At 72.3% G+C, this 115343-nt stretch carries 92 protein-coding genes (2 of these 92 only partly in view); 47 read left to right on the top strand and 45 right to left on the bottom strand.

What is annotated here, in order from left to right; all coding sequences use genetic code 11:
* Positions 1 to 394, top strand: partial view of a polysaccharide deacetylase family protein gene (locus tag IEY91_RS07990; RefSeq protein WP_373287903.1) — the end only. It extends 410 nt beyond the left edge of the window; 394 of the gene's 804 nt are visible here — the last part of the coding sequence; its start codon lies beyond the left edge, outside the window; its stop codon occupies positions 392 to 394.
* Positions 395 to 481: 87 nt separating this feature from the next.
* Here IEY91_RS07990 and IEY91_RS07985 read toward each other — a convergent pair whose 3' ends face one another.
* Both IEY91_RS07985 and IEY91_RS07980 read right to left on the bottom strand, forming a co-directional pair.
* On the bottom strand, positions 482 to 1735 hold the full coding sequence (locus tag IEY91_RS07985) for a cytochrome P450 (RefSeq protein WP_189173377.1): 1254 nt from the start codon (positions 1733 to 1735) through the stop codon (positions 482 to 484).
* A 71-nt stretch (positions 1736 to 1806) separates the two neighbouring features.
* The gene (locus IEY91_RS07980; RefSeq protein ID WP_189173489.1) at positions 1807 to 2406 is read right to left on the bottom strand and encodes a TetR family transcriptional regulator; all 600 of its coding nucleotides are present in this window, start codon (positions 2404 to 2406) and stop codon (positions 1807 to 1809) included.
* 99 nt (positions 2407 to 2505) lie between these two features.
* Between IEY91_RS07980 and IEY91_RS07975 the strand changes: the two genes are divergently transcribed.
* A complete protein-coding gene (locus IEY91_RS07975; protein ID WP_189173376.1) occupies positions 2506 to 3483 on the top strand; it encodes an oxidoreductase in 978 nt (325 codons plus the stop codon).
* A gap of 31 nt (positions 3484 to 3514) precedes the next feature.
* On the opposite strand, the gene IEY91_RS07970 is transcribed toward IEY91_RS07975, so the two are convergent.
* The 5 genes from IEY91_RS07970 to IEY91_RS07950 all read right to left on the bottom strand — a co-directional run bounded on the left by IEY91_RS07970 (position 3515) and on the right by IEY91_RS07950 (position 10372).
* A complete protein-coding gene (locus IEY91_RS07970; protein WP_189173375.1) occupies positions 3515 to 4738 on the bottom strand; it encodes an XdhC family protein in 1224 nt (407 codons plus the stop codon).
* A 70-nt stretch (positions 4739 to 4808) separates the two neighbouring features.
* Positions 4809 to 6266 (bottom strand): NCS2 family permease, encoded by a 1458-nt coding sequence (locus tag IEY91_RS07965; RefSeq protein ID WP_164319164.1) that lies wholly within the window; start codon positions 6264 to 6266, stop codon positions 4809 to 4811.
* Between the two features lie 187 nt (positions 6267 to 6453).
* Positions 6454 to 8844, bottom strand: coding sequence for a xanthine dehydrogenase family protein molybdopterin-binding subunit (locus tag IEY91_RS07960; RefSeq protein ID WP_189173374.1), 2391 nt, complete (start codon positions 8842 to 8844; stop codon positions 6454 to 6456).
* Between the two features lie 2 nt (positions 8845 to 8846).
* Positions 8847 to 9482: a (2Fe-2S)-binding protein gene (locus IEY91_RS07955; protein ID WP_164319168.1), complete on the bottom strand. Its 636-nt coding sequence runs from the start codon at positions 9480 to 9482 to the stop codon at positions 8847 to 8849.
* Entirely contained in the window at positions 9482 to 10372 is an 891-nt protein-coding gene (locus IEY91_RS07950; RefSeq protein WP_164319170.1) for an FAD binding domain-containing protein, read from the bottom strand. Before IEY91_RS07950 ends, IEY91_RS07955 begins: the two co-directional genes overlap by 1 nt.
* A 372-nt stretch (positions 10373 to 10744) precedes the next feature.
* Here IEY91_RS07950 and IEY91_RS07945 point away from each other — a divergent pair, with 372 nt between their 5' ends.
* Positions 10745 to 12430, top strand: a complete 1686-nt coding sequence (locus IEY91_RS07945; RefSeq protein ID WP_189173488.1) for a PucR family transcriptional regulator — start codon at positions 10745 to 10747, stop codon at positions 12428 to 12430.
* Positions 12431 to 12604: 174 nt separating this feature from the next.
* Positions 12605 to 13381: a hypothetical protein gene (locus IEY91_RS07940; protein WP_164319172.1), complete on the top strand. Its 777-nt coding sequence runs from the start codon at positions 12605 to 12607 to the stop codon at positions 13379 to 13381.
* A gap of 67 nt (positions 13382 to 13448) precedes the next feature.
* Here the strand turns inward: IEY91_RS07940 and IEY91_RS07935 are convergent, their stop codons facing one another.
* Entirely contained in the window at positions 13449 to 14336 is an 888-nt protein-coding gene (locus IEY91_RS07935) for a GntR family transcriptional regulator (RefSeq protein WP_229696781.1), read from the bottom strand.
* A gap of 145 nt (positions 14337 to 14481) precedes the next feature.
* Here IEY91_RS07935 and IEY91_RS07930 point away from each other — a divergent pair, with 145 nt between their 5' ends.
* Positions 14482 to 15375, top strand: coding sequence for a (2Fe-2S)-binding protein (locus IEY91_RS07930; protein WP_164319174.1), 894 nt, complete (start codon positions 14482 to 14484; stop codon positions 15373 to 15375).
* Positions 15376 to 15556: 181 nt separating this feature from the next.
* Positions 15557 to 16639: a DUF2637 domain-containing protein gene (locus tag IEY91_RS07925; RefSeq protein WP_164319176.1), complete on the top strand. Its 1083-nt coding sequence runs from the start codon at positions 15557 to 15559 to the stop codon at positions 16637 to 16639.
* Positions 16640 to 16882: 243 nt separating this feature from the next.
* On the opposite strand, the gene IEY91_RS07920 is transcribed toward IEY91_RS07925, so the two are convergent.
* Complete coding sequence (locus tag IEY91_RS07920) at positions 16883 to 17365, bottom strand: ATP-binding protein (protein WP_229696780.1); 483 nt, start codon at positions 17363 to 17365, stop codon at positions 16883 to 16885.
* 246 nt (positions 17366 to 17611) lie between these two features.
* Between IEY91_RS07920 and IEY91_RS07915 the strand changes: the two genes are divergently transcribed.
* Positions 17612 to 20674 carry an alpha-mannosidase gene (locus IEY91_RS07915; protein WP_189173373.1) on the top strand — a complete coding sequence of 1021 codons (3063 nt, stop codon included), beginning with the start codon at positions 17612 to 17614 and terminating at the stop codon, positions 20672 to 20674.
* A gap of 18 nt (positions 20675 to 20692) precedes the next feature.
* Here IEY91_RS07915 and IEY91_RS07910 read toward each other — a convergent pair whose 3' ends face one another.
* The 3 genes from IEY91_RS07910 to IEY91_RS41650 form a co-directional block, all read right to left on the bottom strand.
* Positions 20693 to 21523, bottom strand: coding sequence for an isocitrate lyase/PEP mutase family protein (locus IEY91_RS07910; RefSeq protein WP_189173372.1), 831 nt, complete (start codon positions 21521 to 21523; stop codon positions 20693 to 20695).
* Between the two features lie 98 nt (positions 21524 to 21621).
* Positions 21622 to 23364, bottom strand: a complete 1743-nt coding sequence (locus tag IEY91_RS07905) for a pyruvate dehydrogenase (protein ID WP_189173371.1) — start codon at positions 23362 to 23364, stop codon at positions 21622 to 21624.
* A gap of 54 nt (positions 23365 to 23418) precedes the next feature.
* Complete coding sequence (locus tag IEY91_RS41650) at positions 23419 to 24933, bottom strand: protein phosphatase 2C domain-containing protein (protein ID WP_229696779.1); 1515 nt, start codon at positions 24931 to 24933, stop codon at positions 23419 to 23421.
* A 1093-nt stretch (positions 24934 to 26026) separates the two neighbouring features.
* On the opposite strand from IEY91_RS41650, the gene IEY91_RS07895 reads away from it, so the two are divergent.
* The 6 genes from IEY91_RS07895 (at position 26027) to IEY91_RS07875 (ending at position 32837) form a co-directional block, all read left to right on the top strand.
* Positions 26027 to 27058 (top strand): helix-turn-helix transcriptional regulator, encoded by a 1032-nt coding sequence (locus IEY91_RS07895; protein ID WP_189173370.1) that lies wholly within the window; start codon positions 26027 to 26029, stop codon positions 27056 to 27058.
* A 42-nt stretch (positions 27059 to 27100) separates the two neighbouring features.
* The gene (locus IEY91_RS07890; protein WP_189173369.1) at positions 27101 to 27586 is read left to right on the top strand and encodes a DUF456 domain-containing protein; all 486 of its coding nucleotides are present in this window, start codon (positions 27101 to 27103) and stop codon (positions 27584 to 27586) included.
* Positions 27587 to 27713: 127 nt separating this feature from the next.
* Positions 27714 to 30038, top strand: coding sequence for a glycosyl hydrolase family 95 catalytic domain-containing protein (locus tag IEY91_RS07885; RefSeq protein ID WP_189173368.1), 2325 nt, complete (start codon positions 27714 to 27716; stop codon positions 30036 to 30038).
* A gap of 38 nt (positions 30039 to 30076) precedes the next feature.
* Entirely contained in the window at positions 30077 to 30463 is a 387-nt protein-coding gene (locus IEY91_RS07880; RefSeq protein ID WP_189173367.1) for a PPOX class F420-dependent oxidoreductase, read from the top strand.
* A 93-nt stretch (positions 30464 to 30556) separates the two neighbouring features.
* Entirely contained in the window at positions 30557 to 31096 is a 540-nt protein-coding gene (locus IEY91_RS41645) for a hypothetical protein (protein WP_229696778.1), read from the top strand.
* Positions 31097 to 31121: 25 nt separating this feature from the next.
* Positions 31122 to 32837 carry a DUF8696 domain-containing protein gene (locus tag IEY91_RS07875; RefSeq protein ID WP_229696777.1) on the top strand — a complete coding sequence of 572 codons (1716 nt, stop codon included), beginning with the start codon at positions 31122 to 31124 and terminating at the stop codon, positions 32835 to 32837.
* Between the two features lie 35 nt (positions 32838 to 32872).
* Here IEY91_RS07875 and IEY91_RS07870 read toward each other — a convergent pair whose 3' ends face one another.
* Together IEY91_RS07870 and rsgA are read right to left on the bottom strand one after the other, a co-directional pair.
* The gene (locus tag IEY91_RS07870) at positions 32873 to 34276 is read right to left on the bottom strand and encodes a DNA-3-methyladenine glycosylase 2 family protein (protein WP_189173366.1); all 1404 of its coding nucleotides are present in this window, start codon (positions 34274 to 34276) and stop codon (positions 32873 to 32875) included.
* A gap of 151 nt (positions 34277 to 34427) precedes the next feature.
* A complete protein-coding gene (gene rsgA, locus IEY91_RS07865) occupies positions 34428 to 35576 on the bottom strand; it encodes a ribosome small subunit-dependent GTPase A (RefSeq protein ID WP_189173365.1) in 1149 nt (382 codons plus the stop codon).
* Positions 35577 to 35945: 369 nt separating this feature from the next.
* On the opposite strand from rsgA, the gene IEY91_RS07860 reads away from it, so the two are divergent.
* From IEY91_RS07860 to IEY91_RS07850, 3 genes are all read left to right on the top strand, one after another.
* Complete coding sequence (locus IEY91_RS07860) at positions 35946 to 38837, top strand: glycoside hydrolase family 2 TIM barrel-domain containing protein (RefSeq protein ID WP_189173364.1); 2892 nt, start codon at positions 35946 to 35948, stop codon at positions 38835 to 38837.
* A 135-nt stretch (positions 38838 to 38972) separates the two neighbouring features.
* Positions 38973 to 40373, top strand: coding sequence for a prenyltransferase/squalene oxidase repeat-containing protein (locus IEY91_RS07855; RefSeq protein ID WP_189173363.1), 1401 nt, complete (start codon positions 38973 to 38975; stop codon positions 40371 to 40373).
* A gap of 180 nt (positions 40374 to 40553) precedes the next feature.
* Positions 40554 to 41312: a hypothetical protein gene (locus IEY91_RS07850; protein ID WP_189173362.1), complete on the top strand. Its 759-nt coding sequence runs from the start codon at positions 40554 to 40556 to the stop codon at positions 41310 to 41312.
* Positions 41313 to 41353: 41 nt separating this feature from the next.
* On the opposite strand, the gene IEY91_RS07845 is transcribed toward IEY91_RS07850, so the two are convergent.
* A complete protein-coding gene (locus IEY91_RS07845) occupies positions 41354 to 41779 on the bottom strand; it encodes an NUDIX hydrolase (RefSeq protein ID WP_164319202.1) in 426 nt (141 codons plus the stop codon).
* A 137-nt stretch (positions 41780 to 41916) separates the two neighbouring features.
* Between IEY91_RS07845 and IEY91_RS07840 the strand changes: the two genes are divergently transcribed.
* Positions 41917 to 42375: a VOC family protein gene (locus IEY91_RS07840; protein WP_229696776.1), complete on the top strand. Its 459-nt coding sequence runs from the start codon at positions 41917 to 41919 to the stop codon at positions 42373 to 42375.
* Positions 42376 to 42389: 14 nt separating this feature from the next.
* Here IEY91_RS07840 and IEY91_RS07835 read toward each other — a convergent pair whose 3' ends face one another.
* Positions 42390 to 43166, bottom strand: coding sequence for a DUF6597 domain-containing transcriptional factor (locus IEY91_RS07835; protein WP_189173361.1), 777 nt, complete (start codon positions 43164 to 43166; stop codon positions 42390 to 42392).
* Between the two features lie 9 nt (positions 43167 to 43175).
* On the bottom strand, positions 43176 to 44132 hold the full coding sequence (locus IEY91_RS07830; RefSeq protein WP_189173360.1) for an AraC family transcriptional regulator: 957 nt from the start codon (positions 44130 to 44132) through the stop codon (positions 43176 to 43178).
* Between the two features lie 80 nt (positions 44133 to 44212).
* Here IEY91_RS07830 and IEY91_RS07825 point away from each other — a divergent pair, with 80 nt between their 5' ends.
* Positions 44213 to 45112, top strand: coding sequence for an NmrA family NAD(P)-binding protein (locus IEY91_RS07825; protein ID WP_189173359.1), 900 nt, complete (start codon positions 44213 to 44215; stop codon positions 45110 to 45112).
* Between the two features lie 248 nt (positions 45113 to 45360).
* Here IEY91_RS07825 and IEY91_RS07820 read toward each other — a convergent pair whose 3' ends face one another.
* Positions 45361 to 46491 carry a YihY/virulence factor BrkB family protein gene (locus IEY91_RS07820; RefSeq protein WP_189173358.1) on the bottom strand — a complete coding sequence of 377 codons (1131 nt, stop codon included), beginning with the start codon at positions 46489 to 46491 and terminating at the stop codon, positions 45361 to 45363.
* 17 nt (positions 46492 to 46508) lie between these two features.
* Here IEY91_RS07820 and IEY91_RS07815 point away from each other — a divergent pair, with 17 nt between their 5' ends.
* From IEY91_RS07815 to IEY91_RS07750, 14 genes are all read left to right on the top strand, one after another.
* Positions 46509 to 48143 carry an acyl-CoA dehydrogenase family protein gene (locus IEY91_RS07815; RefSeq protein WP_164319212.1) on the top strand — a complete coding sequence of 545 codons (1635 nt, stop codon included), beginning with the start codon at positions 46509 to 46511 and terminating at the stop codon, positions 48141 to 48143.
* 347 nt (positions 48144 to 48490) lie between these two features.
* Positions 48491 to 49807, top strand: coding sequence for a GAF domain-containing protein (locus tag IEY91_RS07810; protein ID WP_164319214.1), 1317 nt, complete (start codon positions 48491 to 48493; stop codon positions 49805 to 49807).
* 84 nt (positions 49808 to 49891) lie between these two features.
* Complete coding sequence (locus tag IEY91_RS07805; protein ID WP_189173357.1) at positions 49892 to 50470, top strand: GNAT family N-acetyltransferase; 579 nt, start codon at positions 49892 to 49894, stop codon at positions 50468 to 50470.
* 389 nt (positions 50471 to 50859) lie between these two features.
* Positions 50860 to 52566 carry a nitrite/sulfite reductase gene (locus IEY91_RS07800; protein ID WP_189173356.1) on the top strand — a complete coding sequence of 569 codons (1707 nt, stop codon included), beginning with the start codon at positions 50860 to 50862 and terminating at the stop codon, positions 52564 to 52566.
* Positions 52563 to 52742: a hypothetical protein gene (locus tag IEY91_RS07795; protein ID WP_164319220.1), complete on the top strand. Its 180-nt coding sequence runs from the start codon at positions 52563 to 52565 to the stop codon at positions 52740 to 52742. Before IEY91_RS07800 ends, IEY91_RS07795 begins: the two co-directional genes overlap by 4 nt.
* Positions 52739 to 53452, top strand: a complete 714-nt coding sequence (locus IEY91_RS07790) for a phosphoadenylyl-sulfate reductase (protein ID WP_189173355.1) — start codon at positions 52739 to 52741, stop codon at positions 53450 to 53452. The genes IEY91_RS07795 and IEY91_RS07790 overlap by 4 nt, the downstream gene beginning before the upstream one ends.
* Positions 53452 to 54066, top strand: a complete 615-nt coding sequence (gene cysC, locus IEY91_RS07785; protein WP_229696775.1) for an adenylyl-sulfate kinase — start codon at positions 53452 to 53454, stop codon at positions 54064 to 54066. The genes IEY91_RS07790 and cysC overlap by 1 nt, the downstream gene beginning before the upstream one ends.
* Entirely contained in the window at positions 54063 to 55034 is a 972-nt protein-coding gene (cysD, locus tag IEY91_RS07780; RefSeq protein ID WP_164319226.1) for a sulfate adenylyltransferase subunit CysD, read from the top strand. The genes cysC and cysD overlap by 4 nt, the downstream gene beginning before the upstream one ends.
* Before the next feature lie 2 nt (positions 55035 to 55036).
* On the top strand, positions 55037 to 56395 hold the full coding sequence (locus IEY91_RS07775; RefSeq protein ID WP_164319228.1) for a sulfate adenylyltransferase subunit 1: 1359 nt from the start codon (positions 55037 to 55039) through the stop codon (positions 56393 to 56395).
* A 232-nt stretch (positions 56396 to 56627) separates the two neighbouring features.
* Entirely contained in the window at positions 56628 to 57773 is a 1146-nt protein-coding gene (locus tag IEY91_RS07770; protein WP_189173353.1) for an ABC transporter substrate-binding protein, read from the top strand.
* Between the two features lie 43 nt (positions 57774 to 57816).
* Positions 57817 to 58659: an ABC transporter ATP-binding protein gene (locus tag IEY91_RS07765; protein ID WP_189173352.1), complete on the top strand. Its 843-nt coding sequence runs from the start codon at positions 57817 to 57819 to the stop codon at positions 58657 to 58659.
* Positions 58646 to 59554 carry an ABC transporter permease gene (locus IEY91_RS07760; RefSeq protein WP_164319232.1) on the top strand — a complete coding sequence of 303 codons (909 nt, stop codon included), beginning with the start codon at positions 58646 to 58648 and terminating at the stop codon, positions 59552 to 59554. Before IEY91_RS07765 ends, IEY91_RS07760 begins: the two co-directional genes overlap by 14 nt.
* A 5-nt stretch (positions 59555 to 59559) precedes the next feature.
* Positions 59560 to 60333, top strand: coding sequence for a sirohydrochlorin chelatase (locus tag IEY91_RS07755; RefSeq protein WP_189173351.1), 774 nt, complete (start codon positions 59560 to 59562; stop codon positions 60331 to 60333).
* Between the two features lie 202 nt (positions 60334 to 60535).
* Entirely contained in the window at positions 60536 to 61069 is a 534-nt protein-coding gene (locus IEY91_RS07750; RefSeq protein ID WP_164319236.1) for a GNAT family N-acetyltransferase, read from the top strand.
* A 12-nt stretch (positions 61070 to 61081) separates the two neighbouring features.
* Here the strand turns inward: IEY91_RS07750 and IEY91_RS07745 are convergent, their stop codons facing one another.
* Positions 61082 to 62086 (bottom strand): ketopantoate reductase family protein, encoded by a 1005-nt coding sequence (locus IEY91_RS07745; RefSeq protein WP_189173350.1) that lies wholly within the window; start codon positions 62084 to 62086, stop codon positions 61082 to 61084.
* 121 nt (positions 62087 to 62207) lie between these two features.
* Here IEY91_RS07745 and IEY91_RS07740 point away from each other — a divergent pair, with 121 nt between their 5' ends.
* On the top strand, positions 62208 to 63119 hold the full coding sequence (locus IEY91_RS07740) for a transglutaminase-like domain-containing protein (RefSeq protein ID WP_189173349.1): 912 nt from the start codon (positions 62208 to 62210) through the stop codon (positions 63117 to 63119).
* Here IEY91_RS07740 and IEY91_RS07735 read toward each other — a convergent pair.
* The 3 genes from IEY91_RS07735 to IEY91_RS07725 all read right to left on the bottom strand — a co-directional run bounded on the left by IEY91_RS07735 (position 63091) and on the right by IEY91_RS07725 (position 65332).
* Positions 63091 to 63483 carry a nuclear transport factor 2 family protein gene (locus IEY91_RS07735; protein ID WP_164319241.1) on the bottom strand — a complete coding sequence of 131 codons (393 nt, stop codon included), beginning with the start codon at positions 63481 to 63483 and terminating at the stop codon, positions 63091 to 63093. The genes IEY91_RS07740 and IEY91_RS07735 overlap by 29 nt on opposite strands.
* A complete protein-coding gene (locus IEY91_RS07730) occupies positions 63476 to 64027 on the bottom strand; it encodes a DUF1697 domain-containing protein (RefSeq protein WP_189173348.1) in 552 nt (183 codons plus the stop codon). Before IEY91_RS07730 ends, IEY91_RS07735 begins: the two co-directional genes overlap by 8 nt.
* A 96-nt stretch (positions 64028 to 64123) precedes the next feature.
* Entirely contained in the window at positions 64124 to 65332 is a 1209-nt protein-coding gene (locus IEY91_RS07725; protein ID WP_189173347.1) for a S8 family peptidase, read from the bottom strand.
* 453 nt (positions 65333 to 65785) lie between these two features.
* Between IEY91_RS07725 and IEY91_RS07720 the strand changes: the two genes are divergently transcribed.
* A complete protein-coding gene (locus tag IEY91_RS07720; protein ID WP_189173346.1) occupies positions 65786 to 68074 on the top strand; it encodes an MMPL family transporter in 2289 nt (762 codons plus the stop codon).
* Here the strand turns inward: IEY91_RS07720 and yczE are convergent.
* Positions 67974 to 68687, bottom strand: coding sequence for a membrane protein YczE (gene yczE / locus IEY91_RS07715; RefSeq protein ID WP_229696774.1), 714 nt, complete (start codon positions 68685 to 68687; stop codon positions 67974 to 67976). The genes IEY91_RS07720 and yczE overlap by 101 nt on opposite strands.
* Before the next feature lie 144 nt (positions 68688 to 68831).
* Between yczE and yczR the strand changes: the two genes are divergently transcribed.
* A complete protein-coding gene (gene yczR, locus IEY91_RS07710) occupies positions 68832 to 70301 on the top strand; it encodes a MocR-like transcription factor YczR (RefSeq protein WP_189173345.1) in 1470 nt (489 codons plus the stop codon).
* A gap of 55 nt (positions 70302 to 70356) precedes the next feature.
* Here yczR and IEY91_RS07705 read toward each other — a convergent pair whose 3' ends face one another.
* From IEY91_RS07705 to IEY91_RS07685, 5 genes are all read right to left on the bottom strand, one after another.
* Positions 70357 to 71397: a CDP-alcohol phosphatidyltransferase family protein gene (locus tag IEY91_RS07705; protein ID WP_189173344.1), complete on the bottom strand. Its 1041-nt coding sequence runs from the start codon at positions 71395 to 71397 to the stop codon at positions 70357 to 70359.
* A 277-nt stretch (positions 71398 to 71674) separates the two neighbouring features.
* Complete coding sequence (gene mgt, locus IEY91_RS07700) at positions 71675 to 72916, bottom strand: macrolide-inactivating glycosyltransferase (protein WP_189173343.1); 1242 nt, start codon at positions 72914 to 72916, stop codon at positions 71675 to 71677.
* Positions 72917 to 73027: 111 nt separating this feature from the next.
* Positions 73028 to 74323: an ABC transporter substrate-binding protein gene (locus IEY91_RS07695; protein ID WP_189173342.1), complete on the bottom strand. Its 1296-nt coding sequence runs from the start codon at positions 74321 to 74323 to the stop codon at positions 73028 to 73030.
* Complete coding sequence (locus IEY91_RS07690; RefSeq protein WP_189173341.1) at positions 74323 to 75162, bottom strand: carbohydrate ABC transporter permease; 840 nt, start codon at positions 75160 to 75162, stop codon at positions 74323 to 74325. Before IEY91_RS07690 ends, IEY91_RS07695 begins: the two co-directional genes overlap by 1 nt.
* Positions 75159 to 76094, bottom strand: coding sequence for a carbohydrate ABC transporter permease (locus IEY91_RS07685; protein ID WP_164319258.1), 936 nt, complete (start codon positions 76092 to 76094; stop codon positions 75159 to 75161). The genes IEY91_RS07690 and IEY91_RS07685 overlap by 4 nt, the downstream gene beginning before the upstream one ends.
* A gap of 192 nt (positions 76095 to 76286) precedes the next feature.
* On the opposite strand from IEY91_RS07685, the gene IEY91_RS07680 reads away from it, so the two are divergent.
* Positions 76287 to 77285 (top strand): phosphotransferase, encoded by a 999-nt coding sequence (locus IEY91_RS07680; protein ID WP_189173340.1) that lies wholly within the window; start codon positions 76287 to 76289, stop codon positions 77283 to 77285.
* Positions 77286 to 77525: 240 nt separating this feature from the next.
* Here the strand turns inward: IEY91_RS07680 and IEY91_RS07675 are convergent, their stop codons facing one another.
* The 4 genes from IEY91_RS07675 to IEY91_RS07660 all read right to left on the bottom strand — a co-directional run bounded on the left by IEY91_RS07675 (position 77526) and on the right by IEY91_RS07660 (position 81885).
* Positions 77526 to 78245, bottom strand: coding sequence for a 3'-5' exonuclease (locus tag IEY91_RS07675; RefSeq protein WP_189173339.1), 720 nt, complete (start codon positions 78243 to 78245; stop codon positions 77526 to 77528).
* Between the two features lie 112 nt (positions 78246 to 78357).
* Positions 78358 to 79599 (bottom strand): DUF5919 domain-containing protein, encoded by a 1242-nt coding sequence (locus IEY91_RS07670; protein WP_164319264.1) that lies wholly within the window; start codon positions 79597 to 79599, stop codon positions 78358 to 78360.
* A 103-nt stretch (positions 79600 to 79702) separates the two neighbouring features.
* Positions 79703 to 81034, bottom strand: coding sequence for a copper amine oxidase (locus IEY91_RS07665; protein WP_164319266.1), 1332 nt, complete (start codon positions 81032 to 81034; stop codon positions 79703 to 79705).
* Positions 81035 to 81087: 53 nt separating this feature from the next.
* Positions 81088 to 81885, bottom strand: a complete 798-nt coding sequence (locus IEY91_RS07660) for a Tat pathway signal sequence domain protein (protein ID WP_229696773.1) — start codon at positions 81883 to 81885, stop codon at positions 81088 to 81090.
* A gap of 161 nt (positions 81886 to 82046) precedes the next feature.
* Between IEY91_RS07660 and glgX (IEY91_RS07655) the strand changes: the two genes are divergently transcribed.
* Entirely contained in the window at positions 82047 to 84155 is a 2109-nt protein-coding gene (gene glgX / locus IEY91_RS07655) for a glycogen debranching protein GlgX (RefSeq protein ID WP_189173338.1), read from the top strand.
* Here glgX (IEY91_RS07655) and IEY91_RS07650 read toward each other — a convergent pair.
* Positions 84109 to 85734: an MFS transporter gene (locus IEY91_RS07650; RefSeq protein WP_189173337.1), complete on the bottom strand. Its 1626-nt coding sequence runs from the start codon at positions 85732 to 85734 to the stop codon at positions 84109 to 84111. The genes glgX (IEY91_RS07655) and IEY91_RS07650 overlap by 47 nt on opposite strands.
* 82 nt (positions 85735 to 85816) lie before the next feature.
* Here IEY91_RS07650 and treY point away from each other — a divergent pair, with 82 nt between their 5' ends.
* Together treY and IEY91_RS07640 are read left to right on the top strand one after the other, a co-directional pair.
* Positions 85817 to 88315: a malto-oligosyltrehalose synthase gene (gene treY / locus IEY91_RS07645; protein ID WP_189173336.1), complete on the top strand. Its 2499-nt coding sequence runs from the start codon at positions 85817 to 85819 to the stop codon at positions 88313 to 88315.
* A gap of 140 nt (positions 88316 to 88455) precedes the next feature.
* The gene (locus IEY91_RS07640) at positions 88456 to 89706 is read left to right on the top strand and encodes a M14 family zinc carboxypeptidase (RefSeq protein WP_189173335.1); all 1251 of its coding nucleotides are present in this window, start codon (positions 88456 to 88458) and stop codon (positions 89704 to 89706) included.
* A gap of 30 nt (positions 89707 to 89736) precedes the next feature.
* On the opposite strand, the gene IEY91_RS07635 is transcribed toward IEY91_RS07640, so the two are convergent.
* From IEY91_RS07635 to IEY91_RS07615, 6 genes are all read right to left on the bottom strand, one after another.
* Positions 89737 to 90303 carry an FHA domain-containing protein gene (locus tag IEY91_RS07635; protein ID WP_189173334.1) on the bottom strand — a complete coding sequence of 189 codons (567 nt, stop codon included), beginning with the start codon at positions 90301 to 90303 and terminating at the stop codon, positions 89737 to 89739.
* Between the two features lie 76 nt (positions 90304 to 90379).
* Entirely contained in the window at positions 90380 to 92638 is a 2259-nt protein-coding gene (gene glgB, locus IEY91_RS07630) for a 1,4-alpha-glucan branching enzyme (RefSeq protein WP_306309867.1), read from the bottom strand.
* Positions 92639 to 92699: 61 nt separating this feature from the next.
* Positions 92700 to 93989 carry a maltokinase N-terminal cap-like domain-containing protein gene (locus IEY91_RS41640; protein ID WP_229696772.1) on the bottom strand — a complete coding sequence of 430 codons (1290 nt, stop codon included), beginning with the start codon at positions 93987 to 93989 and terminating at the stop codon, positions 92700 to 92702.
* A gap of 104 nt (positions 93990 to 94093) precedes the next feature.
* Positions 94094 to 95806, bottom strand: coding sequence for a maltose alpha-D-glucosyltransferase (treS, locus tag IEY91_RS07625; RefSeq protein WP_189173332.1), 1713 nt, complete (start codon positions 95804 to 95806; stop codon positions 94094 to 94096).
* A complete protein-coding gene (locus tag IEY91_RS07620; protein ID WP_189173331.1) occupies positions 95803 to 97806 on the bottom strand; it encodes an alpha-1,4-glucan--maltose-1-phosphate maltosyltransferase in 2004 nt (667 codons plus the stop codon). The genes treS and IEY91_RS07620 overlap by 4 nt, the downstream gene beginning before the upstream one ends.
* A complete protein-coding gene (locus IEY91_RS07615) occupies positions 97799 to 98089 on the bottom strand; it encodes a DUF5133 domain-containing protein (protein WP_189173483.1) in 291 nt (96 codons plus the stop codon). The genes IEY91_RS07620 and IEY91_RS07615 overlap by 8 nt, the downstream gene beginning before the upstream one ends.
* Before the next feature lie 328 nt (positions 98090 to 98417).
* On the opposite strand from IEY91_RS07615, the gene IEY91_RS07610 reads away from it, so the two are divergent.
* Positions 98418 to 98909, top strand: a complete 492-nt coding sequence (locus IEY91_RS07610) for a pep a2 (RefSeq protein ID WP_189173330.1) — start codon at positions 98418 to 98420, stop codon at positions 98907 to 98909.
* Positions 98910 to 98978: 69 nt separating this feature from the next.
* Positions 98979 to 101168, top strand: coding sequence for a glycogen debranching protein GlgX (gene glgX, locus IEY91_RS07605; RefSeq protein ID WP_189173329.1), 2190 nt, complete (start codon positions 98979 to 98981; stop codon positions 101166 to 101168).
* Here the strand turns inward: glgX (IEY91_RS07605) and IEY91_RS07600 are convergent.
* Positions 101165 to 101965 carry a VOC family protein gene (locus tag IEY91_RS07600; RefSeq protein WP_189173328.1) on the bottom strand — a complete coding sequence of 267 codons (801 nt, stop codon included), beginning with the start codon at positions 101963 to 101965 and terminating at the stop codon, positions 101165 to 101167. The genes glgX (IEY91_RS07605) and IEY91_RS07600 overlap by 4 nt on opposite strands.
* Before the next feature lie 223 nt (positions 101966 to 102188).
* Between IEY91_RS07600 and treZ the strand changes: the two genes are divergently transcribed.
* Together treZ and IEY91_RS07590 are read left to right on the top strand one after the other, a co-directional pair.
* The gene (gene treZ, locus IEY91_RS07595) at positions 102189 to 103979 is read left to right on the top strand and encodes a malto-oligosyltrehalose trehalohydrolase (protein WP_189173482.1); all 1791 of its coding nucleotides are present in this window, start codon (positions 102189 to 102191) and stop codon (positions 103977 to 103979) included.
* Between the two features lie 81 nt (positions 103980 to 104060).
* Positions 104061 to 105062, top strand: coding sequence for an aldo/keto reductase (locus IEY91_RS07590; RefSeq protein ID WP_189173327.1), 1002 nt, complete (start codon positions 104061 to 104063; stop codon positions 105060 to 105062).
* 39 nt (positions 105063 to 105101) lie between these two features.
* Here the strand turns inward: IEY91_RS07590 and IEY91_RS07585 are convergent, their stop codons facing one another.
* Positions 105102 to 106226, bottom strand: coding sequence for an aminopeptidase P family protein (locus tag IEY91_RS07585; protein ID WP_189173326.1), 1125 nt, complete (start codon positions 106224 to 106226; stop codon positions 105102 to 105104).
* Positions 106227 to 106386: 160 nt separating this feature from the next.
* Positions 106387 to 107010, bottom strand: coding sequence for a LysE family translocator (locus tag IEY91_RS07580; protein ID WP_164328101.1), 624 nt, complete (start codon positions 107008 to 107010; stop codon positions 106387 to 106389).
* A 130-nt stretch (positions 107011 to 107140) separates the two neighbouring features.
* On the opposite strand from IEY91_RS07580, the gene IEY91_RS07575 reads away from it, so the two are divergent.
* The gene (locus tag IEY91_RS07575) at positions 107141 to 107887 is read left to right on the top strand and encodes a metallophosphoesterase (protein ID WP_189173325.1); all 747 of its coding nucleotides are present in this window, start codon (positions 107141 to 107143) and stop codon (positions 107885 to 107887) included.
* Positions 107888 to 107983: 96 nt separating this feature from the next.
* On the opposite strand, the gene IEY91_RS07570 is transcribed toward IEY91_RS07575, so the two are convergent.
* Together IEY91_RS07570 and IEY91_RS07565 are read right to left on the bottom strand one after the other, a co-directional pair.
* On the bottom strand, positions 107984 to 108694 hold the full coding sequence (locus tag IEY91_RS07570; protein WP_189173324.1) for a PDZ domain-containing protein: 711 nt from the start codon (positions 108692 to 108694) through the stop codon (positions 107984 to 107986).
* 48 nt (positions 108695 to 108742) lie between these two features.
* Positions 108743 to 109615 carry a LysR family transcriptional regulator gene (locus IEY91_RS07565; RefSeq protein ID WP_189173323.1) on the bottom strand — a complete coding sequence of 291 codons (873 nt, stop codon included), beginning with the start codon at positions 109613 to 109615 and terminating at the stop codon, positions 108743 to 108745.
* A gap of 96 nt (positions 109616 to 109711) precedes the next feature.
* Here IEY91_RS07565 and IEY91_RS07560 point away from each other — a divergent pair, with 96 nt between their 5' ends.
* A complete protein-coding gene (locus IEY91_RS07560; RefSeq protein WP_229696771.1) occupies positions 109712 to 110479 on the top strand; it encodes a CTP synthase C-terminal region-related (seleno)protein in 768 nt (255 codons plus the stop codon).
* A gap of 42 nt (positions 110480 to 110521) precedes the next feature.
* Here the strand turns inward: IEY91_RS07560 and phsA are convergent, their stop codons facing one another.
* Entirely contained in the window at positions 110522 to 112387 is a 1866-nt protein-coding gene (gene phsA / locus IEY91_RS07555) for an O-aminophenol oxidase PhsA (RefSeq protein WP_189173481.1), read from the bottom strand.
* A gap of 404 nt (positions 112388 to 112791) precedes the next feature.
* Here phsA and IEY91_RS07550 point away from each other — a divergent pair, with 404 nt between their 5' ends.
* Together IEY91_RS07550 and IEY91_RS07545 are read left to right on the top strand one after the other, a co-directional pair.
* A complete protein-coding gene (locus tag IEY91_RS07550) occupies positions 112792 to 113283 on the top strand; it encodes a hypothetical protein (RefSeq protein ID WP_189173321.1) in 492 nt (163 codons plus the stop codon).
* A 41-nt stretch (positions 113284 to 113324) separates the two neighbouring features.
* Positions 113325 to 115343, top strand: partial view of a tetratricopeptide repeat protein gene (locus IEY91_RS07545; RefSeq protein WP_189173320.1) — the 5' portion only. 234 nt of this gene lie beyond the right edge of the window; only the first 2019 of its 2253 coding nucleotides appear in the window; its start codon is at positions 113325 to 113327; the stop codon falls past the right edge of the window.

Genomic DNA, 115343 nt, shown 5'->3' with positions numbered 1-115343 from the left:
GACCAAGATCGACCCGAAGGAGGCGCGCGCCGAGCTGGAGCGCCCCAACAAGGCGATCGAGAAGCTCATAGGCAAGAAGCCGACGCTGATGCGCCCGCCGCAGGGCCGCACCAATGCCACCGTGAACAAGATCTCCCGCGACCTCGGGCTCGCCGAGATCCTGTGGACGGTGACGGCCAAGGACTACACGACGAACGACTCGGCGCTCATAGAGAAGCGCGTCCTGGAGCAGTCGAGCCGGGACGGCATCATCCTGCTGCACGACATCTACAAGGGCACGGTCCCCGCGGTCCCCGGCATCATCGACGAGCTCAAGAAGCGCGGGTACGTCTTCGTGACGGTGCCGCAGCTCCTCGCGCCGGGCAAGGCGGAGGCGGGCAAGGTCTACCGATAGAGGCGCGCAAGGGCCACCGGTACACGCGGGCAAGGTCTAGCGGCAAGCAACGACAGGCCAGGCCCTCCGCCGGACGCCCAGGCCGCCTCACCACTCCACGTACAACGCCTCCGGCGCCCGATGGATCAGCGTCGGCCGCATCCGCACCGGCGGCCCGTCCCCCGCGAGCCGCAGCCCGGGGAAGCGGCGCGTGAACAGCTCCAGGGTGATCCGGAGCTGTTCGCGGGCGAGCTGCGCGCCGGGGCAGCCGTGCGCGCCGAGGCCGAACGCGACGTGCCGGGCGACCGGCGTACGCAGGATGTCGAAGACGTCCGGCCGCTCGTACCGCCCCTCGTCCCGCCCCGCCGCGCCGAAGCCGACGAGGACCTCGGCGCCCGCGGGCAGTTCGGTGCCCGCGAGCGTGACGGCGCGGGTGGTGACCCGGCGGAAGCCCTGGAGCGCGGTGTCGTAGCGCGCCGCCTCCTCGATGGCGGCCGGGATCCGCTCCGGCTCCTCGCACACCAGCTTCCACTGCGCGGGATGGCGCAGCAGGTGCAGCAGGGTGGTGCCGATCAGGGCGGTCGTGGTCAGGTGGCCGGCGAGCAGGAAGTTCTGCAGGTGGGCGATGAGTTCGCCGCGCTGGCCGAGGGTGAGTTCGGGCCCGGCGTCCTCGCCGCCGTCGTCCGGGGCGAGCGAGGTGACGATCTCGCTGCACAGGTCGTCGCGCGGGGTGGCGTACCGGTCGCGTACATAGCCGTCGAGGAGCCGCTGCAGCGCGATCATGTCGCGGGCCGCCTCGATCTGCTCCGCCTCCGGGAGCGGCCGGAACATCAGCCGCTCGTTGCTGTGGCCGCAGCGCACCACCAGCGGCACGTCCGCCGGTTCGAAGCCGAGTACGTGCCCGATCACCTCGCCCGGCAGGCGCAGCGCGTACGCCTCCATCACGTCCGCGCGCCGGCCGTTCCCCGGCGCGGCGAGGGCGTCGACCAGCGCCGTCGCCCGCTCCGCCACGTACGGCAGCACGGCGCTCACGCGTGCCGGGGTGAGGCCGCGGACGATCGGCGCGCGCATGCGCTGGTGCGCCGGGCCGTCCGCGGTGATGACGACGGACCGGCGGACGGCGATGCCCTCGCCCAGGACGGCGAGGGCGGCGGGCGACGGGACGACGTCCGGCCGTACCGCGTTGGCCGACGAGAACACGTCCGGGCGGCGCAGCACCTCACGGACGTCGGCGTCCCGGGCGACCAGCCAGGCACTCATCTCGGGCACATAGGTGAGCCCTTCGGCTCGTCGGGCGCGGGCGTACAGCGGGTACGGGTCGCGCGTCAACTCGTCGAGCCTGGCGTGCTGTTGCCGGTCCACCCTCCTCATGGTGCCCGAGCCGCGCGTCCGGGCGGAAGGGCGCGGGCGGGCGCTCGCGGGGCTTCAGGACGTCAGCCGCGCCCCACGACCGCGTCGAGGGCCGGGGCGATCACGGCGAAGGCGCGGTCTGTCAGCGCGGCCGGGTCCTCGGCGCCGTCGCTGCCGCTCCACAGGTGCAGCACCGCGTCGAACGCGTTCAGCGCCATCCCGGCGGCGAGCCGCGGATACAGCTCGGCCCCGGCGTCGAGCCCGAGGCGGCCGACCAGCTCCGCCGCCAGGTCGTCGCGCCACCGCGCCTGCCGCTCCAGGAAGCGGGCGTTCAGCGCGGGGGTGCGCAGGATGAGCTGGACGACGCGCAGCGCCCGGTCGGAGTGCTCGGCGCACTCGCCGAGCGGCACCCAGACGGTGTGCCGCAGCGCCTCCGAGGGCAGTTCCCCGGCGGGCCGGGCCGCCAGTTCCGCGCACATTCCGGTGCCCATGTCGGCCAGGAACTGGACGACGACGTCCTCCTTGGACGCGAAGTACCGGAAGAACGTCCGCTTGGACACGCCCGCCGACGTCACGATCTCGTCGACGGTGACGCCGTCGAACCCCTTCAGGGCGAGCAACTGCAGCGCCGCCTCGGTCAATTCGTCCGCGACGAGCTGACGCTTGCGCTCGGCCAGGCTGATTTCACGGCGAGAACTCACCTCATCATGCTACATGCGATGCCTCGCGTGGCACTTGGTAGCGCATTGACACTCGGTGTCACGAGGGGCAGCATGTGCCGCATGACGCAGCAGCAGAGCCAGGAGCACGGGCAGCACGGGCAGCAGCAGACGCGGAAAGGCGGCTGGGACGCCGCCTCCATACCGGATCTGACCGGCCGGGTGTACGTCGTCACCGGGGCCAACAGCGGCCTCGGCCTGGCGACCACCCACGCCCTCGCCCGCCGGGGCGCGCACGTGATCCTCGCGGTGCGGGACGAGGAGAAGGGCCACCGCGCCGCCGCCGAGATCACCGCCGGCCAGCCGGATGCCCGCCTGGAGGTACGCCACCTCGACCTGGCCGACCTCGACTCGGTCCGCGCTTTCGCCGCCGCCCTGCACCCCGACCGCGCCGGCCTGGACGGCCTCATCAACAACGCGGGCGTGATGGCCCCGCCAAGGACGCTCAGCGCCCAGGGCCATGAGCTGCAGTTCGCCGCCAACCACCTGGGCCACTTCGCCCTCACCGGGCTGCTGCTCGACCTGCTCTCAGCGGGCGACAACTCCCGTGTGGTCAACGTGACTTCGACGAACCACCGGCAGGGCAGCCTCTTCTTCGACGACCTCTCCGGCGAGCGCGCGTACGCCCCCATGGCGTACTACAACCAGTCGAAGCTCGCGGGCGCCGTCTTCGGCCACGAGCTCCACCGCCGCCTCGCCGAGTCGGGCAGCCCTGTCCGCAGCGTCCTCGCCCACCCCGGCTACACGGCCACCAACCTCCAGACGGCCGCCCCGACCGGCTTGGTCAAGTTCCTCTTCGGCCGCCTCCTCAAGCCCCTGGCCCAGTCCCCCGACCGGGGCGCACTCCCCCAGCTCTACGCGGCGACGGCCCCGGAGGCGAAGAGCGGCGACTTCATCGGCCCCGACGGCATGGCGGAACTACGCGGCGCCCCGAAGCCGGTGCGACTCTCGCCCAAGGCCACGCACCGGGAGACGGCCCACCGTCTGTGGGACATCTCGGAGCAACTGACCGACGTTCACTTCAAGTTCCGGGACATCTGAGCCCGTCCGGGGGCAACCGCCGGGGACCGCCTCAAGCAACCGACCCGATCCGCCCACCGAACTTCCGCGCCCCCTCATGGTGGATGGGCGTGTGCGCCCCAGTGAGCGAAACCCCACTCCCACCCCGCCGTGAGGCGACAATCTCCGCGGCGATCGACAGCGCCGTCTCCTCCGGCGTACGCGCCCCGAGGTCGAGCCCGATGGGCGACCGCAGACGGGCCAACTCCAGCTCCGTGACGCCGACTTCACGCAGTCGGCGATTGCGGTCCTGGTGGGTGCGCCGCGACCCCATCGCACCCACATAGGCCACCGGAAGCCGCAGCGCGCACCGCAGCAGCGGCACATCGAACTTGGCGTCGTGGGTGAGTACGCACAGCACGGTGCGGCCGTCGACCGCGGTGCGCTCCAGGTATTCGTGCGGCCACTCCACGACGATCTCGTCGGCGTCCGGGAAGCGGACGGGCGTGGCGAAGACGGGCCGGGCGTCGCACACGGTCACGTGGTAGCCGAGGAACTTGCCGACGCGTACGAGTGCGGAGGCGAAGTCGATGGCCCCGAAGACGATCATCCGGGGCGGCGGCACGGAGGACTCGACGAGGACGGTGAGCGGCTGCCCGCAGCGGGAGCCGTCGGTGCCGATCTCGACGGTGCCGGTGCGCCCCGCGTCCAGCATGGCGCGGGCCTCGCCCGCCACGGTCCGGTCCAGCTCGGGGTGTCCGCCGAGCCCGCCTTCGTAGGCGGCGGCGACACCCTGCGCGGCCTCGTCCGGGGGCCCGTCCCCGTGCGCGACCCCCGCAAGCCCGGCCCCGCCGCCGTCCGCACGGACGAGCAGCACCCGCCCCATCAGCTCGGCGGGCCCCTCCGTGATGCGGGCGACCGCCGCCGCCTCCCCACGGGCGGCCGCGGCGAGGGCGGCGGCGAACACCGGCCGCGCGGGCGAGTCCGCGCGGACCGGTGTGACCAGGATGTCGATGACGCCGCCGCAGGTCAGGCCCACGGCGAAGGCGTCGTCGTCGCTGTAGCCGAAGCGTTCGACGACGGTGTCGCCGTCGTCGAGCGCCTGCCGGCACAGCTCGTACACCGCGCCCTCCACACAGCCCCCGGAGACCGACCCGATCGCCGTGCCGTCACTGTCGACGGCGAGGGCGGCTCCGGGCTGCCGGGGCGCGCTGCCGCCGACCGCCACCACGGTGGCGACGGCGAAGTCGCGTCCCTGCCCGACCCACCGGTTCAGCTCTTCGGCGATGTCCAGCATGTCGGTCTCCTCAAGGGCTCTGCGGAGCCTCCCCGAGAGGCTCCCCATGGGCGTGTGCGGGGCGGGCGCCTCAGTGGACGCCCATCCAGCTTTCGATGGGGCTGAGGGCGAAGTACACGATGAAGATCAAGGTCAGGCCCCACATGAAGGCCCCGATCTCCCGTGCCTTGCCCTGAGCGATCTTGATGGCGACCCAGGAGATGACACCCGCCGCGACACCGGTGGTGATGGTGTACGTGAAGGGCATCAGGACCACGGTCAGGAACACCGGGACCGCGGTGGCGCGGTCGGCCCAGTCGACGTGCCGTGCGTTCATCATCATCATCGCTCCGATGACGACGAGCGCGGCGGACGCGACCTCCTGCGGGACGATCGCGGTGACGGGCGTGAAGAACAGACAGGCCGCGAAGAACAGGCCGGTCACGACGGAGGCGAGGCCCGTACGGGCGCCCTCTCCGACGCCGGTCGCGGACTCGACGAAGACGGTCTGGCCAGAGCCGCCCGCCACGCCGCCGATGGCGCCGCCGGCGCCGTCGATGAACAGCGCCTTGGACAGGCCGGGCATGCGGCCCTTGTCGTCGGCCAGATTGGCCTCCGTACCGACGCCGATGATCGTCGCCATCGCGTCGAAGAAGCCCGCGAGCACCAGGGTGAAGACGATCATGCCGACCGTCATCGCCCCGACCTCGCCCCAGCCGCCGAACTCGACGTCTCCGAAGAGCGAGAAGTCGGGATTGGAGACCGCGCTGCCGTGCAGCTCGGGGGCGCCGTTGGCCCACTGCTTGGGGTTGATGACGTCCATCGCGTTCAGGGCGACGGCGACGACGGTGCCGGTGACGATGCCGATCAGGATGGCGCCGGGGGTGTTGCGCGCCTGGAGCATGAAGATCAGGAGCAGCGTTCCGGCGAAGAGCAGGACGGGCCAGCCCTGGAGCTCGCCGCCCGGGCCGAGGGTCAGCGCGGTGGCCTTGCCCTGGTGGACGAAGCCGCCCTTGACCAGGCCGATGAGGGCGATGAACAGGCCGATGCCCATGGTGATGCCGTGCTTGAGCGCGAGCGGGATCGCGTTCATGATCATCTCGCGTAGCCCGGTGACGACCAGGAGCATGATCACCACGCCGTACATCACACACATGCCCATGGCCTGCGGCCAGGTCATCTCGGGTGCGACCTGCGAGGCGATGACACCGGACACGGAGAGTCCGGCGGCCAGGGCCAGCGGCACCTTGCCGACGAAGCCCATGAGCAGGGTGGTGACGGCCGCGGCGAAGGCCGTCGCGGTGATGAGCGCCTTCTGCCCCATCGTGTCGCCCGCCGCGTCCTTGCCGGACAGGATCAGCGGGTTGAGCAGGACGATGTACGCCATCGCCATGAAGGTGGTGATGCCGCCGCGCACCTCACGCGCGACCGTCGATCCTCTGAGGGATATGTGAAAGTACCGGTCGAGCCAAGACCGTCCGGCCGGGACGCGTGAGCCGGAGCCCGCGTCCTCAGCGGTGGTCTTCGGCTCCAGTGACTGCTGGGTCATGGTGCCTACTCCCAAGGTTCACAGGGGCACCCGCGGAGCTGCGGGATTTGGGATGGTGCGTTGGCGCACGACCCGGGGGACGGCCCGAGACGAACTTGAGGAGAGGGGGGCCGGGGGACGAGAGTCCCCCGGTTCCCTTTTTCTGCTGACCCCGGAGGGCTTGCTTCTTCTGCTGACCCCGGAGGGCTTACGTGCCGGTGAGGTGTTCGGGACGTACCGGCGTCCGGTTCAGCTCCAGACCCGTCGCGTTCCGGATCGCCGCGAGGACGGCCGGGGTGGACGACAGGGTCGGGGCCTCGCCGATGCCACGCAGCCCGTACGGCGCGTGCTCGTCGGCGAGTTCGAGCACGTCGACGGGGATGGTCGGCGTGTCGAGGATGGTGGGGATCAGATAGTCCGTGAAGGAGGGGTTCTTCACCTTCGCGGTCTTCGGGTCGACGATGATCTCCTCCATGACCGCGACGCCCAGGCCCTGGGTGGTGCCACCCTGGATCTGGCCGAGCACGGACAGCGGGTTGAGCGCCTTGCCGACGTCCTGGGCGACGGCGAGCTCGATGACCTTGACCAGGCCCAGCTCGGTGTCGACCTCGACGACGGCGCGGTGCGCGGCGAAGGAGTACTGGACGTGGCCGTTGCCCTGTCCGGTGACCAGGTCGAAGGGCTCGGTGGGGCGGTGCCGCCACTCGGCCTCGACCTCGACGCTCTCGCCCTCCAGGACGTCCACCAGATCGCCGAGGACCTCGCCGCCGTCGGTGACGACCTTGCCGCCCTCCAGGAGGAGTTCGGCGGTGGCCCAGGCGGGGTGGTACGTGCCGAACTTGCGGCGGCCGATCTCCAGGACCTTCTCGCGCACCAGCTCGCAGGAGTTCTTGACGGCGCCGCCGGTGACGTACGTCTGACGCGACGCGGACGACGAACCGGCGCTGCCCACCTGGGTGTCGGCGGGGTGGATGGTCACCTGCGTGACGCCCAGCTCGGTGCGGGCGATCTGCGCGTGGACGGTGACGCCGCCCTGGCCGACCTCGGCCATCGCGGTGTGCACGGTCGCCACGGGCTGGCCGCCCACGACCTCCATGCGCACCTTGGCGGTGGAGTAGTCGTCGAAGCCCTCGGAGAAGCCGACGTTCTTGATGCCGACCGCGTAGCCCACACCGCGTACGACGCCCTCGCCGTGCGTGGTGTTGGACAGGCCGCCGGGAAGCTGGCGGACGTCCGCGCCCTCCGAGCTCTCCCACTGGCGCTCGGGCGGCAGCGGGCGGGCCTTGACGCGGCGCAGGATCTCGGCGACGGGCGCCGGGGAGTCCACGACCTGACCGGTCGGCAGCAGCGTGCCCTGCTCCATGGCGTTGAGCTGGCGCAGCTCGACCGGGTCCATGCCCAACTTCGCGGCCAGCTTGTCCATTTGGGCCTCGTACGCGAAGCACGCCTGGACCGCGCCGAAGCCGCGCATGGCGCCGCAGGGCGGGTTGTTGGTGTAGAGCGCGATCGCCTCGATGTCGACGTCCTCGATCACGTACGGACCGACGCTCAGCGAGGAGGCGTTGCCGACGACCGCCGGGGAGGCCGACGCGTAGGCGCCGCCGTCCAGGACGATCTTGCACTTCATGTGCGTGAGCTTGCCGTCCTTGGTGGCGCCGTGCTCGTAGTAGAGCTTCGCCGGGTGGCGGTGCACATGGCCGAAGAAGGACTCGAACCGGTTGTAGACGATCTTGACCGGCTTGCCGGTGCGCAGCGCCAGGAGGCAGGCGTGGATCTGCATCGAGATGTCCTCGCGGCCGCCGAAGGCACCGCCGACGCCGGAGAGCGTCATGCGGACCTTCTCCTCGGGCAGGCCGAGGACGGGGGCGATCTGCTCGAGGTCGGAGTGCAGCCACTGGGTGGCGACGTACAGCTCCACGCCGCCGTCCTCGGACGGCACCGCGAGGCCGGACTCCGGGCCGAGGAAGGCCTGGTCCTGCATGCCGAAGGTGTACTCGCCCTTGACGATCACGTCGGCCTTCTTGGCGGCCTCGGCGGCGTTGCCGCGGACGATCGGCTGGCGGTGCACGATGTTGGGGTGCGAGACGTGCCGCGAGTGGCTGTCGGTGCGGCCCTCGTGGACGAGTACGGCGTCGGGAGCGGTCGCCGAGGCCTCGTCGGTGATGAGGGGCAGCTCCTTGTACTCGATCACGATCTTCGCGGCGGCGCGGCGGGCGGTCTCCGGGTGGTCGGCGGCCACGAGGGCGACCGGCTCACCGTGGTGACGGACCTTGCCGTGGGCGAGGACCGGGGTGTCCTGGATCTCCAGGCCGTAGTTCTTCATCTCGGCCGGCAGATCGTCGTACGTCATGACGGCGTAGACGCCGTCCATCGCGAGGGCCTCGGCGATGTCGATCGACACGATCTCGGCGTGCGCCACGGTGCTGCGCAGCGTCTGGCCCCAGAGCATGTCCTCGTGCCACATGTCCGAGGAGTACGCGAACTCGCCGGTGACCTTCAGGGTGCCGTCGGGGCGCAGCGTCGACTCGCCGATGCCGCCCTTGGTCTGCGAACCCTGGGTGATCTTGGTGGGTGCGCCGGTCGTACGTGTGGAGCCCATGGTCAGACCGCCCCTTCCTGGAGTCCCTGACGGTCCTGGCGGGCGGCCGCGAGGCGGACCGCGTCCAGGATCTTCTCGTAGCCGGTGCAGCGGCAGAGGTTGCCGGAGAGCGCCTCGCGGATGTCGGCGTCGGTCGGCTGCGGATTGTGCTCCAGCATCTCGTCGGCCGCGATGAGCAGGCCGGGGGTGCAGAAGCCGCACTGGACCGCGCCGGCGTCGATGAACGCCTGCTGGATCGGCGAGAGCGTCGCGTCCGGGTTGGTGGCGCCCTCGCCGGTCTGCGAGTCGGTCGCCTTCTTAGGGTTCGCCTTCCACTGCTGGGCGTCCTGGAGCGAGGTGCCGCACGCGCCGGTGGCGCAGCCGCCGCCCGGGTGGGCGTCCTCCCTGTGCTTGGCGTAGTCGGCGAGGCCCTCGACGGTGGTGACCTCGCGGCCCTCCACCTGACCCGCCGCGACCAGGCACGAACACACCGGCACGCCGTCGAGGCGGACCGTGCAGGACCCGCACTCGCCCTGCTCGCAGGCGTTCTTGGAGCCGGGCAGGCCCATGCGCTCACGCAGGACGTAAAGGAGGGACTCGCCCTCCCACACGTCGTCGGCTTCCTGCGGACGGCCGTTGACCGTGAAATTGACACGCATTACGCGACTCCCTCCGTGCTGCGGCCCGTGCCGCGGTACGACTCCCAGGTCCAGCCGAGCGTGCGGCGGGCCATGATCCCGACGGCGTGACGGCGGTAGCTCGCCGTGCCGCGCACGTCGTCGATCGGGTTGGCGGCACCGGAGGCGAGCTCCGCGAACTGCTTGGCGACCGAGGGCGTGATGATCTTCTTGCTGTCCCAGAAGCCGCCCTCTTCGAGCGCCGCGTTCAGGAATTCCTCCGCTGCCTTGGCGCGGATCGGCGTGGGGGCGGCCGATCCGATGCCGGTGCGCACCGTGCGGGTCTCGGGGTGCAGCGCGATGCCGAAGGCGCACACCGCGATGACCATGGCGTTGCGGGTGCCCACCTTGGAGTACTGCTGCGGGCCGTCGGCCTTCTTGATGTGGACGGCCCTGATCAGCTCGTCGGGCGCGAGCGCGTTGCGCTTCACGCCGGTGTAGAACTCGTCGATCGGGATGAGCCGGGTTCCGCGTACGGACTCCGCCTCGACCTCGCAGTCGGCGGCGAGCAGCGCCGGGTGGGCGTCACCGGCCGGGGACGCCGTGCCGAGGTTGCCGCCGACGCCGCCGCGGTTGCGGATCTGCGGCGAGGCGACCGTGTGCGAGGCGAGCGCGAGGCCGGGCAGCTCCGCGCGCAGGTTCTCCATGATGTCCGTGTACGGGACCGAAGCGCCGAGCCGGACGGCGTCCGCACCGACCTCCCACTCCCGCAGCTCACCGATGCGGTTGAGGTCCAGCAGGTACTCCGGACGACGGTGGTCGAAGTTGATCTCGACCATGACATCGGTGCCACCCGCAATCGGCACAGCGGTGGGGTGCTCGGCCTTCGCGGCGAGCGCCTCCTCCCAGCTGGCGGGGCGAAGGAAGTCCATGAGTGGCTCTCTCTTCGAATCGTGCCTGGCGGCCGGGCTCCCGCGGGGAGACCGGCCGGGGCTTACTAGGCTGACGAGCCGGGGCGAACGTTCCGGCCAAGGTGGCCCTTCGCCTCTCGACTACTCGTTCATGTGCTGTTAACGCGGAGTGGGGCAAGTACACCGCCCGGTCGTCCGATGGGGTCAGTCACCGAAACCATGAAGGAGTTGGCTGGCCAAGGTGCGAGTCTTGTAGATTCGTATGAAGAACGGGCCTCAGTAACCTCGCGGATTCCCCCTGGAAACCGTGGCGCCTTTGAGTCCCCGCGGCCCCCGGATCGCCGGGTGGCCCTGCCACACGTGAAATCGAGACAGATCGGCGGCGACGACACCATGCGGCTGCGCGCACTCCTTGACACCGACGCGCTGGGCCTCAGGCTGCTCGGCGGCGAGGACGAGCTCGATCGCACCGTCCGTGGCGTGATGACCACGGATCTGCGTGACCCCAGCCGCTATCTCGCGGGCGGGGAACTGGTGCTCACCGGTCTCGCCTGGCGCAGGGACGCCTCGGACAGCGAGCCTTTTGTACGTATTCTCGCAGCCGCCGGGGTCGCGGCGCTGGCCGCCGGCGAGGCGGAACTGGGCGCCATCCCCGCCGACCTGGTGGAATCCTGCGCCCGGCACCGGCTGCCGCTGTTCGCGGTCAACGAGTCGGTGGCGTTCGCGACGATCACCGAGCACGTGGTGCGCCAGGTGTCCGGCGAGCGGGCCGGGGACCTCGCGGCCGTGGTCGACCGACACCGGCGCCTGATGACGTCGGGCCCGGCGGGCGGCGGCCCCGACGTGGTCCTCGACCTGCTCGGCACGGACCTGGACCTGCGGGCGTGGGTGCTGTCCCCCGCGGGCCGCCCGGTCGCCGGGGCCGGTGCGGCCGGGCCCGCCCTGCCCGCCGCCGTCTGCGCGCGGCTCGCCGGGGAGCACCTGGCGGCCGTCCGCACGGGCCGCCGCGGCCCGCACCGGGTGAGCGTGGACGGCGTGACGTACTCGCTGTTCCCCATTCGGTCCAGCGGCCGGGGAGCGGTGAACGCCTCCCGCGACGTACGCGAGACGGTCCTTTCCGACTGGCTGCTCGCCGTCGAGGCGGACGCGGGCGACTGGCCCGAGGAGCGGCTCGACCTGCTCCAGGGCGTCACCCAGCTGATCGCGGTGGAGCGGGACCGCAGGGACGCGGCGCGCACGGTGCGCCGGCGGCTGGCGCAGGAGGTCCTGGAGCTGGTCCAGACGGGGGCGGCGCCCGCCGAGATCGCGGCGCGGCTGCGGGTGGCGGCGCCGGTGCTGCTTCCCGGGCTCGGTGCCGCGCCGCACTGGCAGGTCGTGGTGGCGCGGGTCGAGTGGGACGGCGGGAGCGCCGGGGAGATCGAGGGCGGTCCCGTGGCCCAGGCCCTCCTGGAGGAGATCCTGGTCGACCCGGCGGCGTCCGGGCCCGACCCGTCCGACCGCATCGCGGTGGCCCACACCAGCGAGGAGGCCATCGCGCTCGTACCGCTGCCCGCGCTGCCCGCCGAGGCCGAGGGCGCCGAGCCGGGGCTCCTTGCCGACTCGCTGCTCGCGGCCGTGCGCAATCCGCTGTCGGCGGGGCTCGCGGACGACGGGCGGCTCACGCTCGGCGTCAGCGCGTCCGTGCACTCGGCGGAGGGGCTGCGGGGCGCCCTGGAGGAGGCGCGGCACGCCCGCAGGGTCGCGGCGGCGCGGCCGGGGCGGGTGTGCGCGGCCGGCCACCAGGAGCTGGCCTCGCACGTCTTGCTGCTGCCGTTCGTGCCCGACGACGTGCGCCGCGCCTTCACCGCGCGGCTCCTGGACCCGCTGCGCGAGTACGACCGCAGGCACCGCGCGGAGCTCATCCCCACCCTGGAGGCGTTCCTCGACTGCGACGGCTCCTGGACGCGCTGCGCGACCCGCCTCCACCTGCACGTCAACACACTGCGCTACCGGGTCGGGCGTATCGAGCAATTGACGGGCCGTGACCTTTCCCGACTTGAGGACAAGCTGGACTTCTTCCTGGCCCTGCGCATGAGTTGAGCCCTGCGGGCGGGTCCACGGGGGCCCCGCCCGCCTCCCGCGCCCCGCGATCTCCGCACGCCCCTTCCCCCTCCTTTGTGAAATCTTTCACCCATCCCCTTGGCCGGGCGCTCCGATCCGTGCTGAGATGCGCCCACGACTCAACAGCTCAATGGCGCGCTAGGGGAGGGCAACGTGGCGCATACCGCCATGTCTGGTACCGGAACGAACGCAGGGCACGATCCACTCCAGACCGCGGTATGGCGGCTGCGCTCGCGCGGCTGCTGGACCGACGCGGCGGCACTGCTCGCCACCCGAGAGGGCGCGGACGTCGCCGTCCAGAGAACATCGCTCCTGGTCGAACGGTGCCTGTTCACCGGGGACGGCTGGGACGAGGCGGAGGACAGCCTGCGCACGGCCGAGGCGGTGGCCGACGACGACGAGGCCCGCGGCGCCGCGGCGTGCGAACGCGGCCAACTCGCATACGCCGCAACCGTGTTGAGCGTACGAGACCGGGCGGACGAAGCCCGCACAGCGCTGGGCCGGGCCGCCGCGCTCCTCGCCCCCGGCTCCGCCGGACGCCCCCTCCTGGACTTCCGCCGCGGCCTGATCGCCGAGCACATCGCCGACTCTCCCCAGGCCGCCCGCGCCGCCTACCGCCGCGCCCACGCCGGCGCGACCGCCCACGACGACCCCCTCCTGCTCTCCTTCACCTGGCGTCACCTCGCCGGACTCGCCCTGCGCGAGGGCGAGTTGGCCGACGCCCGCCACGGCTTCACCGAGTCCCTCCGCCTCCGCGAGGAACTAGGCTTCCTGGTCGGCACGGCCCCCGCCCTCGCAGCCCTCGCCGACGCCGAACCCGAACCGGAAGCCACCCGCCTCCGCGCCGAGGCCACCCGCCTGTTCCGCCTCCTGGGCGGGGTGCCGTCGTGGCTGGCCCACCAACTGACACCGCCCGCGCCGGCGGCGTGAGGGCCGTACCGGGGCGGTAGCACCACGGCGGGTCGCCGCGCCGAAAGGGCTGTCGTGCCCTGGGAGTTCAGGCGTCCCCGCCCGCGAAGTGTTCGCGCACCAGGGACTGGACCACCGGCAGGTCGCGGGCGATCAGGGCCTCCAGGAGGGCCGTGTGTTCGGCGGCGTCGGCCACCAGGTCGGCGCGGCGGCCGGTGACGGGGCCGGTTTCCAGGGGCCACTGGGAGCGGCGGTGGAGGTCGTCGGCGATCTGGACCAGTTGCCGGTTGTCGGAGAGGGCGAGCAGGGCGCCGTGGAAGGCGCGGTCCGCCTCGGCGTAGCGGGCGAGGTCGGCGCGGGCCGCGGCGGTCACCGTCGCCTCGGCCAGGGGGCGCAGTCGGGCCCATCGCTCGGCGGGGACGGTGCGGGCGAGGCGCAGCATCACGGGGACCTCTATGAGGGCGCGTACCTCCGCCAGCTCGCCGAGTTCGCGCGCGCTGCGCCGGGTGACGCGGAAGCCGCGGTTCGGGACGACCTCCACCGCGCCCTCGAGGGCGAGTTGCTGCATCGCCTCGCGCACCGGGGTCGCGGAGACGCCGAAGCGGTCGCCCAGGGCGGGGGCGGAGTAGACCTCGCCCGGGGTGAGTTCGCCGCCGACCAGGGCCGCGCGCAGGGCGTCGAGTATCTGGCCGCGTACGGAGGTGCGTTGGACGGTTCTGCGGGGGGCGGGGATGCCTTGTTCGGCGGGGGCCGGAGCGGCTCCCTCGACCGGGGCCGGAACGGCCCGCTCGGGTGCGAGCAGGGTCGACTCCCCCAGTGTCAGCTCGTCCGGCGCGGGGCAGGTGTCGTCGGGCTCGGCGTGCGTGTGCTCGCCCCGGGCCGGCCGGTCCGCGTGCCGCGCCCCCGGCTGCTCCGGCACGCGCGCGGCGGCGCACTGGGCGGGGACGTCCGCCGCTCGTGCTCTCGCCCGCTCCACCCGTGCCTCCCGCGATCCCGTGTCCCGCCAGTCCGAAACGTACGAGAAGCACCATAGGCGGACAGGACCGCAGTTGAAACCTCGATCATGTTGGGTAAGGTTAGGCTTACCTGCAATCGATCGATTGATTCGGTGGTCCCCGCGCATGTCCGTTCCCACCCTGGAAAGCGGCGCCCGACGTACGGAGCGCGCTCAGAGCCCCGTCAGCGCCGCCTACGCCCGCCTCACCGAGGTGTTCCCCGGGCTGCGCGTCCAGGAGCTGGCCGAGGACGAACAGGCACCGCGGGGCGGCGGCTGGGTGAGCGCGGCGCGGCTCGCGGAGGGCGGCGCCGACTTCGAGGAGTTCCTCGCCTGGGACGACGCACAGGTCCTGAAGGACTACGGACAGCAGGCCCGCCCCGACGTCGTCGCCAGCTTCGCCCTGCACCGCTACGCCTGGCCCGTCACGCTGCTTTTCACCGTGCCGTGGTTCCTCCAGCGCCGCGTCCCGCGCTACCCCGTCGGCCAGGTCGGCTTCCACCGCGCGCTCGGCAGGATCGCCGTACGCACCGACTCCTTCGCCTGCCTGCCGGACGACCCGGCGGCCGCGCTGCCCGGCGCCCACGTCGTGCCGGACGAGGAGGCGCTGCGCGCCGAGGTGCGGGCCGCCGTCGCGGAGCACATGAGCCCGCTGCTCGACGGCTTCGGGCCGCGCATGCGACGCCGCGGCCGGGCCCTGTGGGCCGTCGCCACGGACGAGATCGTCGAGGGCCTCTGGTACGTCGCCCATCTGCTCGGCGAGGAGCAGCGCGCGACCGTCGAGCTGGAGCAGCTGCTACCGGGCGCCACGAAGCCGTACGTCGGCACGGCCGCCTTCCGCGAGCTCACCGGGCCCGGCGGCGAGAAGCTGCCGACCCGTGACCGCGCGAGCTGCTGCATGTTCTACACGCTGCGGCCCGCCGACACCTGCGTCACGTGTCCGCGCATGTGCGACGCGGACCGGGTCGCGCGGCTCACCGCCGAGGCCGCGGTCGCGGTCGCGGAGGACGCGGTCGCCTGAGCCGTACGGCGTTAATCGAACTCAACTCCAGTCCCTCTCGCATGAGTTCGACGTATTCGGCGCTCGGTACGGCATTCACCACCCCCTTGGCGTCCTCTTGCCGGAAAACCGCCTTGGGCGCCGTGCGGCGTGGGCCACTATGGCGCCCGAAAACGCCCTACCGCGACGCAAGGGACGCCAGATGAAACTGACCGACATATCGCTGGACTGGCTGCTGCCCGGCAGCATCCTGCTCCTGGGCATGGCAGTGGCGGTGGCGGTGCTCGCGCGGGGCAAGAAAGCCCAGGCGAAGGCGGCCACCGGCAGCGGCGAGGACTCGTGGGAGCGCAACGAGGAGCGGCGCCGCCGCAAGGAAGCCGTCTACGGCACCGCCTCGTACGTCCTGCTCTTCTGCTGCGCGGCCGTCGCCGCCGCCCTCTCCTTCCACGGCCTGGTCGGCTTCGGCCGGCAGAACCTGAACCTCTCCGGCGGCTGGGAGTACCTGGTCCCCTTCGGCCTCGACGGCGCCGCCATGTTCTGCTCCGTCCTCGCGGTGCGCGAGGCCAGCCACGGTGACGCGGCGCTCGGCTCGCGCCTGCTGGTGTGGCTGTTCGCCGGAGCCGCCGCCTGGTTCAACTGGGTGCACGCGCCCCGCGGGATCGGCCACGACGGCGCCCCGCAGTTCTTCGCCGGAATGTCGCTGTCCGCCGCGGTCCTCTTCGACCGCGCGCTGAAGCAGACCCGCCGCGCCGCCCTGCGCGAGCAGGGACTCGTACCGCGGCCGCTGCCGCAGATCCGCATCGTCCGCTGGCTGCGGGCGCCCCGTGAGACCTTCGGCGCGTGGTCGCTGATGCTGCTCGAAGGCGTACGCACCCTCGACGAGGCCGTCGAGGAGGTCCGCGAGGACCGGCGCGAGAAGGAGCAGGCGCGGACGCGGCGGCGGGACCAGGAGAAGCTGGAGCGGGCACAGCTCAAGGCCATCAGCCGGGGTCACGGGCACCGTGGGTACCACGGGCGTGGCGGGCGGCAGGTCGACGTCCAGGTCGGCTCATCGGGCGGTTCCGCGCAAGTCGGCGCGGAGCCTGCCATAGCGGCGCCGCAGCCCTCCCCGCCACCTCAGGAAGAACTTCCCGTACGGTCCCGGCCCTCCCTGCAGGCCGTTCCGAGTGAACCCGCCGCCGGGACGGTGACCGTCGACCTCACGGCCGAGGACGACACCCAGACGTTGCCTCGGCTCGATTCCCTCGAGCAGAAACTGAAGGATCTCGAGCAGCAGTTCGGGTGACTGCCGGCGCGGCCGACGCCACGGGGCTCCGCTCCCCGTCTGGGGCTTCGCCCCTCTCCCCCTGTCGGCGCTCCGCGCCTCGTCCTCAAACGCCGGACGGGCTAGACCTTGCCGGTGCGGCCAGGTTGTTCGTTTCAGCCCGTCCGGCGTTTGAGGACGAGGCCGTTCAGGCCGATCGGGGGTCCAGGGGGCGGAGCCCCCTGGTTACGGGAAGGGGCGGGGCTGGGGCGCACCCGCGAGGGCTCACCCCCCGTCCAGCTCGAACCAGACCACCTTCCCCACCCCCTGCGCCCGCACCCCCCACGCGTCCGCGAGGGACTGGACGAGGAGGAGCCCACGCCCGTGGGTGTCCTCCCCGTCCCCGGGGGCACGGGGCCGGGGCCGGCGCCCCACGAAGTCCCTGACCTCGACCCGCAGCCGCCGCGGCCCCACCGTGGCGGTCAGAATCGCGTCCCGGTCGGTGTGCACCAACGCGTTGGTGACCAGCTCACTGGCGAGCAGCTCCGCGGTCTCGGCCCGCCCGGGCCGCCCCCAGTGCCGCAACAACTCCCTCAGCTCCCCCCGGGCCTCGGACACGGCCCGCAGATCGGCGCGCCCCAGCCTGCGCCGCAACTGGACGCTGCCGTCGCCGGAGGCACCTCCGGCCGGCTCGTCCCCTCGTTTCGGAACGGTCGCCTCCACGCCGATGGATCTGCTGGAGGCGACTCCCCTTAGGTGTCTCGTCATGAACCCCGCCCACCCGATGGCCAAGCCCCCCGACCGGCCTCTTGACGTAACTCGAACACGCTCACGGAATGCATGCCCGCCCCTCCAGACGGCACGCATGTCCATCCGTCAACCAAAGATGCGGATGCGCCGATGGTTTGAGGGGAAGTGAAGCCGAGTACTCCGCGATCGACCCGCCGTTCGCCTCCGAGGGGCCCTCGGCGGGCCCCGATCGACCCACGTGAGCGACCACGCGAAGGAGCCGCCGTGCACGACGACCGACAGCTGGTGGAGGAGCGCCTGGACCGCGCGCTGCGGCAGTTCATCCGGCCCGCCCAGTACGCGGCGCGGACGCCGCTCGCCCTGTCCGTGTGGCACGCGCCCGGCGAACCGGTGCCCGTGGGCGAGGCCCTCGCGGCGGCGTACGAACCCTTCGAGACCGGGAGCGACTGGGGAAAACCCTGGTCCACGAGCTGGTTCCGGCTCGAGGGTGAGGTACCGAACGACTGGGAGGGGCGGCACGTGGAGGCGGTGATCGACCCCGGGTTCACCGGCGATGGACCCGGCTTCCAGGCCGAGGGGCTTGTGTACGACGCCTCGGGCGTGCCGTTGAAGGGCATTCACCCGCGCAACCGTCATGTGCCGGTGGCCACCCGCGCGCGGGGCGGCGAACCGGTGCGGCTGCTGCTCGAAGCGGCGGCCAACCCGGCCGTCCTTCACGACTTCGTACCGACGCCGCTCGGAGACGTCCTGACGGCAGGCGATCGGCCCATCTACCGATTCGCGGCTGCCGACCTCGCCGTACTGGACGAGGACGTCTGGCAGCTCGTCCTGGACATCGAGGTCCTGTCGGAGCTCATGCGGGAGTTGGATGCGGGACAGCCGCGACGGCACGAGGTCCTACGTGCCCTTGAGGACATGCTCGACGCGCTCGATCTGCACGACGTCTCCGGCACCGCCGCCGCGGCCCGCGCCGAGCTCGCCGAGGTGCTCGCGCGGCCCGCGCACGCCAGCGCCCACCGCGTATCGGCAGCCGGGCACGCGCATATCGACTCGGCGTGGCTGTGGCCGCTGCGCGAGACGGTACGCAAGGCGTCCCGGACGTTCGCCAATGTGACGGCGCTGGCACGTGATTATCCGGAGCTGGTGTTCGCGTGCTCGCAGGCGCAGCAGTACGCGTGGGTCAAGGAAAACCAGCCGCACATCTGGGAGCGCATCAAGAAGGCGGTGGCGGACGGCAATTGGGCGCCGGTGGGCTCCATGTGGGTGGAGTCGGACGCCAACATGCCCGGCGGTGAGGCGCTGGCCCGGCAGATCGTGCACGGGAAGCGGTTCTTCCAGGAGGAGTTCGGGGTCGAGACGGAGGAGATCTGGCTGCCGGACTCCTTCGGATACACCGCCGCTTTCCCGCAGTTGGCGAAGCTCGCGGGCGTACGGTGGTTCCTCACCCAGAAGCTGAGCTGGAACCAGTCCAACAAGATGCCGCACCACACCTTCTGGTGGGAGGGCATCGACGGGACGCGGGTCTTCACGCACTTCCCGCCCGTGGACACGTACAACTCGCAGCTCCACGCCGCCGAACTCGCCTACGCGGAGCGGAACTTCGCCGACAAGGGCCGTGCCACGCGCTCCCTGGTGCCGTTCGGCTGGGGCGACGGCGGTGGCGGTCCGACCCGCGAGATGATGGAGCGGGCGCGCCGTCTGCGCTCCCTGGAGGGCTCGCCGCGCGTCGAGGTCGAGAAGCCGTCGGCGTTCTTCTCGGCGGCCGAGGAGGAGTACGGCGAGCGGGCGCCGGTGTGGTCCGGCGAGCTGTATCTGGAGCTGCACCGGGGGACGTACACGTCGCAGGCCGCCACCAAGCGCGGCAACCGGCGCGGCGAACACGCCCTGCGGGAGGCCGAGTTGTGGTGCGCAGCGGCCGCCGTGAAGGACCCCGCGTACGCCTATCCGTACGACGATCTCGACCGGCTGTGGAAGACGGTCCTGCTGCACCAGTTCCACGACATCCTGCCGGGCTCGTCCATCGCCTGGGTGCACCGTGAGGCCCGCGACACCTACGCGCGGGTGCTCGCCGAGCTGGACTCGCTCACCGCGGAGGCGGTGCGGCACCTCGGCGGCGGCGAGGCCTCGGTGCTGAACGCGTCGCCGTACGAGCGCAGCGAGGTCGTCGAGCACGAGGGGCGGCTCGTGCATGTGAACGTCGGCGGGTTCGGCGCCCAGGATCTCGCGCGGGCCGCCGGGCACGAGCGGGACGCGGGCGCGGTGACGTCCGCGACCCGGACCGGGCAGGAGATCGTGCTCTCCAACGAGCATCTGCGGGTGACCGTCGACTCCGACGGGCTCCTCGCCTCCGTCCTCGACCGGGCCGCCGACCGCGAGGTCCTCGCGCCCGGCAGCCGCGGCAACCTCCTCCAGCTCCACCCCGACCACCCCACCCACTACGACGCCTGGGACCTCGACAAGCACTACCGCCACCGGCACACCGACCTCACCGCCGCCGAGTCGGTGGAACTCGTCGAGGACGGGCCGCTGCGCGCGTCCGTACGGATCGTCCGCTCCTTCGGAGCCGGGTCGCGGATCACGCAGGAGCTGCGGCTCGCCGCGGGCAGCCGGCGGCTCGACGTGGTCACGGAGGTGGAGTGGCGCGAGTCGGAGAAGGTCCTGAAGGCCGCCTTCCCGCTGGACGTGCAGGCCGAACGGTCCGCCGCGGAGATCCAGTTCGGGCATGTGCACCGGCCCACGCACGCCAACACGTCCTGGGACGCAGCTCGTTACGAGATCTGTGCGCATCGGTGGCTGCGGGTTGCCGAGGACGGGTACGGGGTCGCGGTGCTCAACGATTCGACGTACGGGCATGACGTGACCCGTACCCCTCATCCCGAGGGGCTCGGGACGACCGTCCGCCTCACCCTCCTGCGGGCGCCGCACAGTCCTGACCCCGAGACGGATCTCGGGACGCATCACTTCACGTACGCGCTGCTGCCCGGGGGCGGGACTGCGGACGCGGTCGCGGAGGGACTCGCCCTGAACCTCCCCCTGCGGGTCGCGTCGGCCCCCGCGGTGGCCCCCCTAGTCCGGGTCGACCACGCCGGGGTGACCGTGGAATCGGTCAAGCTCGCGGAAGACCGCAGTGGCGATGTGGTGGTCCGCCTGTACGAGTCCCTGGGCGGCCGGGCCCGCGCCACCCTCACAACCTCGTTCCCCGTCACCCAGGTGGACATCACGGACCTCCTGGAACGCCCCCTGCACCCCGCCGTCACGTCCGGCGCGGGGCTCGCCCTGTCCCTGCGCCCGTTCCAGATCCTGACGCTGCGGCTGCGTCCGGCGTAGGCCTCGCGGTGTTGTCCCTCAGTGGCTGAACAGGCCGTCCGGGTTGAAGCCGTGTGAGCTGTCCAGCGTGGTGTACGTGCCTGTGCTCAGCACTTCGAGGGCGGCCTGGCGGGCTGCGGCGTAGGCGGCCTGGGCCACACCCGTGCCCAGGCTGATCCTGCGGACCCCGGCCTCCGTCAGCTGGGCCACGCTCGGCCCGCCCGGCCCCGCCAGTGCGTTCACCGGCAGCGAGGTGCTCTCGGCGAGCCGGTGCAGCGCCGCCAGGTCGAGCAGTTTGGGGACGAAGATGCCGTCCGCGCCGGCCTCGGCGTAGGCCGCTGTGCGGGTGAGCACCTCGTCGAGGCGCGTCTCGGGTTCGCCGATCTGGAAGATGAAGACGTCGGTACGGGCGTTGATGAGCAGCTCCGGCAGCCCGGCCTCGGTCGCCGCGTGGCGGGCGGCGCGGATCCGCGCGGCCTGCTCCTGCACGGTGAAGAGCGGGCCGCCGGCCGCGGTGGAGTCCTCCAGGTTGATGCCCACGGCACCGGCCTCGATCACGGCATGGACGGTGGCCGCGACGTCTTGAGGGGTGGGGCCGTAGCCGGCCTCCACATCGACGGTGACCGGCACATCGACCGCGGCCGTGACCCGGCGGGCCGCCTCGGCCATCTCCGCACGGCTGAGGCGGCCGTTGGCCAGGCCCAGTGCCCAGGAGACCCCGGCGCTGGTCGTGGCGATCGCGCGGGCACCTGCTGCGGCGATGACCGCCGCGCTGCCCGCGTCCCAGGCATTGGGCAGCACCAGGACGGACTCGTCGAGCAGGGCACGCAGCCGCAGCGCCTTGTCCTGGGTACGGGCGTCGACAGACATAGGGGTTCCTCGGGTATTTCAGTGATGGCGGACACCGGCACCGGCCAGCCTAATTCCCACAACCACTCCGTCTTTCCGGACGTGCTGCCCGTCGGAGGTCACGGCCTCGGGACGTTGCGCAAGTTGGAGCGGGCCAGTTGGAGCATTCGGCCCACCCCGCCGTCCAGGACGATCTTGCTGGCGGAGAGGGCGAAGCCGGTGACCATTTCGGAGCTGATCTTCGGGGGGATGGACAGCGCGTTGGGGTCGGTGACGATGTCGACCAGGGCGGGGCCCTTGTGGGTGAAGGCGTCCTTCAGGGCGCCGGCGAGTTGTTTGGGCTTCTCTACGCGGACGCCGTAGGCACCCGCGGCTCGGGCCACGGCGGCGAAGTCGGGGTTGTGGTTGGTGGTGCCGTAGGAGGGCAGCCCGGCGACGAGCATTTCGAGTTCCACCATGCCCAGCGAGGAGTTGTTGAAGAGGACCACCTTCACCGGCAGGTCGTACTGGACGAGGGTCAGGAAGTCGCCCATCAGCATGGAGAAGCCGCCGTCGCCCGACATCGAGATCACCTGCCGCCTGCGGTCGGTGAACTGGGCGCCGATCGCCTGCGGCAGCGCGTTCGCCATGGAGCCGTGGCTGAAGGAGCCGATGATGCGCCGCTTGCCGTTGGGCGAGATGTAGCGCGCGGCCCAGACGTTGCACATGCCGGTGTCGACGGTGAAGACGGCGTCGTCGGCGGCGAGGTCGTCCAGGACGGAGGCGACGTACTCGGGATGGATCGGGACATGCTTCTCGACCTTGCGGGTGTACGCCTTCACCACGCCTTCGAGCGCGTCCGCGTGCTTCTTCAGCATCTTGTCGAGGAACCGGCGGTTCGACTTGGGCGAGACGCGCGGGGTGAGGCAGCGCAGCGTCTCGCGTACGTCGCCCCAGACGGCGAGGTCGAGCTTCGAGCGCCGGCCGAGCCGTTCGGGGCGCACGTCGACCTGGGCGATCTTGACGTCGTCGGGCAGGAAGGCGTTGTACGGGAAGTCCGTGCCGAGGAGGATCAGGAGGTCGCACTCGTGGGTGGCCTCGTACGCGGCGCCGTAGCCGAGCAGTCCGCTCATGCCCACGTCGTACGGGTTGTCGTACTGAATCCACTCCTTGCCGCGCAGCGCGTGCCCCACGGGTGACTTGATCTTCTCGGCGAAGGCCATCACCTCGGCGTGGGCGCCCGCCGTGCCGCTGCCGCAGAAGAGGGTGACCTTGTCCGCCTCGTCGATCATCGCGGCGAGCTTGTCGATCTCGGTGTCGCCGGGACGTACGGACGGGCGGGACGTGACGAGGGCGGTCTCGACGGCCTTCTCCGGGGCGGCCTCGGAGGCGACGTCGCCGGGCAGCGACACCACGCTGACGCCCGACTGGCCGACGGCGTGCTGGATGGCGGTCTGGAGCAGGCGCGGCATCTGCTTGGGGCTGGAGATCAGTTCGCTGTAGTGGCTGCACTCGCGGAACAGCTGGTCCGGGTGGGTCTCCTGGAAGTAGCCGAGTCCGATCTCGCTGGAGGGGATCTGGGAGGCGAGGGCGAGGACGGGCGCCATGGAGCGGTGGGCGTCGTACAGGCCGTTGATGAGGTGCAGGTTGCCGGGGCCGCAGGAGCCCGCGCAGGCGGCGAGGGAGCCGGTGATCTGGGCCTCCGCGCCGGCCGCGAACGCCGCGGTCTCCTCGTGCCTGACCTGGATCCAGTCGATCGCCTTGGTGCGGCGGATCGCGTCGACGACGGGGTTCAGGCTGTCCCCGACGACTCCGTAGAGGCGTTTGACTCCGGCGCGTACGAGGATGTCGACGAACTGCTCGGCGACGTTCTGCTTGGCCATCTCTTCATGCACCCCTTCGCTCTCTTTGGGTCCATGAATTCACAGCGAGGGCGCTCACGCCTCCCAAACGGCGGCAGCGGTGCGGTCGTCCGCGTACCCCTTCACCCTGACCTGCGTGTCGGCGAGGAACGCGGCGAGGCCGGGCGGGCCGCCCCCGGCCCACCTGCGGGTGAGGTGGCGGGCCAGCTCCGGCTCGCCGCGCAGGGGCTCGGCGAGGCCGCCGCTGCACAGCAGGAGGGTGTCGCCCGGGCGGGCGACGGAGGCCCGGAACCGGAACGGGTCGCGCGGCGGGGTCGGCGCGGGCTCGTACGGGCTCGGGGGCGTCGTGATGCCCAGGTCCATGGTGAGGCGGTCGCCGTCGGGGGACTCGGCGGGCGGCGAGCCGAAGCCGACGACCGGCTCTCCGGCCAGGTCGGCGACGCGGGGCTCTATGTCCTGCCAGTCGCCGCCGCGCAGCCGGAACAGGCCGCCGGCGCCGACGCCGAAGAACACGCGGGTGCGGCACTCCGGGTCGGCGGGGAGCAGGAGGCAGCGCAGCGATGCCGTGTACTCGTCCGGTTCCAGGCCGAGTTCGGCGGCGCGGGCGCGGAGTTTGCCCAGGCTGCGGTCGGTGAGGCGGTGCAGGCCCGACTTCAGGTCGCCGCGCCTCGCGGCGCGGATGTCCTGCGCCAGGCGCGCGTGGCTGCGGCCCACGGCCCGGCCGATCCACGCGCAGGCGTCGGCCGCCGCCTGGTGCGCGCCCGGCGTGGCGCGGGCGCCCGTCGCCATGGCGACCAGGACGAGGGTGTCGTCGCCGGTGCCGAAGCGGGCGGTGAGCAGGGCGTCGCGGCGGGGTTCGCCGCGGAATCTGGCCGAGTCGCCGCGTACGGACGCCGCGCGCAGCGTGGACGTCCCGTAGCGGGCGCCGTCCAGGACGGTGTCCGCGACGAGTTCCCCGAGCGCGTCCGGGTCCGCCACGGGCAGCCCTGTCGGCTCGGCTTCGTACGTAGGCGGCCCGTCCCCCACGTACGCGGGCACGCGGCCCGGAATCCCGCCCGCGTCCGGCGTCTCCTCGGCCGCGCCCACGGCCCCTGAACTCCCCTCACTGGACGGCGTCCCGCCCGCCGTGGAGGCCCCGGAAGGCCCGCCTTCGGCCTCCGGTTCGGGCTCGGGCTCCGGCTTCCGCGCAGGGGGAAACGTCACGGGCCCGGCGGCTCCGGCGGAGGGCACCCAGGGGGCGGGGGCCCGGTAGGCGGGAGGGTCGTGGGGCGGCGGGGCAACGGGGCGGTGGGGTGGCGCGGCGGTCGGTTGGCGGGGCGGCTCGGGCGCGGGCCGACGGGGTGGCGCGGGTGCCGGAGAGGCTGAGGGGTGCGGTGGCTCGGGGGCCGGTTGCCGCTCGGGGGGCACGGGGCGCGGTGGCTCGGGGGGCGCGGGCTGGGGTGGTGCCGAGGCCGGACGCAGGGGCGACTCGGACGTCGGAGGCTGAGGTGATTGCGGCGGCTCCGGGGCGGAGCGGCGAGGTGGCTCGGGCATCGGCGGCCGAGGTGGCTGCGGCGACTCCGGGGCCGGGCGGCGAGGTGGCTCGGGCATCGGCGGCCGAGGTGATTGCGGCGGCTCCGGGGCTGGGCCGCGAGGCGGTTCGGGCATCGGCGGCCGAGGGGGCTGCGGCGGCTCCGGGGCCGGGCGGCGAGGTGGCTCGGGCGTCGGAGGCTGAGCACGCTGCGACGGTTCCGGGGTGGGCCGCTGGGGCGGCCGGGGCGCGGAGGACGTCAACCAGTCCGGGAGGGGGCCCCGTTGAGGGGCAGGGGTGGCCCGCGGGGCCGGGTCGACTTCACTGCGACTCGAGTCGGCTTCGGCTCGGGCCGCCTCGGCCTCACCACGGGCCAGGTCCGCTTCACGTCGAACCGGGGCATCCCCGCTACGGGCGGAGTCGGCCTCACGGCGAACGGGACCGGCCTCACCACGCACACTGTCGGCCTCACCACGGGCCAGGTCCGCTTCGCGGCGATCCGGGGCGTCCCCACTGCGCGCGGACTCGGCCTCACGGCGGACCGGACCGGCCTCACCATCCTCCCGGTGAGCCGAGCTCACATCCCCCGCCGCCGCACCCCGTTGGCCGGGGACACCCTTCCGCCCGCCAGGACCCCCGGCAGCGTACGCAGTACTCCCCTCCTCGGCGGAGCCGGACGCGGACCCGGAGTCGGCCGCCGACTCCCCCTCGTCCAAGGCGCCCTCGCCAGACAAAGCGTCCCCGCCAGACACAGTCACAGCCGCCGAAGCAAACCGGTCGTCCAGAGAATCAGCCGCGGCCGCAGGCCCCGCGTCGTCCTTCGACTCGTCGTACAGCTGCCCCCACCAGTCGTCCTCCTGGCCGGAACTGGCCCCGCGACCGGTGTGCCTCTCCCCCTGCTGGCTCATGACCCTATTGTCCACCGCACAGGGCGTACGAAAACGGTGCATCCGGAAATTTCAGCGAGCGGCGGGCCGGGCGCCGGGCGGCCCCACCCCCCACGGGAGGACCGCCCGGCGCGGGGGCCCACCTTGGCAGACCGGCGGGTACTGCGGGGATGATGTTCGCGGCGGGTTTACGCCGTGGCCGCTTTCCGCCACGGCGGGGTGGAACGCGCCAGCACGATCGGGGGGCCTGGCCTGCCCGGAGAGCCATCGGGAGGGGCGTCGCCGCATGCTGGCAGCGATAGGTCTGGACGACACGCACGAGGCGGCGTACCGGGCGCTGGTGTCGGTGGGCGCCGCCGACGTGCCCGATCTGGCGCGCCGCCTCACGCTCGGCGAGCCGGAGACCGAGCGCGCGCTGCGCCGCCTGGAACGGCACGGCCTGGCCGCGCAGGCGTCGGGCCGGGCGGGCCGCTGGGTGGCGGCGCCGCCCGGCGTGGCCCTGGGCGCGCTGCTGACCCAGCACCGGCACGAGCTGGAGAAGGCGGAGCTGGCGGCGACCCTGCTCGCCGAGGAGTACCGGGCGCAGGCCGCGGAGCCCACCGTGCACGACCTGGTCGAGGTGGTGACCGGCGCGGCCGCCGTCTCGCAGCGCTTCCTGCAGCTCCAGCTCGGCGCGAGCCACGAGGTGTGCGCGCTGGTCACGGGCAGGCCGGTCGCGGTGACGGGCGTGGAGAACGACGCGGAGGAGCAGGCCGCCAACCGGGGCGTGCGCTACCGCGTGGTCATCGAGCGGGAGGTGCTCGCCGCGCCCACCGGCCTCCTGGAGGTGTCCGCGGCGATGCGGCGCGAGGAGCGGGTGCGGGTCGCCGACCGCGTACCGACGAAGCTGGTGGTCGTGGACGGCTCCCTGGCGATGGTGCCGCTGACGTCCCGCACGGCGGAACCCGCGGCGCTCGTGGTGCACGCCAGCGGCCTCCTGGAGTCCCTGACGGGCCTCTTCGAGGCGGTGTGGCGCACGGCGCTGCCGCTGCGCCTCGGCGAGGACGGCGCGGTGCGCGAGGCGGACACCGAGGGGCCGGACGGCACGGACCTGGAGGTCCTGTCGCTGCTGCTCGCCGGGATGACCGACGCGAGCGTCGCCAAACAGCTCGACCTGGGGCTGCGCACCGTACAGCGCCGGGTGAAGCGGCTGATGGAGCTGACCGGCGTGACGACGCGGCTGCAGCTGGGCTGGCACGCGTACGAACGGGGCTGGGTGGCCCGCGAGGCGGCCGCCGGGCCCTTCGGGACCGCCCCCCACGCGGGGCCCCAGGACTGACCCCGACCTGCGGTTTCGTACCCGCTCCTGCACCCTGGGCAGATGGGAGCGTGGGAACTCCTGCTGGTCGGCGTGGTGATGCTGCTCGGCCTGTGCGGAGTGCTGGTGCCCGGGGTGCCGGGGTCCTGGCTGGTGTGGGCCGGGACCGCGTGGTGGGCGCTCCAGGACCCGCGGGGGCTCGCCTGGGGGGTTCTGGTCGGCGCGACCGTGGTGCTCCTGCTGTCCCAGGCCGTGCGCTGGCAGCTGCCGCCCCGGCGGCTGCGGGAGTCGGGGGCGACCCGGCGGATGGCGGTGTTCGCGGGCGGCGGCGCGCTGCTCGGGTTCTGCGTGGTGCCGGTGCTCGGCGCGCTGCCGGGGTTCGTCGGCGGTCTGTACGTGGCCGAGCGCGTGCGGCTCGGCGGGCACGGTGAGGCGGTGACGGCGGTGCGGACGGCGCTGCGGGCCGGGGGGTGGAGCGTGTTCGTGGAGCTGTTCGCGTGTCTGCTGATCGTGGGGGCGTGGGTGGGGGCGGAGATCTGGGGCGGCTGACGGTCTGCCTCACCGCGCTTTGTACATCCGATCTCTCCCTACTCATTGACGTACCCGTACGTCATCTCTAGCTTTCAGCGGCAGATACCTCCGATGACTCAGCGACGCGAAGCGGCCAGGAGGCCTGATGCCCAGACCGACCAGAAGAGCCGTGCTCGCCACCGGACCCGCGCTCGGCGGGGCGGTGCTGGTCGGCGGCCTCCCCGCGCAGGCCGCGCACGCCGCCCCCGGCCGCGACCACGGACACGACCACGCCCCCGACCCCTGGCGCACCGTCCTCGACGACGCGGACATGGTCTGGCGGCGGATGCCGAGGACCTGGTACGAGGGCCCGTTCCTGGGCAACGGCTTCCTCGGCTCGGGGATCTACGCGGAGCCGGGCCGCGAGACGAAGGCGGTCCGCTTCAACGTCCAGCACTCCGAAGTGCAGGACCACAGACCGCAGTTCGGCTCCCTCTTCGGTCTCGCCCGGCTTCCGATCGGCCACCTCACGCTGGAGCCCGTCGGTACGATCACCGGCCTCGACTGGCGCCTTCGGCTGCGCGACGCCGAGCTGACGGGGACGCTCACCACGGACCGCGGCACGCTCCGCCTCCGCGCGCATGTGCACAGCTCGCGCGCCGTCCTCGCGGTGGAGGTGACCGCGAGCGCGGGCGAGCGCGGCTTCCGCTGGGTGTTCCATCCGGCGGAGGCGATCAGCCCGCGGGCCGCGTTCAAGCCGGTGCCGACGGGGTACGAGGGCAACCCGCCCGCACGCGTCGAGCAGCACGACGGCGTGTCGGCGGCCGTGCAGCCGCTGCTCGCGGGCGGACAGCACGTCACCGCCTGGCGGGAGCAACAGCGGGGCGGGGCACGGACGTTGTACGTCCACGTGGCGCACTCGCACCCGAAGTCCACGGCCCGCGACCGGGCGGTGCGCGCGGTGCGGTCCGCCGCCCGGCTCCCGTACGACGCCTTCGCGGCGCCGCACCGCGCATGGTGGGACGCGTACTACCGAAAGAGCTTCCTGTCCCTGCCCGACGCGCGCATGCAGCGCTTCTACTGGATCCAGCTCTACAAGACGGCGGCCGCGGCCCGCCGCGACGCCCCGGTGATGGCAACCTGCGGCCCCTGGCTGGAGCCGACGCCGTGGCCGAACACCTGGTGGAACCTGAACGTGCAGTTGGAGTACTGGCTGATCCACGGCTCCAACCACCTCGAACTCGACGCAGTGACACGGGCGTTGAGTGAGTTCCGGGACAACCTCGCCAAGGAGGTCGCCGCGCCGTACCGCGCGGACTCCCTCGGCGTGCCCCGCACCACCGACACCCGCCTGGTCAACGGCGCCTCCGTCACCAACGGCGGGTACGGCGTGGGCATCCCGGGCCAGGACCCGCCGACTCCCGAGGTCGGCAACCTCACTTGGGCACTCCACAACGTCTGGCTGAGCTACCGCCACACCATGGACACCGCGCTCCTGCGCGACGTCCTCTTCCCTCTCCTGCGCGGCGCCGTCAACTACTACCTGCACTTCCTCCAGCCCGGCCCCGACGGCAAGCTGCACCTGCCGGCGACCTTCTCCCCCGAGTACGGCGGCAACAGCCGCGACTGCAACTACGACCTGATGCTCCTCACCTGGGGCTGCCGCACCCTCCTGGACTCCGCCGAACTCCTCGGCGTCGACGACGAGTTGGCCCCGCGCTGGCGCGAGGTCCTGGCCAGGCTCGTCACGTACCCCACCGACGGACACGGCTACATGATCGGCGCGGACATCCCCTTCGCGAAGTCGCACCGCCACTACTCCCATCTGCTCGCGGTCTATCCGCTGTACGAGGTCACGGGCCGCACCCCGGCCGAGAAGGCGCTGATCGAGAAGTCCCTGGCGCACTGGGTCGGCTTCGAAGGCGCCCTGCAGGGCTATACGTTCACCGGCGCGGCGTCGGTCTCCGCGCTGCTCGGCAAGGGCGAGGACGCCCTGAAATACCTCGGCGAGCTGATGAGCCGCTTCATCCAGGCCAACACCATGTACAAGGAGTCGGGCCCGGTCATCGAGACGCCGCTGTCGGCCGCGCAGTCGCTGCACGACATGGTGTGCCAGTCGTGGGGCGACGTCATCCGCGTGTTCCCCGCGCTGCCCGCCGCGTGGGCGGACCTCGCCGTGCACGACTTCCGTACGCAGGGGGCGTTCCTGCTCAGCGCGGTGCGGGAGAAGGGGGCGACGCGGTGGGTGCGCCTGGTGAGCGAGGCGGGCGCGCCGTGTGTCGTGCGGCACGGGATCGCCGGGCCGATCGAGGTGCGGGACGGGCGGGGGCGGCCCCTGCGGTACGAGGACGCGGGTGGCGGCGCGATCCATGTCGCGCTCGGCAGGGGCGGCTCGGCGCTGATCACGGCGCGCGGTGACCGGCCGGACCTGCGGGTGAGGCCGGTCGAGCCGAACGCGGACGCGCCTCGGTGGGGGTTGCCCTCGGCGTGAGCAGTGCGCGAACCCGATCCTCGTGCCAGCCTCGCCCCATGACCGAATTCAGCGCGGCCGAGCGCGCGTACCTGAAGTCCCAGCGCCTGGGCAGGCTCGCCACCGTCGACCCGCAGGGGCAGCCGCAGGCCAACCCCGTCGGGTTCTTCCCGCAGGACGACGGCACGATCCTGATCGGCGGCCAGTCGATGGGCACCACGAAGAAGTGGCGCAATCTGCGGGCCAATCCGAGAGTCGCGCTCGTCGTCGACGACATCGTGAGCGAACGGCCGTGGCGGGTGCGGGGCGTGGACATTCGCGGTGAGGCCGAACTGCTCACCGGTCCGCACGCGTTGGGCCCGCACTTCAGCGAGGAGCTGATCCGCATTCATCCCAAGCGCATTCACAGCTGGGGGCTGGACGGAGAGGCATCAGGGAGGCGTTGACAGGGACCGCCAGAGCGACTTAGGTATGCCTTACCTAAGTGGAGGCTCGCTCTGGCGCGTCTCCTCCCCGACACCCGAGAGGTGCCGTCAACCATGCCCACCCGCACCCGCGTTCGCACCCGCGCCTGCGTCACCGCCCTCGCCGCCGCCGCGCTCACGGCCGCCTTCGCCGGAACCGCGACGGCGGCCGACGTCACGGCCGAGCGCACCATCACCGACGGCGGCACGACATACCACCTGAAGCTCACCGGGCCGGACTCCGCCGCGGCCGGCGGCGCCAACGTCACGGTGTCCGGGACCGGTTACAACTCCGGGCAGGGCGTGTACGTAGGCCTGTGCGCGGTCTCCGGGGCGCCCGGCGCGAACAAGCCGACGCCGTGCCTGGGCGGCCAGGACCAGTCGGGCACGACGGGCGCCTCGCACTGGGTGTCCAATGCGGGCGGCGGCACCGTACCGAACAGCTCCCGGTTCGGCGCGGGCGGCAGCTTCTCGGTGAAAATCCATGTGAAGGCCGACCTGGGCAACGGCAAGGTGTGCGGCGAGACGGTGGAGTGCGCGATCGTGACGCGCGCCGACCACTTCGACTCCGGCGACCGCAAATACGACGTGCACATCCCGGTCACCTTCCAGTAGTCCGGGCGGCCACTCGATGAGACGCATGCCCCTGCTGACCGCGTCGGCGCTGACGCTCGCCACTCTCACCACCGGCTTCGCGCCCGGCGACGCCAACGCCCCCGAGGAGAAGGACAGTTACCGCCGCACGGGCGACTTCACCACGGCCGGCAAGCCGCTCGACGTCCTGATCCACCCCGACTCGAAGAAGCTGTACGTCGGCTCCGACGACGACGCGGGCACGGCGGACGTCAACGAGATGGGTCTGTACGTCCTCGACCGGGCCGACGGCACCGTGCGCGGCCGGACCAGCAAAGCGCCCGGCTCCACCGGTGTGCCGCGCGAGTCCGCCGTGCACCGGATCGCCGGTCCGCTGCCGGGCGACGGCGTCGTCTTCCACTATCCGCTCAAGGGCCTCGGCACGGCCAAGGACGGCGACACGGAGGCGAAGGGCGTCTGGCTGGCGGGCGCCAAGGTGACCGATGTCGGGCCCGGCGTCACGGAGGGGACGACGCTGGTCGCGCAGGGCACCGCGCTCACCGAGGTCGAGACGGCCACCGGCAAGGTCGAACGGTCGCTGGCCCTGCCGGGCGCCGGACGGTTCGCCGTCGACGCCGAGCGGCGCGCGGTGTGGTGGACGGACCTGGCGCAGAACAAGCTGTACCGCGTCGACACGGCCTCCTTCACCGTGGCGAAGACCGTCGAACTCCCCGTGCCGCAAGGGGCAGAGGGGTCAGGGGGTTTCACCGCCGTCGATCCGGCGACCGGATCGGTGTGGGTGGGACGACAGGACGAGGTGATGGTGTTCGGCCCGGACGGCGCGCCGCGCGGCACCGTCAAGGACACGGATCTGGCACGGGACGTGGCCTTCGACGGCGCCCGCGCGTACATCGCCCGGCAGGATGTCGGAGACCCGGGGGCGCCCGGCTACGACGGCCGGGGATCGCTGACCGTGGTCGACACCATCACCTTGAAGGACGTTGCCGAGCCGCTCCCGCTGCCCGGCAACGAGGCCCAGCTCGGCTCCGCGGCGGTGACCGTGGCGCCGGGCGGGGCCGAGGTCTTCGTGACAAGCCCGGCGCAGGGCCGCGTCACCCGGATCGAACGGAACACGCCCCCCGAAATCACGGAATCTCCCGAGGACTTGACGGTCACCGCCGGGTCCGACGTCACGTTCACGGCCAAGGCCAAGGGCTCCCCGGAGCCCGCCGTGCGGTGGCAGGAGAGCACCGACGGCGGCGAGTCGTGGCGCCCGGTCGAGGGCGCCACCGACCCCTCGTACACCTTCAAGTCCCTTGCGTCGCACGACGGTTACCGCTACCGCGCCGAGTTCACCAACGACGCCGGTACGGCCCGCACGGAGCCGGTGACACTGACGGTGCGCGCGGAACCCGGCGACGGGGGGCCGGGCGGGCCCGGCACGGGGGACGGCGGGACCGGGGGCGATCCCGGTGACGGCTCCGACGGCGGCTCCAGTGACGGAGGGGACAACGGCGGTGCTGCCGACGGCGGTTCGGCCGGGGGCGACTCGGGTGGCGGGGCGTCCGGCGCGGCGGGCGGATCGGACGGTGGCGCGGGTTCGGACGGCTCCGCCGGGTCCGTCGGCGGCGGCGCGGGGTCGGACGGCAGCCTGGCGTCCACCGGGCAGACGGTGACCGGGGCCGCGGCACTGGCCGCGGCGCTGACGGCGGCGGGCTGGTACGCGGTACGGCGGGCGCGCCGGTCCGCCACCGCCCCAGGGCTGAACTCACGTACCCCATAAGGCAGTTGCAGCACCCGCCCCGACAGCCGGGTCCGCTACGCGGTGAGGAGTCGCTCCTCCTCCGCACGCGGCCCCGGCTGTCCCGCGTCCGTCCACAGGTGACGTACCGCGTACGACCGCCAGGGCCGCCACGCGTCGGAAAGGTGCTCGCCCGGTACGGCCATGTCGGGGTCACCGAGGGCCCGCATCCGGATGGCCGCGGCGGCTCTCGCGTCCACTCCGGGCACTTCCCGCAGGTGCCGCTCGGCGTCGTCGCGGTCGGCGCCCGCGTCCAGGCACACGGTGCCGTCGGCGAGGGCGGCCGCGAGCGGAAGGCGGTGGGCGAGGGCTTCGGGCGCGGGGAAGACGTGCGTGAGCGTGCCGCACGGCGACGGCAGCGGCGTGCCGTGCTCGACGACCAGGCGCCGCGCCTCCTCCCTGGACACGACCGCCCGCACCGCGAACTCCTCCGGGTCGGCAGCGCCCGGCGAGCGCAGGCCGGGGCGGGCGCGGACCAGCGGGGCGAGGCGGGGGTCGGCGGACAGGCGCTCGTCGACGGCGTACGGATCGGCGTCCAGGTCGAAGAGGCCGCGCAGGCGCTGGACGGCGGTCGTCAGGTCGCGCAGGTCGGACAGGAAGAGACGGGCCTCCAGCCAGCCGCAGCGGTGGGCGTCGCCGCCCCGGCGCGCGTCACGCTCCTCGACGGCCACGATCCCGGAGGCGTACGGAAGGCGCAGCGTGCGCCGGTACGTGCGGGCGCCGCGCTCTCCGCTGACGTCCTCCACGCCGGGCAGGGCCTCGTGCGCGAGCAGGTCGAAGACGGCGGCGGCCTGGTAGGGGCCGCGGTGGGCGAGGCGCAGCGGGATGCCGGCGGAGGGGGTGCCGCGGCCGCCGCCCCGCTTGGGCGCGGCGGCGCGCAGGGCGGTGGGCGTCAGCTCGTACACGGCACGGATCGTGTCGTTGAACTGCCGGACGCTGGCGAACCCGGCGGCGAAGGCGATCTCCGTGACCGGCAGGTCGGTGGTCTGGAGCAGCACGCGGGCGGTGTGCGCGCGCTGGGCGCGGGCAAGGGCGACCGGGCCCGCGCCGAGCTCGGCGGTGAGCTGGCGCTGGACCTGGCGGGCGCTGTAGCCGAGGCGGACGGCGAGGCCGCCGACGCCCTCGCGGTCGACGACACCGTCGCCGATCATGCGCATGGCGCGGCCCACGACGTCCGCGCGGACGTTCCACTCGGCGGAGCCGGGCACGGCGTCCGGGCGGCAGCGGCGGCAGGCGCGGAAGCCGTTGCTCTGCGCGGCGGCGGCCGTCGGGTAGTAGCGGACGTTCTGACGCTTGGGGGTGACGGCCGGGCAGCTCGGCCGGCAGTAGATGCCGGTCGTCTCGACGGCGAAGAAGAACTCACCGTCGAAACGGGCGTCGCGGCTGCGTACGGCTTCGTACCTGGTGTCGTGGTCACTCACGTCATCCAGTGTGGTCCGGGGCGGCCACCGGGGCTAGCGGAAATCGGACGCCGCGTTCGCCGCCCCGGCGCGGTGTGAGGTACCCGCGCCCCGTAAGGGGCGCGGGGAACTGCGCGACCAGCCCCCACCGGCCCGCAGACAAGTCACCGCGCTAGCGCACCCGCCCCCGCTTGGCCTCCATGGCGGCCTTCCCCTCGGCGCCCCGCCGCTTCCACTCACGGCGCAGGTCGGCCCGGACCCGAGCATCGGTCTTGGCGACAATGCGCTGATTCTCACGAATCAACTTGCGGTAGCTGTCAAGCCGCCGCTCAGGCAGAATCCCGTCCTCAAGCGCGGCAAGCACCGCGCAGCCGGGCTCCGCGACGTGCGCGCAGTCCTGGAAGCGGCAGCCCTCGGCGAGCTCCTCGATCTCGGCGAAGACCTGTCCGACGCCGGTCCCGGCGTCGTAGAGGCCGACGCCGCGCAGCCCCGGCGTGTCGATGAGGACACCGCCGCCGGGCAGGACGAGCAGGTTGCGGGTGGTGGTGGTGTGCCGCCCCTTGCCGTCGACGTCACGGATCGCCTGTACGTCCATGATCTCGGCGCCGGCGAGGGCGTTGGCGAGGGTGGACTTGCCCGCGCCGGACTGCCCGAGCAGCACGGACGTGCCGCCCGAGACGACGGCGGCGAGGACGTCGACGCCTTCGCCGTTGGCGGCGCTGACGGGCAGCACCTGCACGCCGGGCGCAGTCGTCTCGACGTCCTCGACGAGGTACGAGAGCGCGGTGGCGTCCGGCACGAGGTCGGCCTTGGTGAGCGCGATGATCGGCTGCGCGCCGGACTCCCAGCCGAGGGCGAGGAACCGCTCGATGCGGCCGAGGTCCAGCTCACCGGCCAGCGACACGGCGATGACCGCGTGGTCGACGTTGGCGGCGAGGATCTGCCCCTCGGACCGCTTGGAGGAGGTGGACCGCACGAACGACGTGCGGCGCGGCAGGTAGTCCCGCACGTAGCGCGGGTCGCCGCCGGGCGCGTCGACGGCCGCCCAGTCGCCGGTGCAGATGACCCTCAGCGGGTCGTGCGGGGTGACGAAGGTGGTGTCGGCGCGGACGACGCCTTCCTCGGTGACGACGAGGTCGCAGCTGCCGCGGTCGACGCGGACGACCCGTCCGGGCAGCAGCCCGCGCTCCGCGTACGGGGCGAAGGCGGCGGCCCACTCCTCGTCCCAGCCGTAGGGGGCGAGGGGGTGCGAGGCGGCGCCGGAGGAGAGGGAAGAGAAGTCGAGTTCGCCGGAGGAACCCGGAAAAGCTGAGGAGGACAAGGGGAACCCTTCACAAGGGTGGCCCCGGCCCGCGCGCCCGACAGGCACGCAAGAGAAAGGTAGGTCAGCCGGAGACCACGGAGGTGATGTGCATGAACGTCTGGATGCGGGCAGCGCCCTGCGCAACGACAGCCATGAGTTACACCTCCTGAAGACCTGCTCAGCCGACATCGGCGGTGATGCACCGCCGAGGAACGTTCAGCACTGTAGCCCCCGCCTCCGACGGGCTGCCACTCCTTTTTTCCTCACCCGGACGGCCCGCACGCCCCCGCCCGCCCCCTCGTTCCGTCCAATCTGTTCCTCAAGAATCCAACAACGCTCCGACGCAAAGAATTGAGCCTCACCGCCCCGGCACGTTCTGATGGACCCATGGAGCTCCCCTACCACGAGGACGTATCCCCCGGTACCGGCGGTCTGCCGCCGCGTGTGTGGTGCGCCGGTTCGGACGCCGTCTCCCTTTCGCTGAACGGAAGCTGGCGGTTCCGGCTCTCACCGGGTGCCTGCGGGCCCGACGAGTCGTTCGCCGCCGCCGGGTTCGACGCCGCGGCCTGGGACGAGGTCGTCGTGCCCGGACACTGGGTGTTGCAGGGCCACGGCTCGCCCCTCTACACGAATCAGATGTATCCGTTTCCCGTCGACCCGCCGCGGGTGCCGACGGAGAACCCGACGGGTGACCACCTGCGCGGCTTCGACCTGCCTGCGGACTGGCCGGCGGGCGGGGACGCGGTGCTGCGGTTCGACGGGGTCGAGTCGTGTGCGCGGGTGTGGCTGAACGGGACGCCGCTCGGCGACTTCAAGGGCTCGCGGCTGCCGCACGAGTTCGCGGTCGGGCACCTGCTGCGGCCGGAGGGCAACGTCCTGGCCGTACGGGTGCACCAGTGGTCGTCGGGGTCGTACCTGGAGGACCAGGACCAGTGGTGGCTGCCCGGGATCTTCCGGGACGTGACGCTCCTGCACCGCCCCGAGGGCGCCGCGCGCGACTTCTTCACGCACGCCTCGTACGACCACGAGGACGGCACCGGCACGCTGCGGGTGGACTCCGAGGTGCCGGGCCGGGTGACGGTGCCGGAGCTGGGTGTCGACGTCGCCACCGGCGAGAGCGTGACCGTGCCGGTCGAGCCGTGGTCGGCGGAGCGGCCCCGGCTCTACGACGCCGAGCTGGCCACCGCGGGCGAGCGGATCGCGCTGCGGGTGGGCTTCCGCACGGTCGCCCTGACGGACGGGCTGATCACCGTGAACGGGCGGCCGCTGCTCTTCCGCGGCGTGAACCGGCACGAGTTCCACCCGGAGAAGGGCCGCGCCCTCGACCTCGCCACGATGCGCGCGGACGTCCGGCTGATGAAGCAGCACAACATCAACGCCGTGCGTACGTCCCACTATCCGCCGCACCCGGCCTTCCTGGACCTGTGCGACGAGCTGGGCCTCTGGGTCATCGACGAGTGCGACCTGGAGACGCACGGCTTCACGATGCTGGGCTGGCGCGGCAACCCCGCCGACGACGACCGCTGGACCCCGGCCCTGCTCGACCGCGCCACCCGCACCGTCCAGCGGGACAAGAACCATCCGTCGGTGATCGTGTGGTCCCTCGGCAACGAGTGCGGCACGGGCAAGGGCCTGCGCGCGATGGCCGCGTGGATCCGGGAGCGGGACCCGGACCGGCTGCTGCACTACGAGGGCGACCCCTCGTGCCGGGACACCGACATGTATTCGCGCATGTACGCCGACCACGCCGAGGTCGAACGCATCGGCCGGGGCGAGGACGAAGGCTCCGAGACGCGGCGTCAACTCCCCTTCATTCTCTGCGAGTACGGGCACGCCATGGGCAACGGCCCCGGCGGACTGCGCGAGTACCAGGACCTGTTCGAGCGGTACGAGCGGCTGCAGGGCGGGTTCGTCTGGGAGTGGATCGACCACGGCCTGCGACACCCGGCGTACGGCTTCGCCTACGGCGGCGACTTCGGCGAGGAGCTGCACGACGGGAACTTCGTCGCGGACGGCCTGTGCTTCCCCGACCGCACGCCGTCCCCCGGGCTCCTCGACTACAAGCGGGTGATCCAGCCGGTGCGGTTCGGCTACGACCCGGTGTCCGGCACGGTGTCTGTGACCAATCTCTACGCCTTCGCGGACCTTTCGGAGCTGGCCTTCGAGTGGACGTACCTCATGGACGGCGCGGAGCGGGACGCCTCGGGCCCGCTGGACGTGCCGCCCGAACTCGGCCCCGGCGAGAGCGTCGAGCTGAAGCTGCCCGACCCGCCCGCGGCGGCGAGCGGCGCCGAGACGCGGCTGTATCTGACCGCCATGGTCTGCGAGGAGACCAACTGGACTTCGCTCGACCACGTGGTGGCCCGCGCCGACTTCGCCGTCACGCCGCGCCCGCCGGTGCCCGTCGCCACCGGTGAGAGCCCGCGCCGCCGCGGCTACGACGTGGCCCTCGGCCCCGGCCGATTCGACGTCCGCACCGGCGAGTTGCGCGCCCTGGACACGCTCACCCTGACGGCCGCGCCCCGCCTGGACGTATGGCGCGCGACCACCGACAACGACGACGGCGCGCCCTGGCAGCCCGACACCCGCTACGGCCCGCTGTGGCGCAAGCTGGGCCTGGACCGCATGCACCACCGCCTGGACGACGTCGAGTTGGGCGCGTCGGGCGCGGACGCGCTCACCGTCCGCACCCGGATGGCACCCGCCGCCCGCGACCTCGCGCTGCGCACCGTCTACCGCTGGACGTCCGACGGCACCGACCTGCGGCTCGCGGTGTCGGTGACGCCGGAGGGCGACTGGGAGGTGCCGCTGCCCCGGCTCGGCGTCCGGATCGGGCTTCCCGCCGCGCTCGGCTACGCGCAGTGGTTCGGCGGCGGCCCCGGCGAGGGCTATCCGGACACCAAGTCGGCTTCCACCGTGAGCCGTTGGTCCATGCCCGTGGACCGCATGCAGACGCCGTACGTCCGCCCGCAGGAGAACGGCGCCCGCGCCGACGTCCGCTGGGCCGAGCTGCGCACCGGCATCGACGGCGAGGGCGTACGCATCGTGGGCGACCCCGCGTTCTGGTTCACGGCCCGCCGCTGGAGCAGCGAGCAGCTCGACGCGGCGGCCCACCGCACGGACCTGACGCCGGGTGACACGGTGTGGGTGCACCTCGACCACGGGCAGCGCGGCATCGGCTCGCAGTCGTGCGGGCCCGGGGTGCTGCCGCAGCACGAACTCCGGGTGGCACCGGCCGAGTTCACCTTCACCTTCTCGGCGGCCGCAAGGAGGCGGTGACAGCGGGACCACGGGGCGGCGCGCCCCTCGACGGCCGGCTTTCGAACCCTCCCTGACCCGGGGAAACACGGTTACGGCCGCCTAGACTGGGAATCACGACGACCCACGCGCCGCCCTGGGGGGAGGGAACATCCTGTGTCACAGCAGCAGCTCGGCCGCCGCCCGGTCCGGCCCGATCCCGAGCCGCCTGCCCCGGGCGATTCGCGCCAGGGCCGGTTCGTGGGCTGGCTCGGCGGCTTCGGCTGCGCCGCCGCGGGGTACGCGGTGTTCCAGTCCCTGGTCGGCGTGCTGCCGCAGGAGATCTCCGGCGACGCCGCGCGGTACGGCATCGCGGCGGTCAGCGGCGTGGGCACGGGTGTGGCCGCCTGGCTGGCGGCGGCGCTGCTGCGCGCGCGAGCCACCCCGGACGGTGCCGGTACGACCACCGCCGCGCCACGCACCCCGGGCACCGGCCCGCGGTCCACCGGCTCCCCCGGCCCGTTCCCGGCGCTCGCCGCCGCGACCCACCACACCCTGCACTCGGAGCTGGCGGTCGTCGACGACCCCGACCGCGGCCTCCTCACCGGCTGGCGGCACGCCCTCGACGAGCAGACCGAGCCGGTCAGGCCCACGCCCACCGGCACGGCGTACGGACTGCACCTGGTCCTCGAACTCGGCGTGCAGGACGGCAGGTTGAACACTTCGGAGCTGGTCGAGACGCTGTGGCGGCTGCGCCTCGCGGACGGCGGCTGGGCCGCGCGCTCGCAGGGGTCGGTGCCGCGGCCCGAGGTGAGCGCCCTGGTGCTCGGCGCGCTCGCCCGCGCGGGCGCGGACCCGGCGCGGCTCGCGGACGAGGCGGCGCGCTGCGCGGCCCGCTTCACGGCGGACCTGGAGCCGTCGGGCCTGGCCCGCACCCATGTCGTGACGACGGTGCTGCGGGGCATGCTGCGCGCGGCGCCCGAGTCCCCGGTCATCGCCCGCCTGCGCGACGAGCTGGTGGACCGGACGATCACCGACCCGGCCCGCGAGCACCGCCGCTGCTGGGGACCGAGCCTGCGCTCGTCGGCGGCGCACCCGACGCGGCCCTCGCCCGCGCACACCGCGCAGGCCGTCGTCGCCCTGGACCGCGCGGCCCGCGTCCTCGGCGAGGACACCAACACCCGGGCCGCGCGCGAGGACGGCATCCGCTGGCTGCTGTCCTGCCCGATGCCCGCGCACGAGGCCTGCGCCGACCTGGTCAACACGCAGGAGGAGGTGCGCCGCCCGCACCCGCAGGACTCCTGGCGTCAAGAGGTCCTCTTCGTACGGCACTTCACGGCCGCGTGGATGGTGCGCGCGCTGCTTACGCCGGGCGCCTGGGAGATCGCCGCCGCCGAGGACCGCGAGGACGCGTGGCACGCGCTCCTCGCGGACGCGGTCGCGAGTGTGCTGCGCCAGCAGGACGACGGGATCTGGAACTGGGACGGGCACGATCTCGGCCGCCCGCTGTGGATGACCTATCAAGGGCTTTCGGCGCTGCGCGCACATGCCGTATGGATGTATCAGCCGGACGCCTGAGAGCCGGTCTTTGAACCCCCGTCGTTCGCGCGGAGCGCGGGCGCAGCGGCGTTCGGTGCGTGCGATCGGCGTGCGTGCCGGGCGGCGGGGCGCAGGCGGGGGTTCAAAGACCGGCTCTCAACTCCGGCTTCGCGTCCCGGCGGGCGGGACGGAACCGAAGGAAGGGCGGCGTGACCGCATATGGGTGGTCGGCACGTGCTGCGGGCCCGGCGGCTGCTCGAGGGATCCCTCGACGGCCCTGCCGACCTCGACGAGGAGGAGCTGGTACGGGCGGCGCGCGCGGTGGTCGCCGAACTCGGCTCCCCGGGGCGGCTGTTGGCGCTGGTCGCGGAGCTGGCGTCGGGCCTTGGTGATCCGTCGGGGTGCGCGCGCCTGTCGTACCGGCACGTCCTCGGCTTCGACAAGCTGCTCCTGATCGACGTCGGCACCCGGCACATGCTGCGCGCCCACGTCTGGCACCCCGGCTCGCGCCGGGCGGGCCGCGAGGACATCCACAACCACCGCTCCCCGCTCGCCTCCTACGTGGTGCACGGCACCCTCGGCATGGAGCTGTACGAGACGGCGGGCGACGGCCCGCTGGCGGCGGAGCGCTACCGCGAGTCGTTGTCGACGGAGGTCAGCGACTGGCTTCTGGAACCCGCGGGCCGAGCCCGGCTCCGGCTGACGCAGACGGCGGAGTACGCGGCGGGCAGCGGCTACGCCCTGCAGTCGGACGCCCTGCACCGGGCCTGGTGCGCCTCGCCGGGGACGGCGGTGACGCTGTTCCTGGAGACGGGTGTGGGCCGGCGGCGCTACACGGACGTGTTCACGGGTGGCGCTTCGGGGCGCCGCGCGCAGGCGTACTCCAAGGAGCCGCTGGAGGTGACGGAGTATCTGGCGGAGCTGCGGACGCTGGCCGAACTGATCGGCGGCAGCGAGGAGTTGGCGGCCCGCAGGTAGGAGCGACTGCCCAGCGGCGGCTGCCCATCAGCAACTTCGGGTCAGCGGCTGCGCAGCCTGCTGAGGGCCTGGCGCACGATGTCGAGGTTGTAGTCGTCGATCTCGACCGTGCCCAGGTCGCCGGGGGTGAGCCAGCGGTGGTCCTGGTCGGGGTGGGGCAGCGTGATGTCGAGACTGAGGGGCCTGACGAGGAAGTTGTCCTGCCAGTTCTTGACCTCGTTGCCCTTGTACTGACTGACGAAGGACGATTCGCCGACCTTGCGCACCACGTGCCCGAGCAGGCCGGTCTCCTCCTTGAGCTCCCGCAGCACGCCGTCGCGCGGACTCTCGCCCGGTTCGAGCTTTCCGCAGGGAACCCCCCACACACGTGGCAGGAACCGCTCGGTCTCGCTGCGCCGCACGAGCAGCACACGGCCCCGGTGGGCCACGACGGCTGCCGCCAGATGGTTCTCGCCAGGGATACCCATGCAACCACCGTAGCGAGGATTCGGGCCCCGGGACAGCCACGGGCGCCGCCCGCGCCCGGGCTGCACCCCTGTGCGCGACCCGCTCGTGTCCGATTCCTTCAAGACCACGCGCCGCCCCGTTGCCTACGCTCACAGGCATGAACAGCAACGACACCGACATCACAGCCAAGACCGGCGAAACCACCGGCAGCACGCCGCGCGTCACGCCCCGCCTGGAACTGGTGGGCATCGTCACGTCCGACCTGACGGCGTCCCTCGCCTTCTACCGCAGGCTCGGCCTCGAATTCCCGGCCGGCGCCGAGGACCTGCCACATGTGGAGGCCGCCCTTCCGAACGGCCTGCGCGTCGCCTTCGACACCGAGGAGACCGTGCGCTCCTTCGCCCCCGATTGGCGGGCCGTACCCGGCGCCGGGCGGATCGGGCTCGCCTTCCAGTGCGGTACGCCCGCGGGCGTGGACGCGGTGTACGAGGAGCTGGTGGCCGCGGGGCACCCTTCGGAGCTGAAGCCGTTCGACGCGGAGTGGGGCCAGCGGTACGCGATCGTGCTCGACCCCGACGGCAACGGCGCCGAACTCTTCGCGCCCCTGCCCGGCTGACCGCGCCTCAACCGTCAGGCGGGGCCGAGCAGTTCGCCGAGCCGCATGCCCGTCAGTTCCTTGACGTCACGGGCCAGATGGGCCTGGTCGGCGTAGCCCGCCACGGCCGCCGTGTCCGCGTACGGCAGCCCGGCGCGGGCAAGGGCGAGCGCCCGCTGGAGCCGCAGCACGCGCGCGAGGGTCTTGGGGCCGTAGCCGAACGCGGGCAGGGCGCGGCGGTGCAGCTGCCGTGCGCCGATGCCGGCGGCGTCGGCGGTCTCCGCGACGCCGCGCCCGGCGTTCAGGGACCGCACGACCTCGGCGAGGAGCGGGTCGGGCGGCGGCCGGTCCGCGCCGCGCTCGCCCGCGATGTGCTCCAGGGCGGCCATGGGGTCGGCGGCGGCGTCCACGCGCGCGGTGAGGCGGCGCGCCTCCGCGGCGCCCCACAGATCGGTCAACTCCACGCGCTGGTCGCGCAGTTCGTGGGCGGGGATGCCGAGCAGGGCGGGGGCGGTGCCGGGGGCGAAGCGGATGCCGACGTACCGGCCCGGTTCCTTGGTCCCGGGCAGGTAGGCGTGCGTGTCGGGGCCCGCGACGAAGAGCCGGCCCTCGGTCCACAGCAGGTCCATGCAGCCGTCGGGCAGCACAGCGGCGACAGCGGGAGTGTCGGGGGTTCCTGAGGTGCCAGAGGCGGCGGGCGCGTTCTTCGTCCAGACGACGGCGCCGGGCAGGGCGGTGGAGGACCGCTCGGCGTACGCGTACGAAGCAAGCGGCGGCGACGCGCGCCCGCGACCTCTCCCGACGACCGTCATACCGCCAGGCTACGACGCTCCCGTGCGGTGCTCCTGCGGGCTGACGCCGTACTCCCGCTTGAAGGCGCTGGACAGCGCGAACGCGCTGCCGTAGCCGACCTTGCGGGCGACGGAGGCGATGGTCAGGTCGCTGTCGCGCAGTTGGTCGGCGGCCAGGGCGAGGCGCCAGCCGGTCAGATACGTCATCGGCGGCTCGCCCACGAGCTCGCTGAAGCGGCGGGCGAGCGCGGCCCGGGAGACGCCCGCCTTCGCGGCGAGCGAGGCGACGGTCCACGGGTGCGCCGGGTCGTCCTGGAGCAGCCGCAGGACGGGGCCGACGACGGGGTCGCCCATGGCCTGGTACCAGGCGGGGGCCTCGGCCTCCGGGCGGGAGAACCAGGCCCGCAGGGCGGCGATGAGCAGCAGGTCGAGGAGCCGGTCGAGGACGACCTCCTGGCCCGGCTCGTCCTTGTTGATCTCCTCCGCGAGGAACGGCGTCAGCGGGCAGTCCCACACCTCGGTCGGCAGGACCAGCAGGGGCGGCAGGGCGTCGAGGAGCCGTCCGGTGATCTCGCCGCGCATCTGGTAGGTCCCGATGAGGAGCTCGACCGAGCCGTCGCGCTCGCCCCACGCGCGCAGGCCGAGGTCGCTGTAGTGGTCCTTCGGCGCGCCGTGCATCGGGGCGCACTCCTGGCCGGGGCCGATCTCCGCGAACGGCTTGGTCTCCGGGTCGCCCGCGACCAGGTAGTGGTCGGGGCCGCGGGCGATGGCCACGTCCCCGGGGCGGAGCAGGCGGGGCGGGTGGTCGTCGCGGGGGGCGCCGTCCTCGTCCTGCGGGACGATCCAGGCCTCGCCGCGCACGACGATCATGACCGAGACGGGTGCCTCGTCGGCGATGCGGACCGACCAGGGCGGGTCGAAGCAGGCGCGGATCATGAAGGCCCCGCGGGCCCGGGGGCCTTCCAGGAGGCCGGCGAGTACGTCCATGGGGGCAGCGTAGACGCACGCGTATGGCCGTGAGCCCTTCGCGGATGGTTCCCGTGCGCGGGCGACTGTTGACTATGGGCATGACGAAAAACACGGAGAACACGCAGCAGAGCACGACGGTGAACACGCAGGCCGCCGAGGCCACTTCGGAGGCGCTGACGGTGCTGGTCACCGGGGCGACCGGGCGGGTCGGGAGCCGTGTCGCGGAGGCCGCGCTGGCGGCCGGGCACGAGGTGCGGGCCGCCTCCCGCTCCGGCGCGGTGCCGTTCGACTGGTACGACGCGGAGACGTGGGCGGACTCCCTGCGGGGCGCCGACGTCGCCTTCCTCGCCTTCCAGCCGGACGTGGGCGGGCCCGGTGCCGCCGAGGCGGTCGGCGCGTTCGCCCGGCAGGCGGCCGAGCTGGGGGTGCGCCACCTGGTGCTCCTGTCGGCGCGGGGCGAGACCCAGGCCCACCCGACGGAGGCGGCGCTCGCGGAGTCCGGGGTGGAGCGGTGGACGGTGGTGCGGGCCAGCTGGTTCGCCCAGAACTTCAGCGAGGGGCCGCTGGCCGACGTGATGGTGGAGGGCGGGGAGCTCGTCTTCCCCGGCGGGGAGGTGCTTGAGCCCTTCATCGACGTACGCGACATAGCGGATGTCGTCCTCGCGGTGCTGGCCGGTGGCGACCGGTACGCCGGGCGGATTCTGGAGATCAGCGGTGGGCGGCTGCTGTCCTTCCGGGACGCGGTGGCCGAGATTTCCGCCGTGGGCGGGCGGGAGTTCACGTACGTTCCCGTGCCGGCGCAGGCCTATGGGGCGGCGCTGACGGAATTCGGGGTGCCGGAGGGTGAGGTGGAATTCCTCATCGAGCTTTTCGAGACGAATCTCGACGGCCGCAACGCGCACGTTTCCGACGGCGTGCGGGAGGTTCTCGGCCGTGAGCCGAGGGAATTCACGGACTTCGTCCGCGAAGCAGCGGCCTCCGGCCTGTGGAAGGGATGACCCCGACCCCCTAGGGGGCTCCGCCCCCTGGACCCCCGCTCCCCTTCTGGGGCTTCGCCCCTCTCCCCCTGTCGGCGCTCCGCGCCTCGTCCTCAAACGCCGGACGGGCTGAAACCCCCCGCCGCAGCGGCACCGTTTTAGCCCGTCCGGCGTTTGAGGACGAGGCCGTTCAGGCCGATGGCGGGGGTCCAGGGGGCGGCAGCCCCCTGGTTACGGGAAGGGGCGGGACTGGGGCGCCCCGCGAGGGCCTACTCGTCGTCGCCGTGTCGCTTCCCGTGGTGGTGGGCCCGCAGGCGGGACGACACGTCGTCGGGGGGCAGGAAGCGGGACCAGCGTTCGGGGAACTCGGAGGGCATGTCCGGGTCGTCGGGATCCTCCGCGGCACGCGCGGCCGCGGCACGCGCGACGAACTCCGCGGCCCGAGCCTCCCGCACCCGCTCATTGGCCTCACGGGCCGAAGCCGTGGCGACGGAAGGCCACACCCGGTCTATGGCGGCGTTCACCGCGGCCCCGACGAGCACCGCGAAGGCGGAGATGCCGATCCACAGCAGCACGGCGACGGGCGCGGCCAACGAACCGTAGATCGTGGGCCCTTCGACGGTGCTTGTGAGGTAGATGCGGAGCAGGAAGCTGCCGAGCACCCACATGCCGAGGGCGATGAGCGCACCGGGCATGTCCTCCACCCAGGGCGACCGCACGGGCACCGACACGTGGTAGAGGGTGGTCAGGAAGACGACGGACAGGATGGTGACGACGGGCCAGTACAAGATCTGGACGACCGTCGCCGAGCCCGGCACCAGCTTCACCACCGCGTCGGGCCCCGCCACCATCAGCGGCAGCGCGACGGAGCCGATGACGAGGGCGACGAGGAAGAGCCCGAAGGCGAGCAGCCGCGTCTTGACGATGCCGCGGGCGCCGTCGAGGCCGTACATGACGGTGATGGTGTCGATGAAGACGTTCACGGCGCGCGAGCCGGACCAGAGGGCGAAAAGGAACCCTATCGAGATGACGTCGGGCCGCCCGACCTTCATGACGTCCTCGAGGATGGGCTGCGCGATCTCGCGGACACCCTTGTCGGACAGGATCGTGCGGGACGCCTCGAGGATGTTGTTCTCGACGCTGGTGATGGTGTCGGCGCCGGTCCACCGGTCGACGTACGCGAGCAGCCCGATGAGACTCAGGAGCAGGGGCGGCACGGACAGCAGCGTGAAGAACGCCGCTTCCGCCGCGAGCCCCAGGACGCGGTACTCGATGCAGGAGTTGACGGTGTCCTTCAGCAGCAGCCAGGCAGTCCTGCGCTTGGAGACGTTGCGGTAAAGAGCGCGGGCCCGTTTCCAGCGGCCGTGTGGCCGCCCGGGTGTTTCTTTTGCCTGGTGCACCTCCTTACCGTATCGGCATGGCAGCCACCACCCACACAGTGACCAACCAGGCTCCGCCCCTGGTGGGATATGACGTCTTCGCGTGCGACCGCGCCCTCGTGGAGGCAGTCGAACGCCATCTCGATCCGGGACTCCTGGACGAAGCGCGAGCCGACCTCTCCGGTCTCGGCCGCACCGCGGGCTCCGCCCAGGCGCAGGAGTGGGGAGTGCTCGCGAATGAGAATCCACCCGTTCTGCACACACATGACCGCTATGGGAACCGGATCGACGAGGTCGCCTTCCATCCGTCCTGGCACCGCCTTCTCGGCAAGGCCGTCGCCGCGGGTCTGACGTCGGCGTGGAACCGGCCGGGCGGGCATGTGCGGCGCGCGGCGGGCTTCCTGGTGTGGACGCAGACCGAGGGCGGGCACGGCTGCCCGGTGTCGATGACGCACGCGGCGGTGCCCGCGCTGCGCGCCGACCCGGCGCTTGCCGCCGAGTGGGAGCCGCGGCTCACCTCCACGGTCTACGACGAGGGGCTCAGGCCGGCCGCGGAAAAGGCGGGCGTGCTCTTCGGAATGGGAATGACGGAGAAGCAGGGCGGCAGCGACGTCCGCGCGAATACGACGCGGGCGCGGGCGCTTGCCGAGGACGGGACGTATGAACTCGTCGGGCACAAGTGGTTCTGTTCCGCGCCGATGTCCGACGGTTTTCTGGTGCTCGCGCAGGCCGAGGCCGGACTGACGTGTTTTCTGGTGCCCCGGGTCCTGGAGGACGGCTCGCGGAATGTCTTCGCCATTCAGCGGCTGAAGGACAAGCTCGGCAATAAGTCGAACGCTTCCAGCGAAGTCGAATTCGACGGTACGTGGGCGCGCCGGGTCGGGGACGAGGGGCGCGGGGTGCGCACCATCATCGAGATGGTGGCGGCGACCCGGCTCGACTGCGTGATCGGTTCCGCCGCGCTGATGCGGCAGGCGGTCGCTCAGGCCGTGCACCACGCCACGTACCGCGAGGCGTTCGGCGGCAAGCTCGTCGACAAGCCGCTGATGCGCAACGTACTGGCGGATCTGGCATTGGAGTCGGAGGCGGCGACGACGCTGGCGCTGCGGCTCGCGGCGGCGTACGACGACGGGAGCGAGCGCGAGCAGGCGTTCCTGCGGCTCGCGGTGCCGGCCGCGAAGTACTGGGTGACCAAGCGGTGCACGCCGCTCGCGGGCGAGGCCCTTGAGTGCCTGGGCGGCAACGGGTACGTGGAGGAGTCCGGGATGCCGCGCCTCCTTCGCGAGGCGCCGCTGAACTCCATCTGGGAGGGCTCGGGCAACGTCCAGGCGCTCGACGTGCTGCGGGCGTTGCAACGGGAGCCGCAGGCGCTCAACGCCTTCCTGGAGGAGGTGGGTGCGGCGCGCGGCGCCGACCACCGCCTGGACGGGGCGATCAAGGGCCTGCTGACCGAACTCGCCGACCTGGACGGCATCGAGGCGCGGGCGCGCCGCCTCGTGGAGCGGATGGCGCTGGTGCTCCAGGGCTCGCTGCTCGTGCGGTACGCGCCGCCGGAGGTGGCCGACGCGTTCTGCGCCTCGCGGCTCGGCGGGGACTGGGGCGCGGCGTTCGGCACGCTGCCGCACAGCCTGGACCTCGGGGCCGTGGTGGAGCGGGCGGCCGTCCGGCTGTGAACGCATGTGCGCCCGGCCGGTGGAACGGCCGGGCGCGCACAGTCCTGCGGGGAGGTTCACGCCCGACGGCGCTGTCACGGGGGTGGTGCTGCGCCGACACGGCACCACCCCCGGTTTTCAGGCCCCGTCGGGACGGACGCCGCTCGGGGCGGCGCACGGCCAAGTTTCAAACACCGCACGACTGTTCGCCAGAGTTGCAGAGGGTTGCAACACTGGACGCCGGTCGTGGTCCGGCATCGCACCACCTGGGTTGAAGCACGTCCTTCCGCGCGCCCGGAAGGGCACGATGGATGACGTGTCCCCCGCTGCCGGCGGGCTCGGGGACGCGCTCGGCGGGAGGAACCGTGATGAACACGCACGCGACGTTCGACCTCGAACGGCTCACGGCCGTGAACGCCGTGCAGGCCGCGCGGCTGCTGCGGGAGGTGCGGGACGCCCGGATCGCCGGCCGGCGGCCCCGCGTCGGGCCCCGGCCGGTGATAGACGCATCCTGGGACCGCATGCTGGCGGGCGGCGTCGACCCCGAACACGACTTCCGCTCGGGCATGCTGAGCACCGACGAGATAGAGCGGCGGCGGCAGTCGTCCCCGCTGCGGCACATCCTCCCCGTACTGCGCGAGGGGCTCCTGTCCGTCGCCGACGTCGCGCAGCACATCATGGTCGTCGCGGACGCCGAGGGGCGGCTGCTGTGGCGCGAGGGCAACAAGTCGGTGCTTCGGATGGCCGACGGGCACGGCTTCGAGATCGGCGCCGACTGGCGCGAGAGCATCGTCGGCACCAACGGCATCGGCACACCGCTTGTGGCCCGGCGCCCCGTGCAGGTCTTCTCCGCCGAGCACTTCGTGCTCACCCACCACCGCTGGACGTGCACGGGCGCGCCGATCACCGACCCGCGCGACGGCCGGCTGCTCGGCGTCGTGGACATCAGCGGGCCGCTCGACACCATGCACCCGGCGACGCTCGCCCTCGTCGGCTCGGTCGCCAAGCTCGCCGAGGCCCGGCTGCGCGAGGAGCACGTGACGGCGCTCGGCCGGCTGCGGTCGGTGGCCGCGCCGGTGCTCGCGCGGATCGGCGGGCGCGCCGTCGCGGTGGACACCCACGGCTGGACGGCGGCGGTCACCGGCATGCCACCGGTGGACCGGCTCACGCTGCCCAAGTCCCTTGCCGACGGGCACGCCTGGGTGCCCGCGCTCGGCATGTGCGCGGTGGCGCCGCTGGCCGGCGGCTGGCTGCTGCGGCTCGACGACGGCGGGGCCGGGGCGGCCGGGCGGGACGAGGCCGTGGCGGACGTCGCGACACGGGTCGTCGTGGACGTGTCCGGCGCGCACCGCTGGACGGTCACCGTCACCGGCAGCGCGGGGTGCTGGACGCATGAACTCTCGCCCCGGCACGCCGAGTTGCTGTACCTGCTCGCCGTGCACCGGGCGGGCCGCACCGCCGCGGGGCTCGCCGCGGACCTGTTCGGGGACTCGGCGCGCACGGTGACCGTCCGCGCGGAGCTGTCCCGCGTCCGCCGCTATCTGGGCGGCCTCCTCGCGCACCGGCCCTACCGCTTCCACGAGGACGCCGACGTCGACCTCGTCCTGCCGGACGACGCGTCGCGGCTGCTTCCGCACTCCCTCGCGCCCGCGGTGCTGCGCGCGCGGGCGGCGGCGGAGCCTTGACCTCCGGTCGGCGGCCCTGGGTCGACTGACACGAGTCATAAGGGCGGACGGTACGGTTCCTCGGTCGGCCGGTACGGTCCGTGCATGAGCATCACTGTCACCACCTGGTCCCTGGAACAGACCTCGCCCACCGATCTGCTGCCGGCCGCCGCGCCCGAGGGCGATGTGCGGATCGTGCGGGCGGAGGTGCCCTCGCCCGAGTTCAGCCGCTTCCTCTACTCCGCCGTCGGCGGCGACATCCACTGGCTGGACCGGCTCTCGCTCAGTTACGAGCAGTGGCAGGAGCACCTGGCCCGGCCGGGCGTGGAGACGTGGGTCGCGTACGACCGCGGGACCCCCGCGGGGTACGTGGAGCTGGACCCGCAGGACGACGGCGTCGTCGAGATCGTCTACTTCGGCCTGATCCCGGCGTTCCGGGGCCGGCGCATCGGCGGCCACCTCCTGTCGTACGGAACGGCCCGCGCCTGGGACCTCGCGGACCGCTGGCCGGACCGCGAGCCCACGAAGCGCGTGTGGCTCCACACCTGCAGCCTCGACGGCGACCACGCCATGACCAACTACGAGCGCCGAGGCTTCAAACTCTTCGACACGAAGCTCTCGCAGGAGCAAGAACAGCCCACTCCTGGCCCCTGGCCCGGGGGAATCAGCCCGTCCGGCGTTTGAGGACGAGGCCCGGAGGGCCGATAAAGGGGGGGAAAGGGGGCGAAGCCCCCATAGGGCCGGGGGGCCGAACAAGGGTGCTGCCCAGCATGTGGGACACCTACGTCCACAATGCGGACGTAGGTGGACCGCACCGAAAGACGCATGCCACGCTTCCGTCATGTCCCGCGCCGGAATCGCCTTGATCAGTCGACGTCACGTCGACCTCGGCCGCATGTCCAGCGCCATGTGTCCGGCGAGCTGAGAGACCCAGCAGACCCAGCACCGCCGCACTTTCCAGACGTTCAAGATCTGGCACCACCTGACCCGTTCCCCGCGCACCGCCGCGCGATGCCCGCGCGAAGTGTGCAGGTCAGAGCCGCTCTCAGCCCGCTGTTGAAGGACGTACACCCATGGCTGCCACCCCCGAAGACTCCGCGACCGCCGTCCCGCGCGCGCCCCGGCGCAAGGCGAGCCGCCACCGCGGCGAGGGCCAGTGGGCGGCCGGCCACTTCACCCCGCTGAACGGAAACGAGCAGTTCAAGAAGGACGACGACGGTCTCAACGTACGGACACGTATTGAGACGATCTACTCCAAGCGGGGCTTCGACTCCATCGACCCCAATGACCTGCGCGGCCGCATGCGCTGGTGGGGTCTCTACACCCAGCGCAAGCCCGGGATCGACGGCGGCAAGACCGCGATCCTGGAGCCGGAGGAGCTGGACGACGAGTACTTCATGCTGCGGGTGCGCATCGACGGCGGCCGCCTCACCACCGACCAGCTCCGTGTGATCGGCGAGATCTCGCAGGAGTTCGCGCGCGGCACCGCCGACATCACCGACCGGCAGAACATCCAGTACCACTGGATCCGCATCGAGGACATGCCGGAGATCTGGCGCCGCCTGGAGGGCGTGGGCCTGTCCACGACCGAGGCGTGCGGCGACACCCCGCGCGTCATCCTCGGCTCGCCCGTCGCGGGCATCGCCGAGGACGAGATCATCGACGGCACGCCCGCCGTCGACGAGATCCAGCGCCGCATCGTCGGCAACCCGGCCTTCTCGAACCTGCCCCGCAAGTTCAAGTCCGCGATCTCCGGCTCGCCGCTCCTGGACGTGGCGCACGAGATCAACGACATCGCGTTCGTCGGCGTCGTCCACCCCGACCTGGGGCCCGGCTTCGACCTGTGGGTCGGCGGCGGCCTCTCCACCAACCCCAAGATCGGCCAGCGGCTCGGCGCGTGGGTGCCCCTGGAGGACGTGGCGGACGTCTACGAGGGCGTCATCTCGATCTTCCGCGACTACGGCTACCGCCGCCTTCGCACCCGGGCCCGGCTGAAGTTCCTCGTCGCCGACTGGGGCGTGGCGAAGTTCCGCCAGGTCCTGGAGGACGAGTACCTGCTGCGCAAGCTGGCCGACGGGCCCGCCCCCGACCAGCCGGTCCAGCGCTGGCGCGACCACGTCGGCGTGCACCGGCAGCAGGACGGCCGGTTCTACGTCGGGTTCGCACCGCGTGTGGGCCGTGTCGACGGCACCGTACTGACGAAGATCGCCGACCTGGCCGCCGCGCACGGCTCGGGCCGCCTCCGCACCACCGTCGAGCAGAAGATGATCGTGCTCGACGTCACGGAGGACCAGGTGGAATCCCTGGTGGAGGGCCTGGAGTCGCTGGACCTGACGGCCCGTCCGTCGACCTTCCGGCGCGGCACGATGGCCTGCACCGGCATCGAGTTCTGCAAGCTCGCGATCGTCGAGACGAAGGCGCGCGGCGCCTCGCTCATCGACGAACTGGAGCGCCGCATCCCGGACTTCGACGAGCCCATCACCATCAACATCAACGGCTGCCCGAACGCCTGCGCCCGCATCCAGGTAGCCGACATCGGCCTCAAGGGCCAGCTCGTCCTGGACGACGACGGCAACCAGGTCGAGGGCTTCCAGGTGCACCTGGGCGGCGCGCTCGGCCTGGAGGCCGGGTTCGGCCGCAAGGTGCGCGGCCTGAAGGTCACGTCGGCCGAACTGCCGGACTACGTGGAGCGCGTGCTCAAGCGGTTCCAGGCGGAGCGCGAGGACGACGAGCGGTTCGCCACGTGGGCGGCGCGCGCCTCCGAGGAGGCCCTCTCGTGAGCGAGCGCGCGGCACCGTTCTACTGCCCCTACTGCGGCGACGAGGACCTGCGGCCCAGCGAGCAGGGCCACGGCGCGTGGGAATGCGCGGCGTGCAACCGGGCCTTCCAGTTGAAGTTCCTCGGGCTTCTCACCCGGGGACTTCAGCGCAACGACCCTGGAGGGGAACGGATATGACGACATCTCAGGAGCCTGATACAGCGACCGCGGCGCAGCGGCGGGCGCTTGCCGGGCAGGCGGGGCGCGACCTGGAGGACGCCTCCGCCCTCGACATCCTCACCTGGGCCGCGGACACCTTCGGTGCGCGGTTCTGCGTGACCTCGTCGATGGAGGACGCGGTGGTCGCCCACCTCGCCTCGCGGGCCCGGCCCGGCGTGGACGTGGTGTTCCTCGACACCGGCTACCACTTCCCCGAGACCATCGGCACCCGTGACGCCGTCGGGGCCGTCATGGACGTCAACGTCCTCACGCTCACGCCCCGCCTGACCGTGGCCGAGCAGGACGCCGAGTACGGCCCGCGCCTGCACGACCGCGACCCGGACCTGTGCTGCGCGATGCGCAAGGTCAAGCCCCTCGAAGAGGGCCTCGCGGGCTATGCCGCGTGGGCGACCGGGCTGCGCCGCGACGAGTCCCCGACCCGCGCGAACACGCCGGTCGTCGGCTGGGACGAGAAGCGGCAGAAGGTCAAGGTCTCGCCGATCGCCCGCTGGACGCAGGACGATGTGGACGCGTATGTGACAGAGCACGGCGTCCTCACCAATCCGCTGCTCATGGACGGCTACGGCTCCGTGGGCTGCGCACCCTGCACGCGGCGCCTGCTCGAGGGCGAGGACGCGCGGGCCGGCCGGTGGGCGGGACGCGCCAAGACCGAATGCGGGCTGCACTGATGACGACCCCGCAGACAGCGCAGACAGCGCAGACAGCACTGACAGCGACGACAGCAACCCAGAGCTTTCAGGAGACCCACGTGACCGGAGCCACCGTCTGGCTCACGGGCCTGCCCAGCGCGGGCAAGACCACCATCGCGCACGAGCTGGCGAGGACGCTGCGCGCCGACGGCCGCCGCGTGGAGGTCCTCGACGGCGACGAGATCCGCGAGTTCCTCTCGGCGGGCCTCGGCTTCAGCCGCGAGGACCGGCACACCAACGTCCAGCGCATCGGCTTCGTCGCCGAACTCCTCGCCCGCAACGGCGTGTTGGCGCTCGTACCGGTGATCGCGCCGTTCACGGACAGCCGCGAGGCGGTGCGCAAGCGCCACCAGGGCGGCGGCACCGCGTACTTGGAGGTGCATGTCGCGACCCCCGTGGAGGTCTGCTCCGTACGCGACGTGAAGGGCCTGTACGCCAAGCAGGCCACGGGTGAGATCTCCGGGCTCACCGGCGTCGACGACCCGTACGAGGAGCCCGAGTCGCCCGATCTGCGCATCGAGTCCCAGGACCAGACCGTGCGGGAGTCCGCGGCAGCGGTTCACGCACTGCTCAACGAAAGGGGTCTGGCATGACGACCGCCGCCACCGTTCATGAGGGCACCGGCAACTCCGGTGATTCCGAGGGGAGTTCCGTGGGCGACAGCCCGTACGCGCTGTCGCACCTGGACGCCCTGGAGTCCGAGGCCGTGCACATCTTCCGCGAGGTCGCGGGCGAGTTCGAGCGGCCGGTGATCCTGTTCTCCGGCGGCAAGGACTCCATCGTCATGCTGCACCTGGCGCTGAAGGCCTTCACCCCGGCGCCGGTCCCCTTCTCGCTGCTGCACGTCGACACCGGGCACAACTTCCCCGAGGTCATCGACTACCGCGACCGGGTCGTCGCCGAGCACGGCCTTCGGCTGCACGTGGCGTCCGTGCAGGACTACATCGACCGCGGCGCGCTGCGCGAGCGCCCCGACGGCACCCGCAACCCGCTGCAGACCGTGCCGCTCACCGAGAAGATCCAGAGCGAGCGCTTCGACGCGGTCTTCGGCGGCGGGCGCCGCGACGAGGAGAAGGCGCGCGCCAAGGAGCGGGTGTTCTCGCTGCGCGACGAGTTCTCGCAGTGGGACCCGCGCCGCCAGCGGCCCGAGCTGTGGCAGCTCTACAACGGCAGGCACGCGCCGGGTGAGCACGTTCGCGTCTTCCCGCTGTCCAACTGGACCGAGCTGGACGTATGGCAGTACATCGCCCGTGAGGGCATCGAGCTGCCGCAGATCTACTTCGCGCACGAGCGGGACGTGTTCAAGCGCTCGGGGATGTGGCTGACCGCGGGCGACTGGGGCGGCCCGAAGGACGGCGAGGACGTCGTACGGCGCCAGGTGCGCTACCGCACCGTCGGCGACATGTCCTGCACCGGCGCCGTCGACTCCGACGCCACGACCCTGGAGGCCGTGATCGCCGAGATCGCCGCGTCCCGGCTCACCGAGCGCGGCGCGACCCGCGCCGACGACAAGCTCTCCGAGGCCGCGATGGAAGACCGCAAGCGCGAGGGGTACTTCTAGCCATGACCAGCACCACCGACACCACGGCGGCCGGGCAGTTGGCCGGTCTGTCCGCGACCACGCTGCTGCGGTTCGCCACCGCGGGCTCCGTCGACGACGGCAAGTCCACGCTCGTCGGCCGGCTCCTGCACGACTCCAAGTCGGTCCTCACCGACCAGTTGGAGGCCGTCGAGCACGCCTCGCGCAGCCGCGGCTCCGAGGGCACCGACCTGGCGCTGCTCACCGACGGCCTGCGGGCCGAGCGGGAGCAGGGCATCACCATCGACGTGGCGTACCGCTACTTCGCCACGCCCCGGCGCCGCTTCATCCTCGCCGACACCCCCGGCCATGTGCAGTACACGCGCAACATGGTGACCGGCGCGTCCACGGCCGACCTCGCGGTGGTCCTGGTCGACGCCCGCAACGGCGTGATCGAGCAGACCCGCAGGCACGCCGCGGTGGCCGCGCTCCTGCGCGTGCCGCACGTGGTGCTCGCGGTGAACAAGATGGACCTCGTCGAGTACGCCGAGGCGGTCTTCGCGAAGATCGCGGAGGAATTCACCGCGTACGCGGGCGAGTTGGGCGTCCCCGAGATCACCGCGATCCCGATCTCGGCGCTCACCGGGGACAACGTGGTGGAGCCGTCCTCGAACATGGACTGGTACGGCGGCCCGACGGTCCTGGAGCACCTGGAGACCGTGCCCGTCAGCCACGACCTGACGAGCTGCCACGCGCGCCTTCCCGTGCAGTACGTGATCCGGCCGCAGACCGCCGAGCACCCGGACTACCGGGGCTACGCGGGCCAGATCGCCGCGGGCACCTTCCGGGTCGGCGAGTCGGTGACCGTACTGCCGTCGGGCCGCACCTCGAAGATCGCGGGCATCGATCTGCTCGGCGAGCCGGTCGACGTGGCCTGGACGCCCCAGTCGGTGACGGTCCTCCTGGAGGACGACGTCGACGTCTCACGTGGTGATCTGCTCGTCCCGAGCAGTGATACGCCGCCGACCTCCCAGGACCTCGCGGCCACCGTCTGCCACGTCGCGGACCAGCCGCTCACCGTGGGCCAGCGGGTGCTGCTCAAGCACACCACCCGCACGGTCAAGGCGATCGTGAAGCAGATCCCGTCCCGGCTCACGCTCGACGACCTGTCCCAGCACCCGAACCCCGGGCAGCTCGTCGCCAACGACATCGGCCGGGTCGTGGTGCGCACCGCGGAGCCGCTCGCGATCGACGCGTACGCCGACTCGCGCCGCACCGGCTCCTTCCTGCTCATCGACCCGGCGGACGGCACGACGCTCGCCGCGGGCATGGCGGGCGAGGCCTTCGCCAAGGCCGCCGACGCCGATCCCGTCGCGGCCGACGACGAGGGCTGGGACTTCTGACATGACCTCCATCGACGTGTACGCGACGTTCGCCAAGGAAGGCGGGCGCGTGGGCAGCGGCGCCCTGGGGGCGGGGACGGGCGGGGTCGCCCGATGTGCGCGATGACGTACGCGCACCGCTCGCGCGCCCACACCCCCCGCCGTCCCTTCGCACGCAGACGAAGATCCGCCGACCTGCTCCCGGCCACGCCCTGAGGCTGTGACCGCCGGGCCAACGAGAGGAACACCTCCCGTGCCTGCCCTCCGCTCTCCCCGCTCGACCGCCCGCCGCCGGGCACCACACCGCGGCCGCCTGGCCGCACTGAGCGCCCTGCCGCTCCTCGCACTCACCCTCTCCGCCTGCGGATACGGCTCGGACTCCGACGCGAACGACAGCGGCAAGGCCAAGATCGCGGCCGGTGCGAAGAAGATCGACGGCCTGGACACCGTGAAGATCGGGTACTTCCCCAACCTGACCCACGGCACGGCGCTCGTCGGCGACCAGGAGGGCCTGCTCCAGAAGGAGCTGGGCGCCACCAAGGCGACGTACTCGCAGTTCAACGCCGGCCCCTCGGAGATCGAGGCGCTGAACTCGAAGTCCATCGACATCGGCTGGATCGGCCCGTCCCCGGCCATCAACGGCTTCACCAAGTCCCAGGGCAAGAACCTGCGCATCATCGGCGGTTCGGCGTCCGGCGGCGTGAAGCTCGTGGTGAACCCGGACAGGGTGAAGTCCCTCGACGACGTCAAGGGCAAGAAGATCGCGACCCCGCAGCTCGGCAACACCCAGGACGTGGCGTTCCTCAACTGGGTGAAGGAGAAGGGCTGGAAGGTCGACGCGCAGAGCGGCAAGGGCGACGTCTCCGTGGTCCGCACCGACAACAAGATCACCCCGGACGCGTACAAGTCCGGCTCCATCGACGGCGCCTGGGTGCCGGAGCCGACCGCGTCCAAGCTGGTCGCCGAGGGCGGCAAGGTCCTCCTCGACGAGGCCGACCTGTGGCCCGACAAGAAGTTCGTGATCACGAACATCATCGTGTCGCAGGACTTCCTCAAGGAGCACCCGAAGGTCGTCGAGGCCGTGCTGCGGGGCTCGGTGAAGACCAACCAGTGGATCAAGGCGAACCCGGCCGAGGCGAAGGCGGCGGCCAACGCCAAGCTGAAGCAGCTCTCCGGCAAGCCGCTGCCGGCCGAGGTCATCGACCCGGCCTGGAAGTCGATCGAGTTCACCGACGACCCGCTGGCGGCGACGCTCGACTCCGAGGCGGAGCACGCGGTCACGGCGGGCCTGCTCGACAAGCCGGACCTGAAGGGCATCTACGACCTCGGCCCGCTCAACAAGGTCCTGAAGGCGGCGGGCAGGCCCGCGGTCGACGACGCCGGACTCGGCGTCAAGTAGGCGTAACCGCAAGCCGGTTCAGGGATCCCAGGAGGTGACGACCATGGCCACCACGCTCGCCAAGTCCACGCTCACGAAGACCGCCAAGGGCACGGACGGCAAGGACGGCAAGGACGGTAAGGGCACAGACGGCGCGACGCTCGACGTCGCCGCGCGCATCGAGCACGTGTCGAAGTCCTTCGCCACACCGGCCGGGCAGCAGCTCGTGCTCGACGACATCACCCTCGACGTCGCGCGGGGCGAGTTCGTCACCCTCCTGGGAGCCTCCGGGTGCGGCAAGTCGACGCTTCTGAACCTGGTGGCCGGGCTCGACCGGCCCACCGCGGGCGCCATCGGCACCGACGGCCGCCCGGCCCTGATGTTCCAGGAGCACGCGCTGTTCCCGTGGCTGACCGCGGGCAAGAACATCGAGCTGGCCCTGAGGCTGCGCGGCGTGCCGAAGGCCGAGCGGCGGGAGCGGGCCGAGGAGTTGCTGTCCCTCGTACGGCTCGACGGGGCGCACGGCAAGCGGGTGCACGAGCTGTCCGGCGGCATGCGCCAGCGTGTCGCGCTGGCCCGCGCGCTCGCCCAGGACAGCCAACTGCTGCTGATGGACGAGCCGTTCGCTGCGCTCGACGCGATCACCCGGGACGTGCTGCACGACGAGCTGATGCGCATCTGGCGCGAGACGGGCGTGTCGGTCCTGTTCGTCACGCACAACGTGCGCGAGGCGGTGCGGCTCGCGCAGCGCGTCGTCCTGCTGTCGTCACGGCCCGGCCGCATCGCACACGAGTGGAGCGTCGACATCGACCAGCCGCGCCGCATCGAGGACGCCGCGGTGGCGGAGCTGTCCGTCGAGATCACCGAACAACTGCGTGGGGAGATCCGCCGCCATGGGCAGCACTGACACGAAGACGGCCGCCGAGCCGCAGCCCGCGGCGGACGCCCACGACCTGGCCGGTCTGGAGGCGGGCCTCGACGCCCTGGAGACCGTCCAGACCCGGCGCGCCACCCTGCGCGAGACCCTCGTCCAGAAGGTGTTTCCGCCGTTCACCGCCGTGATCCTGGTCCTGGTGGTGTGGCAGATCCTGGTGTGGGCCAAGGTCACCGACAGCTACAAGCTGCCCGCGCCGACGGCGGTCTGGGACGAGGTGGAGGCCGCCTGGCGGCAGGGCACCCTGCTCGACTACATCTGGACGAGCGTCCAGCGCGGCCTGTTCGGCTTCGCGATGGCGCTGGTGATCGGCACGCCCCTCGGCCTGCTCGTGGCGCGTGTCCGTTTCGTCCGCGCGGCCATCGGGCCGATCCTGTCCGGCCTCCAGTCGCTGCCGTCCGTGGCGTGGGTGCCGCCGGCCGTGCTGTGGCTGGGGCTCAACGACTCGATGATGTACGCGGTGATCCTGCTCGGCGCGGTGCCCTCCATCGCCAACGGCCTGGTCGCGGGCGTCGACCAGATCCCGCCGCTGTTCCTGCGCGCGGGCCGCACGCTCGGCGCGTCGGGCCTGCGGCACACCTGGCACATCGTCATGCCGGCCGCGCTGCCCGGCTACGTGGCGGGCCTGAAGCAGGGCTGGGCGTTCTCCTGGCGCTCCCTGATGGCCGCGGAGATCATCGCGCAGTCCCCCGACCTGGGCATAGGCCTCGGCCAACTCCTGGAGGCGGGCCGCACCAACAGCAGCATGTCCCAGGTCTTCCTCGCCATCCTGCTCATCCTGATCGTCGGCATCGCCATCGACCTGCTCATCTTCAGTCCCCTTGAGCGGTGGGTGCTGCGCAGCCGCGGCCTCCTCGTGAAGAGCTGATCCCCATGCACCGTACGTACCGTCCCGTCCTTCTGGTCGTCGCCCACGGCAGCCGGGACCCGCGGCATGCCGCGAGCGTGCGGGCGCTCCTGCGTACGGTGCGGGGCCTGCGGCCGGGGCTGCGGGTCGAGGTGGGGTTCCTCGACTTCAACACCCCGTCCGTGCCGGCCGTCCTGAACTCCCTCGCCGAGGAAGGGGTACGGGACGTCGTCGCCCTGCCCCTCCTCCTCACCCGCGCCTTCCACGCGAAGGCCGACATCCCGGCGGTGCTTCGGGAGGCTCCGCCGGGCCTGCGGGTGCGGCAGGCCGGGGTGCTCGGCCCCTCGCCCCTCCTCCTCACCGCGCTCGAGACGCGGTTGTACGAGGCGGGGCTCGACCCCGCCGACAAGCCCACGACCGGGGTCGTCCTGGCCTCGGCGGGCTCCACCGACCCGGAGGCGATCGCAGTGATCGCTGAAATCGCGCGGGAGTGGCGGCACACCGGTTGGTGCGCCGTGCGACCTGCGTTCGCCTCCGCGACTCTTCCCCGCACGTCGGATGCGGTGCGCCTTCTTCGGGCGGAGCCCGGGGTACGGCAAGTCGCCGTGGCGCCGTACGTCCTGGCCCCGGGCTTCCTCCCGGACCGGATCGCCCGGGGTGCGGCGGAGGCAGACGTCCTGGCGGACGTACTGGGCGACTCCCCCCTTGTCGCCCGCCTGCTCCTGGACCGCTTCGACGCATGCCGCCGCTTCGCGGCGGATGTCTCCCGCCCACCCACCCTCCTGCCGGCGGCAAGCTAAGCCGGGGCAACATGAACGTGCGGCGAGAGCCCCGTCTTTTAGGGGCGCGGGGAACTGCGCGACCAACCCCCACCGGCCCGCAGGTGACAACCAAGCTCCCGGCAGGGCAGGCCGAGGCGCGCAGCGCCGGGCCGGATCTTGCAGTGGCCCCCGGCCTGAAACCGCTTGCGGGGCCGAACGCGCCCCGAATACCGTCTCGCGGATGACAGAGCCCCTCACCCCCGAGCTGCGCTCCGAGCGCCTCGTGCTCTCCGCGTACGTCGCGTCCGACGAGCCGGACTTCGTGGCGCTGTTCCAGGACGAGGCCGTGGGCCGCTGGTTCGGGGACGGGATGCGCAGCGCGGAGGAGGACAGGGCGCTGTTCGCGCGGCTTTTCAGCATCGTGTACGCGGAGAAGCGGTTCCCGGTGTGGGCGGTCAGGCACGAGGGCCGGTACGCGGGGCACGCCGAGATCAAGCGTTCGCCCGAGGCGTGGCTGGACGGGCACGAGATCGTATACGGCCTGTCGAAGGACAGTTGGGGCCTGGGCCTCGGCACGGAACTGGCGCGCCTGCTCACCGACTACGGCCACCGCGCCCTGGGCCTGCCCGAGGTGCACGCCACCGTCGACTCGCTGAACACGCCGTCCGTGACCGTCCTCAAGCGCCTCGGCTACACGCAGGGCCGCGAGGTGCGCGACGACGACGGCCGGACGACGCTCCAGTTCACGTCACGGGCCGACAACTGGCCCAGCTAGGGCTCGCGGCCCCTACGACGCCTTGTCCACCAACGCGACCAGCTCCCCCACCCCCATCGCCCCCGCCTCCCTCCGCTCCCGGGCGAACTCGTTCGCCAGCCGCTGGAGCGTCTCGCTCACCGGCGTCGGCACCCCGTGCAGGCGCCCGAGGAGGGCGATCTCGCCGTTGAGGTAGTCGGCCTCGATGGTGCCGGTGCCCCGGCTGAGGCTCTGCCAGGAGGAACCGCCGCCGCGCGGGCTGCCGTCGAGGGGTTCGAGGCGGATCCGGTCCGCCCGGGTGTCCTTCTGCTCCTGCTCGCCCACGGCCTCGATCCCGGCGGCGGCCAGCACGGCCTCGCCCTCGGCGCGGGCCCGCCGGACCAGGTCAAGGACCTCCTCGCCGGTGAGCGGTCCGGTGAGGGCCTCGACGGCGTTGGCGAGGTTGCCGAGGAGCTTGCCGTACTTCCAGCGCATGACGTCGGCGACCACCGGCGCGAGCAGCCTGCCGCTCTCCAGGTCGGCGGCGATACGGCGCGCGGTGTCGTCCGTCCCCGCCGGGTACCGGCCGAGGTGGAGCATGCCGGTGTAGGGGGCACCCGCGGCCGAGACTGCGCCCGGCTCGACGTACGTGGACGGCAGCCACACGCACATGCCGTACACGCGGCGGAAGCGACGCAGCGCCATCCGCTCGCTCTCGACACCGTTCTGCGCGCAGACCAGCGGCAGCGCCTCGGCGGCGGTGCCGCCGCCCGCGACGGGCCGTGCGCTCCAGGCATCGAGCGCGGCTTCGGCGTCCTGCGTCTTGACGGCGAGGGCGAGTACGTCGTCGGGGTGCAACTCGCCCAGTTCGGCGGGGTTCTCGACGACGGGGAGGCGGTGGGTGCGGGTCCCGTCGGGCGTCGTGAGGGTGAGCCCGCGCTCCCGCAGCACCTCGCGGTGCGTGCCGCGCGCGACCAGGACGACGTCATGACCGGCCTCGGCGAGGCGTCCGCCGACGCTGCCGCCGATGGCTCCCGCTCCGATGATGATGTAGCGCATACGGCGAGCCTCGCACGGACGATCGATGAACGGTCAAGATCTTTCCGAAACTTGACCCTGCCACCCCACTCCCCCGCCGCGCCCTGGACCTTCCCCCAGGGTCAGACCCCACGCTCCCGCCATGGACAGCGACTACCTGACCCAGAGCCCGTACACCGACCCCGGCCCCCGCCTCGCCCCCCTTGTCGGCTCCACCCCGCTCCCCCGCGACCCGGCCGCACTCGCCGCCCTCGTACGCGGTGTCCTGCTGCACCGCGAGGAAGGCGGCCGCTTCGGCTACGCGGTGCCCGAGGAGCGGATGCGCGAGGACGCCGAGTCGCGGTACGCGGAGGACGTCCTGCGCATCCTGGGCGAGCGCGGCGACACTCCGCTCACCGAGGTCCGGGAGCCCGCGGCCCGGTTCGTGGGCACCTGCCGGGACTTCGCGCTGCTGCTGTGCTCGCTGCTGCGGGCCACGGGCGCCCCGGCGCGTCTGCGGTGCGGCTATGGGACGTACTTCCAGCAGGGTCTGAACGACAACCACTGGGTGACCGAGTTCTGGACGGCCGACCGCGGCTGGGTGCTCGCGGACGCGCAGCTCATCGGCGGTCTGTACGACATCTCCTTCGACCCCATGGACGTACCGCGCACGGAGTTCCTGGTCGCCGGGGACGCGTGGCGGGCGTGCCGGGAGGGCCGCGCGGACCCGGACACGTTCGGGGTGAGCACCGTCCCCACGATCAAGGGCTGGACGCTGGTGCGCGCGGACGTGGTGGCCGATCTCGCAGCGCTCGGCGGCGTGGAGGCGCTGCCGTGGGACGGCTGGGGCCTGATGGAGAAGGACGGCGCGGACGTCACGGAGGAGGAGCTCGCGCTGCTCGACGCCGTGGCCGCCGCCGGCTCGGCCGCGGGGCGCGCGGCGGACGTCCGGCGCCCCGACGCCGTGCGCCGCCTGCTCGACGATCCGCGGCTTGCCGTGCCGGCCGAGATCGTCTCGCACACCACGTACGGCGGGGAGCGTGCCGTCAGCCTGCCGGTGCCCGCTCGGGGGTGAACGGCGTGCCCTGATGGAACCAGAGCAGCCAGCCCTCGGGGGTGCGCCGCCACAGTGAACTGCGGTGCACCATCCGGCCGTTGGTGTCGGTGTCGAAGGTCAGCTGCACCACGTCGTCGGCGAGCTGGACGCCGCGCATGCGGGAGGTCGTGGTGGCCCGGCCGCCGGGGTCGGGGCGGGCGGCGAGGACCTTGACGATCGACTCGCGGTCCCAGCGCGCGCCGGACGCCCCGAACTCGGTGAACTCCGGGTGCAGGAACGTGTCGAACACCTCGGGCGAGGCCCGCACTTCGGGGTCGAGCAGGCGCAGTTCGTTCTCGATGGCGGCCTCGACGGCGGCCGAGCGTCCGGACGTGTCACGCATCGGTCATCTCCACGAGCTTGGTGACGGTGTTCCAGTTGCGGCTGGTGGCGATGAGGCCCTTGGTGAGCGCCGGGCGCATGAGGGTCTCGCCGAGCTTGGAGCGGCCGAGGCCCTCGGGCGCGTACAGATACAGGGCGCGGTCGCCGAGGCGGAACTCCTCCGGCAGGAAGGCCGCTTGGTCGACGCCGGCGAACCGGTCGGCGGCCACGGGCGCCGAGAAGTACGTGACGTGCAACTGCTTGCCTTCGAGCGTGTCGGCGGGGAAGGGGCAGCTCTCGGCCACCGCCTTCAGATACGCCGCGTCGCGCACCAGGACCTGCACGGTGAACCCGAATTCCCGCTCCAGGGCCTCGCCCATCTCGGCGGCGAGGCTGTCCTCGTCGCCGTGGTCGGCGGTGAAGACGGCGTTGCCGCTCTGCAGATGGGTGCGTACGTCGCCGTGGCCGAGCCCTTCGAGGAGCGCGCGCAGGCGTGCCATGGGCACTTTTCTGCTGCCGCCCACATTGATGCCGCGCAGCAGCGCCGCGTAGATCTTCGTCGCCATGCGCACACGATAAGGCGGTCGCCGTGCCCCGTGGGGGTGGGCACGACGACCGCCGGCTTCAGAGCCTGTCTTTGGCAGACCCTCGGAGGGCCGTGATTACTCGACGACCTTCAGGAGCTTGTTGGGCGTGCCCTCGCTCGGGTTGGAGATCTTGTCCGGCGTGGCACCGTCGGTCAGTGCCTTGGCGACGGCGTCGGGCTTGGCGTCCTTGTGGGCGCCGAGGTAGACGGCCGCGGCGCCGACGACGTGCGGGGTCGCCATCGAGGTGCCGGAGATCGTCTTGGTGGCGTCGTCGCCGGTGTTCCAGGCGGACGTGATGTCCGAGCCCGGGGCGTAGATGTCCACGACGGAGCCGAAGTTGGAGAAGTCGGACTGCTCGTCGTCCTTGGTCGAGGAGGCGACCGTGATGGCCTCCTTGACGCGGGCCGGGGAGCCCTGGCCGGCGTCGCTGGACTCGTTGCCCGCGGCCACGCCGTAGGTGACGCCGGCGGCGATGGACTTCTTGACGGCCTCGTCCAGGGCCTCGTCGGCGCCGCCGCCGAGGCTCATGTTGGCGACGGAGGGGCCCTGATGGTTCTTGGTGACCCAGTCGATGCCCGCGACGACCTGCTCGGTGGTGCCGGAGCCCTGGTCGTCCAGGACGCGGACGGCGACGATCTTCGCCTTCTTGGCGACGCCGTGCGCGTCACCGGCGATGGTGCCCGCGACGTGGGTGCCGTGGCCGTTGCCGTCGTCGGCGTTGTCGTCGTTGTCGACGGCGTCGAAGCCGGAGGTGGCGCGGCCGCCGAAGTCCTTGTGGCTGACGCGGACACCGGTGTCGATGACGTACGCGGTGACGCCCTCGCCCGCGGCGTCGGGGTAGGTGTACTTCTTGTCGCCGGCCGTGTCGGCCTGGTCGATGCGGTCCAGGCCCCACGACGGCGGGTTGTCCTGGGTGGCGTCGATCGAGAACTTCTTGCTCTGCACGACCTTGCCGACGGCCGGGTCGGCGGCCAGGCGCTTGGCCTCGGTCTCGGACAGGCTCTTGGCGGCGAAGCCGTTGACGGCCGAGGAGTAGTTGCGGCTGAGCTTGCCGCCGTACTCCTGGGCGAGGTCGGACTTGGCGTCCTTGTCGGCCTTCTCGTCGAGCAGCACGATGTAGCTGCCGTCGACGGCGCCCTTGGCGTCCGCGCCGTAGACCTTGCCCTCGGCGGGGGTCGAGGCCCCGGCGAACGAGCCGGCGAAGACGGTCACTCCCACCGCGGTGGCGGCGGTGGCTATCGCCGCGGTGAGCTTCATCGTGCGAGCACGCTTGTGTGTAGCCATGAAGAGGGGTCTCCTCGTGGTGCGTTGTGGGGGGATGTGGGGGGTTTCAAAGCTTTTCGCGCTGTACGCAGCCATGGCTGCGGCGCCCGGCGAACTCCGAAAGAACTGAAGATCTTTGGGCGTTGGGACGAAACCTTGTCTGAATGACGCGCGCAGATCAATACCTTCATGCGCCTGTGACTTGTTCAACAAGGTTCTGTAATAACAAATGGGGGTCCCCTTGACAGAACGGACACCTTGGAACGTATTCCTCCGTGTGCGAAGGCCCTGTGACCGGATAGGTGTAGGTGCCAAGTCCCGATAGGTGTAGGGGGCTTGAGGCGCCGGTGTCCTCCCTCAGACGGGCCGCCACCTCACCTGTGGGCAGGACGTTCCGCTCCCCGCGCCGCCCTAGCTTCGTCAGCAGGGGTGGTGGCGCGGTGCCGCCGCCACACGACGGGGGGCGACTCCACCATGAGCAGAGGAAGCACGCCTGTGCGGGGCTTCGCCGCGCGGGCCGGGGCCTGGAGCGCGCGGCATCGCTGGGCGGCGGTCGGCGTCTGGGTCCTGTTCGTCGTCCTGGCGACGGGCGTCGGTTCGGCCGTGGGCCGGGCCGAGGCGCCGGAGGGCGACCTCAAGGGCGAGACCAGCCAGGCGCAGCGCATCACCGACGACGCGGGCGTCGAGGAACCGACCGGCGAGACGGTGCTCGTGCAGGCCCGCGGGAGCGAAGGACCGAAGGCCACCGACCCGCGCTTCCGGGCCGCGGTCGACGACGTCATCAAGGCGGTACGCGGCACCGGCGAGACCTCGGCCGTCACCTCCCCGTACAAGTCCGGATCGATATCCAAGGACGGCCGCAGCGCGCTCGTCCAGCTGGACCTGCGCGGCGACCCCGACGACTCGATGGACCGGGTGGAGCCGGTCCTGAAGGCCGTCGAGGCCGTGGCGGACCGGCACGAGGGCGCGGGGCTGCGGATCGAGGAGATCGGCGGCGCCAGCATGGAGAAGACGTTCGAGGACGCCTTCGGCAGCGACTTCCAGCAGGCCGAGTACTCCGCGGTGCCCGTCGCGTTCGGCATTCTGCTGATCGCGTTCGGCGCGCTGGTGGCGGCGCTGCTCCCGGTGCTGCTCGCGATCTCCGCGATCGTGGCGACGATGGGCCTGATGGCCCTTGTGAGCCATGTGCAGCCGATGAGCGACGTGGCGAACTCGGTGATGCTGCTCGTGGGCCTCGCCGTCGGCGTCGACTACTGCCTGTTCTATCTGCGGCGCGAGCGCGAGGAGCGGGAGAAGGGCCGCGACCCGCAGACGGCGCTGCGGATCGCCGCGGCGACCAGCGGCCGGGCCGTGGTCGTCTCCGGCATCACAGTGTGCGTGGCGATGGCGGGCATGCTGTTCACGGGGATCACCGACTTCGAGGCGATGGGCCTGGCGTCGCTCATGGTCGTGGCGGTGGCGATGGTCGGCTCGGTGACGGTCCTTCCCGCGCTGCTCTCGCTGCTCGGCGAGCGGGTGGAGAAGGGGCGGCTTCCGTTCCTGCGGCGTCGGCAGCGGTCCGGTCGGCCGGACGGCAACGAGAGCAGGCTGTGGCGGACCGTGGTCGGCGGGGTGCTGCGGCGGCCGCTGCTGTGGACGGTGCTCGCGGCGGGCACGCTCGCGGCGATCGCGCTGCCCGCGCTCGGCATGAAGACCCAGGAGCTGACCCTGGACCAGGAGTTCGGCGACTCGCTGCCGATCGTGGCGACGTACGAAAGGGTCAACGAGGCGTTCCCCGGTGGCGCCGAACCCGCCGAGGTCGTCGTCAAGGCGGACGACATCGACTCCCCGGCCGTCACCAAGGCCATCGCCGACTTCCGTGCGCAGGCGGTCAGTTCGGGCGCGTCCAAGGGGCCGGTGGACGTGACCCTGCACAAGAAGGAGAACGTGGCCGTCCTGAGCGTGCCCCTGATCGGCGGCTCCGACCAGGACGAGGCGGCGAAGAGCCTGACGCTGATCCGCGACGAGGTGCGGCCCGCGACGCTCGGGAAGGTGGACGGCCTGGAGGCGCCCGTGACCGGGCAGGTCGCCTCGTCCAAGGACTTCAACGAACAGATCAGCTCGTCCGTGCCGCCCGTCTTCGCCTTCGTGGTGGTCTTCGCCTTCCTGCTGATGCTGCTTTCCTTCCGCTCCCTGGTCGTCGCGGCCACCTCGATCGTGCTCAACCTGCTCTCGGTGGGGGCGGCGTACGGCATCCTCGTCATGGTCTTCCAGCACGGCTGGGGCGCGTCGCTCGTCGGCGCGGAGGGGGTGGGCGCGATCGTCGCGTGGCTGCCGCTGTTCCTCTTCGTGATCCTGTTCGGCCTGTCGATGGACTACCACGTGTTCGTGGTCTCGCGGATCCGGGAGGCGCGGTTCCAGGGGCGTACGACGCGGGACGCGATCGCGCACGGCGTCGTCACCACCGCGGGCGTGGTCACCAGCGCGGCCGTCATCATGGTGGCGGTGTTCGCGATCTTCGGGACGCTGTCCATGCAGTCGATGAAGCAGATGGGCGTCGGCCTCGCGGCGGCGGTCCTCATCGACGCCACGGTGATCCGCGGCGTGCTCCTTCCGGCCGTGATGGCGCTGCTCGGGGAGCGGAACTGGTACCTGCCGCGGTGGCTGCACAGGATGCCCGACCTCACGCACGACGAGGTGACCCCAGACGAGCCCGCCGAGCCCGCCCCGGCACAGCGGCCGGAGTCCCCGCGTACGCGCACCACGGCAGGAAGTACTGGGTGACGGGCCCCATGGCGAGCGCGTACAGGACGGTGCCCGCCCCCACGCTCCCGCCGAGCAGCCAGCCCACGGCGAGCACGGTGACCTCGATCAGGGTGCGCACGACCCGGAGGGAGCGACCGGTCACCCCGGCCAGGCCCGTCATCAGGCCGTCCCTGGGCCCCGGCCCGAAGCGCGCGCCCACGTAGACGGCGACGGACAGGCCGTTGGCGAGGATCCCGCCGACGAGCAGGCCGGTCCGGGCCGCGAGGCCGAGTCCGTCGGGTACGAGCCAGAGGCCGAGGTCGGACGCGTACGCCACGACGACGACGTTGGCGCCCGTGCCGAACCTCGGCCGCTGCCGCAGCGGTATCCACAGCAGCAGCACGAGGACGCCGACCACCGCGCTGACCGTGCCGAAGCTCAGCGGGGTGTGGCGTTCGACGCCCTGGTTCAGCACGCTCCAGGGGCTGACGCCGAGGCCGGCCCGGACCATCACGGCGATGCTGAGGCCGTACAGGGCGAGGCCCAGGAAGAGTTGGGGGAAGCGTCTGAGGGGGTGCTCGCGGAGGGGGACGTAGGTGAGCGGGGGCGGGCCGGGGGTCCGGTCGGCGGTGTCGTCGGCGGGGTGCCGCATGCGGGGGTGCCTCCACAGGTGCTCGTTCACCTCAAGGCCCGGCCGTCCGGGGCCGAGCGGGGAGAGGCCTCTTTCTCAAGGCCAATGAGGGCGAGTCTGTAGAGTGATTGGTCCGTAAAACATGGCCAATCCAGGGGGAATGGTATGGCGGAGTGGGAAGCGACCGCGTCCGGGGACCGCACCCTGGGCAGCCGTCGGCTCGCCGCGCTGCTGCCCGACCCGGCCGGGGCGCGGCCCGCGTACCGCCATCTCGCCCGCGCGATCAGCCAGTTGATCCTCGACGGACGGATCGCGCTGCACGTCAGGCTCCCCGCCGAACGGGAGCTCGCCACCGCCCTGAACACCAGCAGGGCCACGATCACGGCTGTATACGACCTGCTGCGGGAGGGCGGCTACGCGCGCAGCAGGCAGGGTTCGGGTACGTGGACCCAGCTGCCCGAGGGCCGCACGCCGGGCGCGGTCACCCGGCTGCTGCGGCCCCGCGACAGCGCGATCGACCTGGCGAGGGCGGCGCCTGCGCTGCCGGAGCGGGCGCTCGCCGACGCGCTCGCCGAGGTCACCCCGCAGTTGGCCGCGCACGCGCACACTCCCGGCTACCACCCGTACGGCCTGGCCGAGTTGCGGGCGGCCGTCGCCGAGCGGTTCACCCGGCGGGGCCTGGCCACGGTGCCGGAGCAGATCCTGCTGACATCGGGCGCGCAGCACGCGCTCTCCCTCGTCCTGGGGCTGCTGTGCCGGCCCGGCGACCGGGTCATGGTCGAGAGCCCGTCGTACCCGAACGCGCTGGAGGCGATGCGCCGCGCCCGCCTTCGCACGGTGCCGGTGCCGGTGACCGACACCGGCTGGGACGTGGAGATCATGGAGTCGACGCTGCGGCAGGCGGTGCCCCGACTGGCTTATCTGATCCCCGACTTCCACAATCCGACGGGCTGCCTCATGCCCGACGGGGAGCGCGCCCGCGTGCTGCGCGCGGCGCACCGCTCCGGCACCTGGCTGGTGATCGACGAGACGCTCGCGGAACTGGCGCTCGACGGGCCCGCCCCGGCGCCGTTCGCCTCGCACGCCGCGCCCGACGCGGGTGGCAAGGTCATCACGGTCGGCTCGATGAGCAAGACGCACTGGGGCGGCCTGCGCATCGGCTGGCTGCGGGCGCCGTCCCGGCTCGTCACCGAACTCGCCGGGCAGCGCGTCGCCACCGACATGGGCGGCTCGGTCCTGGACCAGCTCCTGGCCCTCGCGCTCCTTGACCGGGCCGGGGAGCTGCTGTCGGAGCGCCTCGACCAACTCCGCGAACAGCGCACCGCGCTGGCCGCTGCGCTGGCTGAACATCTCCCCCAGTGGACCTGGCAGCAGCCGTCGGGCGGCCTGTCCTTCTGGGTGGACCTCGACGAACCCGTGGCCTCGGCCCTCGCGGAACGGGTCCTCGACTACGGCGTACGGATCGAGGGCGGCGCCTGTTTCGCCCCCGACCCCGGCCTGTTCGAGCAGCGCCTCCGCATCCCGTACACCGCTCCCCCAGACACCCTCCGCGAGGCAGTCCACCGCATGGCCACGGCGCTGTCCGACGGCCTGCCCCGCTCGCCGGAGGGCCGCAAGCCGCACTGGGTCGCTTGAACCTGCGGGTCGTGGGGGCTGGTCGCGCAGTTCCCCGCGCCCCTTTGGGGCGCGCTTACGCAGCCGCCGCCACCTTGCTCTGCTCGAACGAGTCCAACGTCCGCGAGAAGTCCCGCGTAGACAGCAACAGCTTGTAGACAATGGCGAGTTCGAAGACGAGCAGCAGCGCACCGGACACGATCGTCACGGGGATCACCGCGTCGAAGAGCGGCCCGATGATGAAGACACCCATCTGGAACTCGATGCCGCTCACCAGGTGCGTACGGATGCGATGCCGCAGCAGAAAGGACCGCGCCCGCAGGTACGCGGGGAACTTGCCCCGGAACTCCTGGTGCAGGTCGATGACCTGAGCCTTACGACGGGTGCCGACGGCCGGGTCGGGCTCGCCGGCGTCGACGTGGGCGTCGGCCGGCGAGTCGGCCTCGAAAGCGGCCACCTCCGCCGACGGGGTCCCCTCCGCCTTGGCCCGCTCCAGATCCTGCTCCACATCCGCCTCGGGGTTGTCCCGCAGCAGATCCTCCATGAAGGCGAGCTCGGCGGCGTTCTCGGCCCGCCGAGCGGCCCGCACGCGGGCCTTGATCTGCTTGCGCATGGTGTGCCGGATCTTGAATATCTCCAGCGAGTTGATGTACCGGAGCGTGTCCAGGAAGACCACGGCGACCGCGAGCCATATGTACGTCTCGTCGTGGGTGCGCGCGTACTGACCGCCCATCAGGGCGACCCCGCACACCATCACCCGGATCCGGTCGAAGACGAAGTCGAGCCAGGCGCCGAAGACCGAACCGGTGCCGGTGAGGCGGGCGACCTTCCCGTCCATGCAGTCCAGGACGAAGCTGAAGTGGTAGATCACCGCGCCGAGCACCAGCCAGCGCCAGTCACCGAACGCGAAGCACACCGACGAGGCCAGCCCTAGCACGAACGCGCCCCAGGTGATCTGGTTGGGCGTGATCCTCGTGTACCGCGCCGTCAGCCGCACGAGCGGCGTGGCGAGCGGATCCACGAGGATCACCGTCCACCACGCGTCGCGCTTCTTCTGGGTGATGCGGCGCACCTCGGCGAGCGGCGGCACGTCGGGGCGCACGGACTGTCGTGACATGGGTCAACTTCCTGGCGTTCGAATGAAGTTCACCTCACGCTAAGAAGTTGCTCATGAAAGTAACAAGCGGTGGCCGGTGCAACCTTTGGCCGGGGGTAAGGGTCAAGCACTCAGGCCAAGTCAATGGACCAGCCAGGACGGCCCCGCGTTACCCGAGCGTTACCGAATGACCCGGCCGTTACCGAATGGCTTCACGGAGCGTTACGTCACGCCCGGTCGACCACCTCCGCACCCAGGCCGAAACACCACCAACTCGCCTTGTAGCACCACCAAGCGGTCATCGGCCCGCATCCCCTTCCTTCACACCGCCGTCACGCGCGGCCCGCACGATCTCCTCCTCGATCAGATCGGCCGCCGTCTTCGTGCCGCCCTCGCCCGCCATGCCCGCGCGCACCTCGTCGAGCCTGCGCGCGACCTCGGGGTCGTCGACGAGCGCGAGGACCGCCGCGCGCAGGGACTCCGCGTCGGCCTCCTCCATCGGCAGATGCCGGGCGACGCCGAGCGCCTGGAGCATGTCCGCGTTGCCGAACTGGTCGACGGCCTGCGGCACGGCGACCATCGGCGTCCCGGTCGCGAGCCCCTCCTGGCTGCCGCCCGCCCCGGCGTGCGTGACGAAGGCGTCGGCCTGCTTGAGGATCGCCAGCTGCGGCACCCAGTTGTGCACCTCGACATTGGGGGGTACGTCACCGAGTTCGGCGGCGTCGACGTGCTTGCCGACCTGGAGCACCAGGTGCCAGCCGGGCAGATCACCGAAGGCCTTCACGCACTCCCGGTAGAAATCGGGCTGCTTGGTGAACGCCGAGCCGAGGGACACGAGCACCACCTTGTCCGCGCCCTCGGGCCGCCGCCACTCGCCCTGCGCGGCACGGTCGCCCTGACAGGCGCCGACGAACGTGTGCACGCTCTCGTCCACCCGGTCGGCGTTGGGCTGGAACACCTTGGGGATGAGGACGAGCGAGCGCGGCGGGCGGCCGACGAACGAGTCGTGGTGCTGGGTGATCCCGTTCTCCGCGAGCCAGGCCTGGAAGCGCGCGAAGTACGCCTGGCCGCGCTCGGTCTCCCTCAGCGGCGCGTAGAGCGGCTCGCCGACCTCCTCCTCGTACCCCTCCCAGGCGACCAGGTTCGGCGAGAGCGAGATCTCGGGGACGCCCCAGTTCCGGGCGAGCACCCGGGCCGGATAGGAGGTGATGTCGTGCAGGACGATGTCCGGCTCGTCGCCCTCGTACGCCGCGCGCAGTTGCGGCAGCGCGTTGATGGCGTCGTTCAGGAACGGCTCGATGTTGTCGATCAGGGTGTTGCCCCAGGCCTCCGGGTCGTCGTCGGGGCCCGGGAGCGTGGTGGTGTAGAGCACCGGCTCGGCTCCGGTCTCGGCGACCTTCTCCTCGAAGGCGTGCGGAATCGCGTACGTGACGCGGTGACCGCGGGCGACGAGTTCCCGGATCACTTCGAGGCTCGGGTTCACGTGCCCGTGGGCGGCGATGGAGAACATGGCGATGTGGGCACGCTGGCGTGTGGTCATGTCACGACAGTATGCGAGACGAGACGTCTCGTGCAACTCTTTTCGATGCCATGACCCGTTGCCGCGAACCGATGCCGTGCCCCGGCGCCGCGCAAGCCGTCGGGGGCGCGCTCAGCGCTGATAGCGCTTCAGGACCAGGTTCCCGTCCTCCACAAGGCGTTCCCGGAGCTCGTCCATGCCGATCGCGCCGCTGTAGTACTCCTGGAGCGCGGGCGTCGCGATCTTGTCCATCCACTCCGGGTAGCCGCGCACCGACTGGGCGGGCGCCGGGCGCAAGTGCCGCGCGAGGGCCGTGCCCGTGGCCCAGTCGTCCTTCTTCGTACGCAGCGCCGGGTCCTTGAGGGCCTCCTTGCCCGTGGGCAGCATCCAGTCGCCGCGCGCGAGCCGCACCATGTTCGCGGGCCGCAGGAAGAAGTCGATGAACCGGGCGGCCTCCTTCTTGTGCGGGCTGTCCTCGGCGACCGACAGGGTCTGCGGGCTGACGCCCTGCGCGAGCCCGTCCGCGCCGGCGGGCGCGGGAAGGACCTGCCAGTCGAAGCCCTTCGGCGCCTGCTGCACGATCTGCTGACGGTAGGAGAACCCGAGCGGCACCATCGCGTACTTGCCGCCGAAGAAGCCGGGCAGCGTGTCCGAGCCGCCCATGCCGAGCGTGGCGCCCGAGGCGCTCTTGTCGACGTCGACCTGGTCGTGGACGGTGCGCGGCATGACCTCGTCGGCCGCCTCGAAGCGGATCTCGGCCTTGCCGTCCGCGCGCCGGTGGAACAGCTTCCCGCCGGTCGACAGCGACAGATTGAGCGTCGCGGACACGGGCTCCTTCAGCGGCCAGGCCACCCCGAACTTCCCCTTGCCCTGCGTCAGTTCCTTCGTCACCGACCGGAACTCGGGCCAGCTCCACGGCTTCTCGGGGGTCGGAATCCGTACGCCGGACTCCTTGAGCCACTTGGCGTTGGCGATCAGAACGCGCGGCTCCTGGAGGAACGGCACGCCGTACACCTTGCCGCCAAAGGTGGAGGTGTCCCAACTGGCCTGCGGGATGTCCAACTTGAGCCGTTGCGGAAGCAGCTCACCGAGGTCCGCGAGGTAGCCGCCGTACGCGAAGTCCGCGAGGTCGTCGGAGGCGTCGTGGATGATGTCCGGCGCCTCACCGCCCTCGAAGGACGTGAGGAGCTGGTCGTGGACGCTGCTCCAACTCCCCTGTACGTACTCGACCTTGACGTCCGGGTGGGTGGCGTTCCACTCCTTCACCAGCTCCTTGTTGGCGTCGACGGACTCCTTCTGCCAGGCAAGGGACTGGAAGCGCAGCGTGATCCGGCCGCGGGAGTCGCCGTCACCGCTGTCGGAGCACCCGGCGAGCAGCAGGACGAGCGCGGTGGCCACGGCGCCGAGCGCGCGCGCACGTACCGCCATCAGCCCTTCACCGCCCCGGCCAGCATCCCGCCGGTGATCCGCTTCTGGATGATCGCGAAGACGACGAGCGACGGGAGCGTCGCGAGGAACGCGGCGGCGGCGAGCGGGCCGAGGTCGGCCGCGCCCTCCGCGCCGAGGAAGTGCGTGAGGACTACCGGCAACGTCTGTTTCTCCGGGGTCTTGAGCAGGACGAGCGCGAAGAAGAACTCGTTCCACGCGGTGATGAAGGCGAACAGCGCCGTCGCGACGATGCCCGGCGCGAGCAGCGGCGCGGTCACGGACACGAGCGTGCGCAGCTTGCTCGCGCCGTCGACGGCGGCGGCCTCCTCCAGCTCCGTCGGCACCGCGCGTACGTATCCGACGAGCATCCACAGCGCGAACGGCAGCGCCCACACGACGTACACCATGATCAGTCCGGGCAGCGAGTTGATCAGGTGCAGGTTCTTCAGGACCAGGAACAGCGGGATGATCACCAGGACGAACGGGAACGCCTGGCTGACCACGACCCAGCCGGTCGCGGCCCGCGCGAGCAGGGTGCGGTGCCGCGCCATCACGTACGCCATCGGGGTCGCGATGACGACGGCGACGACCGACGCGCTCAGGGCCGCGATCAGCGAGTTCCCGGCGGCTTCGAGCAGGGGCTGTTCGTCGAAGGCCTGGCGGTAGTTGGCGAGGGTCGGGTCGTTGGGGATCCAGGTGGGGTGCAGGCTGCCCAGCTCGCGCGCCGGCTTGAAGGAGGTGGAGATCAGCCACAGGAACGGGAAGGCGAGGAAGACGAGATACGCGAGGAGCGCGAGGTACTGCCCCGCGCGCGCGGGCCTGCTGGTACGTCGGCTCACCGCTGCTCTCCCCCTCTCAACCGGCCCACGAGATACACGGCGAGCAGCACCGAGATCAGCGCGACCATCACACAGCCCATCGCCGCCGCGTAGCCGAACTGGCCGTAGCGGAAGGCCTCTTCGTACGCGAACAGCATCGGAAGGCGCGTACGTCCGCCGGGGCCGCCGTTGGTCAGCACATAGACCAGGGCGAAGGAGTTGAAGTTCCAGATGAAGTTGAGCGCGGTGATGGCGAGCGCGATGGGCTTCAGAGCGGGCCAGGTGACGGTGCGGAAGCGGCGCCAGGCGCCCGCGCCGTCCACCTCGGCGGCCTCGTGCAGCTCGCGCGGCACGTTCTGCAGCCCGGCGAGCAGGGCGACCGTCGTCTGCGGCATGCCCGCCCAGACACCGACGACGATGACGGCGGGCAGCGCGGAGCCGATGCCCGTCAGCCAGTCGCGGCCGTCGCCCAGGCCCAGGTCGCGGATCGTCTCGTTCAGGATGCCCGCGTCCGGGTTGTAGACCAGGCGCCACATGATGCCCACGACCACCTCCGGCATCGCCCACGGGATGATCGCGAGCGACCGGGCCAGCCAGCGGAAGCGCAGGTTCTGGTTGAGCAGGAGTGCGAGGCCGAGGGCGAGCACGAACTGCGGCACGGTCACACCGACGGCCCACAGCAGGCCGATCCGGAACGAGTCCCAGAACAGGGTGTCGTGCAGCAGGTCCTGGAAGTTGAGCAGGCCGATCCACTCGGTCGGCTCGGTGCGGCCCGACTGGGAGTCGGTGAACGCCAGCGAGATGCCGTAGAGCAGCGGGCCGACGCTGAGGACCAGGATCGGGAGCAGCGCGGGCAGCACCAGGAACCACGCGCCGTGGTCCATCACCCCGGCGCGGGGCGCGCCCTCCGGGGAGCCTGTGCCGGACCGCTTCTTCGCGGTCGCCAATGTCACGGAATCGGCTCCTTTGGGCGGTTGATTGAGTTTTGGCCGCCCGGGCGGCCCCCGTCATCGTGCTGATGTGACCTTGATACGTCAAGCAACTGCGCACGCCGGACGTCCACTCTGGCCTGTGCGAATGCGAGACTTGCGCGGCGGCCGGACGTCATCGGGCGCGGGTGAGGCACAGGGTGCGGGAGGCAACGGATGGACGAGGCAGGGGCGCGGGACGTCCTGGACGCGGCGGGTCTCGGGGCGGGTGTGGCGGGCGGTGCGGAGCTGCTCGCGCTCGGCGAGAACGCGGTGTTCGGCGTGGGCGACCTCGTCGTGAAGATCGGCCGGGACGCGCCCGGACTGCTCGACCGGGCTCGGCGTGAAATCGCCGTCGCGGAGTGGCTGCGGGACTCCGGGGTGCCGGCCGTGCGCGCCGCGGAGCCCGGGGCGCGGTCCGTCTCGGGGCATCCGGTGACGCTGTGGCATCGGCTGCCGGAGGCTGTGCGGCCTGCGGGAGCGGGTGACCTGGCGGCACTGCTGCGCCTGATCCACGCACTCCCCGCCGCACCTGTTCCCTCCGGCTCCTCCGGCTCCTCCGGCTCCTCCGGCTCCTCCGGCTCCTCTGGCTCCTCTGGCTCCTCTGGCTCCTCTGGCTCCTCTGGCTCCTCTGGCTCCTCTGGCTCCTCTGGCTCCTCCGTCGCCTTCGAGTTGCCGCGGCGTGAGTTGCTCGGCGGGGTCGAGCGGTGGCTGCGGCTCGCCGGGGACGCGATCGACGCGGAGGACGCCGACTATCTGCGGGAGCGGCGGGACGGGTTCGCCTCGGCTGCGGCCGCGCTCGTGCCGCACCTGGCCCCTGGGCCCATCCACGGGGACGCGTTGCCGCGCAACGTCCTGGTGGGGCCGGACGGGCCCGTCCTCGTGGACCTGGAGACCTTCTCCTCCGACCTGCGCGAGCACGACCTCGTGGTCATGGCGCTCTCCCGGGATCGGTACGGGCTCGGGGGCGAGGCCTATGACGAGTTCTGCCGTGTGTACGGGTGGGATGTGCGGGAGTGGGAGGGCTGCCCGGTGTTGCGCGGGGCGCGGGAGACGGCGAGTTGCGCGTGGGTCGCGCAGCATGCTCCGGGCAACGTTGCGGCGTTGGCCGAGTTCCGTCGCCGCGTGGTGTCCCTTCGGGACGGGGATGCGGCCGTGCGGTGGCATCCGTTCTAAGTGCCGCCGCTGTCCGTCTGGGGCTTCGCCCCTCTCCCCCTGTCGGCGCTTCGCGCCTCGTCCTCAAGCGCCGGACGGGCTGATAGTGCCCGCTGCGGGCAGTCGTGCAAGTTGGGGCGGGTGGGTGGGAAATAGCCCGTCCGGCGTTTGAGGACGAGGCCGTTCAGGCCGACAGCGGGGTCCAGGGGCGGCAGCCCCTGGTTACGGGAAAGGGGCGGGACTGGGGCGCACCCGCGAGGGCTACACCCCCGCCGCCACCTCCCGCAGTGGCCAAGTCCCGTCCACCACCGCCGCCGCGTCGCCCTTCCTGCGCAGGAACTGCTGGAAGTCCGCCGCCCACTCGGCGTACCACTGCACCTGCCGCCGATGAAGTTCGGCCACGCCGAGGTCGGCGACCTTGGCGTGGCGGTCGGCTATCGCGCCGGCGAGCCGCGCTGCCGCGAGGGCGTCGGAGGAGGCGTCGTGGGCGGACTCCAGGACCACGCCGTACTCGGTGCAGACCGCTTCGAGGTTGCGCTTGCCGCGGCGATAGCGATCGACGGAGCGGTCGATGGTGTAGGGGTCGATGACGGGCGCGGGCTCGGCACCGCCGAGACGCTCGCGCAGGGACGGCAGCCCGTGCCGCCGCAGCTCGGCGGAGAGCAGGCTCAGATCGAACGCGGCGTTGTACGCCACGACCGGCACGCCCGTCTGCCAGTAGGACACGAGGACACCCGCGAGCGCGTCGGCGACCTCCGCGGCGGGCCTGCCCTCGGCGGCGGCCCGCTCGTTCGTGATGCCGTGCACGGCGACCGCGTCCTCGGGGATCGGAACCCCGGGGTCGGCGAGCCACTCGCGGCGGCCGAGCTCCTGCCCGGCCCTGACCTCGATCACCGCCCCCGTGACGATGCGTGCCGCGAGCGGGTCCGTGCCCGTCGTCTCCAGGTCGAAGCCGATCAGCAGCTCCCGGTGCCAGCCCATGGCCGCCCCCTTCGTCGTGGTGCTTTCCCCCAGTGACCACCACGATCCCATGCGCCACTGACAATGAGGTGGCCGGATTCCGTTTGTCGCCCTCGCCCCGCCGGGCCCCGCCTCACGACACCGGCCGCGAGTCCGCCCACGCCGTCTCGAACTCCTCCCGGTACGTCGCGAACAGCCCGTGTTCGCCGTGATCGCCCGGTTTCACCACCCGGCCGCCGCCGCGCAGCACGAGCACCGGTGCCTCCATGCCGCGCGTCCGGCGGAGGTAGGACTGGACGACGGCGATGCCGTCCGCCCCGTCCCCGTCGACCAGATAGGCCGTGAACCGCGGCGTCTCGTCGAAGACCTGGATCTCGAAGGCCCCGGGGTCGCGAAGGCGGGAACGCACCCGCCGCATGTGCAGGATGTTCGTCTCGACGGCGCGGCCCAGCTCGCCCCGCTTCAGGCCGAGTTCACGCTCGCGCCGCTTGACGGCGCTGCTCGCGGGGTTCAGGAACAGCAGCCGCACCCGGCAGCCGGACTCGGCGAGCCGCACGAGGCGGCGCCCGGAGAAGTTCTGGACAAGGAGGTTCAGGCCTATCCCGATGGCGTCGACGCGGCGGGCCTCGCCGAACAGGTCCTCGGCGGGAAACTGGCGAAGGAGCCGCACCCGGTCGGTGTGCACGCCGACCACGTCGGCGTACCGGTCGCCGACGAGCTCCTCGACGGCGTCGACGGGCAGCCGCCGCGCGGAGGGGATGTCGGAGCCGGCGCCGAGGATCTCCAGGAGGCGGGCCGAGGCGCGTTCGGCCTGGGCCAGGACCGTCGGGGACAGGGCGCGGTTGCGGGAGACCACATTGCGGGTGACCTCCAGCTCGTCCAGGGCGAGTTCGACCTCGCGCCGGTCGTCCAGGTAGGGCTCGAAGCACGGCCAGTGCTGGACGACCAGCTCCCGCAGTTGCGGGAGGGTCAGGAAGCTCAGGACGTTGTCGTCGGCCGGGTCCAGCAAATAGCCCTTGCGGCGGCTCACTTCGCGTACGGCGACGGCCCGCTGCACCCACTCCTGCCCGGCGGGTCCGGCCGCGGCGACGACCCAGTCGTCGGCGTGGACGGGTTCGTAGACGGGACGCAGAACAGCGGCCACGACCGCGCGCAGCCGCTGTTCCACGAGATTCAGCCAGATGTAGGCCCGCCCGGCCCGCTGGGCGCGCGTACGCACCTCGCGCCAGGCGTCGGGCCCCCAGTCCAGCTCGGGGCCGATCTGGGATGCCATGTCCACCGGCCGTGCCAAGGACACGGCCGACGGCGGGACATTGGCGGAGCCCTCCTCGTGACCCTCGTCACCAGGGGGCAGTTCCCGCCCACCCGAGCTCACCCATGCACCGCCTTCCGCTCCCCCCGGACTCTCCCCCGGTCAACGATCAAGGAAGGGTACTCCGGGAGCGGCGGGCGGTGCAGCCGGATGGACAGGTCGTTTCTCAACCCACGTTCGGCGGACGTCCGTTCTGCCCCGCCAGATCACCGGGAGTGAGCGGGCTCATGGCCGTGACGTCGCGCGGAGCCATGGAGAAGCCCTGCCAGTGGACCGGCATGGGCTGCTGGTCCTCGTCCCTCGCGATGTGGTGGAAGCCGATGTTCACCCAGGTGATGGGGTGGTTCAGGGTCTGGCCGTCCACCCACTTGTCGACGCTGGTGGGCACGCCGTTGCCGCAGGACGGGTTGTTGCTCGCGTACTGCTCGCACTTCTTGTACTGGGTGAAGAACACGTCGCGCTTGGTGAAGGGCCGTCCCGCGTGCTTCTGGCTCGCGCCGGGGACGATCTCGTACGAACGGGGGTGGCCGTCCTTGTTCTTGCCCGCCGTGGACACCACGCGCCACCACCGCATGTCCTTGCGGTCGCCCGCGAGTTCCTTGGTGACCGGGGTGCGGGTGGTCTTCGTGGTCGGGCTGCCGCCGCCGGTGGGCGGGGTGACCTTGGAGTCGTACTGCTCGACCTTGGCCTTCGGGGAGCCGTCCAGGCCGAAGTTCATCCGCCAGAAGACGTTGTGGGAGTGGCTCTCCGCCTTGGCCTGGTCGCCCTTGCCGATGGGCCAGCCGCGGTCGTCGCCGCCGTCGAAGTCGAACGGCGAGAGGCTGCCGGTCGCGCCGACGTTGGAGCTGATGGTGCCGTCCGAGGAGAACCGCCACTCGGTGATGTACTCGTACCAGGAGGCCTTGTTGACGGTGTAGACAAGGAGGTCCCGGCCCTGGCCGGTGTAGACCTTGCCGGAGCCGCCGGTGCTGCCGTCGTTGTTGAGGCGGTACGCGTGCCCACGCGCGCGCGTGGTGACGCAAAGGCCGGAGACGTCGCCCCGGTCGGGCACCTTGACGGTCTTGATGGTGCCGCCGGGACACTCGCTGGTCTTCAGCTTCTGCAGGGCCATGCCGAAGTCCGTGCCCGTGACGTCGTCGAACTCGGCCTCGCCGTCGTCGTAGGGGACGTGCACCTGGGCGAGCCGGGCGCTGGTGAGGACCGGGATGGGCTTGGCCTCGCCCTTGGGCTGGTAGCTGACCTTGTCGAGGATCAGCCCGGAGTAGGTGTTGTAGTGCCAGCACATGCGCCAGGTCGTGCCGCCGTCGAGGGTCTGCTCGATCTTGTAGGCGGCGCTGCAGTCGGCCGCGGGCGCGGCCGGTGCCTTGGGAGCGGCCTTGCCGTCGGCCGCGGCGGGGCCGGCCGCCGATATCGCGGCTCCCAGGAGCGCGGTCACCGCGAGGGCCGTGCCGAGCACCTTGCGGGCGCCGTTGAGTCTCTTGCCGTGCGAGACGTGCATACGAAAGTGACTCCTTCTGGAGGAGGGAGAGTGTGAGTGCCCCTGGAGGGCGGTCAGCCGAGCCGGCCCACGGTGCGCGCGCTGAGGTCGACGACGAAGGACCTGGTGTCGATCCACGGCCCGTTCTTGACCTTCGTCACGACCTGGAGGCAGCGGTGCTTGCCGCACTCGGTGAGGTCGGACGGCACGTTCTTGATCGTCTCCTTGCGGAAGACGAAGCCGCTCAGCTCCAGTTCCCCGGGCCCGGACAGGTCCTTGCCCGTGGCCTTCTTGTAGTCCTGCTTGAGGCCCTTGCCGTGCTCGTCGGCGATGAGCAGCTGCGCGGCCTCGGTGAGCTCTTCCTTGCCGGGCGGCGGCTGGACGTTCTGAGCCTGCTGCGTCGACTCGACCTTGCCGCTGTCCAGGTTCACCGTCTTGGTGATGACGGTGTCCTTCTTGTAGTCGTAGTACACGATCTGGGCGCGGCGCGGGGCGTCGGCCCCACTGTCGTCCGGCTCGCTCTCGGCCAGGTTCGTGGACAGTCGCTGGGGCCCCCGGTCCCCTTCGACGTCCCGAGCGCTGGAGCGCAGGCCGTTGCTGTTCAGAGCCGCCTTCTGGGCCAGCTCGGTCTCGGCGTCGGTCAGCGGGTCGCTGCCTATGCCCTTCGTGCCCTCCTCCGGTGCCGCCTCCACGACTCCCTCGCGCCCCACCGCGGCGTCCTGGCGGGCCGAGCCCGCCGCCGCGCGGTCGCCGGAATCGTCGGCGCCCGCCTGTTCGGGCAGCGTGACGGCCAGCAGGGCCGCGGTCGCGGCCACGGCCAGGGCGCCGCCGGCCACCACCTTCCCCAGGTGACGTCTGACTAGCTTGCGCACATCCTCCCCCTAACTCCCCGTATCAGCCCCATTTATGGGCATGTCGAGTATGTCGTCAGCCGGTTAGACGGGCTCAACTCCCCTGTGGTTGCCCCACTTTCGAGCAGACTCTGGCCCAACTCCGGTCATGATCGGAGGGCGATCGTGGAAGAGTCATAGGCATGCAGGTCTGGCCTGGGCAGGCGTACCCCCTCGGCGCCACGTACGACGGCGCCGGCACGAACTTCGCGGTCTTCTCCGAGGCCGCCGACCGAGTGGAGCTGTGTCTGCTGCACGACGACGGCTCGGAGACCGCCGTCGAGCTGCGCGAGTCCGACGCGTTCGTGCGCCACGCCTACCTGCCCGGTGTGATGCCGGGCCAGCGGTACGGCTTTCGCGCGCACGGCCCCTTCGACCCCGCGCGCGGGCTGCGGCTCAACTCGGCGAAGCTGCTCCTGGATCCGTACGCGCACGCGGTGAGCGGTTCCGTGGGCTGGGGCGAGGAGGTGTACGGCTACCACTTCGGGTCCCCGGACAAGCGCAACGACCTGGACTCGGCGCCGCACATGATGACGTCCGTGGTGGTCAATCCGTACTTCGACTGGGGCGACGACCGCCCGCCGCGCACGCCGTACAACGAAACCGTCCTCTACGAAGCCCATGTCAAGGGCCTCACGATGCTGCACCCCGAGCTGCCCGACGAGCTGCGGGGCACCTACGCTGCGCTCGCGCACCCCGCGGTCATCGAGCATCTGACGGAGCTGGGCGTCACGGCCCTGGAGCTGATGCCGGTCCACCAGTTCGTGAACGACCACCGGCTCGTCGACCTTGGCCTGAACAACTACTGGGGCTACAACACCATCGGCTTCTTCGCGCCCCACAACGCGTACGCCTCCTGGGGCGACCGGGGCGAGCAGGTCCTGGAGTTCAAGTCGGCGGTCAAGGCGCTGCACGAGGCGGGCATCGAGGTGATCCTCGACGTGGTCTACAACCACACGGCCGAGGGCAACCACCTGGGTCCGACGCTGTCCTTCCGGGGCCTGGACAACGCCTCGTACTACCGCCTCACCGACGACCCGCGCTACTACATGGACACCACGGGGACCGGCAATTCGCTCCTGATGCGCAACCCGCACGTCCTGCAACTGATCATGGACTCGCTGCGGCACTGGGTCACCGAGATGCATGTGGACGGCTTCCGCTTCGACCTCGCGGCGACGCTCGCGCGGCAGTTCCACGAGGTGGACCGGCTGTCCTCGTTCTTCGACCTGGTGCAGCAGGACCCGGTGGTCAGTCAGGTGAAGCTGATCGCCGAGCCGTGGGACGTCGGCGAGGGCGGCTACCAGGTGGGCAACTTCCCGCCGCTGTGGACGGAGTGGAACGGCAAGTACCGCGACACGGTGCGGGACATGTGGCGCGGGGAGTCGCGCACGCTCGCGGAGTTCGCGTCCCGGCTCACCGGCTCCTCCGACCTGTACCAGGGCGACGGGCGGCGGCCGCTCGCGTCGATCAACTTCGTCACCTGCCACGACGGCTTCACGCTGCACGACCTGGTCGCGTACAACGACAAGCACAACGACGCCAACGGCGAGGACAACCAGGACGGCGAGAGCCACAACCGCTCCTGGAACTGCGGCGTCGAGGGCGAGAGCGACGACCCGGACGTCCTCGCGCTGCGCGCCCGGCAGATCCGCAACTTCGTCGCCACCCTGATGCTGTCCCAGGGCGTGCCGATGCTCAGCCACGGCGACGAGTTCGCGCGCACGCAGGGCGGCAACAACAACGCCTACTGCCAGGACAACGAGGTCGCCTGGGTGCGCTGGCCCGACGGCGAGAGCACGCTGCTCGCGTTCACGCGCGCGATGGCGTGGCTGCGCCGCGACCATCCGGTGTTCCGCAGGCGCCGGTTCTTCCACGGCCGCCCCGTCGAGGGCACGCACGACGAGCTGTCGGACATCTCCTGGTTCACGCCCGAGGGCGAGGAGATGACGCAGGAGGACTGGGACGCGGCGCAGGCTCGCGCCCTGACGGTGTTCCTCAACGGCAACGCGATCTCCGAGCCCGGGGAGCGCGGCGAGCGGATCTCCGACGACTCGTTCCTGCTGATGTTCAACGCCTCCGCCGAACCGCTGGAGTTCGTGGTTCCGGTGAACCAGGGGGCGCGCTGGCAGGTGGTGGTGGACACCGCGCGGGAGGACGGGGTGCCGCCCGGGACGGGGGCGAAGGTGCGGGCGGGCGAGCGGCTCACTCTTGTCGACCGGAGCCTGACGGTGTTGCAGCGTCCGGTGTGAGGGTGCCTTCCGGGGTGACGGTGGCGTTCGGTACGCGCGCGTGCCTGCCGTTTTCGCCGTCGTACGTCTCGGGCTCCCCGCTGTCGTACGTCGCCGGGCGGGCGATCAGCGCCACGGCGAAGGCCACCGCGGCGGCGGCGCTGCCGAGCGCGAACGCGGCGGCCGGGCCGTGTGTCTCGGCGAGGCGGCCGGCCACGGCGAGCGTGACGGCCTGGCCGCCCACGAAGGCGCTGGCCGCGAAGGTCATGCCCTCGGCGAGCCGCGCCTGCGGGACGGCGCGCTCGGTGAGGGCGAAGCCGGTGATGAGGTTCGGGGCGTAGACGGCGCCGAAGACGGTCACGACGGCGTACAGGGCCGCCATGCTGTGCGTCCACACCAGCGGCAGGGAGAGCAGCGCGGCGGCGGCCGTGGCGACGCGCCAGCGGGCGTGCAGCCCGAACCGGTCGGGCACCGCGGCCATCGCCAGGCCGACGACCGCGCTCATGACGCCCATCGCGGCGTAGACGAGGCCCGCCTGGCCCTGCTCCCCCAGCTCCTCGGTGAGCGCGGTGATCCCGGCCCCGCAGGCGCCGAGCAGCACGCCGAGGAAGACCAGGCCGGTCCGGACGACGTACACCTCGCGCGGCAGCCGCGAGCGGGCGGCGCGCGGGCGGGGGACAGTGCCGTCCTCGGGCCGGGCCGCCCGCGCGGTCGGATGCAGCGCGAAAGCGGTCCCGCAGACCGCGACCAGGAGGGCCGCGACACCGAACGCGTACGCCGGGTGGCCCGCGAGGGCGGCGAGGCCCACGAGGGCGGGGCCGAGCACGAAGGACAGCTCGTCCATCGTCGACTCCAGGGAGAGCGCGGTGCCGACGAGACGGCCGTCCGCGCCCCGGCGCCGGGCCAGGCGCACCACGCGGGCACGGGCGAGCGGCCCCACCCCGGGCACGCTGGCGCCCGCGAGAACGCCCAGGAGGAGCAGGGCGGGGGTGGGCAGGCCCAGGAGCGCGCCGAGCGTGTAGGCGGCGATGGAGAGGGCGTTGAGCGCCGCGAACACGAGCACCACGGGCCGCTGCCCGCGCCGGTCCGCGAGCCGCCCGACGAAGGGCCCCGCGCTCACCTGCCCGAGCGCCAGCGCACACGCGACGGCGCCTCCGGTCGCGATCGACCCACTGGTCCTGCTCACCAGGAGCACGCTCCCGAACTGGATCACCGCGACGGGCAACCGCCCCAGGAACGACACCACGGGGAGCACGGCCCCGGTGAGAGCGACGACCTGCCGGTAGGCGTCGAGGGCGGCACGCGCGCCGGACTTCTGTACGGCGGCGTCGTGCGCGTCACCGTCACGGGCACGGCCGCCGCGGGCACCGGCGTCGCCGACGCCACCCTCGCGCGCAGCGCCGCCCCCACCGCCGTCCCACACACCGGCATCCCGCACGTCCTGGTCCCGCACACCGCCATCACTTGCACCGCCGTCCGGCACACCTCCACCCCGCACGTCGCGGTCCCGCGCCCCCACAGTCCGCGTGCCCACCGCCCGTCCGCCCGTGTCAGGGCAGTCGGCGGCACCCGCCCCGGACCCCTGCGCGTTCTCAGCCATTCGTTGGAAGCTAGCCGCGACGCTGCCGTGGCGCGCATGCGTCGAAGGCACGAAAGGCGGTGGGAAGGGTACGTAGGTTCGCATGACGCCACAGCGCCCCGCCCCCGTGGTTCCGCCGCCGCCCACCGCCACCTATCGGCTCCAGCTGCAGCCGGACTTCCCGTTCGCGGCCGCCGCGCGGGCCGTGCCGTACCTCGCTTCGCTCGGCGTCTCGCATCTGCATCTGTCGCCGGTTCTGGAGGCGGTGCCCGGGTCGACGCACGGGTACGACGTCGTGGACCACGGGCGCGTACGCGCGGAGCTGGGCGGTGAGGACGGGCTGCGGGCGCTCGCGGGCACGGCGCGCGCGGCCGGGCTCGGTCTGGTCGTGGACATCGTGCCGAACCACATGGCGGCGGCACCGCGCCACAACCGGGCGCTGTGGGAGGTCCTGCGCGAGGGACCGCACTCTTCCTATGCGCGCTGGTTCGACATCGACTGGGAGGCGGGCGGCGGCAAGGTGCTGCTTCCGGTGCTCGGGGGCAGGCTCGGCGGCGAGCTGGCGCGGCTGCGGGTCGAGGACGGCGCGCTGCACTACCACGACCACGTCTTCCCGCTGCGCGAAGGCACCGAGGAGCTGCCGCTGCCGCGGCTGCTCGACGCCCAGTGGTACCGCCTGGCCTGGTGGCGACTGGCCCGCACGGAGATCAACTACCGCCGCTTCTTCACGATTTCGGATCTCATCGCCGTACGCGTGGAGGATCCGGAGGTCTTCGAGGCGACGCACGCCACCGTCCTGCGGCTGCTCGACGAGGGGGTCCTTGAGGGGCTGCGCGTCGACCATCCGGACGGGCTCGCCGACCCCGGGGCGTATCTCCAGCGGCTGCACGAGGCGACGGGCGGGCGCTGGACGGCCGTGGAGAAGATCCTGGCCGACGGCGAGCGGCTGCCAGCGGCCTGGCCTGTGGCGGGCACCACCGGCTACGACGCGCTGCGGCACGTCGACGGGGTGCTCACGGACGAGGCAGGATCGGACGAACTCCTCGCGCAGTTCCGCCGGTTCGCCGCCCCGCCCGCCGACCGCGGCGGCGACTGGGCGGCGACCGTGCGGCGCGCCGCGTACAAGGTCGTCACGCACGAGCTGGCGGCCGAGGTGGACCGGCTGACGCGCGAGGCGGACGCGCTGTGCGCCACGGACCCCGCGCTGCGCGACCACGCGCCGTGGGCCCTGCGGACGGCACTGCGGGAGCTGCTTGTGCGCCTTGAGGTCTATCGTCCGTACGCCGCCGGGGGCGCCGATCCCGAGACGGTCCTCACCGCGTGGGCGGCCACCGAGGCGAAGGCGGTGTTCGCGGTCCGCGCGGAGGCCGAAGCGGTGGACACCGTGCGGGAGTTGGTCCTTGGCAGGCCGTCGGGCGACGGGTCGGGGGCGCCCCTTGAGGCGGAGGAGGCCCCTGGGGCGCCGGAAGTGCTTCGGGCGCGGGCGGCCTTCCGGGCGCGGTTCGCGCAGACGGCCGCCGCGCTGCGCGCCAAGTCCGTGGAGGACACGGCGTTCTACCGGCACGCGCCGCTCCTGTCGGCGGCGGAGGTGGGCGGTTCGCCCGGCAGGCCGGCGGTGGACGTGGCGGAGTTCCACGCGTACTGCGCGCGCGTGCAGCGCGACTGGCCGTACACGGGGACCGTCATGACGACCCACGACACCAAGCGCAGCGCGGATGTGCGGGCGGGCATCGGCGTGCTCGCGCAGGCGCCCGCGCGGTGGGCGGGCCTGCTCGCCGAGGTGACCCGGCAGACCGCGCTCGCGGGCGGGCGGAGAGCGCCCGATCCCCAACTGGAGTGGGCGGCCTGGCAGACGGCGGTGGGGCTCGCGCCGGCCGCGCTGTCCGCGCGGGCAGCCGAGGAGGCGGGGCCGTACGGACAGCGTCTCCAGGAGGCGCTGCTGAAGCACGTGCGGGAGGCAGGCCTGCACACGAGCTGGACGGAGCGCGACGAGGCGTACGAGGCGGCGGTGACGGCGTTCCTCCAGGCCGGGCCGTGCGGTCCGCCGCTGCACACCGTGACCGAGTTCGCCGCGGGCCTCGCGCCGCACGTCCGCGCGAACGTGCTCGGCGGCGCGCTGCTGCACCTGACGATGCCGGGGGTGCCCGACCTCTACCAGGGCACGGAACGCGAGTACCGCGCGCTGGTGGACCCCGACAACCGTCATCCGGTCACCTTCGACCCGGAGTCGCTTGAGGGCCTCGCCGGGCGACGGGACGCCTGGGATCTCTCCGACGAGAAGCTCGCGGTGACGCTGGCGGCGCTGGGGCTGCGGGCGCGGCGGCCGGAACTCTTCGGCGGCGCGGGCGCGTACGAGCCACTGGCGGCCGTGGGACGCGGCGCCGGGCACTGTCTGGCCTACGTCCGCTCCGGGAGCGTGACGGTGGCCGTGACCCGGCTCTCGCTGCGCCTCGCGGACGCGGGCGGCTGGGCGGACACCGCGCTGCCGCTGCCCGACGGGACCTGGACCGATCTGCTCGCCCCGGGGCGGAAGTTCAGCGGGCACGCGCGCGTGGCGGAGCTGTTCGCCCAGCTGCCGGTGGTGCTCCTGGAGCAGGTCTGAGGCGCGCACCCCCGTGGGGCACGGCGCGGGGGACCGGTGTGTTCCTTGCGCGGGCCCTGGGGAGCTCGGGTCCGGAGTGCTTGACACCTCTACCGTCGCGTGGCGTACTGCGGATTGCGTCAGTGGGCGACCGGGCGGGGGTGAGTCAACTGGCGGAAAACCGCTATCCCACTGTTCCCGAACTCTTTCTGACGGCTCGGGAGCTGGCCGGTCTCCGTCCGAAGCTGAGCACACTGCGCCGCGTCGGCACCTCGCGCGCGGGCAGGCCCCTGCACCTGCTGTCCGTGGGGCACTCCCCGCGCGCGGTGCTCGTGGTCGCGGGCGCCCACGCCAACGAGCCCACCGGCGGCTCCACCCTCCTCGCGCTCGCCGAGCGCTCGCTCCTGGACCGGCGGCTGCGGGCCGACGCCTCCTGGCACTTCCTGCTGTGCGCCGACCCGGACGGCGCGAGCCTGCACCGCACCCCGGCGCCGAGCACCCTGCTCGACTACCACCGGCACTTCTTCCGCCCCGCGGGCCCCGAGCAGCCCGAGTGGTCGCCCTCGGTCCTGCCCCCGGACCGGCTGCCGCCCGAGACCCTCGCCCTGACGGGCGTCATCGACGAACTGCGGCCCTACTTGCAGGTGTCCCTGCACTGCACCGATCTGGGCGGCAGCTGGGTGCAGCTCACCCGGGACATCCCGGGCCTCGCCGAGCCGTTCGCCAAGTCCGCGGCGCGGCACGGCATTCCGGTGGAGACGGGCGCCTCGGACGCGGCCGGGTGGCCGGTGTCCGGGCCCGGCGTACATGTCCTTCCGGGGCCGGGTTCGGCTGCCGCGTATCCGAGTCTGCCGGAGGACGCACGGCACACGACGTGGCACCACGCGCACCGCTACGGCGGTACGACCGCGATCGTGGAGGTGCCGATGTGGGCGAGCGACACGGTGGGCGACATGGCGGCGCACCCCGCGCCCAGGACGGCGCTGCGGTCCTTCGCCGCACGCCTTCGGCACGACGCGCGGCTGGTCGAGGACGTCCTCCAGGACGCCCTTCCGCGCCTGCCGAGCGCGCACGGACCGCTGTTGCGGGCGGCGAAGTGGGCGCTCGACCTGGTGCCGGGGCTCGCCGACGACTGGGGTCTGCTGCCGCCCGCGGGCACGTCGATGGCGTACATCGGGAGCGTCGACGCCTTCGGGCGAAGGCTGCCGCTGCGGGCGGCGGCGATGCTGCTTCGGGTGCTCACCGACGCGGACGACCGGGCGGCGCCGCGCCTGGACCGTCTGGTGACGCACTGGAGCGAGACGTTCGCCGAACGGTTCAAGGCGCGCTGGGTGCCGTTGGAGCACCAGGTGGAGCACCAGGCGGCGACGACGGTGGCGGCGGCCAGGCAGGCGGGCGCGGCGCCGCGCTGAGCGGTCGCGAGGTGCCTTCCGGCACTGCCCTCAGGAAGCCGCCAGGCAGAACGCGACCTGCCCGAACGACACCTGGTCGCCCGCCTGCACCACGGCCGCGCCGATCACCCTGCGGCCGTTCACCGACGTGCCGTTGGTCGAGCCGAGGTCGCGCAGCACCCACATGCCACCCTGCAGGCTCAGCTCGGCGTGCACGCGCGAGACTGTGTCGTGGCTGAGCCGCAGGCCGTTCGCCGGATCGCGGCCGATGCGCAGCGGGAACTGGCCGGGCGCAGGAAGCAGCAGCTTCGGCAGCCGCTCGGACTGCCAGGCCCTGCGCAGCTTCACCGTGAACCCGGAGACCGCGCCGACCGTGCCGAGCACCACCCGCTGCCAGCGGCCCTCCGTGCGCAGGTCGGCGGTGAGCGCGGCCAGTTCGTCGCGCCGCCGGGCCGCGAGGGCCAGCTCCATGCGGCGTACGAAGGTGTCGTGCGACAGGCGGCCGAGCGCCGCGCCCTCCCTGAGCACGTCCAGGGCCCGCTCGCGCTCGGCGTCGGTGAGCCGTGCCGCGTTCGTGTCGAACTCGGAGGACGGCGAGGAAGGCGAGGTCACGCCCACAATTGTCGGCCAGGTCGGCCCGGGTGTCCAGAAAGCCCCGCCTCACGCCCCGGGCACGCTCCGCCCTCGCGCAGGCTCACTCCGGGCGCAGCCACACCGTGGCCAGCGGAGGCAGCGTCAGACGCAGGTGGTCCGGCCGGTCGTGGGCGGGGTCGGGCTCGGGCCTCAGCGGGCCGGGGTTGCGGATGTCGCCGCCGCCGTAACGGGCGGAGTCGGTGTTGAGGACCTCCCGCCAGGCACCGACGGGCTCCCCCGTTCCGGCCGCCCCCGGTATCGCGAGCGGGTAGTCGTGACGGACCACCGGCGAGAAGTGGGACACCGCGAGCAGCGGAGCACCGTCCTTGGCGTACCGCAGGAACGCCAGCACGTTGTCCTGCGCGGCGTCCGCCGTGATCCAGGCGAATCCGTCCGGTGCGGTGTCCTGCTCCCAGAGGGCGGGCGCGGCCCGGTAGAGGTGGTTGAGGTCCCGCACCAGCAGCCGTACGCCCCGGTGGTCCCCCTGCGCCGGACAGGAGTCGTCCAGGAGCCCCCAGTCGAGGCCGCGCTCCTGCGACCACTCGGCGCCCTGCGCGAACTCCTGCCCCATGAAGAGGAGTTGCTTGCCGGGGTGCGCCCACATGAACCCGAGGTAGGCCCGGTGGTTGGCCCGCCGCTGCCACCAGTCGCCGGGCATCTTCGACACCAACGCACCCTTGCCGTGCACGACTTCGTCGTGGGAGAGCGGCAGGAGATAGTTCTCGCTGTACGCGTAGACCATGGCGAAGGTCAGCTCGCCGTGGTGGTACTGGCGGTGCACGGGTTCGTGCCGGATGTACTCCAGGGAGTCGTGCGACCAGCCCATGTTCCACTTCAGCCCGAAGCCGAGGCCCCCGCGTACTGGACTCCCTTCGGCGCCTGGTCCGGTGTGGTGGGTGGCCCGGGTGACGCCGTCCCAGGCAGTGGATTCCTCGGCGATGGTGACGACGCCGGGGCAGCGTCGGTAGACGGTGGCGTTCATCTCCTGGAGGAACGCCACCGCGTCCAGGTTCTCCCGTCCGCCGTGCTCGTTGGGTGACCACCGACCGTCCTCGCGCGAGTAGTCGAGGTAGAGCATCGAGGCGACGGCGTCCACCCGCAGCCCGTCGATGTGGAACTCCTCGCACCAGTAACTGGCGTTGGCGACAAGGAAGTTGCGTACCTCCTTCCGCCCGTAGTCGAAGGTGAGGGTCCCCCAGTCGGGGTGCTCGGCACGCCGGGGGTCGCTCGGCTCGTAGAGGGGGGTGCCGTCGAAAGCCGCCAGCGCCCAGTCGTCCTTGGGGAAGTGGGCCGGAACCCAGTCGACGATCACGCCGATGCCGGCCCGGTGCAGGGCGTCGACGAGGTGCTTGAAGTCGTCGGGGGTGCCGAGGCGGGCGGTGGGCGCGTAGAAGCCGGTGACCTGGTAGCCCCAGGACCCGCCGAAGGGGTGCTCGGCGACCGGCATCAGCTCCACGTGCGTGAAGCCCAAGTCGGCCACGTAAGCAGGAAGTTGATCGGCGAGCTGACGGTAGGTGAGGCCGGGACGCCACGACGCGAGATGGACCTCGTACACGGAGAACGGCGCCTCATGAACGGGTACGTCACCACGCCGCCGCATCCACTCCCCGTCCCCCCACTCGTGGTCCGAGGCATCGACGACGGACGCGGTCGCCGGTGGTGCCTCCGTGCGGCGGGCCATCGGATCCGCGCGCAGGGTGCGGGTGCCGTCGGGGCGGGTGATGTCGAACTTGTAGCGGGCGCCTTCGCCGATGCCGGGGACGAAGAGTTCCCAGACGCCGGTGGAGCCGAGGGAGCGCATGGGGTGGGCGGTGCCGTCCCAGTGGCAGAAGTCGCCGCACACCCGCACTCCCCTGGCGTTGGGCGCCCACACGGTGAAGCGGGTGCCGGTCACGCCCTGGTGGGTCATCGGGTGGGCTCCCAGCGCCCGCCACAGCTCCTCGTGGCGTCCCTCGCCGATCAGGTGCAGGTCGAGTGCGCCGAGGGCGGGCAGGAAGCGGTACGGGTCCTGGAGTTCGGTGTCGCGGCCGTCGTACGTCACTCGCAGCGCGTACGCGGGGACCGACGCGAGCGGCAGGGCACCCGCGAAGAAGCCGTCGCCGATGTCGTCGAGCGGCACGTCCCAGCCGTCGACCACAAGCTCCACCGCCTGTGCGTATGGGCGCAGGGCCAGGAAGGCGACACCGCCGGGCACGGGATGCGCGCCGAGCAGGGCGTGCGGGTCGTGGTGCGTGCCCGAGAGGAGGCGCCGCCGGTCCTCGGCAGCAAGGCCGTCCAGGGCGAGCACGGGGTCGGGAGCGGACGTTTCGACGGTGACCACGAAGTTCAGCTCTCCTCTGGCCGGGTGGGGGGTGAAGGGAGTGGGCGTCGGCCCCGGTGCGTCAGGCTTCCGCCGCGAGGCGGGCGAGCGCCGCCATGGGCACGGGCAGCCAGTCGGGGCGGTGCCTGGCCTCGTACAGCGCCTCGTACACGGCCCGGTCCGTCTCGTGGGCGCGCAGGAGGGCGGCCTCCGCGCGCGGGTCCCAGGCCGCCTCGGCGGCGTAGCCCGCGCAATAGGCCTCGCGGCAGCGCCCCGCCCAGTCGGGCTGCCAGGGGCGCCTCGCGTGTGCCGCGTAGTCGAAGGAGCGGAGCATGCCCGCGACATCGCGCACGGGGGCCTGGACCCGGCGCCGTTCGGCGAGCGGGCGGGCCGGTTCGCCCTCGAAGTCGATGACGAACCACCGGTTTCCGGCCCGCAGGACCTGCCCCAGGTGCAGATCGCCGTGTATCCGCTGGGCGGGCCGGTCCGGTCCGCTGACCGCCGCGTCGTCGTACGCGGCCCGCAGCCGGGACACGTACGGCGCGAGTGCCGGTACCTGCCGCGCCGCGGACTCCAGGCGTCCGGTCATCGCGGCGGCGAGCCGCCCGTCGCCGCGCCGGTCCGGCGGGCCCGGCGCGAAGACCTCGGCGAGGGCCAGGTGCACTTCGGCGGTGGCGCGCCCCAGTTCGTACGACTCGTCTCCGAAGTCCTCGCCCGCCGCGAGGGACCGCAGCGCCAGGGTCCAGCCGTCCGTGGCCCCGCGCAGGAACGGCTGGAGCACGCCGAGCGTCGTCCTGCGCGGTTCGGTGGTCCAGAACCAGGCCACGGGCGCGGGCACGCGCGCGCAGCCCGCACCGGCCAGCGCCCACGGGACCTCCAGGTCCGGGTTGATGCCGTACTGGATGCGGCGGAAGAGCTTCAGGATGAAGGAATCCCCGTACACCAGCGAGGTGTTGGACTGCTCGCCGTCGAGGAGACGGGGCGCGAGCCCGGCGGGAATCTCAGTGTGCGCGTCGCGCTCGAAACGCAGGGGCCCGGCCGCGCCCGGGACCCGCAGGCGCTCCAGGAGCAGCCCCGCCGACCGCGGGTCCAGGAGGGCGTCGTACACACTGAGTCCCGCGAGCGGGCCCGCGCTGGGCCGGCCGATGACGGCGTGCTGGAGCCGGGGCGGCAGTTCCTCGCGCACGCCGAGGACCAGCTGATAGCAGTGCTCGGGCGATCCGGCGTGCCCGGTGCGCAGCAGCAGGTGCAGGCAGCCCGGGTGCAGCTCGGTCATCGACACCACGGACAGATCCGTGAGCGGCCTGCCCTTGCCCGCGAACCAGCGCTGCCGCGGCAGCCACTCCCGAAGTGGCGCGGCCAGCGACGTCATCAGCAGGGAAGGGCTGAGGCCGCCGTGCGGATCCGGTCGCGAATCGGATTGCGAATTGGGTTGCGAATTGGGTTGCGAATTGGGTTGCGAATGAGACGCGGTCTTCAGCATGCGACGGGTCCCTTCAGCGGAGCCAGCCGGAACCAGTAGAAGCCGTGCCCTGCGAGGGTCAGCAGGTAAGGGAGTTCGCCGATGGCGGGGAAGCGGACTCCGCCGACGAGTTCGACGGGGTGGCGGCCGTTGAAGGCCTGGAGGTCGAGTTCGGTGGGCTGGGCGAAGCGGGAGAAGTTGTGGACGCACAGGACGAGGTCGTCACCGTGTTCACGGAGAAAGGCGATGACCGCGGGGTTGGTGGACGGGAGTTCGGTATAGGTACCGAGGCCGAACGCCGGGTTCTGTTTGCGGATTTGGACCATTCGCCGGGTCCAGTGGAGCAGGGATGAGGGTGAGGACATGGCGGCTTCGACGTTGGTGACCTGGTAGCCGTAGACGGGGTCCATGATGGCGGGGAGGTAGAGGCGTCCGGGGTCGCAGGAGGAGAAGCCTGCGTTGCGGTCGGGGGTCCACTGCATGGGGGTGCGGACGGCGTCGCGGTCGCCGAGCCAGATGTTGTCGCCCATGCCGATCTCGTCGCCGTAGTAGAGGATCGGGCTGCCGGGGAGGGACAGGAGCAGGGCGGTGAAGAGTTCGATCTGGTTGCGGTCGTTGTCCAGGAGGGTGGCCAGGCGGCGGCGGATGCCGATGTTGGCGCGCATGCGGGGGTCTTTGGCGTATTCCGCGTACATGTAGTCGCGTTCTTCGTCGGTGACCATCTCCAGGGTGAGTTCGTCGTGGTTGCGCAGGAAGATGCCCCACTGGCAGCCCGAGGGGATGGCGGGGGTCTTGGCCAGGATTTCCGAGACCGGGTAGCGCGATTCACGGCGTACGGCCATGAAGATGCGCGGCATCACGGGGAAGTGGAACGCCATGTGACATTCGTCGCCGCCCTCGGCGAAATCACCGAAGTAGTCGACGACATCCTCCGGCCACTGATTCGCCTCCGCAAGGAGAACCGTGTCCGGGTAATGCGCGTCGATTTCCTTGCGCACCCGCTTGAGGAAGGCGTGCGAGGCCGGGAGGTTCTCGCAGTCCGTGCCCTCTTCGGCGTAGAGGTAAGGGACCGCGTCCAGCCTGTAACCGTCCACGCCCAAGTCGAGCCAGAAGCGGAGGGCGGCGAGGACTTCTTCCTGGACGGCCGGACTCTCGTAATTGAGGTCGGGTTGGTGGGAGAAGAAGCGGTGCCAGTAGTACTGCTTGCGGACGGGGTCGAAGGTCCAGTTGGAGGCTTCGGTGTCGACGAAGATGATGCGGGCGTCGCTGTACTGCTTGTCGTCGTCGGCCCAGACGTAGTAGTCGCCGTACGGGCCGTGGGGGTCGGCGCGGGATGCCTGGAACCAGGGGTGCTGGTCGCTGGTGTGGTTCATGACGAAGTCGATGATCACGCGCATGCCGCGCTGGTGCGCGCAGTCGACGAACTCCACGAAGTCGGCGAGGTCGCCGAACTCGGGCAGGACGGCGGTGTAGTCGGAGACGTCGTAACCGCCGTCGCGGAGGGGGGATTTGAAGAAGGGGGGCAGCCACAGGCAGTCGACGCCGAGCCATTGCAGGTAGTCCAGTTTGGCGGTCAGGCCCTTGAGGTCGCCGATGCCGTCGCCGTTGCTGTCCTGGAAGGAGCGGACCAGGACTTCGTAGAAGACGGCGCGTTTGAACCAGTCGGGGTCGCGGTCCCGGGCGGGGGTGTCCTCGAAGGTGTCCTGGACGGGCTCGTTGAAGATCATGTGGGTGACCCTCCGATCAGCGGTGAGGACGGTCGCAGGACCAGTACGTGCGCGGGCGCCCGGCCCGGATCGAGACGCACATAGTTGGACCTGCCCCAGTGGTAGGTCTCGCCGGTCAGCTCGTCACGCACCGGCACCGACTCGTCCGGGCCGAGGCCGAGCTGCGGCATGTCCAAGGTGACCGTGGCCTCTTGGACGTGGTGCGGATCCAGGTTCACGACCATCAGGACCGTGTCGCGGCCAGCGCGCTTGCTGTAGACGATGACCTCGTCGTTGTCGGCACGGTGGAAGTGGAGGTTCCTGAGCTGCCGCAGGGACCGGTGGGCGCGCCTGACCGCGTTGAGCTTGGTGATGAGCGGCGCGAGGGTGCGGCCCTCGCGCTCGGCCATCGCCCAGTCGCGCGGCCGCAGTTGGTACTTCTCCGAGTCCAGGTACTCCTCGCTGCCCGGCGCGACCGGGGTGTTCTCGCACAGCTCGAACCCGGCGTACATGCCCCAACTCGGCGCGAGGGTGGCGGCGAGCACGGCCCGCACCGCGAAGGCCGGGGGCCCGCCCTGCTGGAGGTACCCGGGGAGGATGTCCGGCGTGTTCACGAAGAAGTTGGGGCGGAGACAGTGCGCCGTCTCGGTCGTCAACTCCTCTAGATACTCGGTGAGTTCGTCCTTCGTGTTGCGCCAGGTGAAGTACGTGTACGACTGGTGGAAGCCGGCCTGCGCCAGGGCCCGCATGATCGGCGGCCTGGTGAAGGCCTCGGCCAGGAAGAGGACGTCGGGGTCGGCGGCGTTGACCTCCGCGATCACCTGGTCCCAGAAGGCGACGGGTTTGGTGTGGGGGTTGTCGACGCGGAAGACGCGTACGCCGTGGTCCATCCAGAACCGCAGCAGGCGGATGGTCTCGGCCACCAGGCCCGGCATGTCCCGGTCGAAGGCCAGGGGGTAGATGTCCTGGTACTTCTTCGGCGGGTTCTCCGCGTACGCGATCGAACCGTCCGCCCGGTGACTGAACCACTCCGGGCGCTTGTCCACCCACGGGTGGTCCGGCGAGCACTGGAGCGCGAAATCCAGGGCCACCTCCATGCCCAGGCGTTCGGCCTCGCGCACGAACGCGTCGAAGTCGTCCAGGGTGCCCAAATCGGGGTGCACGGCATCGTGGCCGCCCTCGGGCGAGCCGATCGCCCACGGCACGCCCACATCCTCGGGCCCCGCCGACAGCGAGTTGTTCGGGCCCTTGCGGAAAGTCGTGCCGATGGGGTGGATCGGCGGCAGGTACACCACGTCGAAACCCATGTCCGCGATCGCGGGGAGCCGCCGGGCGGCCGTACGGAACGTACCCGACACCGGCCGCTCCCCCTCCCGCACCACCGCCCCCTCCGAGCGCGGGAAGAACTCGTACCAGGAACCGAACAGCGCCCGCCCGCGCTCCACCCGCAGCGGGAAGGCGTCCGAGCGCGTGATCCGCTCCCGCAGCGGGTACCGCGCGAGCACCGCGTCCGCCCCGGGCGTCAGCGCGGCCGCAAGGCGGGCGGTCGGTGAGCGCCGCTCGTCCTGCAAGGCGTCCGCGGCGGCCAGCAGGGTCTGCCGGGCCGGGCCGTCCGGCACGCCGGAGGCCGCGCGCTCGTGGAGCAGCGCGCCTTCCTCCAGCATCAGTCCGGCGTCGAGGCCGGCCGGGACCTTGATCTCGGCCGCGCGGCGCCACTCCGTCATGGGGTCCGCCCAGGCCTCCACGGTGTACGTCCAGCGCCCCTCGGCGTCCGGTGTGACCTCGGCGGCCCAGCGGTCGCTCCCGGGGGACAGTTCACGCATCGGCGTCCAGGGGCCGATACGGCCGCCGGGGCCGAGCAGTACGACGTTGGCGCCGACCACTCCGTGGCCCTCGCCGAAGACCGTGGCCGTGATCTGGAAGGTCTCGCCGGGGACCGCCTTGGCCGGGCGGCGGCCGCGGTCGACGACGGGGTGGACGTCCAGGACGGGTATGCCAGGTATGGCAGGCAGGTCAGGCATGGCGGGAACCCCGGGGGTCGGGGGTCGGCCGCACGTCGGGGGAAGACCGCACAGCGCGCGGCGCGGGCCGCGGCCTGCGCGTGGTGCGCGGGCGGAGGTAGCGCTCGGCCGTGTCGGCGGCGGCCCGCGCCGTGCTCTCACCCATCAGGACGCACAGGGGGTACGCGGTGTTCTCGAAGTGCATGCGCACGGCCCGGTCGGCGGGATCGGCGACCAACAGCCTTTCCCAGGCCCGGTATTGGTCGAGCTGCCGTGCGACCTCGGCTTTGGCAGGCAACAGCACCACGCTGGTCACCTTCTCGCTCTTCGGGAAGCGCGCGCGGAGCACCGGTCTGGCGCGAAACCGCCGCACACGCGGAGGAACCGACGGCTGCCGTCGGCCGACCTTCCCGACTCATCGTGCACGGTCGACCACGCAGCGTCCTGTTGGGGTTTCAACGACCCCTCCCGCCCCAGATCCCGCACGAGCCCCGCCCGCTCGTGTTGCGCGAATGGAGTAGCGCTTTCACTCTGTTACTGACTCAGGAGCGATCAGCGCTCACGCTTTGTGTTCGGGACCCGGCCCGCGGGGCCGGGTGGAGCGGGAGCCTCGCCGAGAGGAGCCACGAGCGATGAAGCCCGCGATCCCCTGCTACTACCACCTCGACGTGGAGATAACGCCGGAGCGGATCGAGCAGGTCAGGCGCATTCTGGCCGCGCATCTGCGGCACTGGGGGCTGGGGATCCTCGTCGAACACGTCAGCCACTGCACCTGTGTGCTGCTCCGCGCGATCGAGGAGCACGGCACGGACAAGGAGACCTCCGTCGAGATGTGGTGGAACGGGCAGCACCTCATCACCGCCGTGTCGGACAACGACCGCGACCTGCCCCGACGGCACTACGAGCCGCAGGGCTGCCTGGCGCAGATCGCCGCGCTGAGCGACGGTTGGGGAAGCTGCCCGGCGACCCACGGCAAGATCATCTGGTTCTCGTGCCGCGCGCGGGCCCCCGAGTACGCCCGACTGGCCCCCGCGACGCCCGCGCCCAGCCTGCGCGAGGCGCAGCAGGTGCCGCGAGAGCAGGGCGCGGCCGCGCTGGCGGCGTGGACCGACGCGGGCACGTAGGGCTGAACGGGCCGAACAGGCCAAACGGGCGGTCGAGGCCCAACGCCCCATCCGTACGGAGGCATTCGCTTGCGCACCTGGACCGGATGTCCCTCCCCCCTGGGCGCCACCTTCGACGGCGAGGGAACGAACTTCGCCCTGTTCAGCGAGGTCGCCGAACGCGTCGACCTGGTGCTCGTGCACGACGACGGCACGCATCAGGACGTGACGCTCTCGGAGGTCGACGGCTTCGTCTGGCACTGCTACCTGCCGGGGGTCGGGCCGGGGCAGCGCTACGGCTACCGGGTGCACGGCCCCTGGGACCCGGCGGCGGGCCACCGGTGCAATCCCGCGAAGCTGCTGCTCGACCCGTACGCCAGGGCGATCGAGGGGCAGCCGGGCAACGCAGCCGACGCAGACGGCGCAGCCGACGACCCGTCGCTGTTCGAGCGGGCGGCGCACGGGCCCGACCCGGCCGACAGTGCCGCGCACGCCCTGCTCTCGGTGGTGACCGACCCGTCCTTCCGCTGGGAGGGCGACCTTCCGCCCCGGCGGCCGTACGCCGAGACCGTGATCTACGAAGCGCATGTGCGGGGCCTGACCCGCGGGCACCCGGAGGTCCCGCCCGAACTGCGGGGCACGTACGCGGGCCTGGCGACCGAGCCGGTCATCGACCACCTCACGTCGCTCGGCGTGACCGCCGTCGAGCTGATGCCGGTGCACCAGTACGTGCAGGACGGCTTCCTGCGCGACCGCGGCCTGACCAACTACTGGGGCTACACCTCCATCGGCTTCTTCGCCCCGCACCACGCCTACGCCGCGCACGGCGGCCGCGGCGAGCAGGTCACCGAGTTCAAGTCGATGGTCAGGGCGCTGCACGCGGCCGGGCTCGAAGTGATCCTGGACGTGGTCTACAACCACACGGCGGAGGGCAACGAGCACGGACCGACCCTCGCCTTCCGCGGCATCGACAACGCCTCGTACTACCGCCTCTCCGAAGACGATCCCGCCCGCTACTTCGACACCACGGGCACCGGCAACAGCCTGCTGATGCGCCACCCGAACGTGCTGCAACTGGTCATGGACTCGCTGCGGTACTGGGTCACGGAGATGCACGTCGACGGGTTCCGCTTCGACCTGGCGGCGACGCTCGCGCGGCAGTTCCACGACGTGGACCGGCTCTCGGCGTTCTTCGACCTGGTGCAGCAGGACCCGGTGGTCGGCCGCGTCAAGCTCATCGCCGAGCCGTGGGACGTCGGCGACGGGGGCTACCAGGTCGGCAACTTCCCGCCGCTGTGGTCGGAGTGGAACGGCAAGTACCGCGATTCCGTACGGGACTTCTGGCGCGGCGCGGACCGTTCGCTCGCCGAGTTCGCCTCCCGGCTCACCGGGTCGTCCGACCTCTACCAGCACGATCGGCGCCGCCCGCGCGCCAGCGTCAACTTCGTCACCGCCCACGACGGTTTCACGCTGCGCGACCTGGTGTCGTACGAGGCCAAGCGCAACGAGGCCAACGGCGAGGGCAATCAGGACGGCGAGAACGACAACCGGTCGTGGAACTGCGGCGCGGAAGGGCCCACCACCGACCAGGGCGTCCTCGAGCTCCGCGGGCGCCAGCAGCGCAACTTCCTCGCCACCCTCATGCTGTCGCAGGGCATCCCGATGCTCGCGCACGGCGACGAGCTGGGGCGCACGCAGCACGGCAACAACAACGCCTACTGCCAGGACAGCGAGCTCTCCTGGGTCGACTGGGACCTCGACGAGGAGCGGCGCGACCTCGTCGACTTCACGCGGCGCGCCATCGCGCTGCGCGCCGCGCATCCGGTGCTGCGTCGGCGCCGCTTCTTCCGCGGCGAGACGCCGACGCACGAGAGCCAGCCGCTGCCCGACCTGGTGTGGCTGCGGCCCGACGCCCGCGAGATGACGGACGAGGACTGGCTGCGGCCGGACGCCCACGCCGTCGGTGTGTTCCTCAACGGCGACGCCATCGCGGAACCCGACTTCCACGGCAGGACCGTGGTGGACGACTCCTTCCTGCTCCTGTTGAACAGCTACCGGGAGGCGGTCGTCTTCCGTCTGCCGGACGGCGCGTACGGGGAGCGGTGGTCGACCCGGATCGACACGGCTGATCCGCGGGGGCGGGCGGACGAGACGGAGCACAAGGCGGATGGCGAGGTCGCCGTCGGGCCGCACAGCCTGCTGCTGTTGTCCCGGCCCAGTCTGCTGTCCCGGCCCGCCCGTTCAGCGAGCAGCCAAGCCGCGGGCCTCGCGAGCAGCTAAGCCGCGGGCCTCGTACTCACGAAGAAGCGTGCCCCGTCCGGATCGCTCAGGACCGCCTCCTGCATGCCCTCGTCGGTGTACCGGGCGCTGCCTCCGTGGGCGCGCGCCGCACTGACACAGGTTGCGACGTCTGCGACCGCGAAGTGGATCTGCCAGCGCGGCCTGACCGACGGGTCGGGCGCCTCCTCGACCGCGCCCGAGTGGATGCGGGCCACGACGTCGCCCCGGCTGCGCAGCACGACCTCGTCGTTCTCGTAGTCGACCTTGCAGCAGTCCGACTCGGCGGACTCCCAGCCGAGTACCTCGCCGTAGAAGATGGCCGCCTCGAAGGCGTGCCGGGTGTGCAGGCTCACGAAGACGGGTGCCGCGCGCCGCCACTCCTCCCAGCCGGACACCAGCTCGCCCTCCCAGATGCCGAAGACCGCTCCGTCGCGGTCGGCGAGGAGGGCCGCGCGGCCCGGCGGGAACGAGATCGGCCCGACGGCGGTGGTCCCGCCGCGCTCCTGGCTGCGGGACACGGTCTCGTCGGCGCCGCTCACGGCGAAGAACGGCGTCCACGCGACGGCCGTCATGCCCATGGCCTCCACGGCGGAGAGACCGGCGACCGGCACACCGTTCACGCTCGCGAATCTGTACTGGTCGCCCAGCTTGCCCGCGCGCCACTCCCAGCCGAGCACGGCGTGGTAGAACTCCTCCGCGGCCGGCAGATCACGCGTGGACAGACTGACCCAACAGGGCGCGCCGAACACCGAGCGGCTCTCGACGACCCCGTTTGCGGCTGTTCCATGGCTTTTCATCGCCGTACCGTCCTGAAGTTGCCCCCTCGGCTCCGTCGTCCCCCCGCCTTCCCCGGCACCATCATCCCCCGCCCGCACGCCGCGCGCCCCGCAGGACCGGCGGTCGAGGGATCACGGAGCGTGACCGAATGCGGCCGACGCCGGCTCTCCGGAAAACGCCGAACCCCTCCGCCGCGATCACGTCTGGCGCACCATGGACGAAACGACGGACGAGGGGCTGACAGTGAGGTTCGAGGTGTGGGCGCCGCGCGCCGAACGGATGGATCTGGTCCTTGAGGGGGGCGCGGGTGCCGCCAGGGCCACGCACGCGATGGCGCGCGACGCCGAGCGCCCCGAGTGGTGGGCGGCCGAGGCGGAGGGGGCCGACGGCACGCGCTACGGCTTCGCCGTGGACGGCGGGGCGGTGCTGCCGGACCCGCGCTCGCCCCGGCAGCCTGACGGCCCCGACGGCCTGAGCGCGGTCGTCGACCACGAGCGGTACGCGTGGCGGGCGCCGTGGGCCGGGCGCGGGCTGCGGGACGCCGTGCTCTACGAGCTGCACGTGGGCACGTACACCCCCGAGGGCACCCTGGACGCGGCCGCCGGGCGCCTCGGACACCTCGCCGAACTCGGCGTCACGCACGTCGAGTTGATGCCGCTGTGTCCGTTCCCCGGGCGGCACGGCTGGGGGTACGAGGGCGTGTCGCTGTGGGCGGTGCACGAGCCGTACGGCGGCCCTGAGGCGCTGAAGCGGTTCGTCGACGCGGCGCACGGGCACGGGCTCGGCGTCGTCCTCGACGTGGTGCACAACCACCTCGGCCCGTCCGGCAACCATCTGCCCGCGTTCGGGCCGTACTTCACGGACACCCACCACACGCCGTGGGGCGCCGCCGTGAACCTGGACGCGCCCGGCTCGGACGAGGTGCGCGCGTACCTCCTCGGCAGCGCCCTCGGCTGGCTGCGGGACTACCGGATCGACGGGCTCCGGCTCGACGCCGTGCACGCGCTGCGGGACACGCGCGCGCGGCACTTCCTGGAGGAACTGGCGGCAGCCGTGGACGGGCTCTCGGCCGAGGTCGACAGGCCGCTCGGCCTGATCGCCGAGTCCGACCTCAACGACCCCCGCCTGATCACCCCGCGCGCGGGCGGCGGACTCGGCCTGTACGCGCAGTGGAACGACGACTTCCACCACGCCCTGCACACCGTCCTCACCGGCGAGTCCCAGGGCTACTACGCGGACTTCGCCGCCCGCCCCCTCGCGGCGCTCGCCAAGACCCTGACCTGCGGCTTCTTCCACGACGGTACGTTCTCCAGCTTCCGCGGCCGCGGCCACGGGCGCCCCGTCGACCGCGCGCGCACCCCCGCGTACCGCCTGCTCGGCTACGCGCAGACGCACGACCAGATCGGCAACCGCGCGCAAGGAGACCGGCTTTCCGCATCGCTCTCGTCCGGACTGCTCGCGTGCGGGGCGGCGCTCACGCTCACCGGGCCGTTCACGCCGATGCTGTTCATGGGCGAGGAGTGGGCGGCCGGCACGCCCTGGCAGTTCTTCACCGACCACACCGACCCGGAGCTCGCGGAGGCCGTACGCCGGGGCAGACGGCGGGAGTTCGCCGCGCACGGCTGGACGGAGGAGCCCACGCCGCGGCAGCGGCATATTGAGCACGTGCCGGACCCGCAGGACCCGAAGACCCGCGAGCGTTCCTGCCTCGACTGGTCGGAGCCGGAACGCGAGCCGCACGCGCGCGTGCTCGCCTGGTACCGCGACCTGATCGCGCTCCGCCGCACCCGCGCGGACCTGACGGACCCCGATCTGGCGGCGGTGCGCGTCGCGTACGACGAGGCGGCGGGCTGGTTCGCGGTGCGGCGCGGGGACCTGCGGATCGCCGTGAACCTGTCCGGCGAGGCAGCGGCGATCCCGCTGGGCGCGCCGCACGCGCGCGTGCTCGCCGCGTGGGATCCGGTGGACGCGCCGGGGGCGGACGGGGTGCTGCGGCTGCCGCCGGAGTCGTGCGCGGTGCTCGCGCTCGCGTAGGAGCGTGCCGGCGTCGCGCGGACCCTTGACTTCAAGGGGACTTCAACTTTTAGTCTGCGCCGGGACACAGGAGGAGATCGCATGGAACAGCGGTACCTGGGCGGGACCGGGCTGCGGGTGAGTGAACTGTGCTTCGGCGCCATGATGTTCGGCGGCGGCGAGGGCGGCGCGGACGAGGCGACGGCGCACCGCATGCTGGACGCGTTCACGGCGGCGGGCGGCACGTTCATCGACACGGCGGACGTGTACGGCGGCGGAGTCTCGGAGGAGGTGCTCGGGCGCTGGCTCAAGGGCCGCCGCCGCGACGACCTCGTGATCGCCACGAAGGTGTTCCTGCCGATGGGCGAGAGCCCCAACGCCCGCGGCCTGAGCCGCAAGCACATCCTGTCGGCGGTCGACGCGAGCCTGCGCCGCCTGGGCACCGACTACATCGACCTCTACCAGACGCACGTGTGGGACGTCCGTACACCGCTGGAGGAGACCCTGTCCACGCTGGACGGCCTGGTCCGCGCGGGCAAGGTCCGCTACCTCGGCACCAGCAACGTCTCCCCGGCCCAGCTCCAGAAGGCCCTCGACCTGTCCCGCTCGCGCGGCTGGGAGCCGTACGTCTGCCTCCAGCCCCGCTACAACCTCCTCGCGCGCGAGGCCGAGTGGGAGCTGCTGCCGCTCAGCGCCGCCGAGGGCGTCGGGGTCATCCCCTACAGCCCGCTCCAGGCGGGCTGGCTCTCGGGCAAGTTCCGGCGCGGCATGGACGCGCCGCCCGAGGGCGCGCGGGGCAGCGGCGCCTGGGAGGAGCGGGCCACCGAGGAGACCTGGCGGGTGGTGGACGCCGTGGCCGCCGTCGCCGCGGAGACGGGCCGCACGCCCGCGCAGGTCGCGCTGCGCTGGCTGCTCCAGCGGCCGGGCGTGACCGCGCCGATCGTGGGCGCGCGCTCGGTGGCACAGCTCACCGACAACCTGGGCGCGGCGGGCTGGGAGCTGACCGCGGAGCAGCAGGGCCGCCTGACGGAGGCGAGCGCGCGGCCGCTGCCGTATCCGTACGACCTCCTTGCGCACTTCACGGACGAGCGGCCGCACGGCTGACGCACTGCCCGGGTGCCCGGTCGTGTCCGGGCACCCGGCTCAGTCGACGATCGCCAGCTCGCGCGCGGTGGTGTTGAAGCGGCGTCCGCCGTCCTCCGTGACCGTGACGATGTCCTCGATGCGCACTCCGAAGCGGCCGGGCAGATAGATGCCGGGCTCCACGGAGAAGCACATTCCCGGTACGAGCGGCTGCTGTTCGCCCTCGATCATGTAGGGCGGCTCGTGCGTGGTGACGCCGATGCCGTGGCCGGTGCGGTGGATGAAGTACTCGCCGTACCCGGCCTCGGTGATCACTGCGCGCGCCACCCGGTCGACGTCCTGGCAGGCGATGCCGGGCTCGACCGCGCGGCAGGCGGCGTCCTGGGCCTCGCGCACCACGTCGTGGACGCGCTGCTCCTCGGCCGAGGGTTCGCCGACGTGCACGGTGCGGGAGGTGTCCGAGCCGTAGCCGTGCTTGAGGCCGCCGAAGTCGAGGACCACCATGTCCCCGCGCTCGATGACGCGGTCGCCGGCCTCGTGGTGCGGGCTGGCGCCGTTGGGTCCCGAGCCGACGACCGTGAAGTCCACCTGCTCGTGCCCGAACCGCCGCAGCAGGTCCGCGAGATCACCGGCGACGTCGGTCTCCTTGCGGCCCGCGAAGGGCACCTTCTGGATTTCCTCGTACGTCGCATCGGCGGCGGCACCGGCCGCGGCGAGCCGCTCCAGCTCGGCGGCGTCCTTCACGGCGCGCAGCATCGGCAGGGCGTCGGTGAGGGCGGCGTACGAGGTGTCGGGCAACTGCCGCTGCAGGCCGAGGAGATGGAGCGCCCAGGCGTTGTCGCTCACCCCGAAGCGGCCGCGCGCGTCAAGGAGGGGCGCGGTGACGCCGTAGGGGTCCACGCCGTCCGTCCAGTCCCGCAGGGTCAGCGCGGACGCGCCCGCCGCGCGCTCGGCGTCCGGCGCCTCCAGCTTGGGCACGACCAGGACCGGGTCCTGACCGGGCGCGATGACGAGCAGGGTGAGCCGCTCGGTGTCGGCGGGCACGTGATAGCCGGTCAGCCACACCAGGTCGGGTCCGGGCGCCACGAGCACTCCGGCGAGCCCCGCGTCGGCCGCGGCGCGCGCGGCGCGGTCCATGCGGGCGCGGTAGTCGTCGGCGGTGAACGGCGCGGGTGTGACGGTCATCGGGCCTCCTGGGCTTGCGGTACCGGCTGGGCCGGGTGCGGGATCTCCCCCAGCATCCTGCACGGCGGACCCTTGCACCGCGAGCGGGTATCCCGGTGCCGGTGGTGAGGCCCGGTGCCGGTGGTGAGGCCCGGTCCCGCGGGCGTCGCCCGACGCCCCCTCAGCCCTCCACCGCGAGCCGCACCCCCAACAGCACGAGCACCCCGCCCGACACCTGCTCCAGCCTGCGCCGCACCGCCGCCCGCGAAAGCACCGCCTTCATGCGGCCGACGAACCACACGTACAGGCCGTAGTAGCCCACTTCGTAGACGGCCCACAGCGCGGCGAGGCCGATCATGAACGGCAGTTGGGGCGCCCCCGACGGCACGAACTGCGGCAGGAAGGACATCGCGAAGACGGCGGCCTTGGGGTTGGCGAGGTTGAGCAGCAGGCCGCTCCGGTAGGCCGCCCACGAGGACTGCGCCTTGACCGGCGCGTCTTCTTCGTCGGCGCCCGTCTTCTTCTTGCGCGCGTTCCACAGCGTCTGGGCGCCGAAGGCGAGCAGCACCACGGCGCCGACGACGCGCATGATGTCGTACGCCAACTGCGAGGCCGCGACAAGCGCGGTCAGGCCGCAGGCGGCGGCGAGACCCCAGAGGAAGATGCCGGTCTCGTTGCCGAGCACCGTCATGAACCCGGCCCGCCGACTCCGCAGCGACTGCTTGATGATCAGGACCGTGCTCGGCCCCGGCGAGGCGGCGATCAGCGTGCAGGCGCCGAGAAAGGCGATGAGCGTGGTCAGCATGGCGCCCATCATGGACGGCCCGATCTTCTCCATGCCACCGGTTTGCGATTGGCCGTTCCGCGACCGGCCCACCTAATGCTTGGATCCACCTCAACCATTAAGATCACTTCGGTGCGGAGGGGCGTACGACATGCTGGTACTGGCACAGATCAGTGACCTTCACCTGGACGGCACGGCGCGGGCGACGGAGCGGGCCGAGCGCGTGATGCACCATCTTCGGGCGCTGCCAGGGCCGTTGGATGCGCTCATGGTGACCGGTGACATCGCCGACCACGGCGCGGAGGCCGAGTACAAGGAGGCCGCGCGCCTGCTGTTCACCGACGCGCCCTGGCCGGTCCTGACCTGCCCCGGCAACCACGACGTGCGCGGCCCCTACCGTACGGCGCTGCTCGGCGAGGACTCCCCTTCCGAGGCGCCGGTGAACCGCACCCACCGCGTCGGCGGCACCGAGATCCTGATGCTGGACTCCAGCCTGCCGGGCAGCGACGAGGGGCTGCTCGACGAGGAGACGTACGCCTGGACGGAGAACCGGCTCGCCGCGCTCGGCGGCACCACGCCGGTGCTCCTGTCCTTCCACCACCACCCCGTCCCGATGCACCACCCGCGCCTGGACACCTGGCAGTTGCGGCAGCCCGGACCGCTGGCGGACCTTGTGGAGCGGCACCCGGAGATCGTGGGCCTGATCATCGGGCACGCGCACACCCCGGCGGCGACCACGTTCGCCGGGCGGCCGCTGATCGTGGGGCCGGGTGTGGTGTCGACGCTGCGGCTGCCCTGGGAGGGCGAGGGCCTGGTCGACCTGGACGCCCCCGTCGGGCTCGCCTTCCATGTCCTGGACGACGAGCGGCGGTTGATGACGCATTTCAGGGTGGTGTGAGGAGCCCGGTTTCAGGGTGGTGTGACGGGCCCGGTTTTCAGGGTGGCACGAGGGCCGACCCGGTGCCGGTCGGCACCGTCGCGGGCCGTCGCGCGGTCACGTGACCAGCCCCGGCCGCGCCGACAACACCTGCCGTGTGCCGCTCGCATGACGGACCGTCAAAGTGACGTTCCTGCCCGCCCTGGAGTCGGCGACCGCCCTGGCCAGGTCGGTGGCCGAGCGCAGCCGGGTGGCGCCGAACGCGACGAGCACGTCGCCGCGGACGAGTCCCGCCGCGTGGCCGGGGCCCGGCTGGTGCACGCCGACGATCAGGGCGCCTCTGTCGCCGGGGGCGTCGACGGCTTCGACGCCGAGGGCGGGTCGGGGGGCGGCCCGCGTTCCGGCCACGGCCGCGGAGCCCTGACCGGCCGCGGAACCCTGGCCGGCGGACGCCTTCTGGTCGGGCTGCCCGGCGCCGGGGGCCGCGCCCGGGTCCTTGCCGTGCTCCTTGCCGGGTTCCGTGGCGGCTCCCGGCGGCGCCTGACCCTGGGCTGGAGGCTGACCGCCCGGCGGGGCGGCCCCCTGCTCCTCCGCCTGCCGCCGCATCTCCGCGAGCTTGCTCATCCCGATGACGCTCGCGCCCACCGTGCCGAGGCCCACGCCCGAGAGCACCAGGACCGTCGCGCAGAACAGGCCGAAGAGAAGGGTGACGAGGCGCCGGCCGCGGCGGTGCGCGGCGTGCGGTCGTCGGGGGGCCTTGGCGGGTGTACGGCCGGGACCCGACTCGTGTCCCGGCATGGGCTTCGGACGCAACGCGGTCTGTTCCATGGCTCGCCTCCGGCCACAGCCCTACCCGGCGTGACCCCGCGCGACGATTCACGAACGGGTGATGTCCAGGCGTACGGCGAACGCGGCCGCCGCACCGCGGAGTTCGCCGGTGTGAACAACTTCGGTGCGGTGTACGACGCGGGGCTCGGTGAGCGGTACAGCGACAGTGCCGGTGCCGGGCGCGGCGGCGGCCGACTCCGGGAGCAGGACGAGGCCGTGCCCGGCGGCGGCGAGGCCGATGAGGGTGCGTACGTCGGTGCCTTCGTAGCGCAGGGCGGGGCGGAAGCCGCCGGTGCCGTGGGCGGCCCGCAGTTGGTGCAGGGGCAGGCCCGCGCCGGGCGCGTCCAGCCAGCGGGCGTCGGCGAGGTCGCCCAGGCGCAGGCCGGTGCGGCGGGCGAGCGGGTGCCCGGCGGGCAGCAGGACACGGACCGGCTCCTGGCCCGCGCCCCGGGTGGTGAGCGGGGCCACGTCGGCGAGGCGCAGCGGGTCGTTGGGCGCGGCGAGTCCGTCGACGAGGCCCAGATGGGCGGCGCCCGTCGCGACGGCTTCGGGGACGTCCGCGCGGGGCAGCACGCGCAGCGTGACGCCGGTCGGCGGGAGCGCCCGGAGGGTACGGGGCGTCAGTGCCGTGGGCGTGGCGGCGAGCGTGAGGCCTTCGTCGGGGGCGCCCGCCAGGGCCGTGACCTCGGCGCGCGCCGCGTCGAGCCGCAGCAGGAGCGGGCCCGCGTGTTCGAGGAGCCGCTCGCCCGCGCGGGTGGGCGCGACCGGGCGGCGGCCCAGGAGCGGGGTGCCGAGGTCCTGCTCCAGGGCGGCGATGTGCTGGGAGACGGCGGACTGCGTGTAGCCGAGCTCGCGCGCGGCGGCGGAGAACGAGGCGAGGCGGGCCACGGCGACGTACGTACGCAGGAGGTGCGGATCCATGCGCATCAGGATCGCCGACGGGCATCAGCATCACTTATGGAGGGTGCAGTTTTCATCGTTGGACGTGAACGGGGAGGGCCGTCGAGGATGGCCGTCATGAGCGAATTCCCTTCCCGAACCCGGGCCCACAACGAACCGTCGGCCCCCGTCGCCCGCATCGCCCTCATCGGCGACCGCTCCCCCAATGTCACCTCGCACGTCCGGATCCCGCTGCTCCTGGAGGCGCTGGCCGAGCGCGACGGGCTGGTCCTGGACGCGTACTGGATATCGACGCCGGACGCCGAGGAGCCGGACGCCGTGCGCGGCTTCGACGCGGTGTGGGTGCTGCCCGGCAGCCCGTACCGCAGCGAGGCGGGCGCGCTGGCCGCGGTCCGCACGGCCCGCGAGGACGGCATCCCGTTCCTCGGCACGTGCGGCGGCTTCCAGCACGCGCTCCTGGAGTTCGCGCGGAACGTCTGCGGCCTGACGTCGGTCGCGCACGCCGAGAACGACCCGGGCGCCGACGACCTGCTGATCGCGCCGCTCGCCTGCTCCCTTGTCGGCCACGAGGGCACGGTGACGCTGACGCCGGGTTCGCTCGCCGAGTCGGTGCTCGGCGCCGACCGCACCCTGGAGCGCTACCACTGCGACTACGGCCCGAGCGACACCGGCCACCTCGACACGCTGCGGGCCCACGGCCTGCGCTTCACCGGCGCCGACGAGGAGGGCCTGGTGCGCGTCGCCGAGCTTCCCGGCCATCCCTTCTTCCTGGCCACGCTCTTCCAGCCGGAGCTGTACGGCGACGGCTCGCGCCCGCACGCGATCGTGCGGGCACTTGCCGGGGCGGCGGTGGCGCACGCGGCGGCGGGAGTGCGGGCGGCCTGAGCCCCTGCGACCCCCGCCGCCCCGGCCTCTGAGGCCTCCCGTTCAGTGACCGCCGTCGTGGCTGTCGTGCCCGTCGTGGCCCCCGTGCCCGCCCCCGTGGTCGAACTTCAGCGCCTCCTTGGGCATCACGACGAACGGCCGCATCATCCCCATGTCCTCGTGCTCCAGGAGATGGCAGTGGTACATGAAGCGGCCGTACGCCCCGTCGAACCTGCCGATGACGCGCAGCATCTGGCCGCCCGGCACCCGGAACACGTCCTTCCAGCCGCGCTCGTTGGGCGCGAGGGGGATCGGCTTCGCCGGGTCGTGGGCGATGGGCGAGCGGGTGCCGCCGACGGTCACGTCGAAGCCCGAGGCGTCGTACGTGTCGCGGCCGAGGAGTTGGAAGTCGGCCAGGTGGATGTGCATCGGGTGGGTCACGTTCGGGTTCACGGCGAGGTTGAGGAAGCTCCACTGCTCGTACGCGCCCTCGCCGATGGTGAAGCCCAGGCCGTCGTTGAAGGTGCGGGCGGTCCTTCGGTACGTCTTCGTGGCGCCGTCGGGCCCGCGGAGCTGGATGACGCCGTCGGTGGGGACCTTGATGCTGCCCGGGTCCTTCACCTCGGCCATCTCCCACATCTCCGGGTGCCCGCCGGCGCCCTTGGTGGCGGGCGGTGTGAGCACGATGAGGCGGTGGCCGTGCGGCACTCCGTGCCCGATGGGCCGGAAGGAGCCGGACAGGACCTCCGGCAGCCGGAAGGTCTCCCGGGCGCCGGCGCCCTTGCCGACGCGGAACTCCATCACGTGCGGATAGCGCACGTCGCCCGCCGGGTCGGGCACGCCGGGCGCCGCGTTCGGACCCTTGTTGACCAGGCGGACCCGCTTGCCCGCGAGTGACCGGAAGTCGACGAGCAGGTCGAAGCGCTCGGCGGGCGCGACGGTGAGGGTGGGCAGGGCCGCGTCGAAGCCGACGGGGACGGGCCGGGGCAGCAGGCCGCCGTCGCTGCCGATCTGGTGCAGCACGCCCGGCACGGGTGCGTTGTCCTCGTCGACGAGGACGAGGTCGTACGTCCGCGCGTTCGAGGCATTGACCAGGCGGAAGCGGTACCAGCCCGGGGCGACCTCCGCGTACGGCCAGATGCGGCCGTTGACTGTGGTGTACGGGCCGGTGAAGGGGAGCGAGACCGGCTTGCCCGTCTCCGGGTTCTTCGGGTCGACGATCGTCGTCTTGTGCAGGAGGCGGCCGGTGAGGCGGCCGTCCTCGTCGGTGTCGAGGTTCCGGTCGGCGAGGAGCAGGGGGATCTCCCGCTTGCCGGAGGGGAGTTGGAGCGCGTCCTCCTCGTCGTCACGGACGAGGTACGTACCGTAGAGCCCCGCGTACACGTTCCACCGCGTGATGTTCATGGCGTGGTCGTGATACCACCACTGGACCGCCTGGTGGTCGTTCGGATACTCGGAGAGCTGGGCGTCGCCGAAGCCGACCGCGTTGTCCGCCCAGCCGTCGTTGCCCCCGCCGGTCTGCGCGCCGTGCAGATGCGTGACCGTCCACGCGGGCAGGGCCGCCACGTCCTTGTTCGGCTCGATGCCTTCGCGCCCCGGGCGGGTGCTCGGCGGCGGCGAGGTGCGGGGCGCCTCCACAGCGGTGACCGGGAACTCGCTTTCCCTGGGCACCCGGTTGGTCCACGCGATCCGCACGCGCTCGCCGCGCCGCACCTCGATGGTGGGCCCCGGGACGCACCCGTCGTACCCCCACATCAGCGTGGGCGGCAGCTGCGGGTGCAGGCGCACCCAGGCGGGGCGGACGGCGATCTCCGTCTCCTCGCGCACGTCGCCGCCGGCGGGGCGGAGGAGGGGTGGGACGGTCAAAGGGGCGGCGAATGGGGTGAGTTCGCGGGGTTCGCGGGATCCGTGGGCGGTGGGGTCGTCCACGGCGCCGGGGCGGTGTGGGGCGGCGAGGGCTTCGTCGCCGAGTGTCTCGGTCGTGGCCTCGGTCTCGGTCTCGGCGAGGAATCCGCTGCTGGTGCCGATGTCGGTGTGGATGTCGGTCAAGGTTGAACACCCCCGTGTTCCGATCTGATTCATCCTTCACTTCACTTGAGAAGACCGATGAGACAGCCCGAAAGTTCCATGAATCCCGTATTCCGGAAAAATCTCGCATACATACCACCGGTGTGAGTGAGAGATCGCGGTTTCCGGGTGCGGGGGTGGGTGGCGGCTCTAAGCTGCGGGTCCCGGGGTCGGGCCGTCGGGGACCGCCGCCCGCACGCGCTGCCGACCCCGGCTCACGCCTGTGACCGCACCCGCACCCGCCGCCGGAAGGAGAACCCGCCCCCATGCCCGACGCCCTGCCGCTGCGCGCGGAGTTGCTGCTCGACGAGGAGGCGCCCGACGCCCTCGGGCAGGACCTGGTCGCGGCGCTCGACGGACTCGGCGTCCGCACCGCCCGCGTGCGCCGTGCCGTCGGCCACCGCGGCGCCGCCGACCTCCCCTGGCTGATGCTGGCCTCGCTGCCGCTCCAGGCTTTCCTCAGCGGCTTGGGCGCGGAGGCCGTGCGGGACGCGTACGTGTCGTTCAAGGGTGTGGTGCGGCGTGGGACGGGCAGCGGGAGCGGGGTGCCCCGCCCCCTGGTGCTCCAGGACGACCGGAGCGGGCTCAGCGTGGTCCTTGAGCCGGAGTTGCCCGCCGAGGCGTACGAGCAGTTGCTGAGTCTGGACTTGACGGAGTTCCGGGTGGGGCCTCTGCATTACGATCGCCAACTGGGCCGCTGGCGCTCCGAGTTGGACGAGGCCGCGGCGACCGTCGACAGGCAAGAGGGCGCGGGCTGACGGCCGCCCGTCACCGGCTGCTGATCGGGGGCTTGTGAGACGTGGCGCCACGAGGGGAGTCGGCGGCCGCCGACGCGGAGACGGTGTGCGGCGAGGGTGAGTTGGCCCTGGGGCGGGGGGACGGGGGCGCGGCCGAGGCGAGCTTTCGGCGCGCTCTGTCTCTGGCTCCGGCTCCGGAGGTCGCGGCGCGGGCCCATGTGGGCCTGGGCCGCGTGCACCTGGCCTCCGGAGACGTCGACGACGCCCGCGCGGAGTTCCAGCACGCCCACGACGCGGTGCCCGACGGCTCCGCTCCCCTGTTCTGGCTCGGCTGCGCCATGGCCCACCAGGGCGAACTCGCCGCCGCCGACAGCTACTTCACCCGTTCCCTCGCCTGCCCGGCTCCGCACCTGCGGGCTCTTGTCCAACGTGGTTACGTACGCGCGAAGTTGGGGTGGTGGGGGCAGGCTCGGGCCGACCTGCGGGCGGCGGGGCAGGGTGGGGTGCTGGATGCGGAGGGGTGGTGGGTGGCGGCGGTTTTGGGGGTGGGACGCCCGGTTGGGGGTGCGGATGACGGTGCTACGCCCGGGAGTGGCGTACGTCTGGTGGGCGGGCTGCTGCGCAAGGCCGGGCTGGCCGCGCTCGGTGGCCGGGCCGACTGGGTGCGGGCCGCGGAGTTGTTCGGCGCCGCCTGGGAGCTCGACGGTGCGGCCGGGGGCTTCCCGGCCTTGGCGGACGGGGGCTTCCCTGCGTTGTACGGTGCCACGCTGGCCGTCGGCGGGCGGCGCGAACTCGCCGTCGAGTTGCTCGACACCGCTGCCCGGCACGACCCCGCCGACCATCGCGTCACCCACGCGCTCGCGATCGCCCTCCTCAACTCCCCGGCTCCTGAAGCGTCGTTACCTCAAACTCCCGCGCCCTGGGAGCGGGCCATCGCCGCCTGGGGTGCGCTGCTGCACGACGACTTCTTCTGGGGGCGGGTCCGGCACACGGCCGGGCGGCGGTACGGCGTGGAGGCGGGCGCCGACCTCGTACCCGAACTACGGACCGGACTGCGGGACGCCGTGACGCGGCGGCTGCCCGAGGAAGGCACCGGCGGCGGCCGTATCGCGCCCGATCTGCTGCTCCAGCGCGAAGCCGACGCCGCGCGGCTCCTCGCCGAGGCAGGCGGGTTCCCGGTCGACCGGGGCGAGCCCTCGCAACGTGAGGCTCCGGGACGCGGGCGCCTGCACGGCGGGCCGCTGCGGATCGCCGCGCTCGGCCGGGTCCGGGAATTCGGCACGTTCGCCGCGGCCACCGAGTCCGGACGGCACCCGCTCGTCCAGCCCTTCTCCGAACTCGGCTTCGCCCACTTGCAGTTGAACGCCGGACAGCCTGCCGACGCACTCGCCGCCCTCAATGAACTCCGTTGCCGCGACTGTCGCGCACGGGGTCGCGCATCGGGCGCGGGCGGGGTGGGCGACGGTGTGGGCTGCACGGGTGGGACCGGTGAGAGCGGCGGAGGGCCGGGCGAGGAGGGGAGGGGGTCGGGGTCGGGGTCGGGGTCGGGGTCGGGGTCGGGGTCGGGGTCGGGGTCGGCCACAGCATCCGCACCGCCACCAACACCCGAACCAGTCTGCGCCCCCAGCTGCCCCCGCTTCGACGAGCTCAACCCCGGCTATGCCGGTCTCCCCGACCGGCGTCGGCGGCTCGTTCGGGATGCTCGTGAGCTGGCTCTGCACGCCCGCGTCACCCTGGGTCGGGACGAACTCACCGCCCCCCGACCCGACTTCGACGCCGCAGCCGCCTGCTGGCGCCGTGCCCTCGTGCACAGCAGGCGCCTTGAGCGCTACCGGCACACCCAGGCCGACATCGTCGCCCTCTCCCTCGCCGCCGCCAAAGACGCGTACCGGGCCGGGCGTCTCAGCCTGGCCGTGGCCACCCTGGAGACGACCCGCACCGTCATCGGCGCCAACGAACGGCCCCGCCTCGACGGGCAGTTGGCCCGCGTCCTCGCCGACCGCGGCATCGGTGAGGCCAACCGCGAGGAGCCCGCCCTCGACGAGTCCGCGGCGGACCTGCGGCGCTCCGTCGCGCTCAGC

Origin of the sequence: Streptomyces lasiicapitis (genome assembly GCF_014646335.1) — a bacterium.
In the GTDB taxonomy this organism is placed as follows: domain Bacteria; phylum Actinomycetota; class Actinomycetes; order Streptomycetales; family Streptomycetaceae; genus Streptomyces; species Streptomyces lasiicapitis.
The sequence above is the reverse complement of the archived record's forward strand: the minus strand, read 5'-3'. Positions and strand labels throughout refer to the sequence as shown.

Bases quoted from the DNA above. Each gene is read 5' to 3' on its own strand.
- IEY91_RS07975 (WP_189173376.1), top strand. From the start codon at position 2,506: ATGACGCAGCAGCAGAGCCAGGAGCACGGGCAGCACGGGCAGCAGCAG.
- IEY91_RS07970 (WP_189173375.1), bottom strand. From the start codon at position 4,738: ATGCTGGACATCGCCGAAGAGCTGAACCGGTGGGTCGGGCAGGGACGC.
- IEY91_RS07965 (WP_164319164.1), bottom strand. From the start codon at position 6,266: ATGACCCAGCAGTCACTGGAGCCGAAGACCACCGCTGAGGACGCGGGC.
- IEY91_RS07960 (WP_189173374.1), bottom strand. From the start codon at position 8,844: ATGGGCTCCACACGTACGACCGGCGCACCCACCAAGATCACCCAGGGT.
- IEY91_RS07955 (WP_164319168.1), bottom strand. From the start codon at position 9,482: ATGCGTGTCAATTTCACGGTCAACGGCCGTCCGCAGGAAGCCGACGAC.
- IEY91_RS07950 (WP_164319170.1), bottom strand. From the start codon at position 10,372: ATGGACTTCCTTCGCCCCGCCAGCTGGGAGGAGGCGCTCGCCGCGAAG.
- IEY91_RS07945 (WP_189173488.1), top strand. From the start codon at position 10,745: ATGCGGCTGCGCGCACTCCTTGACACCGACGCGCTGGGCCTCAGGCTG.
- IEY91_RS07930 (WP_164319174.1), top strand. From the start codon at position 14,482: ATGTCCGTTCCCACCCTGGAAAGCGGCGCCCGACGTACGGAGCGCGCT.
- IEY91_RS07925 (WP_164319176.1), top strand. From the start codon at position 15,557: ATGAAACTGACCGACATATCGCTGGACTGGCTGCTGCCCGGCAGCATC.
- IEY91_RS07920 (WP_229696780.1), bottom strand. From the start codon at position 17,365: ATGACGAGACACCTAAGGGGAGTCGCCTCCAGCAGATCCATCGGCGTG.
- IEY91_RS07910 (WP_189173372.1), bottom strand. From the start codon at position 21,523: ATGTCTGTCGACGCCCGTACCCAGGACAAGGCGCTGCGGCTGCGTGCC.
- IEY91_RS07905 (WP_189173371.1), bottom strand. From the start codon at position 23,364: ATGGCCAAGCAGAACGTCGCCGAGCAGTTCGTCGACATCCTCGTACGC.
- IEY91_RS41650 (WP_229696779.1), bottom strand. From the start codon at position 24,933: ATGCCCGAGCCACCTCGCCGCCCGGCCCCGGAGTCGCCGCAGCCACCT.
- IEY91_RS07895 (WP_189173370.1), top strand. From the start codon at position 26,027: ATGCTGGCAGCGATAGGTCTGGACGACACGCACGAGGCGGCGTACCGG.
- IEY91_RS07890 (WP_189173369.1), top strand. From the start codon at position 27,101: ATGGGAGCGTGGGAACTCCTGCTGGTCGGCGTGGTGATGCTGCTCGGC.
- IEY91_RS07885 (WP_189173368.1), top strand. From the start codon at position 27,714: ATGCCCAGACCGACCAGAAGAGCCGTGCTCGCCACCGGACCCGCGCTC.
- IEY91_RS07880 (WP_189173367.1), top strand. From the start codon at position 30,077: ATGACCGAATTCAGCGCGGCCGAGCGCGCGTACCTGAAGTCCCAGCGC.
- IEY91_RS41645 (WP_229696778.1), top strand. From the start codon at position 30,557: ATGCCCACCCGCACCCGCGTTCGCACCCGCGCCTGCGTCACCGCCCTC.
- IEY91_RS07875 (WP_229696777.1), top strand. From the start codon at position 31,122: ATGCCCCTGCTGACCGCGTCGGCGCTGACGCTCGCCACTCTCACCACC.
- IEY91_RS07860 (WP_189173364.1), top strand. From the start codon at position 35,946: ATGGAGCTCCCCTACCACGAGGACGTATCCCCCGGTACCGGCGGTCTG.
- IEY91_RS07850 (WP_189173362.1), top strand. From the start codon at position 40,554: ATGGGTGGTCGGCACGTGCTGCGGGCCCGGCGGCTGCTCGAGGGATCC.
- IEY91_RS07845 (WP_164319202.1), bottom strand. From the start codon at position 41,779: ATGGGTATCCCTGGCGAGAACCATCTGGCGGCAGCCGTCGTGGCCCAC.
- IEY91_RS07840 (WP_229696776.1), top strand. From the start codon at position 41,917: ATGAACAGCAACGACACCGACATCACAGCCAAGACCGGCGAAACCACC.
- IEY91_RS07835 (WP_189173361.1), bottom strand. From the start codon at position 43,166: ATGACGGTCGTCGGGAGAGGTCGCGGGCGCGCGTCGCCGCCGCTTGCT.
- IEY91_RS07830 (WP_189173360.1), bottom strand. From the start codon at position 44,132: ATGGACGTACTCGCCGGCCTCCTGGAAGGCCCCCGGGCCCGCGGGGCC.
- IEY91_RS07825 (WP_189173359.1), top strand. From the start codon at position 44,213: ATGACGAAAAACACGGAGAACACGCAGCAGAGCACGACGGTGAACACG.
- IEY91_RS07815 (WP_164319212.1), top strand. From the start codon at position 46,509: ATGGCAGCCACCACCCACACAGTGACCAACCAGGCTCCGCCCCTGGTG.
- IEY91_RS07810 (WP_164319214.1), top strand. From the start codon at position 48,491: ATGAACACGCACGCGACGTTCGACCTCGAACGGCTCACGGCCGTGAAC.
- IEY91_RS07805 (WP_189173357.1), top strand. From the start codon at position 49,892: ATGAGCATCACTGTCACCACCTGGTCCCTGGAACAGACCTCGCCCACC.
- IEY91_RS07800 (WP_189173356.1), top strand. From the start codon at position 50,860: ATGGCTGCCACCCCCGAAGACTCCGCGACCGCCGTCCCGCGCGCGCCC.
- IEY91_RS07790 (WP_189173355.1), top strand. From the start codon at position 52,739: ATGACGACATCTCAGGAGCCTGATACAGCGACCGCGGCGCAGCGGCGG.
- cysC (WP_229696775.1), top strand. From the start codon at position 53,452: ATGACGACCCCGCAGACAGCGCAGACAGCGCAGACAGCACTGACAGCG.
- cysD (WP_164319226.1), top strand. From the start codon at position 54,063: ATGACGACCGCCGCCACCGTTCATGAGGGCACCGGCAACTCCGGTGAT.
- IEY91_RS07775 (WP_164319228.1), top strand. From the start codon at position 55,037: ATGACCAGCACCACCGACACCACGGCGGCCGGGCAGTTGGCCGGTCTG.
- IEY91_RS07765 (WP_189173352.1), top strand. From the start codon at position 57,817: ATGGCCACCACGCTCGCCAAGTCCACGCTCACGAAGACCGCCAAGGGC.
- IEY91_RS07760 (WP_164319232.1), top strand. From the start codon at position 58,646: ATGGGCAGCACTGACACGAAGACGGCCGCCGAGCCGCAGCCCGCGGCG.
- IEY91_RS07755 (WP_189173351.1), top strand. From the start codon at position 59,560: ATGCACCGTACGTACCGTCCCGTCCTTCTGGTCGTCGCCCACGGCAGC.
- IEY91_RS07750 (WP_164319236.1), top strand. From the start codon at position 60,536: ATGACAGAGCCCCTCACCCCCGAGCTGCGCTCCGAGCGCCTCGTGCTC.
- IEY91_RS07745 (WP_189173350.1), bottom strand. From the start codon at position 62,086: ATGCGCTACATCATCATCGGAGCGGGAGCCATCGGCGGCAGCGTCGGC.
- IEY91_RS07740 (WP_189173349.1), top strand. From the start codon at position 62,208: ATGGACAGCGACTACCTGACCCAGAGCCCGTACACCGACCCCGGCCCC.
- IEY91_RS07735 (WP_164319241.1), bottom strand. From the start codon at position 63,483: ATGCGTGACACGTCCGGACGCTCGGCCGCCGTCGAGGCCGCCATCGAG.
- IEY91_RS07730 (WP_189173348.1), bottom strand. From the start codon at position 64,027: ATGGCGACGAAGATCTACGCGGCGCTGCTGCGCGGCATCAATGTGGGC.
- IEY91_RS07725 (WP_189173347.1), bottom strand. From the start codon at position 65,332: ATGGCTACACACAAGCGTGCTCGCACGATGAAGCTCACCGCGGCGATA.
- IEY91_RS07720 (WP_189173346.1), top strand. From the start codon at position 65,786: ATGAGCAGAGGAAGCACGCCTGTGCGGGGCTTCGCCGCGCGGGCCGGG.
- yczE (WP_229696774.1), bottom strand. From the start codon at position 68,687: ATGCGGCACCCCGCCGACGACACCGCCGACCGGACCCCCGGCCCGCCC.
- yczR (WP_189173345.1), top strand. From the start codon at position 68,832: ATGGCGGAGTGGGAAGCGACCGCGTCCGGGGACCGCACCCTGGGCAGC.
- IEY91_RS07705 (WP_189173344.1), bottom strand. From the start codon at position 71,397: ATGTCACGACAGTCCGTGCGCCCCGACGTGCCGCCGCTCGCCGAGGTG.
- mgt (WP_189173343.1), bottom strand. From the start codon at position 72,916: ATGACCACACGCCAGCGTGCCCACATCGCCATGTTCTCCATCGCCGCC.
- IEY91_RS07695 (WP_189173342.1), bottom strand. From the start codon at position 74,323: ATGGCGGTACGTGCGCGCGCGCTCGGCGCCGTGGCCACCGCGCTCGTC.
- IEY91_RS07680 (WP_189173340.1), top strand. From the start codon at position 76,287: ATGGACGAGGCAGGGGCGCGGGACGTCCTGGACGCGGCGGGTCTCGGG.
- IEY91_RS07675 (WP_189173339.1), bottom strand. From the start codon at position 78,245: ATGGGCTGGCACCGGGAGCTGCTGATCGGCTTCGACCTGGAGACGACG.
- IEY91_RS07665 (WP_164319266.1), bottom strand. From the start codon at position 81,034: ATGCACGTCTCGCACGGCAAGAGACTCAACGGCGCCCGCAAGGTGCTC.
- glgX (WP_189173338.1), top strand. From the start codon at position 82,047: ATGCAGGTCTGGCCTGGGCAGGCGTACCCCCTCGGCGCCACGTACGAC.
- IEY91_RS07650 (WP_189173337.1), bottom strand. From the start codon at position 85,734: ATGGCTGAGAACGCGCAGGGGTCCGGGGCGGGTGCCGCCGACTGCCCT.
- treY (WP_189173336.1), top strand. From the start codon at position 85,817: ATGACGCCACAGCGCCCCGCCCCCGTGGTTCCGCCGCCGCCCACCGCC.
- IEY91_RS41640 (WP_229696772.1), bottom strand. From the start codon at position 93,989: ATGACGTCGCTGGCCGCGCCACTTCGGGAGTGGCTGCCGCGGCAGCGC.
- treS (WP_189173332.1), bottom strand. From the start codon at position 95,806: ATGATCTTCAACGAGCCCGTCCAGGACACCTTCGAGGACACCCCCGCC.
- IEY91_RS07620 (WP_189173331.1), bottom strand. From the start codon at position 97,806: ATGCCTGACCTGCCTGCCATACCTGGCATACCCGTCCTGGACGTCCAC.
- IEY91_RS07610 (WP_189173330.1), top strand. From the start codon at position 98,418: ATGAAGCCCGCGATCCCCTGCTACTACCACCTCGACGTGGAGATAACG.
- IEY91_RS07600 (WP_189173328.1), bottom strand. From the start codon at position 101,965: ATGAAAAGCCATGGAACAGCCGCAAACGGGGTCGTCGAGAGCCGCTCG.
- IEY91_RS07590 (WP_189173327.1), top strand. From the start codon at position 104,061: ATGGAACAGCGGTACCTGGGCGGGACCGGGCTGCGGGTGAGTGAACTG.
- IEY91_RS07585 (WP_189173326.1), bottom strand. From the start codon at position 106,226: ATGACCGTCACACCCGCGCCGTTCACCGCCGACGACTACCGCGCCCGC.
- IEY91_RS07580 (WP_164328101.1), bottom strand. From the start codon at position 107,010: ATGCTGACCACGCTCATCGCCTTTCTCGGCGCCTGCACGCTGATCGCC.
- IEY91_RS07575 (WP_189173325.1), top strand. From the start codon at position 107,141: ATGCTGGTACTGGCACAGATCAGTGACCTTCACCTGGACGGCACGGCG.
- IEY91_RS07570 (WP_189173324.1), bottom strand. From the start codon at position 108,694: ATGGAACAGACCGCGTTGCGTCCGAAGCCCATGCCGGGACACGAGTCG.
- IEY91_RS07565 (WP_189173323.1), bottom strand. From the start codon at position 109,615: ATGGATCCGCACCTCCTGCGTACGTACGTCGCCGTGGCCCGCCTCGCC.
- IEY91_RS07560 (WP_229696771.1), top strand. From the start codon at position 109,712: ATGAGCGAATTCCCTTCCCGAACCCGGGCCCACAACGAACCGTCGGCC.
- IEY91_RS07550 (WP_189173321.1), top strand. From the start codon at position 112,792: ATGCCCGACGCCCTGCCGCTGCGCGCGGAGTTGCTGCTCGACGAGGAG.